The 111905-nt window shown below is 73.9% G+C and carries 112 protein-coding genes and 1 riboswitch (2 of these 113 cut by a window edge); of the genes, 79 read left to right on the forward strand and 33 right to left on the reverse strand.

What is annotated here, in order from left to right:
• Positions 1-1735 carry the 5' portion of an AMP-dependent synthetase/ligase gene (locus IEZ07_RS01535; RefSeq protein WP_191893126.1) on the reverse strand. It extends 71 nt beyond the left edge of the window, so only the first 1735 of its 1806 coding nucleotides appear in the window; it begins with the start codon at positions 1733-1735; the stop codon falls past the left edge of the window.
• Positions 1736-1966: 231 nt separating this feature from the next.
• Here IEZ07_RS01535 and IEZ07_RS01540 point away from each other — a divergent pair, with 231 nt between their 5' ends.
• The 7 genes from IEZ07_RS01540 to IEZ07_RS01570 all read left to right on the forward strand — a co-directional run bounded on the left by IEZ07_RS01540 (position 1967) and on the right by IEZ07_RS01570 (position 8126).
• Positions 1967-2734 (forward strand): metallophosphoesterase family protein, encoded by a 768-nt coding sequence (locus IEZ07_RS01540; RefSeq protein ID WP_191893127.1) that lies wholly within the window; start codon positions 1967-1969, stop codon positions 2732-2734.
• 63 nt (positions 2735-2797) lie between these two features.
• Positions 2798-3235, forward strand: a complete 438-nt coding sequence (locus IEZ07_RS01545) for an SRPBCC family protein (RefSeq protein ID WP_191893128.1) — start codon at positions 2798-2800, stop codon at positions 3233-3235.
• The gene (locus IEZ07_RS01550; protein WP_191893129.1) at positions 3232-4401 is read left to right on the forward strand and encodes an ArsA family ATPase; all 1170 of its coding nucleotides are present in this window, start codon (positions 3232-3234) and stop codon (positions 4399-4401) included. Before IEZ07_RS01545 ends, IEZ07_RS01550 begins: the two co-directional genes overlap by 4 nt.
• Positions 4394-4960: a DUF5304 family protein gene (locus IEZ07_RS01555; protein WP_191893130.1), complete on the forward strand. Its 567-nt coding sequence runs from the start codon at positions 4394-4396 to the stop codon at positions 4958-4960. Before IEZ07_RS01550 ends, IEZ07_RS01555 begins: the two co-directional genes overlap by 8 nt.
• Before the next feature lie 22 nt (positions 4961-4982).
• Positions 4983-5927 carry an ROK family glucokinase gene (locus IEZ07_RS01560; protein ID WP_191893131.1) on the forward strand — a complete coding sequence of 315 codons (945 nt, stop codon included), beginning with the start codon at positions 4983-4985 and terminating at the stop codon, positions 5925-5927.
• 155 nt (positions 5928-6082) lie between these two features.
• Positions 6083-6802 (forward strand): endonuclease/exonuclease/phosphatase family protein, encoded by a 720-nt coding sequence (locus tag IEZ07_RS01565; RefSeq protein WP_307729002.1) that lies wholly within the window; start codon positions 6083-6085, stop codon positions 6800-6802.
• A gap of 172 nt (positions 6803-6974) precedes the next feature.
• A complete protein-coding gene (locus IEZ07_RS01570) occupies positions 6975-8126 on the forward strand; it encodes a WD40/YVTN/BNR-like repeat-containing protein (RefSeq protein ID WP_191893133.1) in 1152 nt (383 codons plus the stop codon).
• A gap of 22 nt (positions 8127-8148) precedes the next feature.
• Here IEZ07_RS01570 and IEZ07_RS01575 read toward each other — a convergent pair whose 3' ends face one another.
• Both IEZ07_RS01575 and IEZ07_RS01580 read right to left on the reverse strand, forming a co-directional pair.
• A complete protein-coding gene (locus tag IEZ07_RS01575; protein ID WP_191893134.1) occupies positions 8149-8631 on the reverse strand; it encodes a hypothetical protein in 483 nt (160 codons plus the stop codon).
• Between the two features lie 68 nt (positions 8632-8699).
• Positions 8700-9464, reverse strand: a complete 765-nt coding sequence (locus IEZ07_RS01580) for an alpha/beta hydrolase (RefSeq protein ID WP_191893135.1) — start codon at positions 9462-9464, stop codon at positions 8700-8702.
• Positions 9465-9613: 149 nt separating this feature from the next.
• On the opposite strand from IEZ07_RS01580, the gene IEZ07_RS01585 reads away from it, so the two are divergent.
• The 3 genes from IEZ07_RS01585 (at position 9614) to IEZ07_RS01595 (ending at position 11201) form a co-directional block, all read left to right on the forward strand.
• A complete protein-coding gene (locus tag IEZ07_RS01585; protein ID WP_068894242.1) occupies positions 9614-10327 on the forward strand; it encodes a lysophospholipid acyltransferase family protein in 714 nt (237 codons plus the stop codon).
• A gap of 80 nt (positions 10328-10407) precedes the next feature.
• Complete coding sequence (locus IEZ07_RS01590; protein WP_191893136.1) at positions 10408-10845, forward strand: FluC/FEX family fluoride channel; 438 nt, start codon at positions 10408-10410, stop codon at positions 10843-10845.
• Positions 10842-11201 (forward strand): FluC/FEX family fluoride channel, encoded by a 360-nt coding sequence (locus tag IEZ07_RS01595; RefSeq protein ID WP_191893137.1) that lies wholly within the window; start codon positions 10842-10844, stop codon positions 11199-11201. The genes IEZ07_RS01590 and IEZ07_RS01595 overlap by 4 nt, the downstream gene beginning before the upstream one ends.
• A 20-nt stretch (positions 11202-11221) precedes the next feature.
• Here the strand turns inward: IEZ07_RS01595 and IEZ07_RS01600 are convergent, their stop codons facing one another.
• Entirely contained in the window at positions 11222-11698 is a 477-nt protein-coding gene (locus IEZ07_RS01600; protein WP_191893138.1) for a MarR family winged helix-turn-helix transcriptional regulator, read from the reverse strand.
• A gap of 64 nt (positions 11699-11762) precedes the next feature.
• Between IEZ07_RS01600 and IEZ07_RS01605 the strand changes: the two genes are divergently transcribed.
• The gene (locus IEZ07_RS01605; protein ID WP_301549296.1) at positions 11763-12215 is read left to right on the forward strand and encodes a DoxX family protein; all 453 of its coding nucleotides are present in this window, start codon (positions 11763-11765) and stop codon (positions 12213-12215) included.
• A gap of 55 nt (positions 12216-12270) precedes the next feature.
• Here IEZ07_RS01605 and mmuM read toward each other — a convergent pair whose 3' ends face one another.
• From mmuM to IEZ07_RS01620, 3 genes are all read right to left on the reverse strand, one after another.
• Positions 12271-13134 (reverse strand): homocysteine S-methyltransferase, encoded by an 864-nt coding sequence (mmuM, locus tag IEZ07_RS01610; protein WP_191893139.1) that lies wholly within the window; start codon positions 13132-13134, stop codon positions 12271-12273.
• 109 nt (positions 13135-13243) lie between these two features.
• Entirely contained in the window at positions 13244-15769 is a 2526-nt protein-coding gene (locus IEZ07_RS01615; RefSeq protein WP_191893140.1) for a VIT domain-containing protein, read from the reverse strand.
• Complete coding sequence (locus IEZ07_RS01620; RefSeq protein WP_191893141.1) at positions 15766-16428, reverse strand: helix-turn-helix domain-containing protein; 663 nt, start codon at positions 16426-16428, stop codon at positions 15766-15768. Before IEZ07_RS01620 ends, IEZ07_RS01615 begins: the two co-directional genes overlap by 4 nt.
• A 115-nt stretch (positions 16429-16543) precedes the next feature.
• On the opposite strand from IEZ07_RS01620, the gene IEZ07_RS01625 reads away from it, so the two are divergent.
• The 5 genes from IEZ07_RS01625 to IEZ07_RS01645 all read left to right on the forward strand — a co-directional run bounded on the left by IEZ07_RS01625 (position 16544) and on the right by IEZ07_RS01645 (position 21744).
• On the forward strand, positions 16544-17011 hold the full coding sequence (locus IEZ07_RS01625) for a Dps family protein (protein WP_191893142.1): 468 nt from the start codon (positions 16544-16546) through the stop codon (positions 17009-17011).
• 300 nt (positions 17012-17311) lie between these two features.
• A complete protein-coding gene (locus IEZ07_RS01630) occupies positions 17312-18472 on the forward strand; it encodes an alkaline phosphatase PhoX (RefSeq protein ID WP_191893143.1) in 1161 nt (386 codons plus the stop codon).
• A 343-nt stretch (positions 18473-18815) separates the two neighbouring features.
• Positions 18816-19433 (forward strand): NAD(P)H:quinone oxidoreductase, encoded by a 618-nt coding sequence (gene wrbA / locus IEZ07_RS01635; RefSeq protein WP_191893144.1) that lies wholly within the window; start codon positions 18816-18818, stop codon positions 19431-19433.
• 73 nt (positions 19434-19506) lie between these two features.
• Positions 19507-20463: a lactonase family protein gene (locus IEZ07_RS01640; protein WP_191893145.1), complete on the forward strand. Its 957-nt coding sequence runs from the start codon at positions 19507-19509 to the stop codon at positions 20461-20463.
• Positions 20464-20718: 255 nt separating this feature from the next.
• Entirely contained in the window at positions 20719-21744 is a 1026-nt protein-coding gene (locus tag IEZ07_RS01645; protein WP_068894232.1) for a 6-phosphofructokinase, read from the forward strand.
• Positions 21745-21795: 51 nt separating this feature from the next.
• Here IEZ07_RS01645 and IEZ07_RS01650 read toward each other — a convergent pair whose 3' ends face one another.
• Positions 21796-22677 carry an MHYT domain-containing protein gene (locus IEZ07_RS01650; protein ID WP_191893146.1) on the reverse strand — a complete coding sequence of 294 codons (882 nt, stop codon included), beginning with the start codon at positions 22675-22677 and terminating at the stop codon, positions 21796-21798.
• Between the two features lie 86 nt (positions 22678-22763).
• On the opposite strand from IEZ07_RS01650, the gene macS reads away from it, so the two are divergent.
• The gene (gene macS, locus IEZ07_RS01655) at positions 22764-23879 is read left to right on the forward strand and encodes a MacS family sensor histidine kinase (protein ID WP_307729003.1); all 1116 of its coding nucleotides are present in this window, start codon (positions 22764-22766) and stop codon (positions 23877-23879) included.
• On the opposite strand, the gene IEZ07_RS01660 is transcribed toward macS, so the two are convergent.
• Complete coding sequence (locus tag IEZ07_RS01660) at positions 23857-24462, reverse strand: hypothetical protein (RefSeq protein WP_191893148.1); 606 nt, start codon at positions 24460-24462, stop codon at positions 23857-23859. The two genes, macS and IEZ07_RS01660, sit on opposite strands and share 23 nt — an antisense overlap.
• Before the next feature lie 174 nt (positions 24463-24636).
• On the opposite strand from IEZ07_RS01660, the gene IEZ07_RS01665 reads away from it, so the two are divergent.
• The gene (locus IEZ07_RS01665) at positions 24637-25269 is read left to right on the forward strand and encodes a response regulator (RefSeq protein WP_204054213.1); all 633 of its coding nucleotides are present in this window, start codon (positions 24637-24639) and stop codon (positions 25267-25269) included.
• A gap of 106 nt (positions 25270-25375) precedes the next feature.
• The gene (thiI, locus tag IEZ07_RS01670) at positions 25376-26578 is read left to right on the forward strand and encodes a tRNA uracil 4-sulfurtransferase ThiI (protein ID WP_068894228.1); all 1203 of its coding nucleotides are present in this window, start codon (positions 25376-25378) and stop codon (positions 26576-26578) included.
• A 17-nt stretch (positions 26579-26595) separates the two neighbouring features.
• On the opposite strand, the gene IEZ07_RS01675 is transcribed toward thiI, so the two are convergent.
• From IEZ07_RS01675 to aroF, 3 genes are all read right to left on the reverse strand, one after another.
• Positions 26596-26880 (reverse strand): YiaA/YiaB family inner membrane protein, encoded by a 285-nt coding sequence (locus IEZ07_RS01675; RefSeq protein ID WP_068894227.1) that lies wholly within the window; start codon positions 26878-26880, stop codon positions 26596-26598.
• A 214-nt stretch (positions 26881-27094) separates the two neighbouring features.
• Complete coding sequence (locus tag IEZ07_RS01680) at positions 27095-27343, reverse strand: hypothetical protein (protein WP_068894226.1); 249 nt, start codon at positions 27341-27343, stop codon at positions 27095-27097.
• A gap of 297 nt (positions 27344-27640) precedes the next feature.
• Positions 27641-28678 (reverse strand): 3-deoxy-7-phosphoheptulonate synthase, encoded by a 1038-nt coding sequence (gene aroF / locus IEZ07_RS01685; RefSeq protein WP_191893150.1) that lies wholly within the window; start codon positions 28676-28678, stop codon positions 27641-27643.
• A gap of 344 nt (positions 28679-29022) precedes the next feature.
• Between aroF and IEZ07_RS01690 the strand changes: the two genes are divergently transcribed.
• Together IEZ07_RS01690 and IEZ07_RS01695 are read left to right on the forward strand one after the other, a co-directional pair.
• Entirely contained in the window at positions 29023-29643 is a 621-nt protein-coding gene (locus IEZ07_RS01690) for a sulfite oxidase-like oxidoreductase (protein ID WP_191893151.1), read from the forward strand.
• A 150-nt stretch (positions 29644-29793) separates the two neighbouring features.
• A complete protein-coding gene (locus IEZ07_RS01695) occupies positions 29794-30552 on the forward strand; it encodes a LytR/AlgR family response regulator transcription factor (RefSeq protein WP_191893152.1) in 759 nt (252 codons plus the stop codon).
• A 579-nt stretch (positions 30553-31131) separates the two neighbouring features.
• On the opposite strand, the gene IEZ07_RS01700 is transcribed toward IEZ07_RS01695, so the two are convergent.
• Complete coding sequence (locus tag IEZ07_RS01700; RefSeq protein ID WP_191893153.1) at positions 31132-31974, reverse strand: deoxyribonuclease IV; 843 nt, start codon at positions 31972-31974, stop codon at positions 31132-31134.
• A 179-nt stretch (positions 31975-32153) separates the two neighbouring features.
• Between IEZ07_RS01700 and uraD the strand changes: the two genes are divergently transcribed.
• From uraD to IEZ07_RS01755, 11 genes are all read left to right on the forward strand, one after another.
• Positions 32154-32762, forward strand: a complete 609-nt coding sequence (gene uraD, locus IEZ07_RS01705) for a 2-oxo-4-hydroxy-4-carboxy-5-ureidoimidazoline decarboxylase (protein WP_191893154.1) — start codon at positions 32154-32156, stop codon at positions 32760-32762.
• A complete protein-coding gene (gene uraH, locus IEZ07_RS01710) occupies positions 32759-33073 on the forward strand; it encodes a hydroxyisourate hydrolase (RefSeq protein ID WP_068894223.1) in 315 nt (104 codons plus the stop codon). Before uraD ends, uraH begins: the two co-directional genes overlap by 4 nt.
• A 1-nt stretch (position 33074) precedes the next feature.
• Positions 33075-33971 (forward strand): factor-independent urate hydroxylase, encoded by an 897-nt coding sequence (pucL, locus tag IEZ07_RS01715; protein WP_191893155.1) that lies wholly within the window; start codon positions 33075-33077, stop codon positions 33969-33971.
• Positions 33972-33985: 14 nt separating this feature from the next.
• Positions 33986-34861, forward strand: coding sequence for an FAD binding domain-containing protein (locus IEZ07_RS01720; protein WP_191893156.1), 876 nt, complete (start codon positions 33986-33988; stop codon positions 34859-34861).
• A complete protein-coding gene (locus IEZ07_RS01725) occupies positions 34861-35346 on the forward strand; it encodes a (2Fe-2S)-binding protein (protein WP_191893157.1) in 486 nt (161 codons plus the stop codon). Before IEZ07_RS01720 ends, IEZ07_RS01725 begins: the two co-directional genes overlap by 1 nt.
• 89 nt (positions 35347-35435) lie before the next feature.
• Positions 35436-36893: an 8-oxoguanine deaminase gene (locus IEZ07_RS01730; protein ID WP_239319278.1), complete on the forward strand. Its 1458-nt coding sequence runs from the start codon at positions 35436-35438 to the stop codon at positions 36891-36893.
• A gap of 96 nt (positions 36894-36989) precedes the next feature.
• Positions 36990-38324, forward strand: coding sequence for a glycerate kinase (locus IEZ07_RS01735; RefSeq protein ID WP_191893158.1), 1335 nt, complete (start codon positions 36990-36992; stop codon positions 38322-38324).
• Between the two features lie 159 nt (positions 38325-38483).
• A complete protein-coding gene (gene allB, locus IEZ07_RS01740; protein ID WP_191893159.1) occupies positions 38484-39776 on the forward strand; it encodes an allantoinase AllB in 1293 nt (430 codons plus the stop codon).
• A 75-nt stretch (positions 39777-39851) separates the two neighbouring features.
• Positions 39852-40799, forward strand: coding sequence for an allantoicase (alc, locus tag IEZ07_RS01745; protein ID WP_191893160.1), 948 nt, complete (start codon positions 39852-39854; stop codon positions 40797-40799).
• A 100-nt stretch (positions 40800-40899) separates the two neighbouring features.
• A complete protein-coding gene (locus IEZ07_RS01750; protein ID WP_191893161.1) occupies positions 40900-41340 on the forward strand; it encodes a hypothetical protein in 441 nt (146 codons plus the stop codon).
• Positions 41327-43462, forward strand: a complete 2136-nt coding sequence (locus IEZ07_RS01755) for a tetratricopeptide repeat protein (protein WP_191893162.1) — start codon at positions 41327-41329, stop codon at positions 43460-43462. The genes IEZ07_RS01750 and IEZ07_RS01755 overlap by 14 nt, the downstream gene beginning before the upstream one ends.
• A gap of 52 nt (positions 43463-43514) precedes the next feature.
• Here IEZ07_RS01755 and pgeF read toward each other — a convergent pair whose 3' ends face one another.
• The 5 genes from pgeF to IEZ07_RS01780 all read right to left on the reverse strand — a co-directional run bounded on the left by pgeF (position 43515) and on the right by IEZ07_RS01780 (position 48794).
• A complete protein-coding gene (gene pgeF, locus IEZ07_RS01760; protein ID WP_239319280.1) occupies positions 43515-44240 on the reverse strand; it encodes a peptidoglycan editing factor PgeF in 726 nt (241 codons plus the stop codon).
• A gap of 170 nt (positions 44241-44410) precedes the next feature.
• Entirely contained in the window at positions 44411-46369 is a 1959-nt protein-coding gene (gene pknB, locus IEZ07_RS01765; protein WP_191893163.1) for a Stk1 family PASTA domain-containing Ser/Thr kinase, read from the reverse strand.
• Between the two features lie 85 nt (positions 46370-46454).
• The gene (locus tag IEZ07_RS01770) at positions 46455-47213 is read right to left on the reverse strand and encodes a thiazole synthase (protein WP_189234915.1); all 759 of its coding nucleotides are present in this window, start codon (positions 47211-47213) and stop codon (positions 46455-46457) included.
• A gap of 82 nt (positions 47214-47295) precedes the next feature.
• On the reverse strand, positions 47296-47496 hold the full coding sequence (gene thiS / locus IEZ07_RS01775) for a sulfur carrier protein ThiS (RefSeq protein ID WP_068894216.1): 201 nt from the start codon (positions 47494-47496) through the stop codon (positions 47296-47298).
• The gene (locus IEZ07_RS01780) at positions 47493-48794 is read right to left on the reverse strand and encodes an FAD-dependent oxidoreductase (protein WP_191893164.1); all 1302 of its coding nucleotides are present in this window, start codon (positions 48792-48794) and stop codon (positions 47493-47495) included. Before IEZ07_RS01780 ends, thiS begins: the two co-directional genes overlap by 4 nt.
• A 303-nt stretch (positions 48795-49097) precedes the next feature.
• On the opposite strand from IEZ07_RS01780, the gene IEZ07_RS01785 reads away from it, so the two are divergent.
• The 3 genes from IEZ07_RS01785 to thiE are packed head-to-tail and all read left to right on the forward strand — an operon-like array spanning position 49098 to position 51333.
• On the forward strand, positions 49098-50276 hold the full coding sequence (locus tag IEZ07_RS01785) for an NAD(P)/FAD-dependent oxidoreductase (RefSeq protein WP_191893165.1): 1179 nt from the start codon (positions 49098-49100) through the stop codon (positions 50274-50276).
• Between the two features lie 60 nt (positions 50277-50336).
• Positions 50337-50711, forward strand: a complete 375-nt coding sequence (locus IEZ07_RS01790) for an Rv2175c family DNA-binding protein (RefSeq protein WP_068894214.1) — start codon at positions 50337-50339, stop codon at positions 50709-50711.
• Positions 50689-51333, forward strand: coding sequence for a thiamine phosphate synthase (gene thiE / locus IEZ07_RS01795; RefSeq protein ID WP_068894213.1), 645 nt, complete (start codon positions 50689-50691; stop codon positions 51331-51333). Before IEZ07_RS01790 ends, thiE begins: the two co-directional genes overlap by 23 nt.
• Before the next feature lie 157 nt (positions 51334-51490).
• On the opposite strand, the gene IEZ07_RS01800 is transcribed toward thiE, so the two are convergent.
• Positions 51491-52558 carry a polyprenyl synthetase family protein gene (locus tag IEZ07_RS01800; protein ID WP_191893166.1) on the reverse strand — a complete coding sequence of 356 codons (1068 nt, stop codon included), beginning with the start codon at positions 52556-52558 and terminating at the stop codon, positions 51491-51493.
• Between the two features lie 102 nt (positions 52559-52660).
• Here IEZ07_RS01800 and metF point away from each other — a divergent pair, with 102 nt between their 5' ends.
• Positions 52661-53623 (forward strand): methylenetetrahydrofolate reductase [NAD(P)H], encoded by a 963-nt coding sequence (gene metF, locus IEZ07_RS01805; RefSeq protein WP_191893167.1) that lies wholly within the window; start codon positions 52661-52663, stop codon positions 53621-53623.
• Here the strand turns inward: metF and IEZ07_RS01810 are convergent.
• Positions 53613-54728 (reverse strand): sensor histidine kinase, encoded by a 1116-nt coding sequence (locus IEZ07_RS01810; protein WP_191893168.1) that lies wholly within the window; start codon positions 54726-54728, stop codon positions 53613-53615. The genes metF and IEZ07_RS01810 overlap by 11 nt on opposite strands.
• The gene (locus tag IEZ07_RS01815) at positions 54725-55378 is read right to left on the reverse strand and encodes a response regulator transcription factor (protein ID WP_191893169.1); all 654 of its coding nucleotides are present in this window, start codon (positions 55376-55378) and stop codon (positions 54725-54727) included. The genes IEZ07_RS01810 and IEZ07_RS01815 overlap by 4 nt, the downstream gene beginning before the upstream one ends.
• Before the next feature lie 88 nt (positions 55379-55466).
• On the opposite strand from IEZ07_RS01815, the gene IEZ07_RS01820 reads away from it, so the two are divergent.
• Positions 55467-56801, forward strand: a complete 1335-nt coding sequence (locus IEZ07_RS01820) for a S41 family peptidase (protein ID WP_191893170.1) — start codon at positions 55467-55469, stop codon at positions 56799-56801.
• A gap of 64 nt (positions 56802-56865) precedes the next feature.
• On the opposite strand, the gene IEZ07_RS01825 is transcribed toward IEZ07_RS01820, so the two are convergent.
• The 3 genes from IEZ07_RS01825 to IEZ07_RS01835 form a co-directional block, all read right to left on the reverse strand.
• Complete coding sequence (locus tag IEZ07_RS01825) at positions 56866-57417, reverse strand: GNAT family N-acetyltransferase (protein WP_191893171.1); 552 nt, start codon at positions 57415-57417, stop codon at positions 56866-56868.
• 222 nt (positions 57418-57639) lie between these two features.
• Positions 57640-58086, reverse strand: a complete 447-nt coding sequence (locus IEZ07_RS01830) for an SAV_6107 family HEPN domain-containing protein (RefSeq protein ID WP_191893172.1) — start codon at positions 58084-58086, stop codon at positions 57640-57642.
• Positions 58087-58406: 320 nt separating this feature from the next.
• On the reverse strand, positions 58407-59216 hold the full coding sequence (locus tag IEZ07_RS01835; protein ID WP_239319282.1) for a L,D-transpeptidase family protein: 810 nt from the start codon (positions 59214-59216) through the stop codon (positions 58407-58409).
• A gap of 120 nt (positions 59217-59336) precedes the next feature.
• On the opposite strand from IEZ07_RS01835, the gene IEZ07_RS01840 reads away from it, so the two are divergent.
• Together IEZ07_RS01840 and IEZ07_RS01845 are read left to right on the forward strand one after the other, a co-directional pair.
• Positions 59337-59813, forward strand: coding sequence for a YbaK/EbsC family protein (locus IEZ07_RS01840; RefSeq protein WP_068894206.1), 477 nt, complete (start codon positions 59337-59339; stop codon positions 59811-59813).
• A complete protein-coding gene (locus IEZ07_RS01845; protein ID WP_191893173.1) occupies positions 59810-60169 on the forward strand; it encodes an ArsC/Spx/MgsR family protein in 360 nt (119 codons plus the stop codon). The genes IEZ07_RS01840 and IEZ07_RS01845 overlap by 4 nt, the downstream gene beginning before the upstream one ends.
• An 87-nt stretch (positions 60170-60256) precedes the next feature.
• On the opposite strand, the gene IEZ07_RS01850 is transcribed toward IEZ07_RS01845, so the two are convergent.
• The 3 genes from IEZ07_RS01850 to IEZ07_RS01860 all read right to left on the reverse strand — a co-directional run bounded on the left by IEZ07_RS01850 (position 60257) and on the right by IEZ07_RS01860 (position 63760).
• A complete protein-coding gene (locus IEZ07_RS01850) occupies positions 60257-61444 on the reverse strand; it encodes a PP2C family protein-serine/threonine phosphatase (protein WP_191893174.1) in 1188 nt (395 codons plus the stop codon).
• 148 nt (positions 61445-61592) lie between these two features.
• Positions 61593-62087 (reverse strand): transcriptional regulator BldD, encoded by a 495-nt coding sequence (gene bldD / locus IEZ07_RS01855; protein ID WP_068894204.1) that lies wholly within the window; start codon positions 62085-62087, stop codon positions 61593-61595.
• A 428-nt stretch (positions 62088-62515) separates the two neighbouring features.
• The gene (locus tag IEZ07_RS01860) at positions 62516-63760 is read right to left on the reverse strand and encodes an arginine deiminase (protein WP_191893175.1); all 1245 of its coding nucleotides are present in this window, start codon (positions 63758-63760) and stop codon (positions 62516-62518) included.
• 330 nt (positions 63761-64090) lie between these two features.
• Between IEZ07_RS01860 and pyrR the strand changes: the two genes are divergently transcribed.
• The 20 genes from pyrR to IEZ07_RS01960 all read left to right on the forward strand — a co-directional run bounded on the left by pyrR (position 64091) and on the right by IEZ07_RS01960 (position 87208).
• Positions 64091-64672: a bifunctional pyr operon transcriptional regulator/uracil phosphoribosyltransferase PyrR gene (gene pyrR, locus IEZ07_RS01865; protein ID WP_275413739.1), complete on the forward strand. Its 582-nt coding sequence runs from the start codon at positions 64091-64093 to the stop codon at positions 64670-64672.
• On the forward strand, positions 64669-65601 hold the full coding sequence (locus tag IEZ07_RS01870; RefSeq protein WP_191893176.1) for an aspartate carbamoyltransferase catalytic subunit: 933 nt from the start codon (positions 64669-64671) through the stop codon (positions 65599-65601). Before pyrR ends, IEZ07_RS01870 begins: the two co-directional genes overlap by 4 nt.
• Positions 65598-66908, forward strand: coding sequence for a dihydroorotase (locus IEZ07_RS01875; protein ID WP_239319284.1), 1311 nt, complete (start codon positions 65598-65600; stop codon positions 66906-66908). The genes IEZ07_RS01870 and IEZ07_RS01875 overlap by 4 nt, the downstream gene beginning before the upstream one ends.
• Before the next feature lie 117 nt (positions 66909-67025).
• Positions 67026-68282, forward strand: a complete 1257-nt coding sequence (carA, locus tag IEZ07_RS01880) for a glutamine-hydrolyzing carbamoyl-phosphate synthase small subunit (protein WP_239319287.1) — start codon at positions 67026-67028, stop codon at positions 68280-68282.
• Positions 68275-71568, forward strand: a complete 3294-nt coding sequence (carB, locus tag IEZ07_RS01885) for a carbamoyl-phosphate synthase large subunit (protein ID WP_068894199.1) — start codon at positions 68275-68277, stop codon at positions 71566-71568. The genes carA and carB overlap by 8 nt, the downstream gene beginning before the upstream one ends.
• Positions 71569-71583: 15 nt before the next feature.
• On the forward strand, positions 71584-72459 hold the full coding sequence (locus tag IEZ07_RS01890; RefSeq protein ID WP_191893177.1) for a dihydroorotate dehydrogenase electron transfer subunit: 876 nt from the start codon (positions 71584-71586) through the stop codon (positions 72457-72459).
• Positions 72449-73423: a dihydroorotate dehydrogenase gene (locus IEZ07_RS01895; protein ID WP_191893178.1), complete on the forward strand. Its 975-nt coding sequence runs from the start codon at positions 72449-72451 to the stop codon at positions 73421-73423. Before IEZ07_RS01890 ends, IEZ07_RS01895 begins: the two co-directional genes overlap by 11 nt.
• Entirely contained in the window at positions 73420-74133 is a 714-nt protein-coding gene (pyrF, locus tag IEZ07_RS01900; RefSeq protein WP_191893179.1) for an orotidine-5'-phosphate decarboxylase, read from the forward strand. The genes IEZ07_RS01895 and pyrF overlap by 4 nt, the downstream gene beginning before the upstream one ends.
• A gap of 186 nt (positions 74134-74319) precedes the next feature.
• The gene (mihF, locus tag IEZ07_RS01905; RefSeq protein ID WP_068894195.1) at positions 74320-74643 is read left to right on the forward strand and encodes an integration host factor, actinobacterial type; all 324 of its coding nucleotides are present in this window, start codon (positions 74320-74322) and stop codon (positions 74641-74643) included.
• 213 nt (positions 74644-74856) lie between these two features.
• Positions 74857-75429: a guanylate kinase gene (gmk, locus tag IEZ07_RS01910; protein WP_239319302.1), complete on the forward strand. Its 573-nt coding sequence runs from the start codon at positions 74857-74859 to the stop codon at positions 75427-75429.
• 11 nt (positions 75430-75440) lie between these two features.
• Positions 75441-75704 carry a DNA-directed RNA polymerase subunit omega gene (rpoZ, locus tag IEZ07_RS01915; protein ID WP_068894194.1) on the forward strand — a complete coding sequence of 88 codons (264 nt, stop codon included), beginning with the start codon at positions 75441-75443 and terminating at the stop codon, positions 75702-75704.
• A 10-nt stretch (positions 75705-75714) separates the two neighbouring features.
• Positions 75715-76941 (forward strand): bifunctional phosphopantothenoylcysteine decarboxylase/phosphopantothenate--cysteine ligase CoaBC, encoded by a 1227-nt coding sequence (gene coaBC, locus IEZ07_RS01920; RefSeq protein ID WP_191893181.1) that lies wholly within the window; start codon positions 75715-75717, stop codon positions 76939-76941.
• An 81-nt stretch (positions 76942-77022) separates the two neighbouring features.
• Positions 77023-77391, forward strand: a complete 369-nt coding sequence (locus IEZ07_RS01925; protein ID WP_191893182.1) for a hypothetical protein — start codon at positions 77023-77025, stop codon at positions 77389-77391.
• Positions 77392-77635: 244 nt separating this feature from the next.
• A complete protein-coding gene (metK, locus tag IEZ07_RS01930; RefSeq protein ID WP_068894191.1) occupies positions 77636-78823 on the forward strand; it encodes a methionine adenosyltransferase in 1188 nt (395 codons plus the stop codon).
• A 109-nt stretch (positions 78824-78932) separates the two neighbouring features.
• Positions 78933-81017, forward strand: coding sequence for a primosomal protein N' (locus IEZ07_RS01935; RefSeq protein ID WP_191893183.1), 2085 nt, complete (start codon positions 78933-78935; stop codon positions 81015-81017).
• Positions 81018-81066: 49 nt separating this feature from the next.
• A complete protein-coding gene (locus IEZ07_RS01940) occupies positions 81067-82716 on the forward strand; it encodes a hypothetical protein (protein ID WP_239319292.1) in 1650 nt (549 codons plus the stop codon).
• 40 nt (positions 82717-82756) lie between these two features.
• Positions 82757-84148, forward strand: a complete 1392-nt coding sequence (locus tag IEZ07_RS01945; protein ID WP_191893184.1) for a hypothetical protein — start codon at positions 82757-82759, stop codon at positions 84146-84148.
• A 52-nt stretch (positions 84149-84200) separates the two neighbouring features.
• Positions 84201-84749, forward strand: a complete 549-nt coding sequence (gene def / locus IEZ07_RS01950; RefSeq protein WP_191893185.1) for a peptide deformylase — start codon at positions 84201-84203, stop codon at positions 84747-84749.
• A 5-nt stretch (positions 84750-84754) separates the two neighbouring features.
• Entirely contained in the window at positions 84755-85684 is a 930-nt protein-coding gene (fmt, locus tag IEZ07_RS01955) for a methionyl-tRNA formyltransferase (RefSeq protein WP_191893186.1), read from the forward strand.
• Positions 85685-85687: 3 nt separating this feature from the next.
• Complete coding sequence (locus IEZ07_RS01960) at positions 85688-87208, forward strand: RsmB/NOP family class I SAM-dependent RNA methyltransferase (RefSeq protein ID WP_191893187.1); 1521 nt, start codon at positions 85688-85690, stop codon at positions 87206-87208.
• A gap of 60 nt (positions 87209-87268) precedes the next feature.
• On the opposite strand, the gene IEZ07_RS01965 is transcribed toward IEZ07_RS01960, so the two are convergent.
• On the reverse strand, positions 87269-87913 hold the full coding sequence (locus IEZ07_RS01965; RefSeq protein ID WP_239319294.1) for a CGNR zinc finger domain-containing protein: 645 nt from the start codon (positions 87911-87913) through the stop codon (positions 87269-87271).
• A 101-nt stretch (positions 87914-88014) separates the two neighbouring features.
• Here IEZ07_RS01965 and IEZ07_RS01970 point away from each other — a divergent pair, with 101 nt between their 5' ends.
• A complete protein-coding gene (locus tag IEZ07_RS01970; protein WP_204054211.1) occupies positions 88015-88884 on the forward strand; it encodes an SDR family NAD(P)-dependent oxidoreductase in 870 nt (289 codons plus the stop codon).
• Between the two features lie 93 nt (positions 88885-88977).
• Here IEZ07_RS01970 and IEZ07_RS01975 read toward each other — a convergent pair whose 3' ends face one another.
• Positions 88978-89556: an NADPH-dependent F420 reductase gene (locus tag IEZ07_RS01975; RefSeq protein WP_068894184.1), complete on the reverse strand. Its 579-nt coding sequence runs from the start codon at positions 89554-89556 to the stop codon at positions 88978-88980.
• A gap of 121 nt (positions 89557-89677) precedes the next feature.
• On the opposite strand from IEZ07_RS01975, the gene IEZ07_RS01980 reads away from it, so the two are divergent.
• From IEZ07_RS01980 to IEZ07_RS02015, 8 genes are all read left to right on the forward strand, one after another.
• Complete coding sequence (locus IEZ07_RS01980; protein WP_191893188.1) at positions 89678-90172, forward strand: MarR family winged helix-turn-helix transcriptional regulator; 495 nt, start codon at positions 89678-89680, stop codon at positions 90170-90172.
• A 73-nt stretch (positions 90173-90245) separates the two neighbouring features.
• A complete protein-coding gene (gene rpe / locus IEZ07_RS01985; RefSeq protein WP_068894183.1) occupies positions 90246-90902 on the forward strand; it encodes a ribulose-phosphate 3-epimerase in 657 nt (218 codons plus the stop codon).
• Between the two features lie 217 nt (positions 90903-91119).
• On the forward strand, positions 91120-91926 hold the full coding sequence (locus IEZ07_RS01990; RefSeq protein ID WP_068894182.1) for an oxygenase MpaB family protein: 807 nt from the start codon (positions 91120-91122) through the stop codon (positions 91924-91926).
• Between the two features lie 120 nt (positions 91927-92046).
• A riboswitch (FMN riboswitch) is annotated at positions 92047-92177 on the forward strand.
• A 103-nt stretch (positions 92178-92280) separates the two neighbouring features.
• Complete coding sequence (locus tag IEZ07_RS01995; RefSeq protein WP_191893189.1) at positions 92281-92889, forward strand: riboflavin synthase; 609 nt, start codon at positions 92281-92283, stop codon at positions 92887-92889.
• Entirely contained in the window at positions 92886-93548 is a 663-nt protein-coding gene (locus tag IEZ07_RS02000) for a nicotinamide mononucleotide transporter family protein (protein WP_191893190.1), read from the forward strand. The genes IEZ07_RS01995 and IEZ07_RS02000 overlap by 4 nt, the downstream gene beginning before the upstream one ends.
• Positions 93549-93553: 5 nt before the next feature.
• Positions 93554-94786, forward strand: a complete 1233-nt coding sequence (locus IEZ07_RS02005) for a bifunctional 3,4-dihydroxy-2-butanone-4-phosphate synthase/GTP cyclohydrolase II (protein WP_191893387.1) — start codon at positions 93554-93556, stop codon at positions 94784-94786.
• Positions 94787-94817: 31 nt separating this feature from the next.
• Complete coding sequence (ribH, locus tag IEZ07_RS02010) at positions 94818-95288, forward strand: 6,7-dimethyl-8-ribityllumazine synthase (protein WP_068894179.1); 471 nt, start codon at positions 94818-94820, stop codon at positions 95286-95288.
• Between the two features lie 144 nt (positions 95289-95432).
• A complete protein-coding gene (locus IEZ07_RS02015) occupies positions 95433-95891 on the forward strand; it encodes a PH domain-containing protein (protein ID WP_191893191.1) in 459 nt (152 codons plus the stop codon).
• 37 nt (positions 95892-95928) lie between these two features.
• Here IEZ07_RS02015 and IEZ07_RS02020 read toward each other — a convergent pair whose 3' ends face one another.
• Both IEZ07_RS02020 and IEZ07_RS02025 read right to left on the reverse strand, forming a co-directional pair.
• Positions 95929-96606, reverse strand: coding sequence for a potassium channel family protein (locus IEZ07_RS02020; protein ID WP_191893192.1), 678 nt, complete (start codon positions 96604-96606; stop codon positions 95929-95931).
• Positions 96599-97939, reverse strand: coding sequence for a TrkH family potassium uptake protein (locus IEZ07_RS02025; RefSeq protein ID WP_239319296.1), 1341 nt, complete (start codon positions 97937-97939; stop codon positions 96599-96601). Before IEZ07_RS02025 ends, IEZ07_RS02020 begins: the two co-directional genes overlap by 8 nt.
• A gap of 120 nt (positions 97940-98059) precedes the next feature.
• On the opposite strand from IEZ07_RS02025, the gene IEZ07_RS02030 reads away from it, so the two are divergent.
• The 4 genes from IEZ07_RS02030 (at position 98060) to IEZ07_RS02045 (ending at position 101846) form a co-directional block, all read left to right on the forward strand.
• Entirely contained in the window at positions 98060-98956 is an 897-nt protein-coding gene (locus IEZ07_RS02030) for an AAA family ATPase (RefSeq protein WP_191893194.1), read from the forward strand.
• 115 nt (positions 98957-99071) lie between these two features.
• The gene (locus IEZ07_RS02035) at positions 99072-100133 is read left to right on the forward strand and encodes a vWA domain-containing protein (protein ID WP_191893388.1); all 1062 of its coding nucleotides are present in this window, start codon (positions 99072-99074) and stop codon (positions 100131-100133) included.
• Positions 100126-101250 carry an XdhC family protein gene (locus IEZ07_RS02040; protein WP_191893195.1) on the forward strand — a complete coding sequence of 375 codons (1125 nt, stop codon included), beginning with the start codon at positions 100126-100128 and terminating at the stop codon, positions 101248-101250. The genes IEZ07_RS02035 and IEZ07_RS02040 overlap by 8 nt, the downstream gene beginning before the upstream one ends.
• Complete coding sequence (locus IEZ07_RS02045) at positions 101247-101846, forward strand: nucleotidyltransferase family protein (protein WP_239319298.1); 600 nt, start codon at positions 101247-101249, stop codon at positions 101844-101846. Before IEZ07_RS02040 ends, IEZ07_RS02045 begins: the two co-directional genes overlap by 4 nt.
• A 93-nt stretch (positions 101847-101939) precedes the next feature.
• On the opposite strand, the gene IEZ07_RS02050 is transcribed toward IEZ07_RS02045, so the two are convergent.
• Positions 101940-102848 (reverse strand): endonuclease/exonuclease/phosphatase family protein, encoded by a 909-nt coding sequence (locus IEZ07_RS02050; RefSeq protein WP_239319308.1) that lies wholly within the window; start codon positions 102846-102848, stop codon positions 101940-101942.
• 175 nt (positions 102849-103023) lie between these two features.
• Here IEZ07_RS02050 and IEZ07_RS02055 point away from each other — a divergent pair, with 175 nt between their 5' ends.
• From IEZ07_RS02055 to IEZ07_RS02085, 7 genes are all read left to right on the forward strand, one after another.
• Positions 103024-104064, forward strand: coding sequence for an LLM class F420-dependent oxidoreductase (locus IEZ07_RS02055; protein WP_189236664.1), 1041 nt, complete (start codon positions 103024-103026; stop codon positions 104062-104064).
• A gap of 305 nt (positions 104065-104369) precedes the next feature.
• Complete coding sequence (locus IEZ07_RS02060; protein ID WP_191893196.1) at positions 104370-105680, forward strand: dicarboxylate/amino acid:cation symporter; 1311 nt, start codon at positions 104370-104372, stop codon at positions 105678-105680.
• A gap of 329 nt (positions 105681-106009) precedes the next feature.
• On the forward strand, positions 106010-106570 hold the full coding sequence (efp, locus tag IEZ07_RS02065) for an elongation factor P (RefSeq protein WP_068894172.1): 561 nt from the start codon (positions 106010-106012) through the stop codon (positions 106568-106570).
• Positions 106570-106980, forward strand: coding sequence for a transcription antitermination factor NusB (nusB, locus tag IEZ07_RS02070; protein WP_068894171.1), 411 nt, complete (start codon positions 106570-106572; stop codon positions 106978-106980). Before efp ends, nusB begins: the two co-directional genes overlap by 1 nt.
• 120 nt (positions 106981-107100) lie before the next feature.
• Positions 107101-107859: a class I SAM-dependent methyltransferase gene (locus tag IEZ07_RS02075; RefSeq protein WP_191893197.1), complete on the forward strand. Its 759-nt coding sequence runs from the start codon at positions 107101-107103 to the stop codon at positions 107857-107859.
• 37 nt (positions 107860-107896) lie between these two features.
• Complete coding sequence (gene dinB, locus IEZ07_RS02080) at positions 107897-109129, forward strand: DNA polymerase IV (protein WP_191893198.1); 1233 nt, start codon at positions 107897-107899, stop codon at positions 109127-109129.
• A gap of 153 nt (positions 109130-109282) precedes the next feature.
• A complete protein-coding gene (locus IEZ07_RS02085; protein WP_191893391.1) occupies positions 109283-109687 on the forward strand; it encodes an SCO2097 family morphological protein in 405 nt (134 codons plus the stop codon).
• A gap of 305 nt (positions 109688-109992) precedes the next feature.
• On the opposite strand, the gene IEZ07_RS02090 is transcribed toward IEZ07_RS02085, so the two are convergent.
• Positions 109993-111905 carry the 3' portion of a transglutaminase TgpA family protein gene (locus IEZ07_RS02090; protein ID WP_191893199.1) on the reverse strand. 517 nt of this gene lie beyond the right edge of the window, so the window shows 1913 of its 2430 coding nt (coding positions 518-2430); its start codon lies beyond the right edge, outside the window — the gene reads right to left on this strand; it ends in the stop codon at positions 109993-109995.

Genomic DNA, 111905 nt, shown 5'->3' on the forward strand with positions numbered 1-111905 from the left:
GCGTGACGTGCCCGGTCTCCTCGCTGAGCTCGATGTCGAGGATCGTGAACTTCCTGATCTGCTCGGCCTTGGAGACCGACCGGTTGGCGTCGTCGACGGCCTTCTGCACCTCGGCGACGATCACCGGGTCGGTGCTGAGCTCGGCCAGGGTGGCCCCCTCCCGGCCGTTGGCGGCCTTCCACGGCTCCAGCGCCTCGGGGTCGAGGGTGACCAGCGCGGCGACGAACGGCCTGTCGTCGCCGACCACCAGCGCCTGGCTGACCAGGGGGTGGGCGCGGATGCGGTCCTCCAGCGGGGCGGGGGCGACGTTCTTGCCCGCCGCGGTGACGAGGATCTCCTTCTTGCGGCCGGTGATGCGCACGTAGCCCTCGGCGTCGAGCTCGCCGATGTCGCCGGTGTGGAACCAGCCGTCGGCGTCGATCGCCTCGGCGGTGGCCTCGTCGTTCTTCCAGTAGCCCTTGAAGATGTGGCGGCCCTTGACGAGGATCTCCCCGTCGTCGGCGATGCCGACGGTGACGCCGGGGAACGGCTTGCCGACGGTGCCGATCTTGTTGGCGCCGGGCATGTTGACCGTGGAGGGCGCGGAGGTCTCGGTCAGGCCCCAGCCCTCCAGGACCTCGATGCCCACACCCCGGAAGAAGTGGCCCAGCCGCTCGCCCAGGGCCGAACCGCCGGTCACGGCGGTGCGCAGGTTGCCGCCGGTGGCGGCGCGCAGCTTGCCGTAGACCAGCTTGTCGAACAGGGCGTGCTTGAGCCTGAGGCCGAGCCCGGCGCCGCCGGAGGACTCCGCCCGGCTCCACGCGATGGCCGTGCCCGCCGCGGCGTGGAAGATCTTGGCCTTGCCCTCGGCCGTGGCCTTCTGCTCGGCGCCGTTGTAGACCTTCTCGAACACGCGCGGCACGCCGAGCAGGAAGGTGGGCTTGAACGCCTGCAGGTCGGGGGCGACGTTCTTCATGTTCGGGGTGTGCCCCATGACCGTGCCGGTCTCGATGAGCACGAGCTGGATGACGCGGGCGAACACGTGCGCGAGCGGCAGGAAGAGCAGCACGGAGCGGTTCTCCACGGTGAACAGCCGCTCCAGCGGGCCGTGGGCCACGTTCCGCGCGGTGAACAGCAGGTTGTCGTGGGTCAGCCGGCAGCCCTTGGGCAGGCCGGTGGTGCCGGAGGTGTAGACGATCGTGGCCAGGTCGGCGATGCCGCGCCCGCTCCTGCGCTCCTCCAGCGTCCCGTCGGAGACCCCGGCGCCGGCCGCGGTCAGCTCGGCGACGGCCCCGCCGCCCGCACCGCCCTCGATGCGCCAGACGTGCTCCAGCCCGCCGAGCTCGGGAAGGACCTCGCGGACGGTCTCCTCGTGGGACTCCAGCTCCACGAAGATCGCCTTGGCGCCGCTGTCGGAGACGATCCACTTCACCTGCTCGGCGGAGGAGGTCTCGTAGACCGGCACGCCGACCGCGCCGGCGGACCAGATCGCGTAGTCGATCACGGTCCACTCGTAGCGGGTGCGCGACATCAGGGCCACCCGGTCGCCCGGCTCGACGCCCGCGGCGATCAGACCCTTGGCCACGGCGGCGACCTGGTCGCGGAACTCCCCGGCGGTGACGGCGACCCAGTCCTCGCCGACCTTCCGGCGCAGGGCGACGGCGCCCGGTTCCCGCTCGGCGCGCTGGAACACCGTGTCGGTCAGGTTGGCGGAAGAGGGGACGTCCACCAGCACGGGAACGCTGTACTCGCGCACGGGTCACTCCTGAATACGCACGGATCGAGATGGGTCAACAGGAAGTTATCGCGATAAGTTACGCGTGGGTAGTTTCGTCACCCAGGCGTTACGAAGGGCGATTTCACGCTATCAGCCTCCTCCTGTGGGACCCCCTGAAGCGACCGTCGTCCGAGGCGTCGCATCCCATTTGTTACTTATGTCGGAATTCTGGACCGAAGGGCCGGACGCCGACTGGCTAGGATGTCCGCCATGCGGGTTCATGTCGTCAGCGATGTGCACGGAAGGGCCGACGCCCTGGCCCGCGCGGGGGACGGCGCCGACGCGCTGGTCTGCCTGGGGGACCTGATCCTCTTCGTCGACTACGACGACCACTCCCAGGGCATCTTCGCCGAGCTCTTCGGCGCGGAGCGGGCCGCCGAGTTCATCGCGCTGCGCACCGCCAAGCGGTTCGACGAGGCCCGCGCCATGTCCGCCGGGCTCTGGGCGTCGCTGGACGGCGACCCGCGCGACCACATCGAACGCTCCGTCCGCCGCCAGTACGGCGAGCTCTTCGCCGCGATGCCCGTCCCGGCCTACCTCACCCCCGGCAACGTGGACCTGCCGCGCTACTGGCCGGAGTACGCCCGCCCGGGCCACCGCGTGCTGGACGGGGAGACCGCCGAGATCGGCGGCCTGCGGTTCGGTTTCGTCGGAGGCGGGCTGCGCACGCCGTACCGGACGCCGAACGAGATCGACGACGAGGAGTTCGCCCGCAAGGTCGAGGCGGTCGGCGAGGTGGACGTGCTCTGCTGCCACATCCCCCCGGCGGTCCCCGAGCTCCTCTACGACGTCGTCGCCCGCCGTTTCGAGCGGGGCAGCGAGGCGACCCTGGAGGCGATCAGGCGGACCCGGCCGCGCTACGCCCTCTTCGGCCACGTGCACCAGCCCCTGGCGAGCCGGGTGCGGATCGGCCGGACCGAGTGCGTCAACGTGGGCCACTTCCGGGGCACCGGGACGCCCTTCGTGCTGGAGTGGTGAGGCCGGGGCGGTGAGATCGCCGGGCTGAGGCGGGCGCGGGGGAAGCGGTAGTACGGTAACCCCATGGCTGATCGCACGACCTCGAGCATCACGATCGGCGCGGACCGGTCGACCATCATGACGGTGATCGCCGACTTCGGCGCCTACCCCGAGTGGGCGGGGCAGGTGAAGTCCGCGCAGGTCCTGTCCACCGGGCCGGACGGCCGCCCGGAGCGGGTCAGGTTCGTCCTGGACGCGGGCGTGATCAGTGACGAGTACTCCCTCGCCTACACCTGGCACGGCGACGAGTCCGTCGACTGGGTCGTCGCCGAGGGCGGGAAGATGGTCTCCGGCCTCACCGGCAGCTACCGCCTGGCCGAGACGGGCGGCGGCACCGAGGTGACCTACGAGCTCGCCGTGGACCTCAAGGTCCCGATGATCGGCATGATCAAGCGGAAGGCGGAGAAGGTCATCATCGACACCGCCCTGAAGGGGCTGAAGAAGCGCGTCGAGAGCGCATGACGCGGGTCCTGCTCTTCACGGGCAAGGGCGGGGTCGGCAAGACGACCGCGGCGGCGGCCACCGCCGTCCTCGCGGCCAGGTCCGGCCTCAAGACGCTGGTGGTCTCCACCGACACCGCGCACTCGCTGGCCGACGCGCTCGGGGTGACCGCCGCCGCCGAGCCCTCCGAGATCGAGCCCTGCCTCTACCTGCACCAGGTCGACACGCAGCGGTCGCTGGAGCGCCAGTGGGGCGAGCTGCGCGACTACGCCCGCGGGGTCTTCGCCGAGCTGGGCCTCGACGCGGTCACCGCCGAGGAGATCACGGTGCTGCCCGGCGCGGAGGAGGTCATCGCCCTGCTGGAGCTGCGCGAGCAGGCCGCGACCGGGCGCTGGGACGTGATCGTCGTCGACTGCGCGCCCACCGCCGAGACGCTCCGGCTGCTCGCCCTGCCCGAGGCCCTCGACTGGCACGTCAACCGGCTGCTCCCGGTCGGCAGGCGGCTGCTGCGCACGCTCTCCCCGCTGGTGCGCCGGGTGGCGATGGTCAGCGTCCCGGACGACCACGTGGTCGGCGCGGGCGAGCGCCTGCACCGGGCGCTGATGGAGGTCCGCGAGCTGCTCACCGGCCCGGACGCCAGCGTCCGGCTGGTGCTCACCCCCGAGGCCGTGGTGCTCGCCGAGGCCCGCCGCACGCTCACCTCCCTCAGCCTGTACGGCTACCGCGTCGACGCCGCGATCGCCAACCGCGTCTTCCCCGCCGAGGGGGCCGACCCGTGGCGGGAGCGGTGGGTGGCCGCCCAGACCAGGCACCTGGCCGAGGTGGCGGAGTCCTTCGCGCCGCTGCCCGTGCACACCGTCCCCTACCTGGACGCCGAGCCCGTCGGCCCGGACGCGCTGGCCCGCGTCGCCGAGGCCATGTACGGCCGGACCGATCCCTTCGCCCCGCCCGGAGGGGAGCCGCCGCTGCGGATCACCGCCGAGGGCGAGCTCCTGCTGACCCTGCCGCTCGCCGAGAAGGGCGAGGTGGACCTGGCCAGGAAGGGCGACGAGCTGATCGTCACCGTGGGCCCCTACCGCAGGGTCCTGGCTCTGCCCGCGGCACTGGCCCGCAGGGGCGTGCGGGACGCCGCGCTCTCGGACGGCCGTCTGCGGGTACGGTTCCAATCGGGAGGGCCAGATGACTGAGAACACCGGAAACACCAGCAACCCGGACGGCGTGAGCGATCAGACCGGCCGGCACGACCGGAACGGCCGCGAAGCCGGGAGCGAGGGGAGAGCGGACCGCGGGACCGGGGACACCGCCGGGACGGCGGGCCCCGGCGCCCCCCGGGGCGGCGGGGGCGACCCGCTCGGGAACGCGGCCGAGGAGGCGCTCAAGCTCTTCGACGCGCTCCAGCGCAAGGCCGCGCGGGAACTGCGCAAGAACCTGGTCAAGGGCACGATGACCGGGTTCGGCAGCGCGTTCTCCGGAGGCGGCCGCGGCGCCAGGGACGTGTGGGAGGAGGCGGTCTCCGACCACGACGAGGAGTACATCTGCCGCGCCTGCCCCGTCTGCCGCGCCATGGCGGCGCAGCGCGAGTCCGGCGGCCAGGTGACCGACCACCTGGTGCAGGCCGGCTCCGAGCTCTTCGCCGCGTTCAAGTCGGCCGTCGACGCGCTGAACAGGCCCTCGGCCGCGCAGCGGGCGCGGGAGCGTGAGGCCTCGCGGGAGGACACCCCCGTGGAGCACATCGACCTGGGGTGAGCCCAGAGGGAAAGGGTGAGAGATGGCGCTGACCATCGGCGTTGACATCGGCGGCACCAAGATCGCGGCGGGCGTCGTGGACGACGGCGGGCGGATCGTCGCGCAGTCTCTGCGGCCCACTCCGGCCGACAACCCCGAACGCGTCGCGGACACCATCGCCGACGCGGTGGCGGAGCTGGCGAAGGACCGGGAGGTCGAGGCCGTCGGTCTCGGCGCCGCCGGGTTCATCGACGAGACCCGCTCGCTGGTACGGTTCGCGCCCAACCTCGCCTGGCGTGAGGAGCCGCTGCAGAAGAAGGTCTCCGACCTGATCGGCCTGCCCGTCGTGGTGGAGAACGACGCCAACGCGATGGCGTGGGCCGAGGCGAGGTTCGGCGCGGGCCGCGGGGAGAGCCACGTCGTGTGCGTGACCGTCGGCACCGGCATCGGCGGCGGCATGGTGCTGGACGGCGCCCTCTACCGGGGCCGCTGGGGCATGGGCGCCGAGTTCGGGCACATGCAGGTGGTCCCCGAGGGGCGCCTGTGCGGCTGCGGCAACCTCGGCTGCTGGGAGCAGTACGCCAGCGGCAACGCGCTGGTCACCGAGGCCAGGCTGATCGCGGAGGCCGACCCGGCGCGGGCGGCCCGGCTGCTGGAGATCGCCGGGGGCGGCCCCGCCGACATCGAGGGCCCCGAGATCACCGACGCCGCCCGCGAGGGCGATCCGGCGGCGCTGGCCGCATTCTCCTCGATGGCCGAGTGGCTCGGCCGGGGACTGAGCGACCTCGCCGCGGTGCTCGACCCCGGCTGCTTCATCCTCGGCGGCGGCGTCTCGCGCGCCGCCGACCTCTGGATCGACCAGGTCCGCGACTCCTTCGGCCGCCACCTGACCGGCCGGGGCCACCGCCCCTTGGCCGACATCCGCCTGGCCGAGCTCGGTGCCTCCGCCGGCCTCGTCGGCGCCGCCGACCTCGCCCGCCGGCGCTGACCGGAAGGCGCCGGCCGGAGGCGTCGATCGGAGTCGCCGACCGGAGGAGGCGACCGGAAGGCGCCCGCCGGGCGGCCGGAGGCGCTGGCACGGGGTCCCCGCCGCGGTTACGCTGACGTTCCCGTCGGCGCGAGGTCACCTGCGAGGTCACCGTGGTGCTCAGGGTCGCCAGCTACAACGTGCGTTCCATGCGCGACGACGTCGCGGCGCTGGGGCGGGTGGTCGCCGCCCTCCGCGCCGACGTGCTCTGCGTGCAGGAGGCGCCCCGCTTCCTGTGCTGGCGCTGCAGACGGCGGCGGCTGGCCGCCTTCGGCGGCCTGCGGGTCGCCGCGGGGCTGCGGGCGGGGGGCCTGGCCGTGCTGACCGGACCGGGCGTACGGCTGCTGCACGGCGAGGGCCGCCTGCTGAGACACTTCCCCGGTCTGGAACGGCGGGCGATCGCGATCGCCGTGGTGGAGGCGGAGGGCGCCCGGGTGGCCGTCGGCTGCGTCCACCTGGATCTCGACCAGGAAGCCCGGCTGCACCACGCCGGCGAGGCGCTGGACCTGGTCGAGGAGGTCGCCGGCCGGTTCGGTGCGCTGCCCGTGCTCGCGGGGGACATCAACGAGCAGGCGCACCAGCCCGCCTGGCGGCACCTCACCGGGCGGCTGGCCGACTGCTACGCCGTCTCGCCGCGCGGCGACGGCCTCACCTTCCCCGCCCGGAACCCGGGCAAGCGCATCGACGCGGTCTTCGCGGTGGCGGGCGTCTCCGTGGTCTCCTGCGGCGGGATCGAGGCGGACCCCGCCGACCTGGCCGCCGCCACCGACCACCTGCCGGTGGTCGCCGAGCTGGACTGCGCCCGGTCCCCCCACGGGCGCGACCCCCGCGGCTGAACGCGCCCGCGGGGGCCGCGCCCGCGAGGGGACGCGCCGCCCGCGCAGGGCGCGCCGGACAGGGCGGGGCAGGGTGTCCCCGCCGGGCGCGTACCGCGGGAGGCGGCCGGGGGTACGGCCGAGGACGGGGAGCCGCACACATGGAGCGGGCATCACCCGTACCATTTGGTGCATGACCCGTCGCCTTCCGCGGCGTGCCCTGGCGCTGTGCGCGGGAGGCCTGCTTCTGCCCTTCCTGCACGCGCCGGCCGCGCACGCCGATCCCGTCCGCCCGCCCGCGGCGGAGGCCTGGCAGGCACCGGCGACCGCCCGGCTGAGCAGTGACGGATCCCTGTCCGACGTCGCCGGGCTCTCCGCCGGGAACGTGTGGGCGGTGGGCCAGCAGAGCGTGTGGGACGTCTGGCAGAGCCGGGGGGCCATCACCCACTGGAACGGCCGGACCTGGACCGAGGTCCCCATCCGCAACGACCCCACCGGGGCCGGGCTCCTGCGCTCGGTCGCGGCGGCGTCGGCGACCGAGCTGTGGGCGGTGGGGGAGGGCCACGACGGCCTGCCGTACCTCGCGAGGGGGGACGGCTCGGCCTTCGACCGGGTCACCGTCGACACCCTGCACGTGGGCGACTGGCTGGGCGGGGTGGCGGCCGTCCCGGACCGGGTGGTCGCCGTGGGACGCCGCGCCAGGCAACCGCTGATCGTCACCGGTTCGGGCGGGAAGTGGACGCTCACCGCCGCCGAAGGGCGCGGCACGCTGTACGGCGTCGCGGTGACCGCCAAGGGGGACGGCTGGGCGGTCGGCGACACCGGCGGCAAACCGCTGATCATGAGGTCGTCCGGCGGGCAGTGGAAGTCCTTCCCCGCTCCGGACATCCCTGGCGGCTACCTGCGCGACGTCCACCTCAACGGGTCCAGGCGCGCACTGGCCGTCGGCGGCGTCTACCGCGACTCGGGGCAGGTCGTCCCGCTGGTCCTGTCCTGGAACGGCAAGAAGTGGTCCAGGGTGGACCTGCCCGACCAGGACGTGCGGCTGTACGGCGTGACCGGCGACCGCAAGAACCGCTTCTGGATCTCCGGAGTCGACCTGACGCGTCCGGGGGAGGCGTTCCTGCTCCGTTACGACGGCCGCAGGGTCAAGACGCTGCACGGCGCTCCGCCCTCGGCCCCCCGGACGATCAGGCTCCAGTCGGCGGCCTACCTGCCCGGCACGGGCACGATCTGGACCGTCGGCCACGTGGTGGACGGCAACGGGCGCTACACCGACGTGATCGAGCGCTTCGCGACGAAGAGCCCGGCCGGCCAGGGAGACTCCGCCCGGTCCAGGTCGTGAGGTCCGGCCCGGACGCGGGGGCTCAGAGGACGGCGCCGTCGTCCCAGCCGGAGCCGCCGGGCGGGCCGTCCCCCATCCGCACCACCAGCGCCACGAAACCGCCGATGAACGCGGCGACCGCGGTGAACAGCGCCCAGCCGCGCAGCTCCCACCCGGCCGCGGCGGTCACCAGCAGGTAGGCGGGACCGCCGAACAGGGCCGTCCACGCGATCTTGGCGGTGGCGTCGGTCTTGGGCAGCGGCGGCGGCGGAGGAGGCACGTAGTGCCCCTCGTCGTCCTCCTGCCCGGCGGCGGGATCGGAGTCGGTGCCGGCGTCGGTGCGGCCGTCCTCCTCCGCCACGGGGAGGCCGTCCTCCTCCGGGATCCTGACCACCCGGCGCGGGGGATCGGCGGGGAGGTTCTCGCTGTCCGGCCACGGCTGGTCGGCCGAGTCGCGCTCGGCGGTATCGTTGAAGGACGCGACGATCTGCCGCCAGACCTCGTCCTCGTCGCTCTGCGGTGTCACCTAGCTGGGCCCGTCGCTCATGGCCTGATCACTTCCTTCTCCGGAGACCGCGCATCCCCCGCTGGCGATCAGTCTCTCTGCAAGGGTACAGAGGCGTTCGTCCTGATGAACTCCAGGCTCTCCGCAAAGATCCGGTCGGCGTCGTTGTCGAGCGTCGCGACGTGGTAGCTGTCGGCGAGCTCGACCACGTCCAGATTCCCCCCGGTCAGCCTCTCACGAAGAATACGCACACTGGTCGGCTTGACCACATGGTCCTGCGGGCTGTGGAAGACCAGAACGGGCTGGGTCACCCTGTCCAGCTCGGCCTGGGTCAGCGCCCAGAGACGGGGGAGGCTCGCCGCGGCCTTGACCGGGGTGCGCGTGTAGCCCACCTCGACCGTCCCCTCCTTCTTGATGTCGCCCGCGACCCCCTGGACCGAGGGGACGAACAACCGCAGCAGCGGCGCGAGCCTGAGCAGCGGGACGTCGTTGGCGATCGAGGGGTTGACGACGACCACGCCCCTGATGCCCTCGCCGTGCACCTCGGCCAGGCGCAGCGCCATGCATCCGCCCAGTGACAGGCCCGCCACGAAGACCTCGGGGCACCGCCCCCGCAGGTCCGCCAGCGTCTTGTCCAGCTCGGCGTACCAGTCCTCCCAGCGGGTGCGGTTCATCTCCTGCCAGGTGGTGCCGTGCCCGGGGAGCCGGGGCAGCGCCACGGTCAGCCCCGCCTCGGCGAGGTGCTCCGCCCAGGGCCGCAGCGACTGCGGAGAGCCGGTGAAGCCGTGGCAGAGCAGCACCCCGACCGGGCCTCCCGCGTGGTGGTACGGTTCCGCGCCGGACATGATTGGCATTGTGACTCCTTGTCAGGCTTGCCTGATCGTCGCATGTTCGGGGCCTGTTTTGCGAGAGGGTGATTTGTGCGGTTTGGCGGTGTAGGTGACGGAGCCTCGAGGTGGGAAGATAACTCCAGGTCGCTTCCTGTCAACCAAAGGAGCATCGAGTGTTCTACTGGGTGGTGAAGGCCATCCTCGCGCCCCTTCTCCGTCTGATCTTCCGCCCCTGGGAGGAGGGGGTGGAGAACGTGCCGAAGGAGGGCCCGGTGATCCTGGCCGGCAACCACCTGTCGTTCGCCGACCACTTCTTCGGGGCGTTGTTCCTTCCGCGCAAGGTGATCTCCCTCGGCAAGGCCGAGTACTTCACGGGCAGGGGCCTCAAGGGGATGCTCAGCCGGGCCTTCTTCAGCGGCGTCGGCACCGTGCCGATCGACCGCTCCGGAGGCAAGGCCAGCGAGGCGGCGATCCGCACCGGCCTGCGCGTGCTGAGCGAGGGCAACGTGCTCGGCATCTACCCCGAGGGTACCCGTTCCCACGACGGCCGCCTCTACAAGGGCAAGACCGGTGTGGCGCGGCTGGCGCTGGAGTCCCGTGCGCCGGTCATCCCGTGGGCGATGGTCAGCACCTTCGAGATGATGCCCCCCGGCCGCCCCCTCCCGCGCCTGGGCATCCGCCCGGGCGTGAGGTTCGGCAAGCCGCTGGACTTCTCCCGCTACTACGGCATGGAGGAGGACCGCCTGGTCCTGCGCGCCGTCACCGACGAGATCATGTACGCCCTGATGGAGCTGGGCGGCCAGGAGTACGTCGACAAGTACGCCGCGAGCGCCAAGGCCGAGGCGGCCCAGGCGGCGAAGGAGGCGAAGAAGGCCGGGCGGCGTTGAACGGCGCGGGGGACCCGCCCGGGCCCCGCCGTCCGGCCCGGCTCCGGCCGCGGGCCCGGTCCCGTTTCTCGTTCCGCCCCTTGCCCGGGCGCCCGCTCCGGGCCGGACCGCCGCGGGCCGCCACCGCTACCGCCGCGGTCGCCTGCGGCGGCGCGCTCGGCGCGCTGGCCCGCCACGGCCTGGGCGCGGCGCTGCCGACCGCGCCGGGTGGCTTCCCCTGGACCACCCTGGCGGTCAACGTCCTCGGCTGCCTGCTGATCGGGGCGCTCGTCGTGGTGCTCGTGGCGCTGGAGCCCCACCCGCTGGCCGGGTCCTTCCTGTCCACCGGGGTGCTGGGCGGGTTCACCACCTTCTCCTCCTTCGCCGTGGACGTGGAGGAACTGGTCCGTCTGGGCCGGCCGGCCACGGCACTCTCCTATCTCGTCGCCACCCCGGTCCTGGCGGTGTCGGCGGCACTCGCCGGGACGGTCCTGGCAAGGCGGGCGCAGCGGGCGCGGCGGGAGCGCCGGGCGGGATGAGCGTGCTGCTGGTGGCGCTGGGCGGAGCGGCCGGGGCGGCGCTGCGGCACCTGGCGGCCTCGCGCTCCGGCCCCCGCTTCCCGTGGGGGATCCTCGCGGCGAACACGGCCGCCTCGTTCCTGCTCGGCCTGCTGGCGGCCGGAGCGGCCGCCGGGTGGCTCCCGGGCTGGGCGCTCACTCTGGGCGGCGCCGGCTTCTGCGGGGCGCTGAGCACCTACAGCACGCTCGCCTACGACGTGCTGCGCCTGGCCGAGGCCGGCGAGCGGCGCCTGGCCGCGGCGAACCTGGCGCTCACGCTGGCGGCAGGCCTGGCGGCGGGGTTCGCCGGAGCGGCCGTCGGCCGGATAGCCTGGTAGGACCGATGGGATGAACAGGGTCAACGGGATGGCGGGGGCGCATCGTCGCGCATCGCCGCCTCCATCTTCCGCATGACGCGGGTCATCGTCTCCAGTTCGCCCGGCTCCAGCAGGTCGATGAGGAGCGCGCGGACGACGGCGACGTGGCCCGGTGCGGTGCGTTCGAGACACGCCATGCCCTCACCGGTCAGCGCGGCCAGCACCCCGCGCTCGTCGGAGGGGCAGGTCTCCCGGGTCACCAGGCCCATCGTCTCGAGCCTGCTGATCTGATAGGTCAGCCCGCTCTTGGAGGCCACCACGCCGCGGGCGAGCTCGGTCATGCGGAGCCGTCGGCCGGGGGCGGCGGAGAGCCGCGCGAGGATCTCGTACTGGGCGTGGGTCAAGCCCGCGTCCGCTTTCAGCTGTTCCTCGACGCGCCGTTCGAGCAGATGGGAGGCGGTCAGATAGGCAGTCCACGCGACCATCTCATGCTCGTCGAGCCATCGCGTCCCCGTCATCCACTCAGTCTACAGGTTGTTTGAATTTGAACTATCTGCTTAGGTGGTGGTTCGAATTCGAACCATGGGAGGCGTCATGTTCGGTGTGATCGATCGAGTCAGGCCCATCGTGTTCCTGGTGGGACGCGTCGTCATCGGCGTGATCTTCTTGGTGCACGGCTGGATGAAGTTCAGCTCCGGGCTGTCGGGGACGACGGCGTTCTTCGAGTCGGTCGGGATCCCTCTGGCGGGCCTGGCGGCGCCGGCGGTGGCGGTCCTGGAGGTCGTGGGCGGGATCGCCCTCATCGTGGGCGCCGCGCTCCCGGTCTTCGGCACGCTGCTCGCGCTCAACATGCTCGGCGCGATCCTGTTCGTCCACGGGTCGGCGGGGTTCGCCGCGGACAAGGGCGGCTACGAGTACGTCCTCGCCCTGGCGGCGGCCAGTCTGATGATCGGCTTCAGCGGAGGCGGGGCCCTGGCCGTCGACTCCCTCTGGCAGCACCGCCGCGGCCGTACGGGCGCCACGACCTCGGTCTGATCGCTGCCGCACGGCCCTCGCCGTACGGGCGTCACGGCCTCGCGGGGCAGGACGCCTAGCCGCCGTAGACGTGCTCGCGGATCTGCCGGATGTGCTCCGGAGTCGTACGGCAGCAGCCGCCGACGAAGTCCGAACCCGCGGCGTGCCATTCCGCAGCCGCCGCGCCGAACTCGGCCGGGTCGGCCAGACCGCGCCAGCGGCGGGCCGCGGCGTCCCAGGTCTCGCCGGAGTTGGGGTAGACCATGACGGGTTTGCCCTCGATCTGCCCGATCAGGCTGGGGATGTGGCGCGGCGCGGTGCAGTTGACGCCGACGGCGAGGACCTGGGGGTGGCCCGCGAACAACCCGGCGGCCCGGCGTATGGGGGTGCCGTCGCTGATGCGCTCACCGTCGCGGCAGGAGAAGCTGATCCACGCCCGCACGCCCGGGGTCTCGTCGAGCAGCCGCCTCAGCGCGCGGGCCTCGGCGTACGACGGGACGGTCTCGCACGCCAGGAAGTCGGCTCCGCCGCCGGCCAGGATGTGCCAGCGCTCCCGGTGCCAGGCGACCAGGCCGTCCTCGTCGAGGTCGTAGTCGCCGGTGTACTCGGCGCCGTTGGCGAGGTAGGCGCCGTACGGGCCGACGCTGGCGGCCACCGCGCCCTCGCCGTGGGCGTCCCGCGCCTCGGCGGCCAGGCGGATCGAGAGCAGGATCAGCTCCTCGGCCCGGCGGGCGGACAGACCTCGGCGCACGAACGCCGGGATGCTCGCCTGGTAACTCGCCGTGGTCGCCACCTGCGCTCCCGCGGCGTAGTAGTCGAGATGGGCCTGCCGGATCAGCGAGGGGTCCTCCACCAGGAGCTTCGCCGACCACAGCTCGTCGCCCAGGTCCGCGCCCAGGGACTCCAGATGGGTGGCCAGACCGCCGTCGAGAATCACCACCCCGCCACTGTACGTCACAGGCGGCGGGGTGATCCGGCGGACGATCTCGAAGCCGCCGGGACGGCCCGGCGGCCGGCCGCTCCGGCCGGCCGGCCACCGGGCCCGGCGGTCACCGCTTCCAGAAGGGACGGCGCCGCTCCGGCTCGCTCAGCGCCTCCAGGGTCCGGACGGCCTGCCGCCACAGCACGTCCGCGTCCGCGCCGGGTCCCGCCGACGCCAGCTCCCCGGCCAGCGCCTCCAGCTCCGGATGGCCGCCGAGGAAGACGGCCAGGGCGGCCAGGCGGCTGCCCAGGTCGGACAGCAGGCGCAGCCGCTCGGCGGGCGGGAGGGACTCGGCGGCCCGCAGCCGCCGGAGCTCCTCGGCCAGTTGCGTGCGCAGGGCGTCGCCTGGCGCACCGGAGCCGGCCGGGACCCCGGCGGGGGAGGCGGGACGCGGGACGGACCGGGACCTCATCGGCGCGCGCGGGACGGGGGCTCCGCCCGGCGGCACGGGGAACGCGTCGCGGCCCGCGTCCGGGAACGCGCCGATCCCCGTGTCGGGGACCGGGCCGGCCTCCGTGTCCGGGAAGGCGTCCGGGAGCGCGCCGGGGAAGGCCTCCGGCAGGGCCCCGGCGGACCCGCCCGGCGCGCCCGCGCCGTACCCCGGAGCGGGGGAGGCGGGCGGTGCGCCGGGAGCGGCCGCCCGCGGGGCGGGCATGGGAGCAGGCATGGCCGCGTTCATGGTCGGGGGCATCGAGGCCAGGAGCATCGGCGCGGCCGCGGCCGCGGGCGTCTCCCAGCCGCGGGGCAGCTCCACCGGCTGGATCACCCGGTGCTCCGGGCCGCCCTCGGCGGCCACCCGGCTGTCGACCGCGACGAACGCGGTGAACCGGCAGAGCACGCCGTACTCCAGCGAGGTCGAGACGATCTCCTCCTCCAGCGAGCGGTCCCCGGCGGCGTAGCGGTCCTCCAGGTCGCGCAGCCGGGCGCGCGCCCAGATCGAGCGCACCGCGGGGTTGTGCGCGCGCGTCCCGGTGATCCGCCGCTCCCAGGGCCGCCCGGCGGCGTCCAGGCCGCGCAGGACCACGCTCGCGGAGGCCCCGGCCGCGCCCCGGTAGCGGCCGTGGACGGTCAGCGGCACGCCGGGGTAGACCGAGCCGAGGCGGCCGGTCGAGCCGGGGAGCGGGTCGAGGCCGTCTCCCGCCAGGGACAGGTCGGTGACCAGCGGCGCGCCGATCCTGCGGTGGATGTGCTCCATGGCCTCGTCCAGCCGGTCCTCCGACTCCACCAGCTCGCACCGGCCCGCGCCGAGCCCGGCCAGCCGGCCCAGGAAGCCCGCGTTGACGGCCTGGTCGATGCCGACCGTGTGCACCCGCACGCCGGCCAGCCGCCCCGCGGTCCGCTCCAGGATCCGGTCCTCGTCGCCCACCTGCCCGTCGGTGACCAGCACCAGCACCCGGTCCCGGGAGGAGTCGCCGAGCAGCGCGGCGGCGCGCTCCAGCGGCTCCACCATCTCGGTGCCGCCGCGCGCCTCCAGCCGGGCGAGGTACTCCACCGCCCGGTAGCGGTTGCGGTCGGTGGCCCGCACCAGCTCGCCGCCGCCCTCGCCGGGCCGCCCGGGGTGCTCCACCACGGTGTCGAAGGCGAGCACGGCGAACCGGTCGTCGCCGGTCAGCGTGTCGACGATGCGGGCGGCGGCGCGCCGGGCGGCGACCATCTTCCAGCCGGTCATGCTGCCCGAGCGGTCCAGCACCAGCACGACGTCCTTCGGCGCGGGCGCGGAGGGCCCCGGCTCCGGGACCACGGACAGCGCGAACGTGCCCTCGTCTCCGTCCCCCGGGCCGTCCGGGTCGGGGACGAGGGTCAGGGCGGTGGAGGCGTCGAAGTGCAGCCGCAGGACGAAGTCGCGGTCCAGCCGCTCACCGGGCGCCAGCCGTACGGTGCGGCCGTCCTGCAGGACGGTGTGCAGGCTGGAGCGGACCTCGCGCAGCTCCAGCCCGGCGGCGTCGACCGCGACCGCGAGCGAGAGCCGCACCGGGTGCGGGAAGCCGGGCAGCAGCACCGGCGGGGTGATGCGCGAGGCGTCGGGCACCGCGTCGGTGTCGGCGGCCCAGCCGTCGCCGGCCTGCCCGCCGTCGAGCGGGGTCCCGGGGATGTAGCGGGGGGCGACGACCAGCGGGAAGCGGAACGTCGCCGCGCCGTCCTCATAGGGGAGCGGCTGGTCGAGCGTGAGCCGTACGGTGACCCGCTCGCCCGGCACGATGTTGCCGACCCGGATGGTGAAGACGTCGGGCCGGTCCTCCTCGGCGATGGCCGCCCGCCGTCCCTCGGCGACCGCCCGGTCGTAGTCGGCCCTGGCCCGGCCGCGCTCCTTCAGCGCACCCTCGACGACGTGCCCGTCGGCCTCCATGCGGAAGGCCGTCACCGCGGCCCGGTCGGGCAGCGGGAAGACGTAGGTCGCCTCCAGCGCCACGTCGAAGGCGTTGCGGAAGCACTGCGTCACCGTCACCCCGGCGGCCAGGCCGGCGACCTCGGCGGCGACGTCCACGCTCTCCAGGGGCAGGTTGCCGCGCTCGGTGACGAGCGCGCCCAGGCCGGCGTCGGGGACCGGCTCGCACTCGTCCGGCCGCAGCGGGGTGATGGAGTTGATCGTCATGGCTTTCCTTCCGGAGAGGCGAGCCCACGCTCGCGCAGGACCGCCAGGAGCGTCTCGGACGCGGCGGCGATCCCGGCGAGGTCGTCGTGGGACGGGACACGGCTCGCGCCGTCGAGCAGGAGGGTCACGCCCGCGGCCAGCCGTACCGCGGGCACGGCCGAGGCGGCGGAGGGAACCGGGGGCGGGGAGGCGGGTGAGGGGGAGCCGGGCGTCCCGTTCCACGCCGGGGTGGGAGGGTCGGGCGGGCCGTTCCGTGCCGGGGCGGGGGGAACGGGCGGGCCGTTCCGTGCCGGGGCGGGCGGGCCGGTCCAGAAGCGCGGGCGGGCCTCGCGGGGCGCCGGGCTCCCGTCCGGGGAGGCGGGGAGGCGGGCGATCGCCTCCAGGGCCTGGTCGGTCGCCCCGGCGAGCTCGGCCTGGATCTCGGCGATGCTCCGGCCCTCGGCCTGCCGCCGCTTGACGGCGATCAGCTGGAGCAGGTGGCGCCTGCCGTACAGCGCGACGCGGCCCCGGCGGGCGGCCGGCGGGTCGAGCAGGCCGATCGTGGCGTACCACCGGACGAGGCGCTCGTTGGGCACGTCCCTGACCCGCCCGCCCTGGCGGGCGGCCGGGGGGAGGGCCGCCGAGGCGCGCTCCACCAGTTCGCCGATCGTCCATTCCATGCCCTCATAGTGACACTGCAATTATTACAGTGTCAACATAGGTCCGGTATCGGTGGGTATGGGCGGCTCTGGTTTGCAACGAGACAGACCGATACCGACAACGGAGGTACGTCCCATGGCCACCATCACCGGCCCGCTCCAGCCCGGTGACAAGAAGATCGTCGGAGAGGCCCTGCAGGGCGCGCTCATCGATCTCCTCGATCTCTCGCTCCTGGGCAAGCAGGCCCACTGGAATGTGATCGGCCGCAACTTCCGCCAGATCCACCTGCACCTGGACGAGATCGTGGGGTTCGCGCGGGCGCACGCCGACACCGTCGCCGAGCGGGCGGTGGCGCTCGACATCACGCCCGACGGCCGCGCGTCCGCCATCGCTGGCACCACGAAGGTGCCCCAGCTCGACTCCGGCTACCTGGACGTCGACAAGGTCGTCGCGGCGATGACGGACATCCTGGAGTCCATCGGCCGCAGGATGCGCGAGCGGGTCGACGCCACCGCCGAGGCCGACCCCGTCACCCAGGACATCTTCATCGCCGTCACCCAGGACGTGGAGAAGCACCACTGGATGATGCAGGCGCAGCGCTGAACGGCCCGCCCGGCCGCTGAGGCGGCGCCCCGGCGGGTGCTTTCCGCCAGGGCGCCCCGACGCGGTGCGCGAAGGCGTCCCGGCCCGGCGCCGGGGCGCCTTCGCGCGCCGCGATCCGCCGAGGGGCCGCAGGGGGGGGCGCGACCCGCCGGAGGAGGGGCGCGGCCGGTCGGCGATCAGAGCGGATCGGTCGAAACGCGTGCCTTCCGGGTTTCCGCAGAGTTTCAATCGGGACGGTGGCCGTGTTCACCCGGGTCCGGTCGACTGGCCCGCGTACCGTGAAGGCAGCGAGGAGGCGCCATGCTCCGCCGTACGTTGTTGCGCACCGGAGGACTGACCGCGGGTGCGGCGTTGACGGGATCCCTCTGGCAGGGGGCCGCGTGCGTGTCTGCGCGGGGGACGGGCCACTACGGGCCGCTCCGCGCGCCCGACGCGAACGGCGTCGCGCTGCCCGAGGGCTTCACCAGCAGGATCGTCGCCCGCACCGGCCGCAGGGTCGGCGGGATGCTCTGGCACGCGGCGCCCGACGGCGGGGCCTGCTTCCCCGACGGCGCCGGCTGGATCTACGTGTCCAACTCCGAGATCCCGCTGCTCGGCGGGGCCTCGGCGATCAGGTTCGGGGCCGGCGGCGAGATCCTCGGCGCCTACCGGATCCTCTCGGGCACCAACCTCAACTGCGCCGGCGGGCGCACGCCCTGGAACACCTGGCTGTCGTGCGAGGAGACCCTGCGGGGCCGCGTGTTCGAGTGCGACCCGTACGGTGGGCGCGCCGCGATGCCGCGCCTGGCCATGGGCCGGTTCAAGCACGAGGCCGCCGCCTGCGACCCCGACCGGCAGGTGGTCTACCTCACCGAGGACGAGCGGGACGGCTGCTTCTACCGGTTCCGGCCGGACGTGTGGGGCGACCTGACGGCCGGGCGGCTGGAGGTGCTCTGCGGGAACGGCGGCGGCGGGAAAGGCGGCGGCGGGGGCGCGATCACCGGGCCGGTGACCTGGGAGCGGGTGCCCAATCCCGCCGCGCCGCTGAAGGCGACCCGGCACCAGGTGGGGGCCGCCCTGCACTTCTCCGGCGGTGAGGGCTGCCACTACGACGGCGGGGTCTGCTTCTTCACCACCAAGGGCGACAACCGGGTGTGGGCCTACGACGCGGAGAACGGCCGCCTGGAGATCGCCTACGACGCCGCCTCCCCGCTGACCGGGGTGGACAACATCACCGGCACCCCCGCCGGAGACCTGTACGTGGCCGAGGACGGCGGGAACATGGAGATCAACCTGATCACCCCGGACCGGTTGGTCTCGCCGTTCCTCAGGGTCGACGGCCACGCCGGATCGGAGATCACCGGCCCGGCCTTCTCCCCGGACGGCCGCCGGCTGTACTTCTCCTCCCAGCGCGGCGCCCGGGGCGACTCCGCCGGGACCGACGGCGTCACCTACGAGGTCACCGGCCCGTTCCGCGGCTGAGCGTCCCGTTCCCGGCACCGCCCGGGACGGCCCGTCGCCGCCGGGGCGGTCGGGGACGGCCCGGGGGCGCTCCGTCGCCGCCGGCCGCCGGTGGCCTTCCCCCGGTCTCCGGGCCGCCCGTGGCCTTCTCCCGCCTCCGGGGCCGGGATGCGCCGGAGCGGTGGTGCGCGGGGAGATCCTCGCCCCGGAATCGGTCTGCGGCACGTCCGGGTCCGGGCCGGGCGGGATCGCCGGTCGCCGGCCGGGGGTAGGTGCCGGAGGCGGGGCGGGAACGCCAGAGCCCGCCTCCCCGCCTCCTCGCCGCGCTTCTCCGCGGCTCGCCCGCCTGACAGGGAGCAGACCCGTGACCGATGTGAGAGTCTCCGTCATCTACTACTCCTCGACCGGCACCGTCCACGCGATGGCCAGGCGGCTGGCGAGCGCCGCGGAGGAGGCGGGCGCGCGGGTCCGGCTCCGGCAGGTGCCCGAGCTGGCCCCGGAGGAGGCGATCGCCTCCAACGCGGCGTGGAGCCAGCACTTCGACGACACCAAGAACGAGCCGAAGGCCGTGCCCGACGACATCGTGGAGGCCGACGCGGTGCTGCTGGGCACGCCGACCCGCTACGGCAACGTCTCCAGCCAGCTCAAGCAGTTCATCGACACCCTCGGCCCCCAGTGGTCGCAGGGGATGCTGGCCGACAAGGTCTACGCCGGGTTCACCGCGACCATGACCGCGCACGGCGGCCAGGAGTCCACCCTGCTGGCCCTCTACAACACCATCTACCACTTCGGCGGGCTGGTGGTGGCGCCCGGCTACACGGACCCGTCGAAGTTCGCCGACGGCAACCCCTACGGCGTCTCCCACGTCACCGGCGGCACCAACAGCGACCCGCTGACCGACGTGCAGTACACGGCCCTGGACCACATGGCCAGGCGGGTGGTGACCATCGCCGGGCGGCTGAAGGCCGGAGCCGCGGGCTGACCCGTGGGACCCGCCGTGAGGTGACTGCGCTAAGGTCACGGACCGGTCAAGAGTCGATGACGGCGGGAGAATCATGGCGGAGATCGCATATGTCGGCGGATACACCCCGGACACCGGGGGGTCGGGCGCCGGGATCGTGCTGATGGAACTGGACGGCCTGGCCCGGCGCGGCGCGACGGCGGCCCCGGGGCCGTCCTTCCTCGCCGTCCACCCCCGCCTTCCCGTGCTCTACGCGGTGGGCGAGGCCGAGCGCGGCACCGTGGAGGTCTTCGCCCGGGGCGCGGACGGCGTGCCGTCGCCGCTGGCCAGCCGTTCCAGCGAGGGCTCGTTCCCCTGCCACCTGGCCGTGAACCCGGCGGGCACGCTGCTGGCGGTGGCCAACTACGGCGACGGCACGGTGAGCGTGCACGGCATCGACGAGGCGGGACTGCTCACCACCGTGCAGGCCTTCCCCTACCGCGAGGGCGCCCACGCCCACCAGGCGACCTTCGGCCCCGACGGCGTGCTGTACGTGACCGACCTGGGCGCCGACGAGGTCCGCCGCTTCACGGTCGAGGGCGGCCGCGAGGTCGCCCCGCACCCCGGCGGCCCGGTACGGCTCGCGGCCGGCATGGGGCCCCGGCACATGGCCCGGGCCGGGGACCGCTGGTACGTGGCCGGGGAACTGGACGGCACGGTCCGCGCCTACGACTCCGACTGGCGGGAGACCGCGGTCGCGGCGGCCAGCGGCACCGGAGCCGAGAACCATCCCTCCCACCTGGAGGTGTCCGGGCGGTTCGTCTACGTCGCCAACCGGGGGCCGGACACGATCGCGGTGCTGTCCGCGCCCGGTCTGGAGAAGGTCGCCGAGGTGCCCTGCGGGGGTGCCTGGCCGCGCCACTTCGCCGTCGCGCGCGGCCGGATGTACGTGGCCAACCAGAACTCCGGCGGCGTCGCCGTACTGCCGATGGAGGACGGGGTGCCGCAGCGGGCCGAGGCGGTCTTCGAGAGCGGCACGCCGTCGTGCGTGCTCCCGCTGCCGGGGAGGTGAGCGCCGCGGCCGCGGCCGCGGGGTGGGGGGCGGGCGAGCACCTGCCGGGGCGCGGGCGCCGCGACCGCCGGGCGACCGCTGGGAGTCCGCCGCGGACCCGGGGCGGACGGCGCGTGGACGCCGACCGCCGTTTGGTCTAGACCACTGGGCCGCTCTGGAGGCAGAATGCCATGCGTCGGCGTGGGAGATCCCCGCCGGTCGTGTCACCCCGCTTAGTCTGGCCTTATCACCTCGGAACCACCACCGGAGGATGCCATGCGTATTGGAGTGTTGACCGGGGGCGGCGACTGCCCCGGCCTGAACGCCGTTATCCGTGCCGTCGTGCGCAAGGGAGCGGGCGTCTACGGCCACGAGTTCGTCGGATTCCGGGACGGCTGGCGCGGCCCGCTGGAGGGCGACACCATGCCGCTGGACATCCAGGCGGTGCGGGGCATCCTGCCCCGGGGCGGCACGATCCTCGGCTCCTCGCGGACCAATCCGATCAAGATCGAGGGTGGCGTCGAGAAGATCAAGGACAACCTCGCGCAGACCGGGGTGGACGCCCTGATCGCCATCGGCGGCGAGGACACCCTCGGCGTCGCCACGCAGCTCTTCGAACGGGGCGTGAAGGTCGTCGGCGTGCCCAAGACGATCGACAACGACCTCAACGCCACCGACTACACCTTCGGCTTCGACACGGCCGTCAACATCGCCGTGGAGGCGATCGACCGGCTGCACACCACCGCCGAGTCCCACCACCGCGCGCTGATCTGCGAGGTCATGGGCCGCCACGCGGGCTGGATCGCGCTGCACGCCGGCATGGCCGCGGGCGCCAACGTCATCCTGATCCCGGAGAAGCCGTTCGACATCGACCGGGTCTGCGCCTACGTCGAGTCCCGCTTCAAGACCCGCTACGCGCCCATCATCGTGGTCGCCGAGGGCGCCCACCCCGTCGAGGGCCAGATGGCGCTGCAGACGGGCGAGCTCGACGCCTTCGGCCACGTCCGGCTGGGCGGCATCGGCGAGACGCTCGCCAAGGAGATCGAGAAGCGCACGGGCAAGGAGGCCCGCACCACCGTGCTGGGCCACATCCAGCGGGGCGGCACGCCCACGGCCTTCGACCGGGTGCTCGCCACCCGCTTCGGCCTGCAGGCCATCGACGCGGTGCACGACGGCGAGTTCGGCGTCATGGTCGCCCTGCAGGGCACGGACATCGTCCGCGTCCCCCTGCAGGAGGGCACCAAGGAGCTGAAGACGGTGCCGCCCGGCCGCTACGAGGAGGCCGAGGTCTTCTTCGGCTGAGTCCGCGTCCCGGCGCCGGGCCCCGTCCGGGCCCGCGGCGCCGGCCGGGCCTCACCGTCCGGAGGGGTCGAACAGCGACGGATCCTCCGGGCGGGGGGCGGCCCCGGTGCGCGGGAGGGCGGGGAAGCCCTCGGTCCGCGGGAGGGCGGGGAAACCCTCCGTGGCCCGGTCGTCCAGCCGGGCCATCACCTCGGCGTCCTCCCGCAGCTCCTGCTCGGAGGGGGACAGGACGACGCTCAGCAGCAGGCCCAGGGTGAGCAGGCCGACCAGCGCCAGCAGCGGCAGCAGGAAGTCGACGCCCTGCGCCCCGCCGACCGGGGCCGGGGACGCCGCCGGCTGCACGTCCATGGCGAACATGCCGGTGTAGTGCATGCCGCAGACCGCGACAGCCATGATCAGCGCAGCGCCGCCGGTGGCCGGGACGCCGCGCACCCGCAGGGTGAACCAGAGCGCCACGGTGGAGGCGGCGATCGCGATCGCCGCCGACGCGCCGACGAGCACCGGGTCGTAGGAGACGTGCGCGGGCATGTTCATCGCGGCCATGCCGAGATAGTGCATGCCGGCCACGCCTAGCCCGGTGAGCAGGCCGCCGCCGAGGAGTGCCGCGGTTCTCGGCCCGCCGTACGAGACCATGAAGAGGCCCGCGCCGACCACGGCGATCGCCAGGACGGCCGAGCCGACGGTGAGGGGCACGTCGTAGCGGATCTGCGCGCCGTCGACGGAGAAGCCCATCATGGCGACGAAGTGCATGACCCAGATGCCGGTGCCGCCGATGGACAGCGCGCCGCCGATCAGCCAGCGCGCCCGGGCGGGACCTCCGGCCGTCCGCGCCTTGGCGGTGAGCACGAGGCCGAGCATGCAGCCGACCCCCGACATGAGGTAGGCCAGTACAGGGGTCACCAGGCCGTAGGAGAAGTGGTCGACGTGAGACATGGTCCAGTTCTTTGCGAGAGGGAATTACCTCATTATTACCCTTAATGGACATATGTGATGGCTGAGAGGCTTAAGGGTCAATGGGGATGGAAGTCCCGTTCTGGCGGACGGTAGCGGTCTTCCGTGTCGCCTCCCTCGGCTACGCGGCGCTTCTGCTCGTCCGCGCCGGAGGCTACGAGCACCCGGCGGCCGCCTGGACTGTGATCGGAGTCATGGCGCTGTGGACCGCGGCGACGATCTTCGCCTACTCCGTCGAGGAGCTCCGCGGCCGGCCGCTGCTCGCCGCCGACATGCTCGTGACCGTCGGCTGCCTGCTGAGCACGCCCGCGATCCAGGGCCCGCACCAGCAGGGCAGCATGCCGATCACCGCCACCTGGATGGGCGGCGCCGTACTGGCCTGGGGCGTGCACGGCGGGCGCCGGGCCGGAGCCGCGGCCGCGGCGATCGTCTCGCTGGCCGACCTGTGGACGCGCGACGTGTTCGGCTCCGGCGCCGGGGACCTGCCGGTCAACGGAACCGTGCTGCTCTTCCTGGCGGGCGTGCTGGTCGGGCACGTGGCGCGGCTGGCCCGGCAGGCCGAGGCCCGCATGCAGCAGGCGATCGAGCTGGAGGCGGCGGGCCGGGAGCGCGAACGGCTCGCCCGCGGCATCCACGACTCCGTGCTCCAGGTGCTCGCGCTGGTCCAGCGGCGCGGCCTGCGGATCGGCGGGGAGGCGGCGGAGCTGGGCAGGCTCGCCGGAGAACAGGAGGCCGCCCTGCGAGAGCTGGTCAGGCTCCGTCCGGAGGCGCCCACGGCGGGCACCGCCGACCTGGGCGCCCTGCTGCGGGCGTACTCCTCGGGCACGGTCACCGTCTCCACCCCGGCCACCCCGCTGACGCTGCCCGCCCGGACCGCCGGGGAGATGGCCGCGGCGGCGGGGGCGGCCCTGGACAACGTCGTACGGCACTGCGGGGCGCGGGCCCCCGCCTGGGTCTTCGCCGAGGACGACGGCGGGACGGTCACCGTGACGGTCCGCGACGAGGGGCCGGGCATCCCCGCCGGCCTCCTGGAGCAGGCCGAGGCGGAGGGCCGCCTCGGCGTCGCCCAGTCGATCCGGGGCCGGATCGCCGACTTGGGCGGGACGGTCACCGTGGTGTCCGGGCCCGGGCGCGGCACCGAGATCGAGATGTCCGTCCCGGTCAGTCCGTCGGCGAGGGGCTGACCGGAGCGGTGGGCGAGGGGCTGACCGGCGCCCCGGGGGTGGGGTTGAGCGGAGAGGTCGGGGAGGGGGCCGCCGGGGCCGAGGGCCAGGGTGAGAGCGTGGCCCGCCACTCGGTGGCCGGCATCACCGGGACCTGGAGCCGGGCCGTCCCGGCCTGCTGGAAGCGCAGCTCCACGGGGACGAAGCCGCCGACGGACAGCTGCCTGCTCGCTCCCGTCAGCAGGGCCACGGGCACCGGGCCGGTGCCGACGGGCTGCCGGACCGGCAGGTCGACGCCGCCGCCGGGTATCTCCGCCCCGTGGAACACGCCCGGCGCGCTGATCGCGACGAGGCGGTCGGGGGCGGTCCGGTTGTTGATCAGGACCATGTGCAGCGGGGCCCCGGCCCCGGAGGCCAGCGCCTTCCCGGTGGAGTCGCCCACGAGGATCACGTTCCTGATCGCGATGCCGTCCTGGAAGCCGTTCCCGCCGTCGTTCGGGGCCATCTCCTCCTGGCCGATCTCCGGCGCGAGCCGTTCGTTGCCGCAGGAACAGGCGGTCAGGGCCAGCGCGGCCACCAGCAACATCCTGAAGCGTCTCGTCATGTCACTCCTCCCGGCTCGTCCGGATCCATCTCCGTCTTCCGTGGAGGGATATCCCGCCCGCGAGCCATTTTTTCGCCATCCGCCCGGCTTCCGGGGATCCCCGGTCCCACCGGTCCGGCGGGACCGGGGCGGGACGGCGGTCCCGTGCGGTAATACGCTGGCCGGATGCGGGTGATGGTGGTGGACGACCACCCGATGTGGCGGGACGCGGTGGCGCGGGATCTGGCCGAGGCGGGATACGAGGTGGTGGCCGCGGTCGGCGAGGGCCGGCAGGCGCTCCGGGTGGCCGCGGCCGTACGGCCCGAGGTGGTCGTGCTGGACCTGCAGCTGCCCGACCTGTCCGGGGTGGAGGTGGCCCGGGGGCTGGCGGCGGCGGCGGACGCGCCGCCCCGGGTGCTGGTGCTGTCGGCCAGCGGCGAGCAGGACGACGTGCTGGAGGCGGTCAAGGCCGGCGCGTCCGGCTACCTGCTGAAGTCGTCGAGCCGCGAGGAGTTCCTCGACGCCGTCCGGCGCACCGCCGAGGGCGACGCGGTGTTCACCCCCGGACTGGCCGGCCTGGTCCTGGGGGAGTACCGCCGGCTGGCCGCCCGGCCCGTCCCGGCGGAGGGGCCGCGCCTGACCGAGCGGGAGACCGAGGTGCTGCGCCTGGTGGCCAAGGGGCTGTCCTACCGGCAGATCGCCGAGCGGCTCGTGCTGTCCCACCGGACCGTGCAGAACCACGTCCAGAACACGTTGAACAAGCTCCAGCTCCACAACCGCGTCGAACTCGTCCGCTACGCCATCGAGCAGGGCCTCGACGGGTCGTAGGCGGGACTAAAGTGGCCCCGGTGCGGTGTTGCCTGTTGACGGCCGCCCGCGACACCCGGCGGTCGCCCCACGACCCTTCCCCCGACGCTCCACCGGAGGTTCCACCATGGCCGTGTCCGCACTGGGCGAGCCCTGCGTTCTGCTCAAGCTGGGCGAGGTCGTCCTGAAGGGAAACAACCGAGAGGTCTTCGAGCAGCGGTTGCAGGCCAACATCAAGGCGGCCCTGAAGGAGTTCGGCTTCAAGGTGGACGTGCGGCAGCGCCACGGCGTCATCGCGCTGTTCCTGCCGGAGGGGACGAGCGCCGAGACCGCCGACGCGGTCGCCGAGCGGGTCGCCTACGTGCCGGGCCTGGTCTGGATCCACCGGGCCTGGCGGGTCGCCAAGGACCCGGACGCGGTCCTCAAGGCCGCGATCGAGCTGCTCGCCGACCGCGAGGACGTCAAGCGCGGGGTCTCCTTCGCGGTGCGCTCCCGCCGCCGCGACAAGCGCTTCCCGCTGACCTCGATGCAGCTCGACCGCACCGTCGGCGGCGAGCTCAACGACATCTACGGCCTCCCGGTGGACCTGAAGAACCCCGAGCTGGTCGTCTCCATCGAGGTGGACCGCGACGAGGTCTTCGTGCACACCGACGGGCTGCCCGGCCAGGGCGGCCTGCCGGTCGGCACCAGCGGGCGCGGCCTGGTCCTGATGTCCGGCGGCATCGACTCCCCGGTCGCCGCCTACCGGATGATGCGCCGCGGCCTGCGGGTGGACTTCCTGCACTTCTCCGGCATCCCCTTCACCACCTCCGAGTCCATCTACAAGGCGTACGCGCTGGTGCGCGCCCTGGACAAGTTCCAGGGCAGGTCCCGCCTGTGGGTGGTGCCGTTCGGCAAGGCGCAGCAGTCCATCAAGGCCTCCGGCCAGGACCGCCTGGCGGTCATCGCCCAGCGCCGCCTGATGCTGAAGACCGCCGAGGAGGTCGCCCACCGCCTCCGCGCCGGGGCGCTGGTCACCGGCGACTCCTTGGGCCAGGTCTCCTCCCAGACGCTGCAGAACATCACCGCCCAGGACGACGCGGTCGACCTGCCGATCCTGCGCCCGCTGATCGGCCTCGACAAGACCGAGATCATGGCGGAGGCCCGCCGCATCGGCACCCTGGCGATCTCCGAGCTCCCGGACGAGGACTGCTGCACCCTGCTGGCGCCCCGCCGGGCCGAGACGGCGGCCAAGATCGCCGACCTGAAGCAGATCGAGAAGCGCCTCGACGCCGAGGAGCTCGCCGTGCAGCTGGCCGACTCCCTGCAGGAGTACAAACTGGAGGGCTGAGGGCCCCGCCCCCGCCGTCAGTCGACCTTGAAGGGGTCGTGCTCGGCCAGGAGCCTCTCCAGGCGGGCCTGGTCGACCCGGGTGGTGACGTCGGAGAGCTCCTGGCGGTCGCGCACGCACTTGGCCAGGGTGAAGGTCGAGGTCACGACGTAGAGGACGCCGATGGACAGGAAGGCGCGGACCCAGGTGTCCACCGGGAGGTAGGCCAGGCCGATGGCGACGGCCGAGACGGACACACCGAAGGACAGCACCGCCTGGACGTAGAAGGCGCCGGTGTTCTTGGGCTGGATCGCTTTCGTCATGCCGTCCAGGGTCCGGCTCCGGGAGGGGGCCGCGCGTCCGTGCGGATACTCAGTCGCCCGTGAGTCGTCCACGGGTCGTTCATGAGTACGTGCGGCGGTCCGCGCCGCGGCGCCGCGAGGGGCGGAAGGCGTCGGACGGCCCTTCGCGCGCAGGGCGAGGCCCCGTCCGCACCGGACGGGGCCTCGCCTGCGCGCCTTATGGAGAACCGGCGGTCTACCACAGACCGCCGTAGAGACCGCCTCCGGTGCCGGTGCACAGGTTGGTGCTGGCGGCACCCTGCGGGCCCGCCGCCGACTGGTTGGCGTTGTAGTAGGAGTTGCCGCCGTAACCGCCGAAACCGAAGCCGCCGTAGCCACAGCCACCGGTCTGGTAGCCGCCGGCCAGGGCGGCGGAGGCGGCGGAGAGCACCAGCGTGGCCGCGGCGGCACCGGTGAGCGCGATGCGAGACAAGGTCTTGCTCATGGAACTGGGTTTCCTTTCTCCGTCCGGCCCGTCACGGGCCGGGACTCGATCGTCTCCGGCTCCCTCCTGGCCGCCTCTCGGCGGGGACGGAGCCGGTCCCGGAACCTCAATACCCGTCACTCGCACTTTGAACACATATAGTCACCAATCAGCTACTAATAGTGAACAAGTATCGCGAGTGATGAAAAATCACCTCGTCCAGCGGATCGTCCGCCTCAGTCGCCGCTCCGCCTCGGTCGCCGCTCCGCCTACCTGTCGGTCAGGCGGAGGCCGGGCCGGTCGGGCGGGTCAGGCGGGTCAGGCGGAGGCCAGGGCGTCGCCGACCGCGCTCTTGCCCAGCAGGGGCGGGAGCTGGCGCATCACCCGGGCGAGCTCCCGCAGGTCCCCGTTGACCAGGGCCTGGGGACCGTCGCACAGAGCCTGCTCCGGGTGCGGGTGGACGTCGATGATCACTCCGTCGGAGCCGACCGCGATGGCGGCGCGGGTGAGCGGCAGGACCAGGTCGCGGCGGCCGCCGGAGTGGGACGGGTCGACGATGACCGGCAGGTGCGACAGGCGCTGGGCGACCGGGACGGCGGAGACGTCCAGGGTGTTGCGGGTGGCGGTCTCGAAGGTGCGGATCCCGCGCTCGCACAGCACGATGTCCAGGTTGCCGCGCTGGGCGATGTACTCGGCGGCCATCAGCCACTCCTCGATGGTGGCGTTCATGCCGCGCTTGAGCATGACGGGCTTGCCGACCCCGCCCACGGCCTGGAGCAGTGCGAAGTTCTGCGCGTTGCGGGTGCCGATCTGCAGCATGTCCGCGTAGGAGGCGACCAGGTCGACGTCGTGGGCGTCGACGACCTCGGTGACGATCGGCAGCCCGGTCGCGGTGCGCACGTCGGCGAGGATGCGCAGCCCTTCCTCGCCCAGGCCCTGGAAGGCGTAGGGGGAGGTGCGCGGCTTGTAGGCGCCGCCGCGCAGTAGGGTGGCCCCGGCGGCCTTGGCCATCTCGGCGGCTTCCAGCGTCTGCTGCGGGGTCTCCACCGCGCACGGACCGGCGATCAGCGTCACGGTGCCCGGCCCGATCGGCACGCCGCCGACGCGGACCGTGGAGCGCTCCGGATGGTTGTCGCGGCTGACCAGCTTGTACGGCGCGGTCACCCGCATCACGTCCGCCACTCCCCGCATGCTGCGCAGATTCAGCGCACCGAACTGGGCGACGTCGCCGACCAGGCCGATGATCGTACGGTTCACGCCCCGGCTGACGAACGCGCTGCCGCCCGCCGCGGTGATGACCTCAACGATCGTCTCGATGTCTTCCCGGGTGGCCTCGGGGGCCATGACGATGACCATGTCTCTCCTTGTCGTGAGCGGCCGGGGTGAGCGGCCTGCGGGAAAACGAAAAGGCCCCGGGTCCGAAATCCGGACCCGGGGCCTTCGCGTTCGCCTGGCTGTCAGCGCAGCATCTGGAGGCGAACGGTCCGACCCACGGGTCCGTCGCCATACCAAAACCAGAACACGGTACGCATCGCCGGAATGCTAGCGCACCCGCGCCCACGCAGGCGCTCCCGTCTCATCTGGCGGAACGCGTGTTCCCGCGGCGCCCGGCGCCCGGGCAAAGAGGGAGCCGCCCGTCCGCCGGGAAACGGGCGGTGGCAGGATTGCCCCGTGCCAACGGGGAAACGGCGAGGGGAGTGATGGTGGATCGGACCCAGGATCCGCTGGAGGAGGACCGCCTGCCCCCCGGGCAGTACGTCCCCAGAGGGCGTCCGGTGATCCACTACGGCAGGGTGCCGACCTTCCGCCCGGCGACGTGGGAGTTGCAGGTCATGGGGGCGACCGCGTCGGGCGAACCGCACCGCTTCTCCTGGGAGCGCTTCTCCGAACTGCCCCGCACGACGGTCCTGGCGGACTTCCACTGCGTCACCAAGTTCTCGATCATGGGCAACGAGTGGTCCGGGGTGTCCGCGGCCACGCTGCTGGAGATCGCCCCGCCCGCGCCCGCGGCCGGGCACGTGATGATCTGGGGCGAGTACGGCTACAGCGCCAACGTCAGGATGAGCGACTTCGCGCGGGAGCACACCCTGCTGGCGACGGAGCTGGACGGCAAGCCCCTCTCGCCGGAGCGCGGCTACCCGGTCCGGGCGGTCGTCCCGCACCTGTACGCGTGGAAGAGCGTCAAGTGGGTGCGCGCCGTGGAGTACATGGTGGAGGACCGGCGCGGCTTCTGGGAGGAGCGCGGTTACCACAACATCGCCGACCCGTGGCGGGAGCAGCGCTACTCGTACCAGGAGGAACCGGGCGAAGGCCCGCCCTGACCGGAGGCCGGGCCGGGCCGACGGACCCCGGTCCTCCGCGGTCCCGCGCCTCCCCGGAACACGGCCGGGATGACGCGTTGTAGCCGGATCTTTACCCATTGCTCGCCGTATCGCTTGCGGTCCCGGTGCCCAGTGGGCAACGTGTGGGCCATGTTGCGCGTCTTGGCCGTCGATGACGAGATCCCCGCCCTGGCGGAGCTGGCCCGCCTGCTCCGCCAGGATCCCCGCATCGAGCACGTCTCCACCGCCTCCGGCGGCGTCCGAGCGCTCCAGGACATGGTCGCGATGATCGGCGCGGGGGAGCGGCTGGACGGCCTCTTCCTGGAGATCCGGATGGCCGGCCTCGACGGCCTGGACCTGGCCAGGCTCGTCGCCGGGTTTCCCCGGCCGCCCCGCCTGGTCTTCGTCACCGCCCACGAGGAGTGCGCCGTGCAGGCGTTCGACCTGGAGGCGGTGGACTACGTGCTCAAGCCGGTGCGCGCCGACCGGCTGGCGGAGGCCGTCCGGCGGCTGGAGGCCGCGCTGCCGGCGGCGGCCGCGCCCGCGCCGGGTCCGGAGGACGTCATCCCGGTCGAACTCGGCGGGCGGACCCGGTTCGTCCCCCGGCAGTCGGTCTGGTTCGCCGAAGCCAGGGGAGACTACGTGCGGCTGCACACCGTCGACGGCAGCTACCTGATCCGCATGTCGCTGGCCGCGCTGGAGCGGCGCTGGTCCGGTGCGGGGTTCATCCGCATCCACCGCAGCACGCTGGTGTCGGCGCGGCACGTCAAGGAGATGCGCTTCGACGGAGGCAGGGCGGTGCTCCAGGTCGGCACCGAGACGCTGCCGATCAGCCGCCGCCACACCCGGCAGGTCCGCGAGCAGCTGGTCCGCCAGTTCCAGGGCCGGCCTCCGGCCGCCGGGACATGAGCCGGTGATGGTGGGTGTGGAGTCTTCCGGCGGTGCGGGGAACCGTTCGTCGTAGGCCGATGACCGCTCGTCGTGTCGCCACTCTCCGCACACCGATAACTACACACCGTTCAACGCGCTGCTCGGAAAGCCGGTTTCCCCTGATCAGGCGCCCCCATAGTGTTCCTGCATCGGAGAGCCGATCCACCCGGCCAGGGGGGACGGAGCCGCAGGGCTCACAGGATCTGGCGGGTGGAGTTCCGGGTGGGCGGCGGTGGACGGCCGCCCGGCCGCCGGACCCTGAAACCCGGGGGGGAGGGTCCGGCGGTCTCCGGTGTGAGGGGGACGCCCGCGACGACTCGCGGGCCGAGACGTGATCCGGCCCCACGGGGGCGGCCGGATCGCGGGCCGGGCGTCCGTCGCATCCCCGGCGGCGGGGTGTCCCGGCGCCGCCGGGGCGCGTGCCGTCGCCGGACCGCGGAGGGCCGGCGGGGCGCAGGGCACCGCCGGACGGCAGCGGGCCCCGGACGGCGGAGGGCCGGGGCCGCGGAGCGACCGGGGAACGCCCCGCAGCGGCCGGGGATCGCGGGCCGGGAGCCGTCAGAGCTCGTCGCGGAGCTTCTTCAGCAGCTCGATGTCCTCGCGGTGCTTGTCGGCGCCGCCGGGGGTCTCGATGCAGAGCGGGATCCCGGCGGCGGCCGGGTGGCGCATCAGCTCGGCGAACGCCGCGGCGCCGATGTGGCCCGCGCCGATGTTCTCGTGCCGGTCCTTCTTGGAACCGCACACGTCCTTGGAGTCGTTGGCGTGGATCAGCCGGAGCCGTCCCGGCGCGACTGAGTGCAGGCAGTCGAGGGTCTCGCGCACCCCCTCCGCGGTCGACAGGTCGTGGCCGGCGGCGAAGGCGTGGCAGGTATCCAGGCAGACGCCGGCCTTCGGGTGCCAGTCGAGCGCCGCCAGGTAGGGCTCGAGCTCCTGGACGGTCGCGCAGAGCATGCCGCCCTGCCCGGCCATCGGCTCCAGCAGCAGGTCGGGGCCGTCATCGGGGAGCTCCTCCAGGAGCGGGAGCAGGTGCTCGCGCAGCTGGCGCAGGGCTTCGTCGCGGGTCTGGCTCACCGCCGACCCGGTGTGCACGACCAGTCCTCTGGCGCCGATGGCCGCGCTGCGCAGCAGGCCGTGCCGTACGGTCGCCACCGACTTCTCCAGGGTGTCGGCGCTGGGCGTGCCGAGGTTGACGAGGTAGGGGGCGTGCACGAAGGTCACCGTGCCCGACGCGCGGAGCAGCTCGTCCTGGGCCGGGTCGCCCGCGGCCAGGGCCCAGCCGCGGGGGTTGGTGACGAACACCTGGATCATCTCGGCGCCGATGTCCGCGGCGGACCGCAGTCCGCCCTTGGCCAGGCCTCCGGTGACGGAGACGTGCCCGCCGATGAGGGAGAGAGAAGTCATGATGCCGCCCAGTCTAGGCGCTGACCGCGACGGTTCCGGGAAGGGTGACGGGAGTGGACGGTCGCAGCGCGAGAGCGGATCCCTGGACGTGCCCGTTGGCAGCATCTGCCGCGGAGCCGGGCGCCTCTGGTCAGGATCCGCCGAAGAGGCATGCCGGGGCCGGTGTGTGTACTGCTGCCATGCCGAACACGGGACCGGACACGGGGCCGGGCACAGGTCCGCGTGCGGAGCCGGGAACGGGGCCGGGCACGGGACCGGGCACGGGACCGGACGGGGGATCCCCGGCGGGACTGGCCGGATTCAACGCGCTCGGCGCCGCCGAGGCGGAGGCCGGGCTGCTGGCGTGCTGCGCCTCGCCGGTCTTCGCCCGCGCCGTCGCCGCGGGGCGCCCCTACCGGGACCTCGCCGGGCTGACCGCGGCGGCGGGCGCGGCCGTACGGGAACTGGACTGGCCGCAGGTGCTCCGGGCGCTGGCCGCGCACCCGCGGATCGGTGAGCGCGCCGCCGGGACCGGCCGGGAGTCCGCCTGGTCGCGCCGCGAGCAGTCCGGCACGGCCGGGGCCGGGCGGGAGGTGCTCGACGCGCTCGCCGAGGGCAACCGCCGCTACGAGGAGCGCTTCGGCCACGTCTACCTGGTCTGCGCCACCGGCCTGTCGGCCGCGGAGCTGCTCGAGCGCCTGCGGGGAAGGCTGGCCTGCGACGAGGAGACCGAGCGCCGGACCGTCCGGACCGAACTGGAGAAGATCACCCTGCTGCGGCTGGCGGGACTGCTGGGGGAGGAGCCATGAGCCTGTCCACGCACGTGCTCGACGCGGCGGTCGGCCGCCCCGCCGAGGGCGTCGCCGTACGGCTGCTGGCGGACGACGGGACACTCCTCGCGGAGGGGAGCACCGACGCCGACGGCCGGATCACCGGGTGGCGGACGGGGCCGGGCGTGCACCGGCTGGTCTTCGGCACCGGCGCCTACTTCGCCGCGCGCGGCACGGACTCCTTCCACCCGGAGGTCTGCGTGGCCTTCCGGGTCGACGACCCGGACGAGCACCACCACGTGCCGCTGCTGCTGAGCCCGTTCGCCTACTCGACCTACCGGGGGAGCTAGCGTGACCGTCGTCCTCGGCCCCAACCGCTACGGCAAGGCGGAGACCCGCCTGGTCCGCGTCACCCGCGACGGCGGCGTCCACCACCTCAAGGACCTCAACGTCAGCACGGCGCTCTCCGGCGACATGGAGGACGCCCACCTGACCGGGGACAACTCCGCGGTGCTCCCGACCGACACGCAGAAGAACACCGTCTACGCCTTCGCCCGCAGGCACGGGGTGGACCAGATCGAGGAGTTCGCGCTCCTGCTGGCCCGGCACCACGTCGGCTCCCAGCCGTCGATCCGGCACGCCCGGGTGGAGATCGAGGAGTACTCCTGGGATCGGATCACGCCCGCGGGCGACCCCGGAGACCGGCGGCACTCCTTCGTCCGCTCGGGCGCCGGGGTGCGCACCTGCGTCGTCCACCACGACGCCGACGGCCGCACCACCGTGGTCTCCGGCCTGGCGGACCTGACGGTCATGAACACGACCGGTTCGGAGTTCCACGGGTTCGCCCGCGACGAGTACACCACCCTGGCGCCCGCCACCGACCGGATCCTGGCCACCGCCGTGACGGCGCGCTGGCGGCACGCCTCGCCGGACCCGCCCCCCGGCGGCTCCTACGCGGAGTCCCACGCCGAGGTACGGCGCTGCCTGCTGGAGGCGTTCGCGCAGACGCACAGCCTCTCCCTCCAGCAGACCCTCTACGCGATGGGCAGGAGGGCGCTGGAGACCCGCCCGGAGATCTGCGAGGTACGGCTCGCGCTGCCCAACCGGCACCACTTCCCGGTGGACCTGGAGCCGTTCGGGCTGGACAACCCCGGGGAGGTCTTCTACGCCGCCGACCGCCCCTACGGGCTGATCGAGGGCGCGGTCCTGTCCGAGGGCGCCCCCGGCGCCGGCTTCGCGTGGGACTGACGGAGGTGACGGCGATGGACTTCCTGCGGCCCCGGAGCTGGGCGGAGGCGCTGGCGGCCAAGGCGGAGCGGCCGGAGGCGCTGCCCGTCCAGGGCGGCACCGACGTGATGGTCGAGATCAACTTCGCCGTCCGCCGCCCGGAGGCGCTCCTGGACCTGAACCGGGTCGCCGAGCTCACCGCATGGTCCGCCGAGGAGGACGGCCGGCTCCGGGTCGGCGCGGGCGTGCCGTACACGCGGCTGATCGACGAGCTCGGCGACCGGCTGCCGGGCCTGGCGCAGGCCGCGCGGACGGTCGGCTCGCCGCAGATCCGCAACCGGGGCACCGTGGGCGGCAACCTGGGGGCGGCCTCCCCCGCCGGGGACGGCCACCCGCCGCTGCTGGCCGCGGACGCGGTGGTCGAGGTCGAGTCCGCCGCCCGCGGCGTGCGGATGATCCCGGTGGCGGAGTTCTACCTGGGGGTCAAGCGCAGCGCGCTGGAGCCCGACGAGCTGATCCGGGCGTTCTGGGCGCACCCGGCCACCGGGCCCCAGTACTTCTCCAAGGTGGGCACCCGCAACGCGATGGTGATCGCGGTCTGCTCGTTCGCCCTGGTGCTCCGCCCCGGTGAGCGGCGGGTGGGCACCGGCGTCGGCTCGGCCGCCCCGACGCCCCGCCGGGCCGCGGCCGCCGAGGAGTTCCTGGCCGCCGAGCTCGACTGGGACGGGCCGCTCGACGAGGCCGTGCTCGTCCGCTTCGGCGAGCTGGTGGCCGGGGCGGCCGCCCCGATCGACGACGTACGCGGCACCGCCGCCTACCGCCGGCACGCCCTGTCCGTGCTGGCCCGCCGCACCCTGACCTGGGCCTGGAACGACCTGCGGGCCGCGGGCCCCGAGAGGAGGACCGGCTGATGCGCGTCACCTTCACCGTGAACGGCCGCCGCCGGACGGCCGACGACGTCTGGGAGGGCGAGAGCCTGCTGTACGTCCTGCGCGAGCGCCTGGGCCTGCCCGGCTCCAAGAACGCCTGCGAGCAGGGCGAGTGCGGCTCCTGCACGGTCTACCTCGACGGCGTGACCGTCTGCGCCTGCCTGGTCGCGGCCGGCCAGGCCGAGGGCCGCGAGGTCCGCACCGTCGAGGGGCTCGCCGACGGCGACCGGCTCGACGAGGTCCAGCGGGCCTTCGTCGAGTGCGGCGCCGTCCAGTGCGGGTTCTGCACCCCCGGCCTCGTCGTCCAGGCGCACGACCTGATCGAGCGGACCGGGCGCCCCTCCGACCCGGAGATCCGCGAGGCCCTCGCCGGCAACCTGTGCCGGTGCACCGGCTACGAGAAGATCCTCGACGCGGTGCGGCTCGCCGCGGCCCGCAGGGCCGAGCGCGGGGAGGCCCGCCGGTGAGCCCGGCGGCGGCTCCCGCGCCCGGCGGCGCGGGCCGGAGCGCGGGTACGGGTGCGGGCCGGAGCGCGGGCCGGGGCATCGGTACAGGCGTGAGCAGGGGCGCGGGTACGGGCGTAGGCGGAGGAGGGCGGCGCGGGGGCACCGTCCTGATCGAGAACGCGTACATCGCCCCGGTGACCGGCGAGGAGATCCCCCGGGGGTACATCAGGATCGACGGCGACCGGATCACCGCCCTCGGCCCCGGCCCGGCCCCGGCGATGAGCGCCACGCAGGGGGTGGAGTGGATCGACGGGAGCGGCTGCCTGGCCACCCCGGGCCTGGTCAACACCCACCACCACCTCTACCAGTGGGCCAGCCAGGGGCTCGCCCAGGACGCCGCGCTCTTCGACTGGCTGGTGGCGCTCTACCCGGTCTGGGCGGCGATGGACGCCGAGGTCGTGCACGGCGCGGCGGGCGCCGGGCTGGGCTTCCTCGCCCTGTCCGGCTGCACCACCTCCTCCGACCACCACTACGTCTTCCCGAAGGGCCGCGGCGACCTGCTCGCCGCGGAGATCGAGGCGGCCCGCGAGGTGGGCGTGCGCTTCCACCCCGCGCGCGGCTCGATGGACCGGGGCCGCTCGGCGGGCGGCCTGCCGCCGGACAGCGTGGTCGAGCGGCTCGACGACATCCTCACCGCCACGGCCGAGGCGATCGACGCCCACCACGACCCGTCCTTCTCGTCGAAGCTGCGCATCGCGGTCGCGCCCTGCTCGCCGTTCTCCGTCAGCGCCGACCTGATGACCGAGGCCGCCGCGCTGGCCCGGGACAAGGGCGTGCGCCTGCACACCCACCTCGCCGAGACCCTGGACGAGGAGGAGCACTGCCTGGCGCAGCTGGGGCTGCGCCCGGTCGGCTACCTGGAGCGGCTCGGCTGGCTCGGCCCGGACGTGTGGGTCGCCCACGCGGTGCACCTCGGCGACGCCGACATCGACGTCTTCGCGCAGACCGGCACCGGCTCGGCGCACTGCCCCAGCTCCAACGGCCGCCTCGGCGCGGGCGTCGCGCGGGTGGCGGAGATGCTCCGGCGCGGCGCCGTCGTCGGCCTCGGCGTGGACGGCAGCGCCTCCGCCGAGCTGACCTCGATGTCCGGCGAGATGCGCCAGGCCCTGCTCCTGCAGCGGGCGCGGTACGGTCCCGCCGCGCTGACCACCCGCCAGGCCCTGGAGATCGCCACCCTCGGCGGCGCGCGCAACCTCGGCCGCGAGGCCGAGATCGGCTCGCTGGAGCCGGGCAAGCTCGCCGACGTCGCGCTCTGGCGGACGGACACCCCCTTCGCCTCGGCCGTGGCCGACCCGGTCGCCGCCCTCGTCCTCGGCGCCCGGCAGCCGCCGCTGGCCCGGCTGCTGGTGGGCGGGGAGACGATCGTGGCGGACGACGAGCTGCGCACCGTCGCCCAGGACGAACTCGGCCGGGCGGGAGGCGCCGCCCACCGCCGCCTCATGCGCCTGGCCGGGGAGCAGGGGCTCGCGACCGCCGGGGAGGTCGGACCTCCGCCGGGACAAATGTGATGATGGTGCTCCACATCACCGGATCCGGGCGTGCGGCCCTGCCCGCTCGCACCGGGCAGGGCCGCACGCCCTGTGATTCTCCACCAGGGAGCAAGGTTGTCTGAGCCGTCGGGGCACATCGTCATCGCCCCGGACAAGTTCAAGGGATCGCTGACCGGAGCCGAGGTCGCCGCCCGCGTCGCGGCGGGTCTGCGCCGGTCCGACCCGGAGGTCGCCGTGGTCGCGCTGCCGGTGGCCGACGGCGGCGACGGGACCGTCGACGCCGTCGTGGCCTGCGGGTTCGAGCGCGTGGAGGTCCAGGTGACCGGGCCGGTCGGCGAACCGGTCCAGGCCGCCTACGCCTGGCACCCGTCCGGCACGGCGGCCGGGCCCGATCCGTCCGGCCCGGCCGGGCCGGGGGTGCCCACGGCGGTGATCGAGCTGGCCGAGGCCTCCGGGCTCCGGCGCCTGCCGCCCGCCGAGACGCCCGCCGAGGTCCCGGCAGGGGTTCCGGCCGGGAGTACGCCCGCCGGGACCTCCTCCGGGGAGACGCCGGGATCGCCCGGACCGGCGGGCCCGGCCGCGCACGGCGGGGTCAGGCTCGCCCCGCTCACCGCGACCAGCCGCGGCACCGGCGAGCTCATCGCGCACGCCGTACGGCGCGGCGCCCGCCGGATCGTCCTCGGCCTGGGCGGCAGCGCCTGCACCGACGGCGGCGCCGGGATGATGGCGGCGCTCGGCGTGCGCTTCCTGGACGCGGACGGCCGGGAACTGCCGCCCGGCGGAGCCGCCCTGCGGGACCTGGCGCGGATCGACACCTCCGGGCTCGTGCCGCTGGACGGCGTGGAGTTCGTGGTGGCCTGCGACGTGGACAACCCGCTGCTCGGCCCGTACGGCGCCGCCGCCGTCTACGCGCCGCAGAAGGGCGCCACCGGCGAGGAGGTGAGGCTGCTGGAGGCCGCACTGGCCCGTCTGGCCGCCGTCGCCGCGCACACCCACGGCCTGACCGGCGCGATCGAGCACGACGGCGTCGTCCGGCCGATGGGCGTCGCCGCGCAGCCGGGGGCCGGGGCCGCCGGAGGCGTGGGCTTCGCCGCCGTCGCCTTCCTGCGGGCCGACATCCGCCCCGGCATCGAGTACCTGCTCGACCTGCTCGGCTTCCGGCGGCGGCTCGGCGGGGCGCGCCTGGTGGTCACCGGGGAGGGCTCGCTGGACGAGCAGACCCTGCGCGGCAAGGCGCCGGCCGGGGTCGCCGCCGCCGCGGGCCTGGCGGGCGTCCCGGTCGTCGCGGTCTGCGGCCGCCGCGCTCTCGGCGACGACGAGCTGCACAGGGCCGGCATCCGGGCGGCCTACGCCCTCACGGACGTCGAGCCCGACCCGGAGCGCTGCATGGCCGAGGCGGGCCCGCTGCTCGAACGCCTCACCGCCAAGCTGGCCGCCGACTGGCTCTGACCGCCCCGACCGGCCCGACCCACCCCGAACCGGCCACCCCGTCCGAACCGGCCACCCCGTCCGAACCGGCCGGTCCGGTCCGGACCGGACCGGGCCGGTCCGGGTGGATCGGGCCGGACCGTCCGACCGCTCCGCCCCGGGACCCGCTGGAGGACACCCGTGCACGATCTGGTCATCACCTCCCGCCGGGCGGTGCTGCCCGACGGGGAGCGGCCCGCGGCGGTGGCCGTACGGGACGGCGGGATCACCGGGGTGCACGACCCCGGCGCCGCCCCGGAGGCGGCCGAGCGGGTCGACCTGGGAGACGTCGCGCTGCTGCCGGGACTCGTCGACACCCACGTGCACGTCAACGAGCCCGGCCGCACGCACTGGGAGGGTTTCGCCACCGCGACCCGGGCCGCCGCCGCGGGCGGGGTGACCACGATCGTGGACATGCCGCTCAACTCGCTGCCGCCCACCGTGGACCCGGCCGCGCTGGCGGCCAAGCGGCGGGCCGCGGCCGGGCGGTGCGCGGTCGACGTCGGCTTCTGGGGCGGGGCGGTCCCCGGCAACCTCGGCCGGCTGCGCCCCCTGCACGAGGCCGGGGTCCGCGGCTTCAAGTGCTTCCTGTCCCCGTCGGGAGTGGAGGAGTTCCCGCCGCTGGACGCCGCCGGGCTCCGGGCCGCGCTGGCGGAGGCCGCCTCCTTCGGCGGACTGGTGATCGTGCACGCGGAGGCCCCGGAGCTGCTCACCGAGCCCGCCGGGCCCGCCTACCCGGAGTTCCTCGCCTCCCGGCCGGGCGAGGCCGAGCGCCGCGCGGTCGAGCTGGTGATCCGGCTGGCGCGGGAGACCGGCGCGCGGGCGCACATCCTGCACGTGTCGTCCGCGCTCTGCCTGGAGCCGCTGGCCCGGGCCCGGCGGGCCGGGGTCGGGATCACCGCCGAGACCTGCCCGCACTACCTCACCCTGGCCGCGGAGCAGGTGCCGGAGGGCGACACCGCGTTCAAGTGCTGCCCGCCGATCCGCTCCGGGGAGAACCGGGACGCGCTCTGGCGGGGGCTGGCCGACGGGGTGCTGGACTGCGTCGTCTCCGACCACTCGCCCTCCGCCCCCGACCTGAAGGTGCCCGACTTCGCCGCCGCCTGGGGCGGGATCTCCTCCCTGCAGCTGGGGCTCGCGGCGGTGTGGACGGAGGCGTCCCGGCGCGGCCACGGCCTGGGCGACGTGGTCCGCTGGATGGCCCGCAACCCCGCGGCACTGGCCGGGCTGGACGGCAAGGGCGCCATCGCGGCGGGGGCCGACGCCGACCTGGTCGCCTTCGACCCCGGCGCGAGCCGCACCGTGGACGCCTCGGCCCTGCATCACCGGCACCCGGTCACGCCGTACCACGGCAGGACGCTCCGGGGGGTCGTCCGCACCACCTGGCTGCGCGGCCGGCTCGCGGACGGGACGCCCCTGGGCAGGCTGCTGTGACCGGCGGGCCCTACCGGGACCGCGCACCCGGCCGTCCCGTCCGCCACGGTCCGCCCGCACCGGAGAGGCTCTCCCATGAACGTGTTCACCTCGCTGCCCGACCTGGCCCTGCGCACCCACGGAGGCTCGGTCGTCGCGGCCAGCGACGAGTCCTTCGCCGAGAAGGAGAGCCTGATCCGCCCCGGGCGCCCCGCCTTCCAGCCGCACACCTTCGGAGCCAGGGGGCAGGTCTACGACGGCTGGGAGACCCGCCGCCGCCGGGAGCCGGGCCACGACTGGGCGCTGGTCCGGCTGGGCCTGCCCGGCGTGGTCCGCGGCATCGTGATCGACACCGCGTGGTTCACCGGCAACCACCCGCCGTACGCGTCGGTGGAGGCCGCCTCGGTGGAGGGGTATCCCACGGTCGCCGAGCTCCGGGCCGCCGAATGGACGGAGATCGTTCCGCGGAGCGCCCTGGCGGGTGACGCCGAGCATCCCTTCGAGGTCGCCGACGGGCACCGCCGTACGCACGTCCGGCTGAACATGTTCCCCGACGGGGGCATCGCCCGCCTGCGGGTGCACGGGGAGGTCCGGCCCGACCTGTCGGTCTACGAGGGCCTCGGCCTCGACCTGGCCGCCCTGGAGAACGGCGGGCTGGTCACCGGCTGCTCCGACGACTTCTACTCCTCGCCCGGCAACGTCATCGCCCCCGGTTCGGCCCGCACCCAGGCCGAGGGCTGGGAGACCCGCCGCCGCCGCGACGGGGGCAACGACTGGCTGGTCATCCGACTGGCGGGCGCCGGAGTCGTGAGACTCGCCGAGATCGACACCACCAACCTGGTGTTCAACGCCCCCGGCTGGGTCTCGCTCACCGGGATGGCGGACGGACGGGAGTTCGAGCTGCTGCCCAGGACCCGCCTGCAGCCCGACACGCGGCACCGCTTCCGCCTGGACGGCGACGCGGCCGCCACCCACGTCAGGGTCGACGTCTACCCCGACGGGGGCCTCGCCCGCGTCCGGCTGCACGGTGTGCTGAGCCGCTGAGCCGCCGCGGCGCACCGGACGGCCCGCGCGGGACGGAAAGACCGGTCGCGGTTCGGCATCATGGATCGCGGCCGCGCGCTCCGCCCGCCAGGATGAGGACATGGCGGATCGGCGTACGTCCTGGCGAAGAGGCGCGCTGCTCGCGGTCGCGGCGCCCCTGGGAGTCGCGGTGGCGGTGGCCGCGAACCAGGTCCTCGACGACGGCGTGTGGGACTGGCGCTGGGGCCTGGCCGCGGTCGCGCTGTCGGCGGCCGCGCTCCTGGTCGGCGAACGGCTCACCGCCGTGCCCGCCGTACCGGAGAGCGGCGAGCGGCTCACCGACGCACCGGAGACCGGCTCACCCGCGACAGGACCGCAGGGACGGCCGAAGCCCGCAGCCACCGCTGAGCGGTCTGAGGCACCGGCGCCTCCCGCGCGCGCCTACGGCGGTGACCACGTCGACTTCTCCGGCGGCGTCTTCAACGGTCCCGTCACCGGAAAGTCCGTCACCGGTCCCGCCTCCGCGGCCGACCCGCAGGGAGGATCCGATGCGCGCGGCTGACGGCGACCACGTCGACTTCTCCGGCGGGACCTTCAACGGCGAGGTCATCGGCAAGAACGTCGGGAGAGAAGAGCACCATCACCATTACCCGCGGCCTGAGCCCGCGCCCGGGCGGATCGTCGAGGGCGACGACATCCCGGGGCGGCCTCCCGCGTTCCAGCCGCGGGAGGACCTCCTGGCTCGCGTGCACGCCGCCCACGCCGGAGTGAAGGGAGCGGCGGCGGTCTGCGCGGTGATCGGTGCCCCCGGGGTCGGAAAGACCCTGCTGGCCGCCTCCTACGCCTGGGACCGCCAGGCGGCCGGCTGGCCGCTGATCGTCTGGATCGCGGCCGAGACCGAGGACCGGATCCTGGCCGGACTGGACGCCCTGGCCACCCGGCTGGGCGTGCGCGGCGCCGACGACGACGCCGAGACCGCCGCGCGCAAGGCCAGGGCGTGGCTGGCCGCCCGTACCGAACCGGGGCTGGTGGTGTTCGACAACGCCGCCGACGTGGTGCCGGTACGGCGCTGGTGCCCGGCCACCGGCGCCGTCCGGGTGCTCGTCACCTCCCGCAACCGCGCCTTCGGCCGCCACTGCGCCACCGTCGAGGTCGAGGTCTTCACCCCCGGTCAGGCGCGGGCGTACCTGGCCGAGCGCACCGGCCGGGACGACGCGGCCGGTGCCGCCGAGCTCGCCGCCGAGCTCGGCCACCTGCCGCTGGCACTGGCCCAGGCGGCGTCGTTCGTCTCCCGCCGCCACCTCACGTATGCCGACTACCTGCACAGGCTTCGGTCGTTCCCGCTGGAGCAGCACCTGCGCAGCCGGGCCGAAGACGCCTACCCGGTCGGCACCGCGCAGGCGGTCCTGCTGTCGGTGGCCCAGGCCGAAGGCTCCGTCGAGGGCGCCAGGGAGACACTGGAGACGCTGGCGGTGCTGTCGCCGGCGGGCGTCCCCCGCGCCCTGCTGCACACCGCGGCGAACCCGGCGGGCACGCCGTCCGATCCCGCCGGGGAGACGGCCGGGCCGACCGGGGAGCGGCTCGACGAGATCCTGGCCGATCTGGCCGATGCCGCTCTGATCGGCTTCAGCGCGGACGGCTCGGCGGTTCTCATGCACCGCCTCGTCCAGCGCGTCCTGCGCGAGCGCGCCCACCACGACGACCGGCTCCGGCGAGCCGTCGACGACGCCACGCGCCTGCTGGAGGCGTTCGCCGCCTCGATCCCGTACGGCGCCGCGGTCTGGGGTGCTCGCGCCGAGGTGGAGACCCTGCACGAGCACATCGACGTCCTGTACGCGATCGCCCGGCCCGCAGGTCTGCTGACCTCCGCCCTGATGGGGCGGCGCGGCGAGTGCGGCATCCGCCTGGCCGAGCTCGCCGACTTCGCCCGGGCCCTTCCCCTGCTGCGGGATCTGCTGGGCGACTACGAGCGGGTGCTGGGTGACGGCCATCCCGACACCGTGATCGGCCGCTACTTCCTGGCCGAGGCCTGCCGGGCGGCGGGCCGCCCGGCCGAGGCCGTCCCCCTGTACGAACGCGCCGCGGCCGACGGCGAACGGGTCCTGGGACCGGACCATCCCTACGCCCTGGCCAACCGCTACGGCCTGGCCGAGGCCTATCGGGCGGCGGGCCGCCTGGCCGAGGCCGTCCTTCTGCACGAACGCACCTGGGCGGATCGCGCCCGGCTGCTGGGCGGGGGCCACCGGGAGACCCTGACCAGTGCCGACAAGGTGGCCAGCCTCTACGAGGAGACCGGTCGCCTGGACGACGCCCTCCCGCTGTACCGGGCCGTTCTGGATGTCCGCGAACGGGCCTTCGGACCCGATGACCCGGACACGCTGACCAGTCGCAACAACCTGGCCAACGCCTACCGGGAGGCAGGCCGTCCGGAGGAGGCGGTCTCCCTGTGTCAGAGCGTCCTGGCCGCCCGTGAGCGGGTCCTCGGTGCCGAACACCCCCACACGCTGATCAGCCGGAGCAATCTGGCCGGCGCCTATCTGGCGGCGGGCCGTCCGGACGACGCCGTCCTCCTGCACGAACGCGTCCTGGAGGTCCGCGAGCGGGTGCTGGGGCCGGAGCACCCGCGGACACTGATCAGCCGGAGCAATCTGGCCGAGGCCCGTCGGGCGGCAGGCCGCGGATGACGCCGTCCGGCAGCGGTCCGCGGCCGCCCGGCGGCACCCGGAGCGGGCGTCCTCAGCCCTCCAGCCAGACGTAGCCGGCGAACCGGCCGGTCGGACGCCGCCTGCGGTGGGAGAACAGCTCGGGCGACTCGATCGTGCAGCGGGCGTCGTGCCGTACGTCGCCGACCCCGGCCCCGGCGAGCTGCGCGGCGATGCCCGCCCGCACGTCCACGGCGGGCGTGCCCCGGCGGGTGGTGGCCCAGGCCTCGGGCACCGCCGCGGCCACCTCGTCCCGCATCGCGGCGGGGACCTCGTAGCAGAGCCCGCACGCCGACGGCCCGACGAGGGCGGTCATCCGAGCCGGTTCGGCCCCGCGCTCCGCCATCGCCGCGACCAGCGCGGGCACCACCCCGGCCACGGTGCCGGGCCGCCCGGAGTGCGCCGCCCCCACGATCCCGGCGACCGGGTCGGCCACCAGCACCGGGGCGCAGTCGGCCACCAGCACGCACAGCGCCAGCCCGGGGACATCGGTGAGGACGGCGTCCAGCGGCGGGGGGTCCTCCCCGAACGGCCCGGTGACATGGCGTGCGTCGGCTCCGTGGACCTGGCGCATGAACACCACGCGGGCCGGGTCCACACCGAGGTCGGCGGCCGTCTTGTCCCGGTTGCGCAGCACCGCCCCCGGGTCGTCCCCGACGGCCCCGCCGAGGTTGCGGCTGTCGTACGGCTCGGCGCTCACCCCGCCGTGCCGGTCGGTGAATGCGGCCTGGACACCGGGGGCGAGCTGGATGCGGTCCACCGGGGGAGGGTATCAGGACGGGCGCGCCGCAAGCCCGGGACGGGGTTGGGAGGGAGACCCGGACCGGGGCGGGACGCGGGCGGGGCGACGGCCGGACGGAGGTCCGGGCCGGGACGGAGCGGGCGCGCTCAGGTCCGGTCGGGGCCGGTGTCTCCGGTCCCGGGCGGGGATCAGTGCCAGAGGGTGACCTGGGTGCCCTGGGGGACCTGCTGCCCGCCCGGCGGGAGCTGCGCCAGGACCCGGCCCCGGTTCAGCCCCTTCTTCACCTTCACCCGGAATCCGGCCGCGCTCAGCTCGTCGCGCGCGGCCCGGACGTCCTTGTAGACCACGTTGGGGATGACGATGACGTTGTCGTCCTCGTTGGCGTTCTCGCCGTTGTTCTCCCAGGGCCAGTGCCACTCGCCGTTGTTGCAGGCAGACAGGGTCATCCGGGCCACCGAGCCCTTGTCGACCTCCGCGCCCGCCCGGGGGTCCTGGGCGATGACCGTGCACGGCTGGGCGGAGTCGGTCTGCTCGACGAACTCGGGCACGAAGCCGGCGCTCTCCAGGACGGTCCTGGCCTGGTCGCGGTGCATCCCCATGACGTCGGGCATCAGCAGGCCCGCGCTCACGTAGAGGTCGACCTTGCTGCCCTCCTTGACCCGGTTGCCCACGGCCGGGCTGGTCCTCATCACCTGGCCGCGCGGGACGGTCTCGCTGGCCTGCTTCTTGACGTCGTCGACGGTCAGCCCGGCCGCGGCGATCTTCTCCCGGGCCGCGTTGAGCTCCAGGCCGACCACGTTGGGCACGTTCACCCGCTTGGGACCCGCCGAGGCGATCAGGGTCAGCCGGGAGCCGGGCTTCACCTCGGCGCCCGCGGCGGGCACGGTGCGCAGCACGACGTCCTTGGGCACCTTCTCGTCGTGCTCGGCCGGCCCGATCTCGACGGCGAAGCCCTTCTGGCGGGCCTCGCCCGCGGCGAGCGTGACGTTCTGCTCGATCAGGCTGGGCACCACGACCGTGGTCTCCCGGGAGAACAGCCAGCCGGTCACACCGACTGCGGCGATCATCACCAGGGCCAGCACGGTCAGCAGGACCCAGCTCCCGCGGTTGCGGCCCCTGCGGGGCTCGGGCACGGCGGCGGCGCCGCCCGCGGCGGGCCCGGTCAGCACCTCGGCGCGGGGCTGGATCAGGGTCGGGTTGACCGGTGCGGGGTGGGCCGCGACGCCGTACGGCGGGGAGAGCGGGCCGGACGGGAGCGGGAGCGGCGGGACGGGGGCCGAGGGGATCGGGCCGCTCTCCCTGGGGAGCATGCGGTGCGCGTCCACCGCGGCGACCAGCAGCGCCTTGGCGTCCGCCGGACGGGTCGCGGGGTCGCGGGCGGTGGCCTGGGCGACCAGGGTGTCCAGCAGCGGCGGGGAGCCCGGCAGCAGGGCGGAGGGCACCGGCACGGTGTCGTGGACGTGCCGGTAGGCGATCGACATCGGGGTCTCGCCCTCGTACGGCTGGCGGCCGGTGAGGAGCTCGAACAGCATGATCCCGGCCGCGTAGACGTCGCTGCGCGCGTCGGCGGCGCCGGAGGTCACCTGCTCGGGCGACATGTAGCCGATGGTGCCGATCATGACGCCGGTGCGCGTCTGGTTGGTCGCCTCGACCGCGCGGGCCAGGCCGAAGTCCACGACCTTGACGCGCCCGTCGTCGGCGAGCAGGACGTTCTCCGGCTTGACGTCGCGGTGGACCAGCCCGGCCTGGTGCGCGGCGCCCAGGGCGGCGAGCACCGGGATCATGACCTCCAGGGCCTCGCGGGCGGGCAGCCTGCCCCGGTCGCGGAGCACGTCGCGCAGGGTGCGCCCCGGGACGTACTCCATCGACAGGTAGACGACGTCGCCGTCGGTGCCCTGGTCGAAGACCTGCACCACGTTGGGGTGCGACAGGCTCGCCACCGACTTGGCCTCGCCGATGAACCGGCGCACGAAGGCGGGGTCCTCGGCGAGCCCGCGGTGCATCACCTTGACGGCGACCGTGCGGTCGAGCCGGACGTCCAGGGCCAGGTAGACGGTCGCCATGCCGCCCCGGGCGATCCGGGACTCGACGCGGTAACGCCCGTCGAGGAGTCTCCCGACGAGGGGATCGGTTGGCGTCGTGTCCACCCGCCCGAGTTTAGGGGCGTTTTGCGGTCCGCATGGTCGGGGTGTTCCAAACCGATGCGCACAGCCGCCAGTTTTATCCGGATCTTTATGGATTCATGGGGGATGATGCCTCCGCGTACCGGCGACGGGGGATCCGTCCGGCCAGCCGGGCCGCCCGGCCCGCGTCCACCGCCGCCCGCATGGCCCGCGCCATCAGCTCCGGCCGCTGCGCCCTGGTCACCGCCGTGGCCAGCAGCACCGCGTCGCAGCCCAGCTCCATCGCCAGCGCCGCGTCGCTGGCCGTGCCGATCCCGGCGTCCAGGATCACCGGCACGCCCGCGGCCTCGACGATGAGCTCGATGCTGTGCGGGTTGCGGATGCCCAGCCCGGACCCGATGGGCGCGCCCAGCGGCATCACCGCCGCGCAGCCCGCCTGCTCCAGCCGCCGGGCCAGGGCGGGGTCGTCGCCGATGTACGGCAGGACCGTGAAACCGTCGGCGACCAGCCGCTCGGCCGCGTCGAAGGTCTCGATGGGATCGGGCAGCAGGGTGCGCTCGTCGGAGATGACCTCCAGCTTGACCCAGTCGGTCTCCAGCGCCTCCCGGGCCAGCCGGGCGGTCAGCACGGCCTCGGCGGCGGTGAAGCAGCCCGCGGTGTTCGGCAGCACCTTGATGCCGCGCCGGCGCAGCACGTCCAGCACCGACCCCCGGGCGGACGGGTCCAGCCGCCGCATCGCGACCGTGGTCAGCTCGGTGCCCGACGCGGCGAGCGCGCCGTCCAGCACCTCCAGCGAAGGGGCGCCCCCGGTGCCCATGATGAGCCGCGAGGAGAACTTCTCCCCGCCGATGACCAGCCCGTCGTCCATGCCGTCCATGCCGTCCATGCCGTCCACGTCTCCGATCCCGTCCCTTCCCCGGCCGTCCCCGCGGCCTCGGTCGCCGCTCACGTCACCCTCCCTGGACCGCGGTGAGCACCTCGACGCGGTCGCTCTCGGCGAGCGCGGTGGAGTCCCACGCGCCCCGCGGGACGACCTCGTCGTTCACCGCCACGGCCACGCCGCTCCCGGCGTCGGTCAGCCTCCGTACGGCCTGCGCCACGCTGGCCCCCGCGGGCAGCTCGTGCGGGGTGCCGTTGATCGTCACGTTCAAGACTGCTCCTGCGAACGGTGCTCCTGGAAACGGAGAGGCGAGCAGAGGGCCGCCAGTCCTTCGGGATCGCCGGACTCCTCGAGGAGGAGGTCGGCGGTGAGCGGGGCGAGCAGGACGCCGCCCCGGTGGTGCCCGGTGGCCATCAGCAGGCCCGGCAGGGCCGAGGAGCCGACCAGCGGCAGATTGTCCGGCGTGCCGGGGCGCAGCCCGGCCGTGACGTCGGCCACCTCCAGCTCGGTCACGCCCGGGACCAGCTCCCGCGCGTCGCGCAGCAGCTCCCACAGGCCGCCGGCGGTCACGCGGGTGTCGAAGCCGAGCTCCTCCTGGGTGGCGCCGAGGACCAGCTCCCCGTCACCGCGTGGGACCAGGTAGACCCGTGCGCCGTGCACGGCCCCGCGCACGCACCGGGAGAGCACCGGCTCGGTGGAGCGCAGCCGCATGATCTGCCCCTTGACCGGCCGGACCGGCGGGAGCGCCTCGGCGGGCAGCCCCTCCAGCGCGGTCCCCGACCAGGCCCCGGTCGCCAGGACCACCCGGTCGCCGCGGAGCACCCGGCCGCCGCGGGCCGCGTCTCCGCCCTCTCCGCCCTCTCCGCCCGGCCCGGCCCCGGACCCGGTGCCGGGCGCGAGGCGTACGCCGGTGACCGTGCCGCCGGAGCGCTCCAGCGCGACCGCCCGGGCGCGCACCACGGGAACGCCGCGGCGCTCCAGTGCGGCCAGGAGCGCCGCGGTGACCCGGCGGGGGTCCACCCAGGCGTCCTCGCGGGCCAGCAGGCCGCCGCGGACGGCGGGGGCGAGCATCGGCTCCAGCCGGCGGCACTCCCGGCCCGTCAGCCGCTCGACCGGCAGCCCCAGCACGCCCATGAACGCCGCCAGCTCGTCCAGGGCCGCCAGGTCGTCGGAGCCGAAGGCGACCTCCAGCGTGCCGTCGGTGCGGTAGTCGAGGACGTCCGCGCCCAGACCGCTGTCGGCGGCGAGTTCGGCCGCGAAGTCGGGCCAGCGGGCCAGTGAGGCCAGGCCCAGCCGGAGCAGCGGCTCCTCGGTGTAGGTGACCTCGCTGACCGGCGCCAGCATGCCCGCCGCGGCGTGCGAGGCGCCGGAGGCGGGGGCGGGGTCGGCCACCGCCACACGCAGTCCCCGGCGGGCCGCACGCCAGGCGGTGGAGAGGCCGGCGACCCCGCCGCCGACGACGACGAGGTCGTAGGCGCCGGCCACCGGGCCGGACGCGGACAGCCCTGCGGACGGCCCGGTGGACGCGGTCGGTGCGGGGGACACCGGCACTGCGGTCTCGTGCGGCATGGATGCTCCGCTCCCTTCGCCGGCATGATCCGGATCAGGTTCCTGGCGGTCGAGGGCCCGCCGACGGCCGTGCCGCGGAGCCCGTACACCCGGCGGAGCGCGTGCCGCGCACCGCGGGCCCACCGGTCCGGCAGGTCCGTCGCCCTCCTCTCAGCCCGGTGCGTGCCGGGCTCCCGCGCGTCTTACGTCCTCCACCCTAAGGGCTCGTGGAGCACACTTATCGACGGGATGTGAGGTAAATGCCGTTTTCGTTATCGCAGACCTGATGGCCGAGGTCGGCCCCGCCGCTTAGGGTCATGAAGTGTGAATCATGTCGTGGTGGTGGGCGCCGGCCTGGCCGGGGTGCGGAGTGTCGAGGCGCTGAGGGCGCACGGGTTCGGCGGTGCGATCACGTTGATCGGGGAGGAGCCGCACCGGCCCTACGACCGCCCGCCGCTGTCCAAGGCGGTGCTGCTCGGCGAGATCGACTCCACCGTCGTCGACTCCGACCTGGGCGCGCTGGCGGTGGACCACCGCCCCGGAGTGGCCGCCAAGGGGCTGCGGGCGGGCGTGCTGGAGACGACCGAGGGCGAGCTGGCCTACGACGCGCTGGTCATCGCCACCGGCGCGAGCCCGATCCGGCTGCGCGGGGAGGGCCCGCAGCACGTGCTGCGCACCATCGACGACGCGCTCGGGCTGCGCGCCCTGCTCCGCCAGGGGCGCAGGGTCGCCGTCGTCGGTGCGGGCTGGATCGGCGCGGAGGTGGCCACCGCCGCACGCAGGGCCGGCTGCGAGGTGACCGTCGTGGAGGCGGCCGAGTGCCCGCTGGCCGCCGCGCTCGGCCCCGTGGGGGCCCACACCGCCCCCTGGTACGAACGGGCCGGCATCGACCTGCGGACGGGCGCGATGGTGGCCTCCGTCGACCTCGGCGGGCTCACCCTCGTCGACGGCTCCACGGTCGAGGCCGACGTCGTCGTCACCGGCGTCGGGGTGCGTCCCTCGGTGGACTGGCTGGCCGGCTCCGGGATCGAGCTGGACGACGGGGTCGTCACCGACGAGCACCTGCGCACCGCCCTGCCCGGGGTGGTCGCCGTGGGCGACTGCGCGGCCTGGTGGTCGCGCAGGTACGGCCGCCGCCTGCGGGTGGAGCACTGGGACACCGCGCTGAACTCCCCCGAGGTGGCCGCGGCCACGCTGCTGGGCGGTCCCGGGGAGGGCGCGGTCTACGACCCGGTCCCGTACTTCTGGTCCGAGCAGTTCGGCCACATGGTGCAGTACGCCGGGCACCACGCCGGCGCCCGCCTCGTCATGCGCGGAGACCCCGTCGGCACCCGGTGGTCGGCCTGCTGGGTCACCGACGGGGGCACGCTCGCCGCGGTCCTGGCGGTGAACCTCCCCCGCGACCTGATGCAGGGGCGCCGCCTCATCGAGGGCGGCCAGCACCTCGACGTCGATCGTCTGGCCGATCCTGCTGTAGCGTTGCGCGACTGTACGGCGGTGTGACCGCACCGTGAGATGCCGCGAGGTGTTTGGTGAAGGGCTCAATGTGGTAGTGGTGGGTTCGTGACGCTTTCTGTTGCGCAGATCGACCGGGAAACCGACGAACTGGTGGGCGAGTGGCTCACCTTGACCGAGGTCGCCAGGAGACTCGACCTCAGTGCCGGTCGCGCCAAGCAGCTCCTCAAGGACCACAAGATCATCGGAGTCCGGCGGGGCGGTGGTGAGCCCCAGGTGCCCGCCGCGTTCATCGCCGGAGGCGACGTCGTCAAGGGCCTGCCGGGCACGCTCACCGTGCTGCTCGACGCGGGATACGACGACGTCGAGGCGCTCCGCTGGCTGTTCACCCCCGACGAGACCCTGCCGGGGTCGCCGGTCGACGCGATCCGCGCCGGCCGCCACACCGAAGTCAAGCGGCGTGCCCAGACCCTCGGTTTCTGACGCGCGCCTCTACCTGTGCACCGACGGCCGCCGGGACCGGGGGGACCTCGCGGAGTTCCTCGACGCCGCCCTCTCGGGCGGCGTCGACATCGTGCAGCTGCGCGAGAAGGGGCTGGAGGCGCGCGAGGAGCTCGCACTCCTGGAGGTCTTCCGCGACGCCTGCGACCGGCACGGCAGGCTCCTGGCGGTCAACGACCGGGCGGACATCGCCTACGCAGCCCGTCCGGACGTGCTCCATCTCGGCCAGGGCGACCTGCCGGTGCACGTCGCACGGGACATCCTCGGCGACGACATCCTGATCGGGCGTTCCACTCACGCCCCCGAGGAGGTCTCCGCCGCGGCCGCCGAGCCCGGAGTCGACTACTTCTGCTGCGGCCCGATCTGGCCCACACCCACCAAACCCGGACGCCACGCGCCCGGACCGCCCCTGCTCGCGCACGCCGCGTCGCTGGGAACGGACCGCCCGTGGTTCGGCATCGGCGGCATCGACCTCGCCAACCTGGACGAGGTCATGTCGTACGGCGTGCGCCGGGTCGTGGTGGTGCGGGCCATCACCGAGGCGGACGACCCGAAGGCGGCCGCCGAGGAGTTCCAGCGGAGGCTGGCGGCGCCGCACCGCTGACGAGCGGCCCGGCCCGGTGCGCCGTGCGGACGCGCCGGTGCCCGGACCGGGTGCGCCGTGCGCTCGGACCGGGTGCGGTCGTGCCGGGTCGAGGTCCGGTGCGGCCGGACCCGCCGGTCAGGTCCGGCGCCCGGTGCGGGCGCGCCGGGGCCGCCGGTCAGGTCCGCCGGGCGGTGGCGGCCACGGCCAGGTCGGCCAGGGCCGTCCGGGCCTCCGGCGTGATCGGGGCGTCGTCCAGCGAGCGCAGCGCCTGCCCGAGATAGTCGTCGATCAGCTTCTCGCAGGCGGCGAGGGCCCCGGTCTCCTCGATCACCCGGCGCAGCCGGTCGACCCCGCCCCGCTCCAGCTCCGGGTCGCCCAGGGTGAGACGGACCTCCTCCGCCTGGGCGGGCGAGGCCGCGGCGAGCGCGCGGGCGATGAGCATCGTCCGCTTGCCTTCGCGCAGGTCGTCGCCCGCGGGCTTGCCGGTCTCCGCCGGGTCGCCGAACACGCCGAGGATGTCGTCGCGCAGCTGGAAGGCGATGCCGACGTTGCGGCCGTACTCCTCGCAGAGGCGGTCGATCCACGGCTCGCGCCCGCGCGCGGCCAGCACCAGGCCGAGCCGGAGGGGCTGCTCCACCGAGTACTTGCCGCTCTTGAACAGCGCGACCCGCAGCGCGCTGTCGAAGGTGCTGGCGCCGCGGACCTGCTCCAGCAGGTCGAGGTACTGGCCGCACATCAGCTCCGTGCGCATGTGGTCGTAGACCGGCTGGGCCGCGGCCAGGGCGGCCGGAGGCAGGCCGCTGGTCCGCCACATCTCGCCGGACCACACCAGCAGCAGGTTTCCCAGCAGGATCGCGGCGTTCTCGCCGAACTGCTCGGCCGAGCCGCTCCAGCCCTCCTTCTCGTGCATGGCCTGGAACCTGCGGTGCGCCGACGGCATGCCCCGGCGCAGGTCGCTGGCGTCCATCACATCGTCGTGGGCGAGCGCGCTGGCCTGGAGCAGCTCCAGGGAGGCGGCCGCGGTGAAGAGCGCGGGATCGTCGCCGCCGCCCGCCCCCCGCCAGCCCCAGTAGCAGAACGCCGGACGGAGCCGTTTCCCGCCGGAGAGGAAGTCCTCGGCCGCGGCGACGAGAGGGGCGATCTCGGGCGCGCTGACCAGCGGACGCTGCCGATCGAGGAAACCTCTCAGCGAACGATCCACTTCGGAGCGGATGGTGTCCAGCAGGGCTGCGGAAGTGGGCATACCCAGAGATTATCGGGCCGGGCACCGGACGCGGATCAAGCGGGGCGGGGCCGGCAGGGTGACGGCGGCCCGCCCGGCGGCCGGACCAGTAGGCTAGAGGGCATGGCTCTGGGTCGCCCCTCAATCCTTCCCGACCGCGTGCCCACCGTCCGCGAGCTTCTCGCCGCAGGTGGCCGGTCGTTCTCCTTCGAGTTCTTCCCACCGAAGAACACCGAGGGGGAGCGGCAGCTCTGGCGCGCGATCCGGGAGCTGGAGTCGCTGCGTCCCACGTTCGTCTCCGTCACCTACGGCGCGGGCGGCGGGACCCGGGACCGCACGGTCGAGATCGTGGAGCGGATCGCCCACGAGACCACGCTGACCCCGGTGGCGCACTTCACCGCCGTCGACCACTCGATCCGCGAGCTGCGCCACCTGATCGGCCGGTTCGCCGGGGCGGGCGTGCGCAACATCCTCGCCGTGCGGGGCGACCCGCCCGGCGACCCGGCGGGGGAGTGGGTGCGCCACCCCGAGGGGGTGCTCTACGCCGAGGACCTGGTCCGGCTGATCCGTCAGTCCGGTGACTTCTGCGTGGGCGTCGCCGCGTTCCCCTACAAGCACCCTAGGTCGGTCTCGGTCGAGGCCGACACCGAGTACTTCGTCCGCAAGTGCCGGGCGGGCGCCGACTACGCCATCACCCAAATGTTCTTCCGGGCGGAGGACTACCTGCGGCTGCGCGACCGGGTGGCGGACAGGGGCTGCGACACCCCGATCATCCCCGGCATCATGCCCGTCACCCAGATGAGCACGATCGCCCGCTCCGAGCAGCTCTCCGGCGCCCCGTTCCCGCCGGAGGTGGCCGCGCGGTTCGAGGCCGTCTCCGACGACCCCGCCGCCGTGCGCGCCCTCGGCATCGAGCACGCCGCGGAGCTCTGCCGGACCCTGCTCGACGAGGGCGCGCCCGGCATCCACTTCATCACCTTCAACCGCTCCAGCGCGACCCGCGAGGTCTTCCGCGCCCTCGATCACGCGGCCGCCGACCATGCGGCCCCCGACCACGTGCCGGAGACCGCCTCGCTCACCGGGTGAGCCCGTCGTCCCCTCCTGCGGGGGGTGCGTCCCCGGATCCCGCGAAGACCACGACGAGCTCCAGCCCGCCCCCAGGGTTGGGATTCGCCCGCACGTCGGCCCCGTGCGCCTTCGCGATCGCCGCGACGATCGACAGGCCGAGTCCGGCGCCCCGCCCGCGGGCCGTGTGCAGCCGTCGGAACGGCTCGAATAGGTCGCCGAAATCCTCCTGGAGCACGTGCGGGCCGGTGTTGCGGACCGTCAGGACTCCGCGGGAGAGGGCGACCTCGACGGTCCCGCCGGGGCGGTTGTAGCGGACCGCGTTGTCGAGCAGGTTGGTGACGAGCCGGTTCAGCAGGACGGGGTCCCCCTCGACGACGAACGGCTCGGCCCGCACCGTCACGGTGACGCCGTCCGAACCCCCTTCCGCCACGACGAGCCGTACCACCTGGTCCAGGGCCACCGGACTCCTGCCGTCCAGGCCGTGCTCCGCCTGGGCCAGCACCAGCAGGGCGTCGATGAGGCTCTCCGCGCGGCGGTTGTGGAGCAGGAGGGTGCTGCGGATCTCGCCGACGTCCTCGGGAAGGCCGATCTCGATCGCCGCCCGCTGGACGGCCAGCGGGGTCCGCAGCTCGTGGGAGGCGTTGGCGATGAACCGCTGCTGCGCCGCGACGGAGCGTTCGAGCCGGTCGAGCATCGCGTCGAAGGTGTCGGCCAGTTCCTTCAGTTCGTCCTCCGGCCCGGCGAGCGCGATCCGTTCGTGCAGGGTCGACAGGGACAGCCGCTGCGCGGTGGCGGTGATCCGGTGGAGGGGCCGCAGGATCCGTCCGGCGACCAGCCATCCGACGACCAGCGAGACCAGCGTGAGGATCCCGACCGTCAGCGCGGTCACCTCCCACTGGTAGCCGATCACCTCGTCCACCAGATCGGGCAGCGGCGGGTGCGGCGGGGTCCGGCCGGCCGTCGTCCCCGGCGCCGGGGGCGCCGCGGGCGCCACGGGCAGCCGCGCGATCCGCGTGCGCAGCGCCTGGTGCAGCAGGAGGTTGACCGTGACCAGCAGCACGACCGAGGTCAGCAGGAACAGTCCGGAGTAGGTCAGCGTGAGCCGTACCCTGATCGTCGTCACAGCAGGTATCCCGCGCCGGAAACGGTCTGGATGCAGGGCGGGTCGCCGAGCTTGGTCCGCAGACGGCTGATCACGACCCGCACCACCGTGGTGAAGGGGTCGGTGTGCTCGTCCCAGGCCTCCTCCAGCAGCCGTTCGGAGCTCACGACCGCGCCGTCGGCCCGCATCAGCACCTCCAGGACGGCGAACTCCTTGAGCGACAGGTGCAGGTGCCGGCCGTCCCGCGAGGCCTGCAGCCGGTGGGTGTCGAGCACGATCCCGTGCCGCGTCAGCACCGGCGGCACCGCCGACCGGCTGCGCCGTCCCAGCGCCTGCACCCGCGCGACCAGTTCGGCGTAGTCGAACGGCTTGGGCAGGTAGTCGTCGGCCCCCATCCCCAGGCCCGCCACCCGGTCCGGCACCGACGCCGCCGCCGTCATCATCAGGATCCGCGTACGGCTCCCGCGCGCCACCAGCTCACGGCAGACGAGGTCGCCGTGCATCCCGGGCAGATCCCGATCCAGCACCAGAACGTCGTAGTCGTGCACCGCCAGCCGCTCCGTCGCGGCGGCCCCGTCGTAGGCCACGTCGACGGCCATGGCGTGGCGGCGCAGTCCCACCGCCACGAGATCGGCCAGATCTCGTTCATCCTCAACCACCAGCACTCGCATGCCGACGTTCCTATACGAAATGAGGTGACAACGGCGTTAACGATTGCGTTCACGGCCGGGAAACCCGCTTCCGGCCATGCTGGCGGCCATGATCAGAACTCTCTGCGCCGCCGTCCTGATGACGGCCTGCACCGTGTCCGCCTCCGCCCCGGCTCCGCAGCCGGTCCCCGCCGGGAACGCCGGCTGCACCGCCGTCGCGGCGCCACCGCCGCAGTCACCGCCCCCGACCTCGGTGAACACGCTCCGGCAGGCGTACTTCTGCGTGCTGGACAACTACTACAGCGGCCCGGTCCTGGACTCCAGGACGCTGCTGAAGAGCGCCATGGCCGCCTACACCCAGAACCTGATCCGGCGCGGCGCCGACCGGACCGGCCTCGGGCTGCCCGCCCTGACCGGTGACCGCGACACCGACTGGGCCGCTTTCGCGAAGGTCCTCGGCACCGGCGACCCGGCCGCGCTGCGTGCCGCGATCACCGGCATGGTCGCCGGACTCCAGGACAACCACGCCCGTTGGATCAACCCGCCCCCGCCGCAGCAGGGCGGGCCGACCGGGACGGGCATCGTGGGCGTGTCGGCCGAGCAGGGCCCGCAGCTCGACCCGGCGGCCCGGCCGCCGCTGTTCATCACCGAGGTCGTGCCCGGCAGCCCCGCCGCCGAGGCCGGCGTCAGACCCGGCGACATCATCCTCAAGGTCGACGGCATGCCGGTGTTCATCGGCGACACCGTGAACCAGGCCATCATCGGCGCCTTCGCCGCCGACCCGGTACGGCTCACGCTCAAGCGCCCCACGACGGGACGGACCCGCACCGTCGAGATCGGGCAGGGTCCCCTCACCCGGCGGCCTCCGGAGGTGACCTCCAAGAGGCTTCCCGGCGGCGTCGTCTACGTCCGGCTGCCCGGATTCCACGAAGGCGGCGCCGACCGGGTCATCGCCGAACTGCGGGACAGGCCGAAGGCGGTGGTCCTGGACCTGCGCGGCAACGGCGGCGGGTCGCCCCGCGAGGTGACCCGGCTGCTCGGCGCGTTCGCGCACGGCAAGGTCACCAGCCACTTCTGCCCGCTCAAGGGCGACTGCGTGCCCAACCGGACCGACGACAGCGTCCCGCTGCTCGGCTCGCGCCTGGTCGTCCTCACCGACCGCGGCTGCGCCTCGGCCTGCGACGACTTCAGCGCGGCGGTCAAGGGCAACGGCCTGGGCACCCTCGTCGGGACCCGCACCGCCGGGGCCGTCTCCGGTCCCGGCATGGGATACCTCCTCGACGACGGCAGCGTCCTGATCCTGCCCAAGGTCCGGCACCTCGGCCCCGCCCGGGAGATCATCGACACGATCGGCGTACCGGTCGACCACCACGCCCCGATGACCGCCCTCGACCTGGCCACCGGGCGCGATCCGGGCCTGGCCAAGGCGCTTGCGCTTCTCTGACGCGCCCGCCGCGGCGGGCGGACCGCGCCGGCTCCCGCCGCCCGTGACCGCGCCCTCCGTGGCGTCAGCCGGAGGGCAGCGGGAGCATGGCCCCGGCGATCGCGTAGCGCTCGTACCCGCCGGGGAAGACGAACGCGGTGAGCAGGTCCACGAACCCGATGTTCCGGTAGAGGTGCCGGGCCGCGGTGGGCAGGTCGCGGGTGGACAGCACGACCGTGCGTTCCGGCCGCCCCTCGCACACGTTCAGGACCAGGGCCCTGCCGACGCCCTTTCCCTGGTGGTCGGGGTGGACGTGGACCTCGGCGAGTTCCAGGGCGTCGCCCAGCCAGTCGCGCGCGCTGGTCTCGCCGCGCCGTTCGGCGACGGCCTGGTGGACCACGTCGTGCCACCACTGCCCGGGGACGCCGTGGAAACCGTAGGCGAGGCCGACCGGGGTGCCGTCGGCGAGCTCGGCGAACAGGCAGGTGAAACCGGGGTGGGCGGCGTGGTTGCCCATTATCGCCTTCCGGCCGGACAGCTGATCGGCGGGAGGGGCCATCGCCGCCGTGTAGATGTCGAGGACGGAATCCAGCCGGGAGACGAACTCGTCGGGGCCGACTCGTCGCAGTCCGATCACCGTCGCACCCTAGCAGGGGCGATCCGGCCGGATTCGAGGGAAACGGCTAACGGGACGTTCGGGTTCTTTTACCTGAGGCTCGCGGACGGCCCCCGCCTACGGACGGGGACGGACGCGGTCGCCGCTCCGGGACGGCAGACCCGCCCGGCTCCCGCCACGGCCCTCGCCGCCGTCCGGGAGCGTGCAGGGTCCGGGAGCGCACAGGAAGGACACCCGGCGGGCCTACCCCGCCAGAGGGACGCGGCCCGGGAGAGCGGGCTGGATCGGCACGCCGAGCATCTCCTCGACCGCCACGACGAACCGCTCCGCCTCCGAGATCAGCTCCTCGGCGTCGCGGGCCGACACGGCGTGGGTCATCCCGGCCTCGATCGAGGCCCGCTTGGCGGCGCTCACCTCGAAATAGGGCGCCCAGTCGGCCAGCCTGGGCTCAGCCTCGGGGAGCAGCTCCCAGGCACTGCGCAACCTGCGGCGTCGGCCGTCCATCGGCTTGGGGCGGGCGGCCAGGACGGCCGCCGCGGCCCGGAGCGCCGCCAGGTGCGCCGAGACATAGCGCATGGCCGAGGTGCGGGCGTTCGCCGCCTCCTCCAGGCAGTCGCGCGCGTCGGCCAGGCGCGCCCGCACCGTGGGCGACAACCGGGGCCCGGCGGGGCCGTCGAACCGTGGGGTCATGCTTCCGCCTCCTTGGTCGCAAGCGGCTCCCGGCGGTCTGGCCGGTGGTATCACGTTCGCAGACGCCACCGACAATTCCGCCGGGCGGCCGGACGAGGAGCTTCCCCTCTCCCCGTCCGTCCCGACCCGGCCCCGCCTCCGGCGGGGCCGGGTCGGCCGCCCTCAACGTGAGCCGCGAGTCCCACGTCACTACATCGAACATAAATTCGATCATCGATGCTGTCAAGTATGTCGACGAACAGAAGTTCGATCTCTCTGTGAAACGAAAAGCCCCGGGAGATCGAGATCTCCCGGGGCCCGCGTTCCGCGAACGGCCGCGGCTACCGGGCGAACCTGCCCCGGACGTGGACCGGCACCCCCGTGCCGAGCAGGCCGGGAAGGACCTCGGCCACGTGCATCGGCAGGCGCACGCACCCGTGCGAGGCCGGCGCCGGCGGAACCGAGAGCGCGCCGTGGAAGGCGATGCCGCCGTTGAAGAAGATCGGGTTGTACAGCTGACCCAGGTAGGACCGGTGCCAGCCGTCTCGCCGCCAGGTCGTCCTGTAGTCGCCCGTCGGCGTGCGGGCGTCTCCGCAGAACTTCTGCGTCCTGCCCTGCCAGGTGGCCGTCTCGCAGTAGGGGACCCCGCTGCCCGAGGAGGTGTGGCTGATCAGCTTCACCCGCCCGCCGACGTAGAGCACCATCACCTGGGTGGTGAGGTTCATCTCCACGCGCGTCGGCCTGCCCTTGGGCACCAGGACCCTGGGGGCCCGCGGGGCCTCCAGGGCGTCCCAGGTGCGCCGGGTGACGGCGCCCGCCGGCTTCAGGCCGTTGACCTTCTGGAACGCCCACACCGCGGCCTGGGTCGCCCCGCCGTACCGGCCGTCGATCCGGCCCGGGTGGTAGCCGAGCTCCTTCAGTCGGGTCTGCAGCGCCTTGACCGCGGCCCCCTTGGCGCCGACCCTGAGCGTCTTGCCCGGCGCGGCGAAGGGGGCCGGTTCGGCCGCCGCCGTCTCCGCCGCGAACGAGGCCTCCACCGCGGCGACCGGAACCACCGGGGCGGCGGACACCGCGTTCGCGGCGCCGGAGGAGGACAGGAGCACCGCTCCCGTCATGAGCGCGGCCACTCCGAGCCGCCGTCCAACCTCCACGTGACTTCATCCCCTCACACCGCTGGATAACCGGATCAACGGAACATAGCGCACCATCAGGATGCACCTTCGGCCGGTCATGCAGAGGTGACCGGCCGGCGATCTGTTTAGAGTGGCCGGGTGCCAGAAAAGTTGCATCCGAACATCGAGAAGGTCGCCGCCGCCCTGCGCGAGCACGGTGTCTCCGGAGAGATCGTCGTGTTCCCGCAGGCCACCCCCACCGCCGCGACCGCGGCCGCGCAACTCGGCTGCGAGGTCGGCGCCATCGCCAACAGCCTCGTCTTCGACGCCGACGGCGAGCCGCTCCTGGTGCTCACCAGCGGAGCCCACCGCGTCGACACCGGCCTGGTCGCCGAGACGATCGGCGCGGCCGAGGTACGGCGGGCCACACCGGAGCTGGTCCGCGCGGCCACCGGCCAGCCCATCGGCGGCGTCGCCCCCATCGGCCACCCGGCCCCGATCCGCACCCTGGTCGACACCTGGCTGAAGGCGCACGAGGTGGTCTGGGCCGCCGCCGGCCATCCGCACAGCGTCTTCCCGACCTCCTACGACGAACTGCTCCGCATCACCGGCGGCGTCCCTGCGGAGGTCGCATGACCACCGTCTGGCACAACCCGCGCTGCTCCAAGAGCCGCTGCGCCCTCGACGCGTTCGCCGGCGTCGGCAGGGACGTGACCGTCCGCCGCTACCTGGACGACCCGCCCACGGTCGCGGAGCTCACCGAGGTGCTCGACCGGCTCGGCCTGCAGCCGTGGGACGTCACCCGGATGGGGGAGGCCCGGGCCCGGGAGCTCGGGCTGGCGGAGCGGCCGCGCGACCGCGACGAGTGGATCGCCCTCCTGGCCGCCGACCCGGTCCTGATCCAGCGTCCCATCGTGCTCACCGACGACGGCCGCGCCGTGATCGCCCGCGACGAGGAAACCCTGAAGGCCCTCCTCGAGGACGGTTCCTAGCCGACCGGTCTCCGGCCGGGTCCAGCCCGCGGCCCGAACCCCTTCGCGCGGTGGCCGGGCCTCGCGCAGGCCGGGTGAGGCGGGGTGTCAGTCGGCGGTGTGGGCGGCGCGGTGCCGGAGGAGGAGCATGGCGGCGTCGTCGGCCAGCGGGCGGCCGACGTGGTGGAGGAGGTCGGCGCGGAGGGCGTCCAGGGCGAGCTGCGGGTCGGCGCCGTCCAGCAGGTGGGCGCGGGAGTCCAGGGGGTAGAACCGGCCCGAGCGGTCCCGCGCCTCGATGACCCCGTCGGTGTAGAAGAGGACCTGGTGGCCGGGCGCGAACGGGATCTGGTACGGCGCGGGCTCCCCGGCCTTCAGCGCGCCCATCCCCAGGGGAAGCGCGTCCTCGGGCGGATCGGCGAACCAGTGGTCGCCCTCGGCGGTGAGCACCATGGGCGGCGGGTGGCCGCAGTTCAGGACGGTGATGGAGGCGCCGCCGGTGATCTCGGCGAGCACGGCGGTGACGAACTGCTCACCGGACAGCTCCCGGCTCAGCGCGTTCTCCAGGCGGGACACCACGCCCTGGAGCTTGGACTCGTCGTAGGCGGCCTCCCGGAAGGCGCCGAGCACCACCGCGGCCGTCTCGACGGCCTCCAGCCCCTTGCCCTGGACGTCGCCCACGATGACCCGGACCCCGTGCGGGGTGGTGACCACCTCGTACAGGTCGCCGCCGATCCGGGCCTCGGCCGTGGCGGAGGTGTAGGAGACGGCGACGCCGATCCCGGGTCCGGCGCGGCGCGGCACCGGCCGGAGCAGGACCCGCTGGGCGGCCTCGGCCACCGAGCGGACGTCGGCGAGCCGCCGTTCGTGGCGGAGCCGCCCGGCGCTGGCCAGCACGCTGGCCATGGTCACGCCGAGGATGGCGATGACGGTGACGTTGGTGCGGGGCGTCCAGAGGATGTCGTTGTAGGCGCCGAGGGCCACGCCGAGCAGGAGGGCGATGACGCCGACCAGCGTGGTGCGGGCCAGGCCGCAGGCCACACTGGCGAAGGCGGGGCCCAGGGCGAGCAGGGGGAGGAGACCGGTCGTCGGACCCGTGCCGAAATCGATCGTGGCCACCACGGCCATCACGATGAACGGCAGCAGCTTCAGGACGGCGTGGGTCTTGCCGGTCTCGACGGAGGAGAGGAGCCTGACGAAGGCGCGGGCCCTGGTCGAGGAGAGGGAGGCGCGGAGAGAGGCGAGCCGGCTTTTCGGGCGTGACGGGGAGCGATCCTGGCGGCCGTCTCTCCTGAGCATCTCACCACGTCTCGTTAAACAGCGCGTTTGTTTTTTCCTACCACAGCGATGGACATCGGCGGCGGACTACACGCGAGGTTCAACGGAAGAACGTATCCGTGGCCGGATGGGTACGCCGGAACCGGCGTACCCATGAGACGGTCCGGAATCAGAAGGAGTCGACGGCCCGGCGTGCCTCGGGGTCCAGGACGCCCCAGTTGATGAGCTCCTCGGTGAGCTCGCTGGGGGACTTGTCGTAGATCACGGCGAGGGAGCGCAGGTCCTCCTGGCGGATGGACAGCACCTTGCCGTTGTAGTCACCACGCTGGCTCTGGATGGTCGCCGCGTAACGGGCGAGGGCACCGGCCTTCTCCTTGGGGAGCTGGGAGAGGCGCTCAAGGTCGATCACAAGCTTCGGCGTGGGTCCCAGCGGACTCGGGGCGGCGCCTCCGGGCAGCAACTCCGAGACGGGCACCCCGTAGAAATCCGCGAGCTCGGCAAGCTTCTGCACCGTGACAGCGCGGTCGCCACGCTCGTAGGAGCCGACGACGACCGCCTTCCAACGTCCGCGGGACTTCTCTTCGACTCCGTGCAGGGACAATCCCTGCTGGGTGCGAATGGCGCGGAGTCGTGCACCCAGCGACTTGGCGTATTCAGACGGCATCGTGTGGCCCCCCGGCTCTCTAATGTACTGCTTTCACTTGATTGTGCTACCTCACGCCGTATGCTCCGGTCACCGGGTCGGCGCCCAGGGGTAGGTGCCTGCGATGACCGGAGAGTGAGGGTTCACCCGGTAACGTCACGACGTGTGGTTACGGACAGTGACGGTAAAGGGGCGGACGCCGAAGGTCAAGCTGATTGGAAAAAAGAGGTCGAATCCGGTCCGGCGGGTTCCGCCGTGAATGTCGTATTTGTTCCCTCTGCCGGGCCCCTGAATCCGCTCCGGGCGTCCGGGTCTCACCGTGCGTCGCGGCCGGGCTCCAGACGGGAGCGCCGCCGGCCGTACGGGACGGTGAGGGCCGCGCCGGCGATCGGGGCGGCACACCGGAGGAGGCGGCGGCCCGGGACGCCGGCGGGCGGTGGACGGGGCGGTCAGACGCCGTCGCGCTCGATCGGGCAGCTCATGCAGCGCGGACCCCCGCGCCCCCGGCCCAGCTCGCTGCCCCGGACGGTGATCACCTCGATGCCGGCCGCGCGCAGGTGGTTGTTGGTGGTGGTGTTGCGCTCGTAGGCCACGACCACGCCCGGCTCCAGCGCCAGCACGTTGCAGCCGTCGTCCCACTGCTCGCGCGCGGCGGCGTGCACGTCCTGGACGGCGGTCAGCACCCGGATGTCGTCCAGGCCCAGCGCGGCGGCGATCGCCCGGTGCATCTCCTCCGGCGCGTGGTCGGTGATCTTGAGTTCCTTGTCGTTGTCGCCCGGCTCGATCGTGTAGGACGGCAGCATGCCCAGCCCGGCGTACTTGGTGAACGTCCCCTCGTCGACCTGGGTCATCACCGTGTCCAGGTGCATGAACGCTCGCGCCTTCGGCATGTCCAGCGCCACGATCCGGCTCGCCGAGCCCCGGGCGAACAGGCTGCACGCGAGCATCTCGACGGCCTGCGGCCGGGTCCGCTCGCTCATCCCGACCAGGACCGCGCCGCGCCCGATGACCAGTACGTCGCCGCCCTCGATGGTGGCCGGCGCGGCGGCCATGCCGGGCATCCACACGTGGTAGCCGCCCTGTCCGGGCCGGTCGTAGCCGTCGGCGAACAGCGGGTGGTGGCGGTAGACCGCCTCGTAGTTGACCGTCTCGCGGCGGCGGGCCTTCTTGCGCATCGCGTTGATCGAGACGCCGTCGTAGATCCAGCAGGAGGTGTCGCGGGTGAACAGGTGGTTGGGCAGCGGCGGCAGGACGAAGCCGTCCATCCCCAGCGTGTGGAAGGCGACGCTGCGGGGTTCGGGGGACAGCTCCAGGAACTCGCGCTTGGTCAGGCCGCCGGTGAGGTACTGCTGCAGCTGCGCCGGGTCCATCGCGTCGAGCGTGTTGCGGACGGCGTCGGTGGCCAGCGGCCCGAACCAGCGGGGGTCCACGATGCCGTCGAGGATGTGCCTGCGCGCCTCGGGGACGGCGACCGTCTCGCGCAGCAGGTCCGACAGCAGGTGCACCGTGACGCCCCGGTCCCGCAGGACCCGCTGCCACTCCTCGTGCTCCTCCACCGCGCGCTGCACCCACAGCACGTCGTCGAAGAGGAACTCGTCCTTGTTGGCGGGGGTCAGCCGCTTCAGCGCCAGGTCCGGCTCGTGCAGGACGACCTGCCTGAGCCGGCCCACCTCGGAGCCGACGTGAAAGGCCATGGCAGTCTCCTCGGTCGCCGCGGGACGGTCCGCTGGAGGGCGGTGCCGAGTGGGATTCCCGGGCGGGGCGGGACGAAACTCGGTCCCTCCGGTGAGGCGGGGGACGGTTGTGGAGCACGCGCCTCGCCGCCGCTCCCGGCCGCGGGGTGCGCCGGAGCATCCCTCACGAGGCAGACCGGAGGCCATCCAGGTGAATAGCCATCTTGATCAGGTTTTGTCACTATTAGTGCAATAAACGCCCGGTTCTGAGCGGCCGTCCTCCTGCTGATACCTTGAAGACGTCGACTTCCTTTAAGACCCGTCCCGTGAGGCGGGAAAGGTGGTGTTCTCTTGACCGACGCCGTTTCGCGTGCCCGCGATCAGATCCGCGGCCCCGCGCACGCCGTCCTCGAAGGCCCCGACATCAACCGGGCGCTGATCCGCATCTCCCACGAGATCCTCGAACGCACCAAGGGTGGCGAGGACGTCGTCCTGCTCGGGATCCCCACGCGGGGCGTCCACCTGGCCCGCCGCCTGGCCGAGCACATCCGGCAGTTCGAGGGCCGCGCCGTCCCGGTCGGCTCCCTCGACATCACGATGTACCGCGACGACCTGCGCACCAAGCCCGCCCGGCCGCTCGGGCGCACCGACCTGCCGGCCGACGGGATCGACGACAGGACGGTCGTCCTGGTCGACGACGTGCTCTACTCCGGACGCACCGTCCGCGCCGCGCTCGACGCGCTGGGCGACCTGGGCCGCCCGCGGGCCGTGCAGCTCGCCGCGCTGGTGGACCGCGGCCACCGGGAGCTGCCCATCCGTGCCGACTACGTGGGCAAGAACCTCCCCACCTCCAAGAGCGAGATCGTCAAGGTCTACCTGGAGGAGAACGACGGCCGGGACGCGGTCGTGCTGCTGAAGGAGGGCGACAAGTGAGGCGGCACCTCATCTCGGCGGCGGACCTGAGCCGCGACGACGCCCTGCTGATCCTGGACACCGCCGACGAGCTGGCGAAGATCTCCGAGCGCTCGATCAAGAAGCTGCCGACCCTGCGCGGCCGCACGGTGGTGAACCTCTTCTTCGAGGACTCCACCCGGACCCGGATCTCGTTCGAGGCCGCGGCCAAGCGCCTGTCCGCGGACGTGATCAACTTCTCCGCCAAGGGCTCCAGCGTCTCCAAGGGCGAGTCGCTCAAGGACACCGCGCTGACCCTGGAGGCGATGGGCGCCGACGCCGTGGTCATCCGGCACGGCGCCTCCGGCGCGCCGCACCGGCTGGCCGGCTGGGTGCGCGGCAGCGTGGTCAACGCCGGCGACGGCACGCACGAGCACCCCACGCAGGCCCTGCTCGACGCCTTCACGATGCGCCGCCGGCTGGGCTCGCTGGACGGCAGGAGGGTCACGATCGTCGGCGACGTGCTGCACAGCAGGGTGGCCCGCTCCAACGTGCTGCTGCTGGCCACCCTCGGCGCCGAGGTGACGCTGGTGGCCCCGCCGACCCTGCTCCCGGTGAGCGTCGGCTCCTGGCCGTGCGCGGTCTCCTACGACCTCGACGCCGTGCTGCCCAAGTCCGACGTGGTGATGATGCTGCGCGTGCAGCGCGAGCGGATGAACGCGGCCTTCTTCCCCACCGAGCGGGAGTACAGCCGCCGCTACGGCCTCGACCGCGACCGCGTCGCGAAGATGCACGACGACGCCATCGTGATGCACCCCGGGCCGATGAACCGGGGCATGGAGATCGCGGCGGAGGTGGCCGACTCGCCGCGCTCGACGATCGTCGAGCAGGTCGCCAACGGGGTGACCACCCGCATGGCCGTTCTGTACCTGCTGCTCGGCGGCGCCAACCTCGGGGGAGAAGACCAGTGAGCGTGAAGACCAGCGTGACCACCGTCATCAAGGGCGCCCGGATCCTCGGCGGCGAGCCCGCCGACATCCTGATCGACGGCGGCGTCATCGCCGCGGTCGGGCCGGACCTGACCGGCGACGAGACCGTCGAGGCGGCGGGCCTGGTCGCCCTGCCCGGCCTGGTGGACCTGCACACCCACCTGCGCGAGCCGGGCCGGGAGGACGCCGAGACCGTCGAGAGCGGCACCCGCGCCGCGGCCCTCGGCGGGTTCACCGCCGTGCACGCCATGGCCAACACCTCCCCGGTCGCCGACACCGCGGGCGTCGTCGAGCAGGTCTGGCGGCTGGGCCTGGCGGCCGGCCACTGCGACGTGCAGCCGGTCGGCGCGGTCACCGAGGGCCTCGGCGGCGAGCGGCTGGCCGAGCTCGGCGCGATGGCCGACTCCGCGGCCCGCGTCCGGGTCTTCTCCGACGACGGCAAGTGCGTCTCGGACGCGGTGCTCATGCGCCGCGCCCTGGAGTACGTCAAGGCCTTCGACGGCGTGGTCGCCCAGCACGCCCAGGAGCCGCGCCTGACCGCCGGCGCGCAGATGAACGAGGGCGCGGTCTCCGGCAGGCTCGGCCTGACCGGCTGGCCCGCGGTCGCCGAGGAGGCGGTCATCGCCCGCGACTGCCTGCTCGCCGCGCACGTCGGCTCCCGCCTGCACGTCTGCCACGTCTCCACGGCGGGCTCGGTGGAGATCATCCGCTGGGCCAAGTCCAAGGGGTGGAACGTCACCGCCGAGGTGACCCCGCACCACCTGCTGCTCACCGACGACCTCGTGGAGGACTCGCCGGTCGGCGCCTACAACCCGATCTACAAGGTGAACCCGCCGCTGCGCACCCGCGCCGACGTCGAGGCGCTGCGCGCGGCCCTGGCCGACGGCACGATCGACGTCGTGGCCACCGACCACGCCCCGCACCCGGTCGAGGACAAGGAGACCGAGTGGGCCGCCGCGGCGATGGGCATGATCGGCCTGGAGACGGCGCTGGCGGTGGTCCAGGAGGCCATGGTGGAGACCGGCCTGCTCGACTGGGCCGGCGTGGCCGAGCGCATGTCGTACGCCCCGGCCAGGATCGGCCGCCTGGCCGGGCACGGCCGGCCGCTGGAGGCCGGCTCCCCGGCCAACATCACCCTCTACGACCCGTCGGTGCGCGCGCAGGTGGACCCGTCCTCCTACGCCTCCAAGAGCCGCAACACCCCCTACGAGGGGCGGTCCCTGCCGGGCCGGGTCGTGGCCACCTTCCTGCGGGGCCGCGCGACCGTCCTCGACGGCAAGCTCGCGTGACGGCCGCCCGCGCCCGCGCGGTGCCGGCGGGCGTCCCACATCGTGGAGACGCCCTCCGCCCATGCGCCGGATATTTCATACTTTCAGAAGTAATGACCGAGATGAGTGGGATGTTCTGTGAGTGAGCGAAGCGAGCGGGCCGGCGGCCGCCCGGCGGGCGGCGGGACCGGGACCGCGGTTCTCGTGCTGGAGGACGGGCGCGTCTTCCACGGAACCCCGTACGGAGCCGAGGGCGAGACCTTCGGCGAGATGGTCTTCAACACCGGGATGACCGGCTACCAGGAGACCCTCACCGACCCCTCCTACCACCGCCAGATCGTCGCGATGACCGCGCCGCACATCGGCAACACCGGCGTCAACGACGCCGACCCCGAGTCGTCCCGCGTCTGGGTGGCGGGCTACGTGGTCCGCGAGCCCGCCCGGGTGCACTCCAACTGGCGCGCCACCCGCTCCCTGGACGACTACCTCGCCGACTCCGGCGTCGTCGGGATCGCGATCCCCGGCACCCGCGCGCTCACCCGCCACCTGCGCGAGCGCGGCGCCATGCGCGCCGGGATCTTCTCCGGCGGGGCCGTGGCCCCGGTCGAGGAGCTCCTGGAGCGGGTCCGGCTCAGCCCTTCGATGGAGGGCGCCGACCTGGCCGAGCAGGTCTCCACCGCCGAGCCGTACGTCGTGCCCGCCCGCGGCGCCAAGAAGTACACCGTGGCGGCCGTGGACCTGGGCATCAAGTCCATGACCCCGCAGCGGATGGCCGAGCGCGGCTGCGAGGTGCACGTCCTGCCCGCCACGGCCACCGCCGCCGACATCCTCGCGCTCGACCCCGACGGGGTGTTCTTCTCCAACGGCCCCGGCGACCCGGCCACCGCCGACGGCCCCGTCGAGGCGCTGCGCGGCGTGCTGGACGCGGGCCGGCCGTTCTTCGGCATCTGCTTCGGCAACCAGATCTTCGGCCGCGCGCTGGGCCTGGGCACCTACAAGCTGCGCTACGGGCACCGCGGGGTCAACCAGCCGGTCCAGGACCGGCGCACCGGCAAGGTGGAGATCTCCGCGCACAACCACGGCTTCGCCGTGCAGGCCCCGCTGGACGGCGCCTTCGACACGCCGTACGGCCCGGCGGAGGTCAGCCACGTCAACCTCAACGACGACTGCGTCGAGGGGCTGCGGCTGGTCGACCGGCCCGCCTTCAGCGTCCAGTACCACCCCGAGGCCGCGGCCGGCCCGCACGACTCCGCAGGGCTCTTCGACCGGTTCTGCGCTCTGATGGAGCAGTCGAGGGGACGAGAGAGCGCAGCGGCCGGCGAGGGACGAGTCGTCCGCGCAGCGGGCGAGGAGCCGGGCGCGACCATGAGCACGGAGACGAAGAAGAATGCCTAAGCGCACGGACATCCAGTCGGTCATGGTGATCGGCTCCGGGCCGATCGTGATCGGGCAGGCCTGCGAGTTCGACTACTCCGGTACCCAGGCGTGCCGCGTGCTGCGCGCCGAGGGCTTCCGCGTGATCCTCGTCAACAGCAACCCCGCGACCATCATGACGGACCCGGAGTTCGCCGACGCCACCTACGTCGAGCCGATCACCCCCGAGTTCGTCGAGAAGATCATCGCCAAGGAGCGCCCCGACGCGCTGCTGCCCACCCTGGGCGGCCAGACGGCGCTCAACACCGCGATCGCCCTGCACGAGGCGGGCGTGCTCGCCAAGTACGAGGTCGAGCTCATCGGCGCCGACGTGGACGCGATCCAGGCCGGCGAGAATCGCGAGAAGTTCAAGGAGATCGTCGCCAAGGTCGCCGCCGAGCGCGGTCTCAACGCCGAGTCGGCCCGCTCGGTCGTCTGCCACACCATGGACGAGTGCCTGGCCGCGGCCGGCGGGCTCGGCTACCCGCTGGTCGTGCGGCCCTCCTTCACCATGGGCGGCGTGGGCTCCGGCTTCGCGCACGACGAGGCGGACCTGCGCCGCATCGCCGGCGCGGGCCTCGACGCCTCGCCGACCACCGAGGTGCTCCTGGAGGAGTCCATCCTCGGCTGGAAGGAGTACGAGCTGGAGGTCATGCGCGACCGGGCCGACAACGTCGTCATCGTCTGCTCCATCGAGAACATCGACCCGATGGGCGTGCACACCGGCGACAGCGTCACCGTGGCCCCCGCGCTGACGCTGACCGACCGCGAGTACCAGAACATGCGCGACGTCGCCATCGCGGTCATCCGCGAGGTCGGCGTGGACACCGGCGGCTGCAACATCCAGTTCGCGGTCGACCCGAAGACCGGCCGCATGGTCGTCATCGAGATGAACCCGCGCGTGTCGCGCTCCTCGGCGCTGGCGTCGAAGGCCACCGGCTTCCCGATCGCCAAGATCGCGGCCAAGCTCGCCGTCGGCTACACCCTCGACGAGATCCCCAACGACATCACCCGCGAGACCCCGGCGTCGTTCGAGCCGACGCTCGACTACATCGTGGTGAAGGTGCCGCGCTTCGCCTTCGAGAAGTTCGCCGGGGCCGACCAGACGCTGACCACCCACATGAAGTCGGTCGGCGAGGCCATGGCCATCGGCCGGTCCTTCCCCGAGGCGCTGCAGAAGGCGCTGCGCTCGCTGGAGAAGAAGGGCGCCCCCTTCTCCTGGACCGGCGAGCCGGGCGACAAGGACGAGCTGCTGGCAGCCTGCCGCACCCCGCACGACGGCCGCCTGACCACCATGCAGCAGGCCATCCGGGCCGGGGCCACGGCCGGGGAGCTCTTCGAGGCCACCGCCGTCGACCCGTGGTTCATCGACCAGCTGCTGGCGATCGACGAGGTCGCCGCCGAGCTGCGCGAGGCCTCCCAGCTCGACGCCGCCGCGCTGACCAGGGCCAAGCGGTACGGCTTCTCCGACGCGCAGATCGCCGGGATCCGCGGCCTGGACGAGGCGCGCGTGCGCGACCTGCGCCACGCGCTCGGCGTCCGCCCGGTCTACAACACGGTGGACACCTGCGCCGCCGAGTTCGCCGCCCGCACGCCGTACCTCTACTCCACCTACGACGAGGAGACCGAGGTCCCGTACGGCGACCGCCCGAAGGTCCTCATCCTCGGCTCCGGCCCCAACCGGATCGGCCAGGGCATCGAGTTCGACTACGCGTGCGTGCACGCGTCCTTCGAGCTGTCGCGGGCCGGCTACGAGACCGTCATGGTCAACTGCAACCCCGAGACCGTCTCCACCGACTACGACACCTCCGACCGGCTCTACTTCGAGCCGCTCACCCTGGAGGACGTGCTGGAGGTGGTCCACGCCGAGCAGCAGACGGGCCCGGTCGCCGGCGTCATCGTCCAGCTCGGCGGGCAGACGCCGCTCGGGCTGGCGCAGGCGCTCAAGGACGCGGGCGTGCCGATCGTCGGCACCTCGCCGGAGTCCATCCACCTGGCCGAGGAGCGCGGCGCGTTCGGCCGCGTGCTCGCCGAGGCCGGGCTCCCGGCGCCCAAGCACGGCACCGCGGTGACCGAGGCCGAGGCGCTGGAGATCGCCGCGGAGATCGGCTACCCGGTCCTGGTGCGGCCGAGCTACGTGTTGGGCGGCGCCGGCATGGCCATCGTCTACGACGACGCCACCCTGGTCACCTACATGGCCAAGGCGGGCGCCGCCAGCGACCACCCGGTGCTGGTGGACAAGTTCCTGGACGAGGCCGTCGAGATCGACGTGGACGCGCTCTTCGACGGCGAGGAGCTGTACCTCGGCGGCGTGATGGAGCACATCGAGGAGGCCGGCATCCACTCCGGCGACTCGGCCTGCTCGCTGCCCCCGATGACGCTCGGCAGCTTCGACATCAAGCGCATCCGCGCCGCCACCGAGGCGATCGCCCGGGGGGTGGGCGTGCGCGGCCTGCTCAACGTCCAGTACGCCATGTCGGCGGGCATCCTGTACGTGCTGGAGGCCAACCCGCGCGCCAGCCGTACCGTGCCGTTCGTCTCCAAGGCCACGGCGGTGCCGCTGGCCAAGGCCGCGGCCCGGGTGATGATGGGCGCGACGGTGGCGCAGCTGCGCGCCGAGGGCATGCTCCCGGCCGAGGGCGACGGCGGCACGATGCCGCTGGACGCGCCGATCGCGGTCAAGGAGGCGGTGCTGCCGTTCAACCGGTTCCGGGGCGTGGACACCATCCTGGGCCCGGAGATGCGCTCCACCGGCGAGGTCATGGGCATCGACGCGTTCTTCGGCACGGCCTACGCCAAGTCGCAGGCCGCCGCCTACGGCTCGCTGCCGACCAAGGGGCGGGCCTTCGTCTCGGTCGCGAACCGGGACAAGCGGGCCATGATCTTCCCGGTGAAGGCCCTGGCGGACCTCGGCTTCGAGATCCTGGCCACCGAGGGAACCGCGGAGGTGCTGCGCCGCAACGGCGTCCATGCCAAGATCGTGCGCAAGCAGAGCGACGGACCCGGTCCCGACGGCGAACCGACGATCGGCAGGCGGATCCTGGACGGCGAGGTGGATCTCATCGTGAACACGCCCTTCGGCAGCCCCGGCCAGTCCGGGCCGCGGCTGGACGGCTACGAGATCCGCACCGCGGCCGTGCTGCGGGGCGTGCCCTGCATCACGACCGTCCAGGGACTGGCCGCCGCCGTTCAGGGTGTTCAGGCCGTCGTCCGCGGCGACATCGGCGTACGGTCCCTTCAGGAGCACGCCCAGAGACTGCGGGGATGATGCCCTGAGCGGGAGGTGAGGGAGACGCCTGTCACTCCGGTACAGGTCACGGGCACGGTGCTGACGACGCGCCGGGTCGACGCCTACCATGCGCTGACCGTGGTCGCGCCCGGCATCGTCGAGCGGTTCCGCCCCGGCCACTTCGTGGCGGTGGCCGTCGGCGGGCCGGGGACGTCGATGCTGACGCGCCGTGCCTTCTCCGTCCACGACGTCAAGCCCGACTACGGCGGCACGGTGGAGTTCGTCTTCACCGCCGGCGGTCCGGGCACGGCCTGGCTCGCCGAGCGCCGCGCCCGCGACACGCTGGACCTGGTGGGCCCGCTCGGCCGGCCCTTCCCGCTGCCCCGGGACCCGGTGACCTGCGTCCTGGTCGGCGGCGAGTACGGCTCCGCGATGCTCTTCGCGGTCGCCGACGCCCTCCAGCGGCGCGGCTGCCGGGTGGACTTCGTGCTCGGCGCGGCCTCGGCCGACCGGGTCTTCGGTGCGCTGCGCGCCCGCCGGATGGGGGAGACGACCACGCTGACCACCGAGGACGGGTCGCTGGGCATGCGCGGCCGGGTGACCGACGTGCTGCCCGGGGTGATCGCCGACGTCCGCGCCGACGCGGTCTACGCCTGCGGTCCCATGGAGATGCTGCGCGGGGTGACCGCCGTGGCGGTCGAGTTCGACATCCCGGTCCAGGTGGCCGTGGAGGAGCGGATGGCCTGCGGGATCGGCGTGTGCATGACGTGCGTGCTCCCGGTCATCGGCGACGACGGCGTCACCCGGATGGTCCGCTCCTGCGTCGAGGGCCCGGCCTTCCGGGGCGAGCGCGTCCGCTTCGACGACGTGGGAACGATCCCGTTCGACGCGCTCGGAGCGCCCGGCGGAGGCACACGGCATGCCGGTTGACATGCGGACCTACCTCGGGCACGTGGAACTGGCCAACCCGATCACCACCGCCGCCGGGTGCGCGGCCTCCGGCGCCGAGCTGGCCCAGTTCTTCGACCTGGGCAGGCTCGGCGCGGTGACCACCCGGTCGATCACGATGGCGCCCAGGGCGGGCCGCCCGACCCCCCGGATGGCGGAGACGCCCTCGGGCCTGCTGGCCGCCGTGGGGCTGCAGGGACCCGGCGTGGACGCGTTCCTGGCGCGGGAGCTGCCCTGGCTGGCCCAGCGCAACATCAGGACCGTGGTGTCCATCGGCGGCGGCACCGTCGCCGAGTACACCGCGCTGGCCCGCAGGCTCACCGACGCGCCCGGCGTGACCGCCGTGGAGGTCAACCTGTCGTGCCCCAACATCGAGGACCGCGGGCGGGTCTTCGCCCTCGACGGCGCCGCCTCCGCGGAGGTGGTCGCCTCGGTGCGCTCGGTGATGCGCTACGACGTGCCGGTGGTGGCCAAGCTCTCCCCGGACGCGCTGGACGTGGTGAGCGTCGCCCGCGCGTGCGTGGACGGGGGCGCCGACGCGCTGTCCATGATCAACAATCCGCTCGGCATGAGCATCGACACCGACGCCATGCGCCCCTCGCTCGCCGCCGTCACCGGCGGCCTGTCGGGGCCGGCGATCCGGCCGCTGGCCGTACGATGCGTCTGGCAGGTCCACGCGGCGCTGCCCGGCGTGCCCATCATCGGCATGGGCGGCGTGCTGACCGGCCGGGACGCCTTCGAGTTCGTCCTGGCCGGAGCCTGCGTCGTCGCGGTGGGCACCGCGCTGTTCCACGACCCCTACGCCGGCCTGCGCGTCCTGCGCGAGCTGGAGGAGATCCTGGCGGCGCGGGGTTTCCACCGGCTGGCCGACGCGGTCGGACTGGCCCACCGCCCGCCGGGGGCGACCACCCGGCACCGTACGGACTTCGAGGAGAGCCCGCTGTGATCCCCGCCCCCATCGCCGTCGCCCTGGACGCGCCCGACCTGGAGACCGCGGCCCGCTGGGCGAGCCTGGTGACCCCGCACGTCAGCACCGTCAAGATCGGGCTGGAGCTCTACCTCCGCTACGGGCCGGACGTCATCGCCTCGGTCCGGGGGGCGAGCGGGGTGCAGGTCTTCCTCGACCTGAAGCTGCACGACATCCCGAACACCGTGGCGGGCGCGGCGCGGTCGGTGGCGCGGCTCAAGCCCGCGATCCTGACCGTCCACGCGGCGGGAGGGGCCGCGATGGTCCGCGCGGCGGTCGAGGCCGCCCCCGCGGCGCGCATCGCGGCCGTGACGGTGCTCACGTCGCTCTCAGAGGCCGATCTTGAGCGGGCCGGCATCTCGGGACCCCCCGACGACGCCGTGCGCCGCCTGGCGGTCCTGGCCGTCGGGGCGGGCGCGCAGGCGCTGGTGTGCTCCCCCCGGGAGGTGGCCGCGGTGCGGGCCGAGGTCGGGCCGGACATCACGCTCATCACCCCGGGCGTGCGCCCCGCGGGGGCCGACACCCAGGACCAGGCGAGGGTGGCCACCCCCGAGCGGGCGCTCGCCGACGGCGCCGACCTCCTCGTGATCGGCCGTCCGATCACCGGCTCGGCGGACCCCGGCGCCGCGGCCGCCGGCATCGCCGCGGCGCTCCGGAAGGCCTCCGCCACCGCCGGCCGGGACATGTGATCTTCGTCGCGGAAAACCCCGGGCCGGGCGTCGTTTGACCGACGGTGAGCTATGTCTCTACTACTCAGGGTGAAGAACCGGGCTTTCTGGGCGCAGAAACCGGGGTTGACGTTGCTTGGATCGCGATGACCAGCTAGTTTCCCTTCCCGTCCGAGTACATCCACAGGAAATTCGAGGTGACCCGGCGTGGCTCTTCCTCCCCTTACCCCCGAGCAGCGCGCCGCAGCCCTGGAAAAGGCTGCCAAGGCCCGCCGAGAGCGTGCCGAGGTCAAGAACCGCCTGAAGCACGGCGCGGTCTCTCTGACTGAGGTGCTCAAAGACGGGCAGGCCGATGACGTCATCGGCAAGATGAAGGTGTCGGCCCTTCTCGAGTCGCTTCCCGGCGTGGGCAAGGTCCGCGCCAAGCAGCTCATGGAGCGGCTGGGCATCGCCGAGTCCCGCCGCGTGCGGGGCCTCGGCGCCAACCAGCGCGCGTCCCTGGAGCGTGAGTTCGGCGGAGCCGAGAGCTAGGACTAGTCTCGGTTCCACAGTTCGCACGCTTCACCCCGCGCAGCGGGGACGGCATCACGGGGGTCTGGAGTGACCGGAACGTCAACCGGAGCATCGCGGCCCGACGAGGGCCGGGCTCCGGACGAGACCGCGGTGAGCGGATCCGGTGGCTCCACACCCCCGGCCGGGAGTCCGGAGGAGGCGCGAGCCTCCGCCGGGCCGACCGGCAACCGCCTGACGGTCCTGTCCGGGCCGTCGGGCGTCGGCAAGTCCACGGTCGTCGCCGAGCTTCGGCGGGCACACCCCCAGGTGTGGCTGTCGGTCTCGGTGACCACCAGGAAGCCCCGCCCCGGCGAGACCCACGGGGTGGAGTACTTCTTCGCCGACGACGAGGAGTTCGACCGCCTCGTCGCCTCCGGGGGGCTGCTGGAGTGGGCCGAGTTCGCCGGCAACCGGTACGGGACCCCACGCGCGCCCGTCATGGAGAAGCTCGCCGCGGGGATCCCCACCCTGCTGGAGATCGACCTGCAGGGCGCCCGCCAGGTCCGCGCGACCATGCCGGAGGCGCTGCTGGTCTTCCTGGCCCCGCCGAGCTGGGAGGAGCTGGAGAAGCGCCTGCGCGGCCGCGGCACCGAGCCGGAGGACGTCATCGCCCGCCGCCTGGCCGCCGGCCGGATCGAGATGGCCGCCGAGCGCGAATTCGACCTGACACTGGTGAACACGTCGGTCCAGGAGGTGTGCCGGCGGCTGATAGCCTTGCTGGCTGGTGCTCCCGAGGCTTCGAGCCCCGGACGTTCAACTAGCTAGGGGGACACGACGTGGCAACCAACGCCGCTCATACCGAAGGCATCACCCACCCGTCGATCGACGCGCTGCTCGACATCGTCGACAGCAAGTACAGCCTGGTGATCTTCGGGTCCAAGCGGGCCCGCCAGATCAACGCCTACTACTCCCAGCTCGGCGAGGGCCTGCTGGAGTACGTCGGGCCGCTGGTGGAGACCCACGCGCAGGAGAAGCCGCTGTCCATCGCGCTGCGCGAGGTCAGCGAGGGCCTGCTCACCGCCGAGCCCATCGAGGGCTGAGACCCGCCCGATGCGAACGTCCGAGGACGCGCCCGCCAGGCCGAGCGTCGTGCTCGGGGTGAGCGCCGGCATCGCCGCCTACAAGGCGTGCGAGCTGCTCCGCCTGTTCACCGAGTCCGGCCACGACGTCCGCGTCGTCCCGACCCGCGAGGCGCTCCGCTTCGTCGGCGAGCCCACCTGGGCCGCGCTCTCCGGCAACCCGGTGACCGCCGACGTCTGGGACTCCGTGCACGAGGTGCCGCACGTCCGCATCGGCCAGGGCGCCGATCTGGTGGTGGTGGCCCCCGCCACCGCCGACGTGCTGGCCAAGGCCGCGCACGGCATCGCCGGCGACCTGCTGACCAACACCCTGCTGACCGCGCGCTGCCCGGTGGTCTTCGCCCCGGCGATGCACACCGAGATGTGGGAGCACCCGGCGACGCAGGCCAACGTGGCCGTCCTGCGCGAGCGCGGCGCGCTCGTCCTCGACCCGGCCGTGGGGCGCCTCACCGGCGCCGACACCGGCCGCGGACGGCTGCCCGACCCCGCGGAGATCTTCGAGGTCTGCCGCCGGGTCCTGTCCGGCCGCTCCCTCGACCTGACCGGGCGCCACGTGGTCGTCTCCGCGGGGGGCACCCGCGAGGCCATCGACCCGGTCCGCTTCATCGGCAACCGCTCCTCGGGCCTGCAGGGATACGCCCTGGCCCGGACGGCCGCCGCCCGCGGCGCCCGGGTCACGCTGGTCGCGGCCAACGTCGCGCTGCCCGACCCCGCCGGGGTCGCGGTGGTCCGGGTCGAGTCGGCGCTCCAGCTGCGCGACGCCGTGCTGGAGGCGGTGGCCGACGCCGACGCCGTGGTCATGGCCGCGGCCGTGGCGGACTTCCGGCCCGCGGCGCGGAGCGACTCGAAGATCAAGAAGACCTCGGCCGAGCCCGGCGCCGTCCACCTGGTGAAGAACCCGGACATCCTCGCCGAGCTGGGGGAGCGGCGCCGCGAGGGCGCCGCGCCGTACCCCGCGGTGATCGCGGGGTTCGCGGCGGAGACCGACGACGTGCTCGCCAACGGGCGGGCCAAGCTCGCCCGCAAGGGCTGCGACCTGCTCGTCGTCAACCAGGTCGGGGAGAACCTCGCCTTCGGCACCCCGGACAACGCGGCGGTCGTCCTGTCCGCGGACGCGGAGCCGGTGGAGATCCCGCGGGGACCCAAGGAGGCGCTGGCCGACGTGGTCTGGGACCTGGTGGCCGCGCGGCTTCCCTGATCCGCTTGCCGGAGATCGCCTCCCGGCGGATACTGCGTCGGACAGAGCGACCCGGAACGCCGTGTCAGGGAGGGGTCCGATATGCCGGTGCCGGCCGCCGTCAGGGCGCGCTGCCGCGCGCTGCTCCCCCCCGGGCAGGACATCCGCTACGTCCTGCCCGCGCTGGCGGTGGGGCCGCCGGGGATGGCGGCCTTCCTGGTCGTGGTGTCCGACCAGGCGATCCACGTGCTGTCCACGGCCTTCTTCGACAGGAACGTTCCGACCGCGATCCACTCCACCCACGCCCGGCGGACCCGGATCGGCCCGGTGGAGTTCTCCGCGGGCGCGGCCATCGAGCTCGGCGGCACGGTGTTCGAGATCGAGGAGGAGTACGCCGCGGTGGTCCACGCCGCCGACGCCGAGGTCTTCGCGCCCGAGACGCTGCCGCCCGATCCGCTGCCCGACCTGTGACCCGCCGGTCCGTCGCGCCCGAGGGCCCGCGGGGCGGTCTCCGGGAGCGGTTCGGGTGCGGAACCGCCGCCGGGAGAGGACGGATCCCCGGTGTGCACCGCCCTCCCGCCGTCCTCCCGCCGATCGGAGGCGGAAGGGAGAATCGCGAACGGCCGGTGAGCGGCTAGACTTCGGCGGAGTGCTCGCGGTGCGCCCCCGCACCGGAGCCCCGTCGCCAGCAGCCGCTGCATGAGGAGCCACTGACTTGTCCCGTCGCCTGTTCACCTCCGAGTCGGTCACCGAGGGCCACCCGGACAAGATCGCAGACCAGATCAGCGACGCGATTCTCGACGCCATGCTCAAGGGAGACCCCAAGAGCCGGGTCGCGGTCGAGACGCTGATCACCACCGGTCAGGTCCACGTCGCCGGAGAGGTGACGACGGAGACCTACGTCGACATCCCGGGTCTCATCCGCGAGAAGATCCTCGAGATCGGCTACGACGCCTCGCACAAGGGCTTCGACGGCGCCTCCTGCGGAGTGTCGGTGTCCATCGGCGCGCAGTCCCCCGACATCGCGCAGGGCGTCGACGCCGCCTACGAGGCCCGCGAGGGCGAGGCCGGCGACGAGTTCGACCGCCAGGGCGCCGGCGACCAGGGCCTCATGTTCGGCTACGCCTGCCGGGAGACCCCCGAGCTGATGCCGCTCCCGATCCAGCTCGCGCACCGCCTGGCCGAGCGCCTGTCGCAGGTCCGCAAGGACGGCACGGTCCCCTACCTGCGCCCCGACGGCAAGACCCAGGTCACCATCGAGTACGACGGCGACAAGCCGGTCCGCCTCGACACGGTGGTCGTCTCCACCCAGCACGCGGCCGAGATCGACCTCAAGGAGATGCTCGCGCCGGACATCAAGGAGCACGTGGTCGACCCGGTCCTGGCCGGCCTGGAGCTGGAGACCGAGGGCTACCGGCTGCTGGTCAACCCGACCGGCCGCTTCGAGATCGGCGGCCCGATGGGCGACGCCGGCCTGACCGGCCGCAAGATCATCGTCGACACCTACGGCGGCATGGCCCGTCACGGCGGCGGCGCCTTCTCCGGCAAGGACCCGTCCAAGGTCGACCGCTCGGCCGCCTACGCCATGCGCTGGGTCGCCAAGAACATCGTGGCCGCCGGTCTGGCCGACCGCGCCGAGGTCCAGGTCGCCTACGCCATCGGCAAGGCGCACCCGGTCGGCGTGTTCGTCGAGACCTTCGGCACCGAGAAGACCGACATCGCCAAGATCCAGGCCGCCGTGCTCCAGGTCTTCGACCTGCGCCCGGCCGCGATCATCCGCGACCTCGACCTGCTCCGCCCGATCTACTCCGAGACCTCCGCCTACGGCCACTTCGGCCGGCCGGAGTTCTCCTGGGAGGCCACCGACCGCGCCGACGCGCTGCGCGCCGCCGCCGGTCTGTAGTCCCGTCGCGAGAGGAGCCCCCGGTGGACCCGTTCCGCCGGGGGCTCTCGCCGTGTCCCCGGGCGGTCCCGGCGGATCGGCGAGAGGTGCCCGCGAGGTCTGGTAGGACATGTGGGTGACCCACACGATCCCCTCCCCGGACGACGGCGCCCTGCTCCCGCTGGACGCCGTCCGCGAGCGGCCCGCCCCCGCGCGCAGCGCCGGACCGGCGCGGGGCGTGCCGGAGCCGGCCGCGGAGCTGCCCGTCGCGCGGGTCGCCGTGGACACGCCGCTGCCCCACCTGGACCGGCCGTTCGACTACCTCGTCCCGGCGCCCCTGGACGCCGGGGCCGTCCCGGGCTGCCGGGTCCGGGTCCGGTTCGCGGGCAAGCTCGTCGACGGGTTCCTGCTGGAGCGGGTGGAGACGAGCGAGCACCCCGGGAAGCTGGCCCGGCTGGAGCGGGTGGTCTCCGCCGAGCCGGTGCTGACCCCGGAGATCGCCGCCCTGGCCCGCGCCGTCGCCGACCGCTACGCCGGGACCCTGGCCGACGTCCTGCGCCTGGCCGTCCCGCCGCGCCACGCCAGGGTCGAGGCCGAGCCGCGCACGAGGGAGCCGGAGGAGGCGCAGGAGCCCTTGGAGGCCGCCGGTCCGGGCCCCTGGGCCGACTACCCGGGCGGGGAGGCGTTCCTGGCGGAGCTGGCCGCCGGGCGCGCCCCGCGGGCGGTGTGGACCGCGCTGCCGGGGACCGGGCCGCGGGGCCCGGAGTGGCCGGAGGCGGTGGCGGTGGCGGTGCGCGAGACGCTGCGCGGCGGCCGGGGCGCGCTCGTGGTGGTGCCCGACGGCAAGGACGTGGCGTTGGCCGGTGCGGCGCTGGAGGCGGTCCTGGGCCCGGGCCGGCACGTGGCGCTCACCGCGGACCTGGGGCCCGCCGAGCGCTACCGGCGCTGGCTGCGGGTGCTGCGCGGCGAGGCCCGGGTGGCGCTGGGCACCCGGGGCACGGCGTTCGCCCCGGTGCGGGACCTGGGCCTGGCGGTCGTCTGGGACGACGGCGACGACCTGCACGCCGAGCGGCTGGCGCCGTACCCGCACACCCGCGAGGTCCTGGCGCTGCGCGCCCACCGAGGGCGGGCGGGCCTGCTCGTCGGCGGCCACGCCCGCACCGCGGAGGCCACCCGGCTGGTGGCCACCGGTTGGGCCGCCGCCCTGGTCGCGCCCCGCGAGGCGGTCCGGACTCGGGCGCCGAGGGTACGGCCGGCCGGCGACGACGCGGAGCTGGCCAGGGACGAGGCGGCGCGGGCGGCCCGGCTGCCCAGCCTCGCCTGGCGCACGCTGCGGGCCGGGCTGGAGCACGGTCCGGTGCTGGTGCAGGTCCCCCGGCGGGGCTACCTGCCCGCGCTGTCCTGCCAGGGCTGCCGGGCCGCGGCGCGCTGCGGGCACTGCGCCGGGCCGCTCGCGCTGCGGGGCGGCCACGCGGCGCCGTACTGCCGCTGGTGCGGGCGGATCGCGGGGGAGTGGCGCTGCGCGGCCTGCGGCGGGACGCGGGTGCGCGCCCGGGTCGTGGGCGCCCGCCGGACGGCCGAGGAGCTGGGGCGGGCCTTCCCCTCGGTCCCGGTCAGGACGTCCGGCCGGGACGGCGTGCTGGCCGCGGTCGGGCCGGGCAGGGCGCTGGTGGTGGCCACCCCGGGGGCCGAGCCGGTGCCGGAGGGCGGTTACGCGGCGGCGGTGCTGCTGGACGGGTGGGCCCTGCTGGGGCGGCCGGACCTGCGGGTGGCCGAGGAGACGCTGCGCCGGTGGCTGAACGCCGCGGCCCTGCTGCAGCCCGGGGCCGAGCTGGTCGTGCTGGCCGACTCCTCGCTCGCCGTCGTGCAGGCGCTGCTGCGCTGGGACCCGGTCACGCACGCCGAGCGGGAACTGGCCGACAGGACAGAACTCGGTTTCCCCCCGGCGGTGCGGATGGCCACGCTGACCGGGTCCCCGGCGGCGGTCCGGGAGATGCTGGGGGAGACCGCGCTGCCGGAGGGCGCGCGGGTGCTCGGGCCGGTGCCCGTGGAGACGCCCCGGGGCGATCAGGTGCGGGAACGCGCCATCGTGCGGGTGCCGTGGGGGGCCGCCCCGGTGCTCGCCTCCGCGCTGAAAGGGGCCGCCGGCGTGCGTTCCGCGCGTAAGGCGCCGGAGGTGGTCAGGGTATGCATTGACCCTATGGACGCCATTTGAGTAGTTTCCCCGATTCGCGGTGCTGACAGTAAGCCGTTAATTTCTCCCTGTGTCGATTGAATGGGTGAATCGGGCCATCGACGATCTTCGGGCGTGGGGGCGTGCGCACGGCCGCGAGGTCGACGCGGACGAGGCGCGTCTGCTCTGCGACTACGCCAGCGACTACCTGGACGTGAACGAGCTGGGGGATTTCACCTCGGTCACTTTCGAGGAGCTGCTGCTCAACATCTATCCGCGCAAGGTCATCGCTCCTCCGGAAAGCGCCCCGGAGACGGTCGCCGCCGCCCGGACCCTCGTCGACTTCCTTCTCGAGACCGAGGAGATCGGCGGGAAGATGGCCGCGCGCATGCGCGCCGCCCTGGACCGGATCGAACCCGAGATGCCGGCCGCCCTGGCCGACACCTCCCGGTTCGGCATGGCCAAGAGCCTCTTCAGCGCGATGGGCGCCGACTCGCTGGACGCGGGCGAGGACTCCCCGCCCGCCGAGGACGCCCAGGAGGGGGAATACTGCGAGTGCCCGGGCTGCTCCCCCCTCCCGCCGGTACGGCTCGCCTCCCGCGAGGCGCTGGCCGAGGCCGCGCTGCGGGTCCCCCTGCTGACCGACGCCCGCCGCCTGGTCCAGTGGATGCTGGCCGGGGGGCGCACGCCCACCCGCAAGGGCGCCCTGCGGGTGCGCGACGCCGCGGAGGCGAACGCGCAGCTGGCGGTCGGCGACCCCGCGTTCCTGTGGGACCTGGCGGTGCACACCGGCCTGGTCGAGACGGAGGGCGCGGCGGTCTTCGACGGGGACGACCCCGACCCCCTGGAGGTGTGGGCCGCGACGGTGCGGTTCGCCGTGGAGAAGGACACCGGCGGGGCCTTCAGCGGCGACCGGCTCGTCGACGAGGAGCTCTACACCCTGCTCGACCTGTTCTACCGGGTGCAGGCGCCGGTGCCCGTGCCCGTCGTCCGGGAGTACCTCGAGGACGAGATCGGCCTGGCCGACGAGGGCGCCGAGCTCGACCTGGAGGAGGTCGGGCGGCGGCTGGCCTACTGCGGGCTGCTCAGCCGGGGTGAGGGGACGCTGGAGCTGACCCCGCTGGCGGTCTGGGGCCTGCACGAGCTCTACGACGTCTTCGGCATCGACGCGCCCGAGGCCCCCGACCTGGCCGCGGCCGACGCGACCGGCCTGATCGAGGGGCTGCTGGCCGGCGTGCTCCCCGGCGTGGCCGAGTCCGACATCGCCGGCTGGCTGTCCCGCCGGAGTCCCGCCGAGGCCGCCGCCGAGCTGCTGCGGGCGGTCTCGGGCGCGCCCGCCGTCGCCCGGGGGGTCGCGGTCACGATCGTCGACCGGCTCGGCGCGGAGGCGGAGGAGTCCGTCCGGAGCTTCCTGGAGGACGCCGAGCTGCGGCCGCACGCCGTGCACTGGCTGTCCGCGCGCGGACTGGCCGCACCGACGCTCACCCCGGACGAGGTGCTCTGGATGAGCGTGGACATGCTCGCCCTGGCCCTGCCCGCGGCCGAGGAGGACCCGGAGGCGTTCGCCGAGAACATGGCGGCCTCCGGCCCTCCGGCGCACGTGATCGAGGAGATGTGGCGGGTGGACCACCCCGACGCCGTCGACGTGCTGGAACTCCTCGGGCGCTCCCTGCCGGACCAGAACGCGGCCAAGGCGGCGCGCAAGGCGGCCTTCAAGGCCCGTTCGCGCGCGATCGGCTGAGCCGTACATCCGTGGGGCTCTTGTGGAGTAAGTTTCACGGGTGGCAAAGAGCGGCAACACCGGCAACGTCTTCGATCTCGGCGAACTGCGGAGGCTGGTCGACGAGTTGGGAACCGCGCCCCGGGAGGCGCGGGCGGCGGTGCTCGACGAGGCCGTCGCGGGGGACGCGGGGGACGCGGACTGCGACTGCCCGAGCTGCGGCACCGAGGCGCTGAGCTTCCCGCCGGTCGAGCTCGCCCCCGACGCCGAGCTGGCCCGGGCGGTGCTCCGGGTCCCGCTGGTGCGGGACGCCCGGCGGCTGGCGGCCTGGACCGGCACCCGGCAGGTGACCCCCGAGTGCCTGCTGCCCGACCCGTTCCTGGCGGCCGCCGAGCTCGGCCTGCCCGGTCCCGCCCGGGTCCACCTGCTCTGGGTCGTCGCGGTCAACACCGGCATGCTCCGGATCTCCCGGGGCACGGCCGCCCCCGGGCCGCTCCTCCTGACCGGCGACCTGCCCCCGCGGGCGCTGCTGGAGTTCTGGGACGGCGTGGTCATGGACGTGCTGGACCGGGCCGACGAGAGCCTGACGGGGTCCGCCGTGGTGGACGAGCACCTCGCCGAGATGCTCGCGACGATGTACGCCGTGAGCGACGGCCTGTCCCCCGCCACCCTGGTCAAGGGCATCCTCCAGTCGCACGAGGTGGCCTGCGAGGCCCGCCCGGCGCAGATGCGGCAGCTGGCGGCCTCCCTGCCGGGAGAGCTGGCGGCCGCGCTCGACCTGCTGGGCTACTGCGGGCTGGTCGAGCGCTCGCCGGCCGGCTGGCCCCGGCTGACCCCGCTCGGCGTGTGGGCGGTCCGCCAGGACCTGATGCGGGAGGGCCACGACGCGCCCACCGGCGCGGAGGTCGCGGTCTTCGCCGACCTCGGCGCGGGCGAGCTCGTCGAGGCGATCGTCAAGGGCTCCGCCGCGCCCAGCGCCGTCACCGTGTGGCTGGAGTCGCGCGGCCCCGAGACCGCCGCCCGGGAGCTGCTCGGGGTCGCCGCCTCCGGCGCGGCCGGGCAGCGCGGCGTGGTGAGCACGATCCTGGAGGAGCTCGGGCCCGAGGCCGAGACCCCCGTCCGGGAGGTGCTCGCCGAGCCCTCCCTGTGGCGCTACGCGGCCTCCTGGCTGCACATCCGCGACCTGCCCGCGCCCACCCTCACCCCCGCCGACAACACCTGGATCGCGGTCGACACGCTCGCCTCGCTGATCCACCAGGGCCGGGCCCCCGAGGGGATGGGCGAGTTCGCCGCGCTCGAGCCGGGCGAGGACCTGGTCCGCCTGGTCGAGGAGATGGCCCTCGTGGAGCATCCCGACGCGATCGTGGTGCTCGACATGCTCGGCGCGCACCACGCCGACGCCGCCGTGGCCAAGGCCGCGCGCAAGGCGGTCATGAAGGCCCGCTCCAGGTAGGTCCGCGCCGCCAGGGCCCCTAAACTGGGGGGATTCCGTGGAAGGAGCCCTGTTGGCCATTCAGTCAATCCGCCTCTTCGGCGACCCGGTGCTGCGCACGCCCGCGGAGCCGGTGAAGGACTTCGACAAGGAGCTGCGCAAGCTCGTCAAGGACCTCACCGACACCATGATGGACGCGCCCGGAGCGGGCCTGGCCGCACCGCAGATCGGGGTCGGGCTGCGGGTCTTCACCTACTACGTGGACGACCGGCTCGGCCATCTGATCAACCCCAATCTCGACCTGTCCGAGGACCTCGACGAGGAGGGGGAGGAGGGCTGCCTGTCCTTCCCCGGCCTGTCCTACCCGACGCCCCGGGCGATCCGCGCGGTGGCCAAGGGCTTCGACATGCACGGCGAGCCGGTCACCCTCGAGGGCACCGACCTCATGGCCCGCTGCTTCCAGCACGAGACCGACCACCTGGACGGCATCCTGTTCATCGACCGGATGGACCCCGCGCAGCGCAAGCTCGCGATGCGGGAGATCCGCCAGGCCGAGTGGAGCGGGCTGTCCGCGCCCGCGTTCAAGTTCTCCCCGCACGCCACCCACGGGAAGGCTCTGTAGGAACCTTGCGCCTGGTCTTCGCCGGAACCCCGGACACCGCCCTGCCCTCGCTGCGCGCGCTGCTGGACTCGCCGCGCCACGACGTCGTCGCCGTCGTCACCCGCCCGGACGCCCCGTCGGGCCGGGGGCGGAAGGTCCACCCCAGCCCCGTCGCCGAGCTGGCCGAGGAGGTGGGCATCGAGGTCCTCAGGCCGCCGAAGGCGGGTGATCCCGCGTTCCTGGAGCGGCTCCGGGAGATCGGGCCCGACGCCTGCCCGGTGGTCGCCTACGGGGCCCTGCTGCCCCAGGCGGCGCTGGACGTCCCACGCCACGGCTGGATCAACCTCCACTTCTCGATCCTGCCCGCGTGGCGGGGGGCGGCCCCGGTGCAGCACTCCGTGCTGCACGGCGACGAGATCACCGGCGCGAGCACCTTCCAGATCGTCAGGGAACTGGACGCCGGACCCGTCTACGGCGTGGTCACCGAGAAGATCCGCGCCACCGACACCAGCGGCGGGCTGCTGGCCCGGCTGGCCGAGTCCGGCGCCGAGCTGCTGGCGGCCACCCTCGACGGGATCGAGGACGGCACGCTGGAGGCCAGGCCGCAGCCCGCCGAGGGTGTGAGCCTCGCCCCGAAGATCAGCGTCGAGGACGCCCGGATCGACTGGACCGCCCCGGCGATGCGGGTGGACCGCCTGGTCCGCGCCTGCACCCCCACCCCCGGCGCGTGGACGGAGTTCCGCGGCCAGCGGGTCAAGCTCGGCCCGGTGCGGCCCGCGCCCGACGCGCCCGCGCTGGCCCCCGGCCAGGTCGCGGCCGCCAAGAACTCCGTCCTGGTCGGTACGGCCACGCACCCGGTGGAGCTGAGCGAGGTGCAGCCGCAGGGCAAGCGCCTGATGACCGCGGGGGAGTGGGCCCGCGGCGTACGGCCCACCGACGAGGATCGGCTGGTCTGAGCGATGAGTGATCGGGGGAACGGCGGCGCTCCGCGCGGCGGGGACCGTGAGGGAGGCCGGCCGCGCGGCGGGTCCGGCGGCGGAGGGCAGGGCTCCGGCGGAGGCCGGCGCCAGGGGCCGGGCGGCCGCGGCCGGGGTCCCGCGGGCGGCCGCGGAGGCGGCGGGAGCCGGGGCGGGCGCCCGCCCCGTCCGGTCTACGACGAGGCCCGCAACACCGCCTACGACCTGCTGCGCGCCGTGGACGAGCGGGACGCCTACGCCAACCTGCTGATGCCCGCGTTGCTGCGCGAGCGCCGCCTGTCGGGGCGCGACGCGGGGCTGGCGACCGAGCTGGCCTACGGCACCCTGCGCGGGCTGGGCACCTACGACGAGGTCATCGCCGCCTGCAGCGACCGGGCCCCGGAGGAGCTGGACCCGCCGCTGCTGGACGCCATCCGGCTGGGCGTGCACCAGCTGCTCAAGACCCGCGTGCCCCCGCACGCCGCCGTCGGCACGACCGTCGACCTGGTCAGGCTCCGGGTCGGCGCGGGCCCCGCGAAATACGCCAACGCGGTGCTCCGCAAGGTCTCCACCCGCTCCCTGGAGCAGTGGCTGCCGATCGTGGCCCCGAACCCGGCCGACGACCCGGTCGGTCACCTGGCCGTGTCGCACAGCCACCCCCGGTGGATCGTCACCGCGCTGCGCGACGCCGTCGGGGGGGACGCCGAGGAGACCGCGGCCCTGCTGGCCGCCGACAACGAGCGCCCCCGCGTCACCCTGGTGGCCCGCCCGGGCCGCTCGTCGGTGGAGGAGCTCCTCGACTCCGGTGCCGAGCCGGCCGACTTCTCCCCCTACGCCGCCTACCTGCCCGAGGGCGACCCCGGTGCGGTCCGCGCCGTGGCCGAGTCGCGCGCCGCCGTACAGGACGAGGCGAGCCAGCTCGTGGCGGTCGCACTCACCAGGGTCCCGGTGGCGGGCGGCGACTCCCGCTGGCTCGACATGTGCGCCGGGCCGGGCGGCAAGGCGGGACTGCTGGACGCCCTCGCCGCGGAGGGCGGCGCCCGCCTGCTCGCGGCCGAGCTCCAGCACCACCGCGCCCGCCTGGTCAGGCAGACCACCCGGGACGCCGCGGTGGTCGCCGCCGACGGCCGGGTCCCGGCCTGGCGCCCGGGCGTCTTCGACCGGGTCATGCTGGACGCCCCCTGCACCGGCCTCGGTGCCCTGCGCCGCCGCCCGGAGGCCCGCTGGCGGCGTGATCCCCGCAGCCTCCCGGAGCTGGGCCGGCTCCAGCGCGAGCTGCTGGCCTCCGCCCTAGACGCCACCCGCCCGGGCGGCGTGGTGGCCTACGTGACCTGCTCGCCGCACCTGGCCGAGACGGTCACCGTGGTCGGCGACGTGCTGCGCGGCCGCGAGGACGCCGAGGCGCTGGACGCCCGCGCGTACCTCCCGGAGGTCGGAGGGCTCGGTGAGGGCCCGTACGCCCAGTTCTGGCCGCACCGCCACGGCACCGACGCCATGTTCCTGGCCCTGCTGCGCCGCCGCTGACCGTCCGCCCGTGAGGCGGTGGCGGCTCCGGAGCGCCGCGGAGTCCGCGGCGGGCCGATATCACTCCCGGGCGGCGCCCGCCGGGTCCGCGGCGCGGCGGCTGCGGTAGGAGCGCATCGCCACCTGCGCGCCGCAGCGCTTCGGGCTGCAGTACGCCGCGGAGCAGTTGCGGGTGCGGTCGTAGAACCCGAGATGGCAGGGCGGGTTCCGGCACGCCTTCACCCGTGCCCAGAGACCGCCCCTGGCGAGCTCGGCCACGGCCGCGAGCAGGCCGCCGAACGCTCCGGGCACGCCCCCATGGGCCGGGACGAGCCGTACGTCGTGCGCGGTGACGACGGGCGACAGGGGATACAGAGCACCGCTCCGGCGCAGGTGGGCCTCCGCCTCCTCCAGCGTCGTGCCGCCTCCCGGTCCGCCGCCTCCCGGTCCGCCGTCACCCGGTCCGCCGCCGGCGTGCTCGCCGGCGTGGGCGAGCAGGACCGTGACCAGAGCCTGCCTCAGCTCCCGGGCGGCGGCGGCGTCCGCCTCGGTGACCAGGGTGCCCTCGTGGGCCAGCCCGGCCGCGCGCAGCCATCGGGCCGCCGCCGGGGCGTCGGCCAGCCGCTCCTCGCGTCCGCCGATCGGGCGGGTGTTGACGAAGTCGAGCACGAGATCCGCCGCCTCGGGCGGGCTGAGAGGACTGTGCCGTCCCTGATCGGTGACCACGCCCACCATGATAGTCGGGGACTGAGTGAAACTTATTAGACCATAACGAAGACCGATCATGGCATTTGATAGTTATGAGTAAACCCTGTACGGTCACAACCATGTCGATCAAAGCAGAGACCATGGCCACGTCCGTCCCCCGTTCCTGGTTCGTCACCGGAGGCTCCTCCGGCATCGGTCGCGAGCTGACGCTCGCCGCCCTCGGCCGCGGTGACCGCGTCGCCGCCGCGGCGCGGCGCGTCGACGGCCTCGCGGAGCTCGCCCAACGCTTCCCCGGCAGGTTCCTCGCCCTGGAGCTCGACGTCCGCGACGAGGCCGCGGTACGGCGCGGCGTCGAGCAGGCCGTCGCCGCGTTCGGCCGCCTCGACGTGGTGGCGAACAACGCGGGCTACGGCCTCTTCGGGGCGGTGGAGGAGGTGACCGACGCACAGGCCAGGGCCGTCTTCGACACGAACGTCTTCGGCGTCCTGAACGTGCTGCGCGCCGTGCTGCCGGTGCTGCGGGCCCAGCGTTCGGGGCACGTCCTGCAGGGCTCGTCGGTGTACGGGCAGACGGCCCATCCAGGGGTGGGCCTGCTGGCCGCGACCAAGTACGCGGTGGAGGGCCTGTCGGACGCCCTGGTCGCCGAGCTGGCGCCACTCGGGATCAAGGTGACGCTGGTCGAGCCGGGCTACGCGGCCACGCCGTTCCTGTCCAACCTCGCCTTCGCCGAGCCGGTGGCCGACTACGACTCGACCGTGCGCGCCGTGCAGAGTTCCCTCGGCGGCCTGCCGCCGGAGGCGTTCGCCGACCCGGCCGAGGTGGCCCGGGCCGTGCTGGCCGTGGTGGACGCCGACCGTCCCCCGCTCCGTCTCACGCTGGGCGGCCGGGCGGAGGCCGATGTGCGGGCCGCGCTGGCCGCACGGCTGCGCGATCTGGACGAGTGGGCGGCCGTGACCCGGGAGGTCGGCCGGGCGCCGGTCGCCTCCTGACGGCCGGCGGCCCGGCGCGCCGTCGGCGGACGAGGGGCCGGAGCCGCGACCGGCCGGGGGCGCCCCGTCGGCGCGGGCCCCCGGGAGGGCCGGTCAGGCGCGGGTGAGGGTGAAGGCGATGCCGTCGCCCATGCCCCGGCCGTAGGCGAGCTGGATGAGCAGCTCGACCGCGGGCTCGGTGTAGCGGGCGTTGGCCAGCGGGCCGGCGTCTACGGCGTCGAAGCCGAGCTGCGCGCCGAGGTCCAGGACAGTCTTCTTGGCGGCCTCGTCGTCTCCGGCGACCGGCAGGAAGCGGCCGGCGCCGTCCTCGCCCAGGTGGCCGGCGAAGACGGTGTTGAAGGCCTTCACGACCCGGGCACCCGGCAGGGCGGCGGCCACCCGCTCGCCGCCGGAGGCGGTGTGGCCGACGGTCAGCGACATGAAGTCGGGGGCCAGCGGGTTCGTGGCGTCGACCACGACCTTGCCCGCCAGCGACGCCCCGACCCGGGGGTCCAGGGTTTCGACGGCGGCGAACGGCACCGCCAGGATCACGAGGTCGGCCTGCGCGGCCTGCGCGGCCGTACGCTCCGGACCCGTGGAGGTGTCGGCGGTGACGACCTCGTGCCCGATCGCGGTGAGGCGGGAGGAGAGGGCGGAGCCGACGTTGCCGGAGCCGAGGATGCTGATCTTCATGAGGGGCGCCTTCCGTTTGTGCTTCGAATTCGAAGCATGTGGTCGATGTGCTTCGAATTCGAAGCACAAACGGAACCGTACAGGTGCTTCGAATTGGAAGCAACCCGGTATCGTGGAGCGTATGAACGAACCGCGCTGGCTGGACGAGACCGAACTGCGTGCCTGGAGTGGGTTCCTGGAGACCTCCGACCTGCTCCACCGCATGGTCGAGCAGCAGCTCCGCGAGGTCGGCGGGGTCACCACGGTGCAGTACGACATCCTGCACCGGCTCAACGAGAGCCCCGAGAAGCGCCTGTGCATGACCGACCTGGCCGAGCGCCTCGTCTCCTCCCGCAGCGGCATCACCTACCAGGTCGCCCAGCTGGAGAAGGCGGGCCTGCTCCGCCGGGAGGACGCCCCCGACGACGAGCGCCGCGTGCTCGCCGCCATCACCGAGGAGGGACGCCGGGTGCTGGAGAGGACCGCGCCCGGCCACGTCGAGGCGGTCCGCGCAGGGCTCCTCGACGCGCTGACCCCCGAGCAGACCGCCCAGCTCGCCGCCATCATGGACGCCGCCCGGACTCACCTGCGCGGCGCCGTCCGGCTCCATCCGCCCCGCCGGGCGCGCTCCCGCTGAACGGACACCCGGCCACGCCGGGAGACGGCCGGTGGGAGGGGGCGGAGGGGTGCCCCATAGACTCGGGACCACCATGGCCGTACAGATCTCGCCCAGCATCCTGTCCGCCGACTTCGCCCGCCTCGCCGAGGCGGCCGCGGCGGTGTCCAACGCCGACTGGCTGCACGTCGACGTGATGGACAACCACTTCGTGCCCAACCTGACGCTCGGCCTGCCGGTCGTCGAGTCTCTGCTCAAGGCCACGTCCCTGCCGCTGGACTGCCACCTGATGATCGAGGACCCGGACCGATGGGCCCCCGCCTACGCCGAGGCCGGTGCGGGCAGCGTGACGATCCACGCCGAGGCGGCCAGGGCCCCGGTCCGCACGCTGCGCCAGATCCGCGCCGCGGGGGCCCGCTCGGGGTTCGCGCTGAACCCGGCCACCGCGGTCGAGCCGTACGAGGACCTGCTCGGCGAGATCGACATGCTGCTGCTGATGACCGTCGAGCCCGGGTTCGGCGGGCAGAAGTTCCTCGACGTGGTCCTGCCGAAGATCCGCCGGGCCCGTGCGCTCATCGAACGGCACGGCGGGCAGATCTGGCTCCAGGTCGACGGCGGGGTCGCGGCCGAGACCATCGAGCGCTGCGCGGAGGCGGGTGCCGACGTCTTCGTCGCGGGCAACGCCGTCTACGGCGCCGGTGACCCGGCCGCCGCCGTGGACGCCCTGCGGGCCCTGGCCGCCGGGGCCTGATCGCGGGCGCGGGGTCCCGCGGGAGGGTCCGCCAGGGGTGTCAGCAGGTCCGGCGGGGGTTCCGGGAGGTCCGCCAGGGGTTCCAGCAGTCCGGCGGGGCCGGGGGGCGCGACCGTGCCCCCGGCCCCGCCGTTCTCATGTCCGGACGATGTGGCCCGCATGGTAGGTGTGACGACGGAAGGGTAGGGTAACCAGTCACTTACAAGGGAGGTGGCCCATGGACCACGGACTCTTCGGGCCGGGTTCGGTGACCTGGCGGGTGATGGGCGAGCCGATCCTGCTGGTCGGCGGTTTCCGGGCGCTGCTCATGCAGGGGCTGCACCCGCGCGCCATGCGCGGGGTCGCGCAGAACTCCGCGCTGATGGACCCCAACGAGGCCTGGGCCCGCTTCCAGCGGACCACCGAGTTCGTCCGGGTGCGGACCTACGGCACGCTGGAGGAGGTCGAGCGGGCCGGCGCCCGGGTCAGGAAGATCCACTCCATGCTCACCGCCGTCGACCCCGGCACCGGGGAGCGCTTCCGCCTGGACGACCCCGAGGCGCTGCTCTGGGTGCACGTCGGCGAGGTCGACTCCTACCTGTCGGTGGCCCGGCGCGCCGGGGTGCGGCTGACCGACGAGGAGGCCGACCGGTTCGTCGCCGAGTGGCGCCGCGCCGCCGAGGTCGTCGGCCTGCGGGCCGACGACGTGCCGGGCTCCGTCGGCGAGATGCGCGACTACATCCGGGCCTGCCGGCCGGGCCTCTACTTCGCCCCCGAGGTGCCGCACCCGATCCGCCAGTCTTTCAACGCGCCGCTCCCGCTGTACCTCCTCCCGCTCAAGCCGGTCTTCCCGGGGTTCGTCCTGTTCGCCTTCGCGACGCTGCCGCGCTGGGCCCGCAGGCTGTACGGCCTGCCCGCCACGCCGCTGGAGGACCTGTGGGCGACGGCGGCGCTCAAGGCGCTGCAGACGGGCATAGGCCTGGTCCCCGCGCCGGTCAGATACCCCCCGGACGCCCGCCGGGCGCGGCGCCTCGACGCGGCCTGACGCGTAACCGCCGGGCGTTTGCCTGGTCCGCATGCTGGAGGGGGTCCCGCCCGGTTTGCCGGACATGGCACACTGATGTACGGGAGCCGTGCCGTACGGCCGGCGACCCGAAAAGCAGAGCAGCGTGCTCCGGGGTCGGTGAAATTCCGAACCGGCGGTTACAGTCCGCGACCCGGTCGAAGCCATCGACCGGTTGACCCGGTGAAATTCCGGGACCGACGGTTAAAGTCCGGATGGGAGGAAGCGCGCGAGCGGACAGTGCCGTCGAGGCACCCTCCGCCGACGGGTCCGTGGACCCGTCATCCCCGGGGCCCGCCATGGCAGAAAGCTACTGGCGAATGGGAGGCCCCCCGGATGTTCACCGGAATCGTCGAAGAACTCGGCGAGATCGCGGCTATAGAGCCGCTCAAGGACGCCGCGCGCATGTCGATCCGCGGCAGGACCGTCACTTCCGACGCCGGGCACGGCGACTCCATCGCGGTCAACGGCGTCTGCCTGACCGTGGTCGCCGTCGACGGCGAGGTGTTCACCGCCGACGTCATGAAGGAGACGCTGGACCGCAGCTGCCTGGGCGCGCTGCGCCCCGGCTCCCCGGTCAACCTGGAGCGCGCCGTCCGCGCCGACCAGCGGCTCGGCGGCCACATCGTGCAGGGCCACGTGGACGGCACCGGCGTGCTGCTGTCCCGCGAGCCCGGCGAGCACTGGGAGGTCGTGCGGATCTCGCTCCCGGCCGGACTGGACCGCTACGTGGTGGAGAAGGGCTCCATCGCGGTGGACGGCGTCAGCTTGACCGTAGCCGGCGTGGACGGCGACGCGTTCTCGGTCAGCCTGATCCCCACCACCCTGAAGCTCACCACCCTCGGCGCCAAGCAGCCCGGCGACCCGGTGAACCTGGAGACCGACGTGATCGCCAGGCACGTGGAGAAGCTCGTCGGCGCCCACGCACGGGGAGGCCGGGCGTGAACTGGGCCGAGGCGGGATTCCACCTGTTCGGGGTGAAGGTCCTCTGGACCGACCTGGTGGGCAACGCGGCCGCGCTGGCCACCGTGCTGCTGGCGATCCGCAAGTCGATCTGGACCTGGCCGGTGCAGCTGACCGGCTCGGTGCTGCTGCTCGTCGCCTCGGTCAGCGCGCAGCTCACCGGCAACGCGCTCAAGCAGGTCATGTTCGGCGTGCTGGCCGTCTACGGCTGGTGGAAGTGGTCGCGCGGCACCGCGGGCGGCCAGGAGCTGGCCGTACGGCCGGCCACCTCGCGCGAGCGGCTCGGGCTCGTCGCGGCCATGCTGGCGGGCACGGCGCTGGTGGGCGTGCTGTTCTTCGTCACCGGCCTGTCGTGGGGCGCGCACGCCCCGCTGCCCGACGGCTACTTCCTGGTCGCCGCCGACGCCTACATCTTCGTCGGCAGCGCCGTGGCGACCTGGGCGCAGGGCCGGGCGCTGGTCGACTTCTGGATCATCTGGGTCGCGGTGGACCTGGTCGGCGTGCCGCTGGCGTTCAGCTCCGGGCTGGTCGTCTCCGGCGCCGTCTACGGGATCTTCTTCGTGCTCGTCCTGATCGGGTTCGTGAACTGGCTCAAGGAGTACCGGTCGCGGACCGTGCTCGTCCCTGAGGAGGCCGTGTGACCACCATGCTGGACCCCGTCGAGCGGGCGATCGCCGACATCCGCGAGGGCAGGCCCGTCGTGGTCGTCGACGACGAGAACCGCGAGAACGAGGGCGACATCATCTTCGCCGCGGCCAAGGCCACCCCGGAGCTGCTGGCCTTCACCATCCGGCACACCAGCGGCGTCATCTGCGTGTCCATGCCCGGCGAGGACCTCGACCGGCTCGGCCTGCCGCTGATGGTCCACGACAACCGCGAGCGGATGCGCACGGCCTACACGATCAGCGTGGACGCCCGCGACGGGGTGACCACCGGCATCTCGGCGGCCGACCGGGCCCGGACGATCCGCACCCTGTGCGACTCGGCCACCGAGCCGTTCGAGCTGGTCCGGCCCGGCCACGTCTTCCCGCTCCGCTACCGGGAGGGCGGCGTGCTGGTCCGGCGCGGCCACACCGAGGCGGCCGTGGACCTGTCCCGGCTGGCCGGGCTGAGCCCGGCGGGCGCGCTCGCCGAGGTCGTCAACGACGACGGGACCATGAAGCGCCTGCCGGAGCTGCGCGCCTTCTGCGACGAGCACGACCTGGCGCTGGTCTCCATCGAGCAACTGGTGGAGTTCCGGCGCAGGACCGAGCGGATGGTCACCCGGGTCGCCGAGACGCGCATCCCGAACGCCTACGGGGTCTGGAGGGCCTACGGCTACTCCAGCGCCCTGGACGGCGGCGAGCACCTGGCCCTGGTCTACGGCGACCTCGGCGACGGCGAGAACGTCCTGGTCCGGGCGCACTCCGAGTGCCTGACCGGGGACGTGCTCGGCTCGCTGCGCTGCGACTGCGGGGTGCAGCTGGACCACGCGATGGCCGAGATCGCCGCGGAGGGGCGCGGGGTCGTGGTCTACCTGCGCGGGCACGAGGGCCGCGGGATCGGCCTGCTGGCCAAGCTCCGGGCGTACGGCCTGCAGGACGGCGGGAGCGACACCGTCGACGCGAACCTGGAGCTCGGGCTGCCGGTGGACGCCCGGGAGTTCTCCAACGCCGGGCAGATCCTCGCCGACCTGGGCGTGAAGTCGGCCAGGCTGCTGACCAACAACCCGGCCAAGCTGCGCGGCATGGACGGCTACGGCATCAAGGTGCTGGGCCGGGAGCCGATGCCGGTGGCGATGAACCCGTACAACGAGAAGTACCTCACGGCCAAGCGCGACCGCCTCGGCCACGACATCCACGAGGAGACCGAGATCGCATGGGCGGGGGAGACCGGATGACCGGGCGGAGCGGGCGGAACGGGGCGGCCGGATGAGCGGGGAGGGACGGCCCGGCGCGGAGGCGGTCGACGCCGCGGGGCTGACGGTCGGGATCGTGGCGGCGCGCTGGCACGAGAAGATCACCGACAGGCTGCTGGAACGGGCCGTGCGGGCAGGCGAGGACAGCGGTGCGACCGTGACCGTGGTCCGGGTGGCCGGGTCTCTGGAGATCCCGGTGGTGGCCCAGGCGCTGGCCCGGCGCTGCGACGCGGTGGTGGCGCTGGGCGCGGTGATCCGCGGCGAGACCGCGCACTTCGACTACGTCTGCGACTCGGTGACCTCCGGCCTGACCAGGATCTCGCTCGACGAGGAGACGCCCGTCGGCAACGGCGTGCTGACCTGCGACTCGGTGGAGCAGGCCCTGGACCGGGCGGGTCTGCCCGGCAGCCACGAGGACAAGGGGTACGAGGCCACCGTCGCCGCGCTGGAGACCGCCGTGCTCCTGCGCGGCCTGCGCGGCTGACACCGCCCGAGGGGGCGGCCGGGGCGTGCGGTAGGTTGCGACCGCGGGCGCCCGGCCGCCCTCCGGCGCGGCGGACGGCCGCCCGGACCGGCGGCCCCGGCGACCGTCCGACCAGCGGTTCCGCAGAGGGAAAGTGATCGTCAAGTGAGCCCCGAGAACGTCGTCCCGCCCCCGCTGCCCGTCGTGTGGCGGCCGAAGACGGGGCGGATCGTGGCCTACGGCTTCGCCGTCGTGCTCATGGTGGGCGCGGTGGTCATGGCGGTCTTCCTGCCACCGCCGTTCACCCTCGCCGACAAGGTCGCGGTGGTCGCGCTGGCCGGGGTGGTCGCCGGGGTTCTGCACCTGCTGGGCCGGTGCCGGGTGGAGGCGGACGAGCAGGGGATCACCCTGGTCAACGCCCTGCGGGTGCACCGCTACGAGTGGCCGGAGGTGCTCTCGGTCACGCTGGCCGAGGGGGAGCCGTGGGCGAAGATCGACTTCGCCGACGGGATGACCCTCGGGGCCATGGGACTGCAGGGGTCGGAGAAGGGCCGGACCGTGCGCCAGGTGCGCGAGCTCGCCGCGCTCATCCGCGAGCGCGGCGAGGCCCGGGAGCACGGCTGAGCACGGCTGAGCGCGGCCGGCGGTCCCGCCGCGGGGCTCAGGTCTCCTCGGAGAAGCGCTCGGCCTGGTCGGTTTCGCCCGCGACGAGCAGGGTGTCGCCGGAGCCGATGACGGTCTGGGAGGTGGCGTAGGTGAACCTGGCGCCGGGCTTCTTGACCGCGACCACGGTCACGCCGTACTCCGTGCGGATGCCGAGGTCGCCCAGGGTCCTCCCGGCCGCCCAGCCGGGGGCCTTGGTCTTGACCAGGGCGTAGTCCTCGTCGACCTCCACGTAGTCGAGCATCCGGCCGGTGACCAGGTGCGCGACCCGCTCGCCCATGTCCGCCTCGGGCTGGACCACGTGGCGGGCGCCGACCCGCTGCAGGATCCGGGCGTGCTGGCGGCTGATCGCCTTGGCCCAGATGTCGGGCACGCCGAGGTCGGTCAGGATCGAGGTGGTCAGGATGCTCGACTCGATGTCGGTGCCGATGCCGACGACCGCCCGGCCGAACTCGGCCACGCCCAGCTGGGTCAGCGCCTCGGGGTCGGTGGAGTCGGCGCAGACGACGTGGGTGAGCCGCCCGGAGAACTCCTGCACGTTCCTGGAGTCGCTGTCCACGCCGAGCACCTCGACGCCGCGGACGACGAGCTCGGCCGCCAGGGACCCGCCGAAGCGGCCCAGGCCGATGACCACGACGGCGGCGTCGCGGTCGACGCGGTTCTTCTTCTCAGCCAACGAGGGGACGCTCCTCCGGGTAGCGGAACCTGCGGGTCTGGACGCGCAGGGCCAGTGCGGCGCCGAGGGTGACCGGGCCCAGCCGGCCGATGAACATCAGGGCCGTCAGGACCAGGTGCCCGGCGGTGCCGACCTGGGCGGTGATCCCCGTGGAGAGCCCGACGGTGCCGAACGCGGAGATCACCTCGAACAGTACGCGGTCGAGCGCGAACGGGGTCAGCATCATCATCACGAGCGTGCCGGTGACCACCGCCGCCACGCTGACCAGGGCGATGGTGAGCGCCTGGCGCTGCAGCTGCTCGGAGATGCGGCGGCGGCCGGCCGTGACGTCGGGCTCGCCGCGCAGCTCGGCCAGGATGACGTAGCCCAGCAGCGCGAACGTGGTCACCTTGATGCCGCCCCCGGTGCTGGCGCTGCCCGCACCGATGAACATCAGCACGTCGCTGATCAGCCAGGAGTTCTCGTGCATCTGGGAGGTGTCGACGGAGTTCAGGCCGCCGCTGCGGGTCATCGCGCTGTGGAAGAAGCCGGCCAGGATGCGCAGGCCGGGGGAGAGGGGGCCGAACGTCGCGGGGTTGTTCCACTCCGAGACCGTGATGGCCAGGGCGCCGCCGGACAGCAGGATCGCGGTCATCCCGAGAGTGATCTTGGCGTGCAGCGACCACCGGGACGGCCGCCGCCAGTGCCGCCGCAGGACGGCGTAGACCGGGAAGCCCAGGCCGCCGACGACCACGGTCAGCGCCAGCGGCAGGCAGATCCACACGTCGCGGACGAACCGCATCACGCTGTCGGGCCAGAGCGCGAACCCCGCGTTGGTGAACGCCGAGACCGAGTGGAAGATCCCGTAGTAGACGGCGCGGCCGAGCGGCTCGCCGTACCCGGTCACGAAGCGGGCGGCGAGGACGGCGGCCGTCACCGCCTCCACCGCCAGCGTGACCTTGGCGACGCCCACGATCACCTGGCGGATGTCGCCGGGGCCGAGGGACTTGGTCTCGGCCTGGGTGCTGAGCCGGGCGCGCAGCCCGAGCTTCCCGGAGACGAGCAGCGCGAGGATCGAGGCCAGCGACATGATCCCGAAGCCGCCGATCTGGATCAGCACCAGGATCACGACCTCGCCGAAGGTCGTCCAGTGCGCCGCGGTGTCGAGCACGGCCAGGCCGGTGACGCAGACCGCCGAGGTCGCGGTGAACAGCGCCGAGGTCCACGACGACTCCTGGCCCGGCTCGACCGCGACGGGCAGGGAGAGCAGCCCGGTGCCCGCCAGGACCACCCCGAGGAACGCCAGGACGACCACTCTCGAGGGCGAGGTGACCCGCCCGACCGGATTGCTCACCGGGAGAGGATACCGGCGTGCGGGACCGATCATCGGGATCGGGCCGTCCGGGCCGTCCGCCGCGCGGTGGCCGCGGCGCGACCCTGGATTCCCGGGGTCCCCGGCGCGTACCCTGAGGCCGTGCTGAGGCGGACAATCACGGCAGCGGATCTCGCCTCGCCCGGGCAGCTCTCCGAGCTGCTCGACCGGCGGGCCTACCTGGCCGACGAGGGACTGGCGACGGCGGCGTTCCTCGCGTTGCGGATGGGCCGCCCGCTGTTCCTGGAGGGCGAGGCGGGCGTCGGCAAGACCGAGCTGGCCAGGACACTCGCCGATGTGCTGGACGCGCCGCTGATCCGGCTCCAGTGCTACGAGGGGCTGGAGGGTTCCCAGGCCCTCTACGACTGGGACTTCGCCCGGCAGCTGCTGCACCTCAAGGCCGCCGAGGCGGGCGGGGGCGCCGACGCGGCCCGGCTGGAGGGCGAGGTCCACGACCGGCGCTTCCTGATCGCCCGGCCGCTGCTGCAGGCGGTCGAGACCCAGCCCAGCGTGCTGCTCGTCGACGAGGTCGACCGGGCCGACGTGGAGTTCGAGGCGATCCTGCTGGAGGTCCTGTCCGACTTCGCGATCTCCGTCCCGGAGCTCGGCACGATCCGCGCCCGGACCCCGCCGGTGGTGGTGCTGACCTCCAACCGCACCCGGGAGGTGCACGACGCGCTCAAGCGGCGCTGCCTCTACCACTGGCTGGAGCACCCCTCCTTCGAACGCGAGGTGGAGATCCTGCTGCGCCGGCTCCCCGAGTGCTCCAGGACGCTCGCCGAGCAGGTCGCCGGGGCCGCCGGACGGCTGCGCGGGGCCGGGCTGGTCAAACCGCCCGGCGTCGCCGAGACCCTCGACTGGACCGAGGCCCTGCTCACCCTGGGCGCGCGCGAGCTGGACCCGGGGCTGGCGGCGGCCACGCTGGGCGCGCTGCTCAAGCACCGGGAGGACCACGAGGCCGTGCGCGGGAACGGACTCCTCGGTGCCCCCCGCGGCTGACGCCCCCGGCGGCCCTCCCCGCGGCGTCCCCGGTGTCCCCGGCGGTCCGCGGCGGGAGGGCGCCGCGGCGGATCCCCCGGGCCCGGAGGCGGCGCCCCGGGAGCTGGTGGCGGTCATGACGGGGTTCGCCAGGAGCCTGAGGGCCGCCGGGGTCCCCGCCGACCACGAGCGGACCCGGAGCCTGCTGCGCGCGCTGGCCCACCTGGACGCCGCCCGACCCGGCGACGTGTACTGGGCGGGCCGCGCCACCCTGTGCGCCTCGGCCGACGACCTGCCCCGCTACGACCGGGTCTTCCGGGCCTACTTCGGCGGGACGCGCCCGGGCCGCGCGCGGCAGGAGGCGGTCACCGTCACCCGGCACACGGCGCCGCCCGGCGGAGCCCCCGGCGAGCCCGGCGGGGACCCGCCGCTGGCCGCCGGTGCGAGCCCGGCGGAGGTGCTGCGCGGCCGCGACGTGGCCGGGATGACCGCGGCGGAGCTGGCCGAGGTGCACCGGCTGCTCGCCCTGCTCCGGACCGGGCGCGAGCGGCGCCCGTCCCGCAGGTTCCGGCCGGCGCGCCGGGGACGGCTCGACGTCCGGCGGACGGTGCGCGAGGCCCTGCGCCGGGGCGGGGAGCCCGCCCGGCTGCACCGCCGCGCCAGGAGGACCCGGCCCCGCCGGGTCGTGCTGGTGGTGGACGTGAGCGGATCGATGACCCCCTACGCCGACACCCTGCTCCGCCTGGCCCACGCGCTGGTCAGGTCCGAGCCGGGGGCCACCGAGGTGTTCAGCGCGGGCACCCGGCTGACCCGGCTCACCGCCGAGCTGCGCCACCGCGACCCGGACCGGGCGATGGAGGCCGTCTCGCGCGCGATCCCCGACTGGAGCGGCGGGACCCGGCTGGGGGAGGAGCTGCGGGAACTGCTGCGCGGCGGCGACGCCCGGGGCGCGACCGTGGTGATCGCCTCCGACGGCTGGGAACGCGGCGACGTCTCGCTGCTCGGGGCCCAGATGGCCCGGCTGTCCCGGACGGCGCACCGGGTGGTCTGGGCGAACCCGCACAAGGGCCGGGAGGGCTACCGGCCGCTCACCGCCGGGATGCGCGCCGCCTGGCCGTACATCGACGACTTCGTGGCGGGGCACAGCCTGGCCGCGTTCGAGGAACTGGCCCGGCTGCTGGGAGGCGCCCGTGCGTGACGTGCTGTCGCAGATCATCCGCTGGTGGGAGGCGGGGGAGACCTTCGGGCTGGCCACCGTGGTGGCCACGTTCCGCAGCGCGCCCCGCCCGCCCGGCGCGTCGATGGCGGTGCTCGGCGAGGAGGCCGAGGGCAGCGTCTCGGGCGGCTGCGTGGAGGGGGCCGTCTACGAGCTGGCGGGCGAGGTGGTCGCCTCCGGCGAGCCCGTCCTGCAGCGGTACGGCGTGAGCGACGACGACGCGTTCTCGGTCGGCCTGACCTGCGGCGGCATTCTCGACGTGTTCGTGGAACCGGTCTCCAGGCGGACCTTCCCCGAGCTGGGGGAGGTCGCCGCCTCGGTGCGCGGGCACGAGCCGGTGGCGGTGGCGACCGTGCTGTCGGGTCCCGGCCGGATCGGGGCCCGCCGGGTGGTCTGGGCGGACCGCTCGTCGGGCTCGCTGGGGCCGGCCCGGCTGGACGAGGCGGTCGACGACGACGTGCGGGGCATGCTCGCGCAGGGTCTCACCGGCGTCAGGCGGTACGGCGCGCACGGTGAGCGGCGCCTCGACGAGTTGTCCGTCTTCGTACACTCCTTCGCCCCGCCGCCCCGCATGCTGGTCTTCGGGGCGATCGACTTCGCCGCCGCGGTGGCCAGGATCGGGAAGTTCCTCGGCTACCACGTGGTGGTGTGCGACGCCCGGCCGGTCTTCGCCACGGCCAAGCGCTTCCCCGAGGCCGACGAGGTGGTCGTCAGGTGGCCGCACGACTATCTGACCTCGGCCGCGGTGGACGGGCGGACCGTGATCTGCGTGCTCACCCACGATCCCAGGTTCGACGTCCCGCTGCTGGAGGTGGCGCTGCGCACCCCCGCGGGTTATGTCGGGGCGATGGGCTCGCGCCGTACCCACGCCGACCGGCTGGAGCGCCTGCGCGCGGCGGGGCTGACGGAGGCGGAGCTGGCGCGGCTCCGCTCGCCGATCGGCCTGGACCTGGGCGCCCGGACCCCCGAGGAGACCGCGGTCTCCATCGCCGCCGAGCTGATCCAGCTCCGCTGGGGAGGCACGGGCCGGCCGCTCACCGGGGGATCCGGCCGCATCCACGGTGAGGGGCACGGCGGCGGTCACGGTGAGGGCGCGTGAACCCGGCCGACCGCGGAGGAGTGTGCGCGGGGCTGCTGCTGGCGGCCGGGGCGGGCTCGCGGCTGGGCAGGCCGAAGGCCCTGGTGGAGTTCGGCGGGGAACGGCTGCTGGACCGGGGGATCCGGACGCTCCGCGACGGCGGCTGCCATCCGGTGGTGGTGGTGCTCGGCGCGGTGACCGCGCAGGTGCGCGGAGCCGTGGCCGTGCGCAATCCCGGCTGGCGTTCCGGGATGGGCTCGTCGCTCCGGACCGGCCTGGAGGTGCTGCCCCCGGAGGCCGGGCACGCGGTGGTGGCGCTGGTGGACCAGCCGCTCATCGGGGCGGCGGTGGTCGGACGGCTCGTCCGGGCGGGGCTGGACGGCGCCCCGATCGCGGTCGCCACCTACGGCGGCGCGCGGCGGAACCCGGTGCTGATCGCCCGGGAGCACTTCGCGGGGGTCGCGGAGCTCGCCGTGGGCGACATCGGAGCCCGGCCGTTCCTCCGCGCCCATCCCGAACTGGTCGTCGAGGTGCCCTGCGACGACCTGGGCGACCCGGCCGACATCGACACCCCCGCCGACCTGGCGAGACTGTCAGCGTCGCGATATGCGCAGTGAGGGGGCTCCGGCGTCTGGACTGAGGAGCGCGCGCAGCGAAGCGAGCACGTGACGAGGGAAGACGGCGGTTACCGGCCCCCGAGCCGCGACGCGTCAGCGTCGCGACATGCGCAGTGAGGCGACCGCGGCGCGGTGGTCGCTGCCGGCGGCGGGCTCGACGCCCGCGCTGGTCGCGGTGAGCCCCCGGTAGAGGATGTGGTCGGGGCGGGTGACCGGGAACGAGGCGGGCCAGGTGAATCCGAACCCCGTCCCGGCCTCCTCCTGGGCGTCGATGAGCGGCGGGACCAGGTCGGCGCGCTTGCGGTCGGTGGTGGCGGTGTTGAGGTCGCCGAGCAGCAGCAGGCGCTCGCTGTCGTCGGCGTCGACGAGCCGCCGGGCGTGGGCCAGCGTCCGGTCGCGCTGGGCCGTCTCGCCGGGCCGCGCCGAGGCCAGATGCACGACGTAGACGGTCACCCTCCCCTTGGAGGTCTCCACCACGGCCCGCAGCGCCCGCACCCAGTCCAGGCCTATGTCGGCCTGGCTCCGCTCGACGATGGGGAAGCGGCTCCACAGGCCGACCGTGCTGATCTGCACCTTGTGCGGGAAGAGGGTGTCGAGCTCCGCGGCGGCCGGGCCGCCGGGGGTCAGCTCCTGGGCGGCGAACAGGTCCCGGCCCTTGGCGACGGTCCGTACGGCCAGCCCGGAGGAGTCGTTGACCACACCCACGTTGAGCGTGGCGACGGACAGGTCGCTGGGGCCGCCCGGCGCGGTGCGCAGCAGGTCGGGGCCGAACATGACCCCCCACACCGCCGCCGGGAGCAGGGCCGCGGCGGCCGCGGCCCGCGATCTGGCGAGCGCCGCGCCGAGCAGCAGGAGGGGCACGGCGGTCCCCAGCCAGGGCAGCAGGCTCTCCAGCACGGGCGTGAACCCGCCGAACTCCGGTAGCAGCCCGTGCCCGCCGAGCACCAGGGACACCGCAACCGCCACCGCCACCACCACCGCGACGATCACCCGCTTCAGCACACCGCTCCTTGTCCGCAGTCCGTCCGCCGTTCGGGAAAAGGCGTTCCATGCCCCGGAACGCGTAGGGTACTCGCCCCGCCGGGGGTTGGTGCCGGGCGGCGGAGTCGATAGCCTTTGTTGCGGAGACAACGGAACAACATTCGGTTTCGTCGGCGTGCGGAAGGACGATCTCACGATGCGTATCGGTATGGCCCTGAACTACTCGGGGGGCTTCAAGGAGACGGTGGCCGAGCTGGCCGACTACGAGAAGGCCGGTCTCGACATCGTCTTCGTCGCCGAGGCCTACAGCTTCGACGCGGTCAGCCAGATGGGCTACATCGCGGCCAGGACCGAGCGGCTGCAGATCGCCTCGGGGATCCTGCCCGTCTACTCGCGGACCCCGACCCTGCTGGCGATGACCGCCGCGGGCATGGACTACGTCTCCGACGGCCGGTTCACCCTCGGGCTGGGTGCCTCCGGGCCGCAGGTCATCGAGGGCTTCCACGGCGTGCCGTACACCGCGCCGCTCGGCCGGACCCGCGAGGTGATCGAGATCTGCCGCCAGGTCTGGCGCCGCGAGCGCGTCGACCACCGGGGCAAGCACTACACGATCCCGCTCCCCGCAGACCAGGGCACCGGCCTCGGCAAGCCCCTCAAGCTCATCAACCACCCCGTCCGCGAGCGCATCCCCGTGGTGATCGCCGCCATCGGCCCGAAGAACGTCGAGCTCGCCGCCGAGATCGCCGAGGGCTGGGAGCCGATCTTCTACATGCCGGAGAAGGCCGCCGACGTCTGGGGGCCCTCGATCGCGGCGGGGAAGGCCAAGCGCGACCCGGGGCTCGGCGAGCTGGACGTCATCGCCCAGGCGAGCCTCGCCATCGGCGAGGACGTCTCGGGCTGGCTGGAGCTCGGCCGGCCCATGGCCGCCCTCTACATCGGCGGCATGGGCGCCAAGGGCAAGAACTTCTACAACGACCTCGCGCGCCGCTACGGCTACGAGAAGGAGGCCGAGCAGATCCAGGAGCTCTACCTGTCCGGGAAGAAGGACGAGGCCGCGGCCCTCGTCCCGCAGGAGCTGCTGGAGTCGATGTCGCTGATCGGCTCGGAGGGCTTCGTCCGCGACCGGCTCCAGGCGATGCGGGAGTCCGGCGTGACGACGATCAACGTCACCCCGCTCGGCCGCACGCACGACGAGCGCATCCGGCTCATCGAGAAGGTCGGGGAGCTCGCCTCCTGACGCGCCCGCCGGCCCCGGCCGGGGCCCGGACCCGCCCGAGGGATCCGGGTCCCGGCCGCGGGCCCGGCCCCACGGCGGGGTCCTGTGGCCCCTCTCACACGGCCGGGAGGAATGCCCCCGCAGGGGGAGGTGTTCCAACCCTTCGTGAGGTTCTCCCTGACGTCCGTGCGGCTGGTCGAACGGCTCCACGTCGACCTGTGCCGTCTCAACGGCGATCTCTGTCGCTAGAACGCGCCTTCGAGTCCTTTTCCTCACCCCGCATGCCCGTGCCCGCTCCGGCATGCCCTTTCTCGGAAGTCACGTTCGTGAAGAGATTCTCCTTCTCCCTGCAGCTCCTGCTGGGCCTCGCCGCCGGCGTCGCCCTGGGCCTGGCCGCCCGCGCCGGGGAGGTCGCCTGGCTCACCACCGCGCTGACCCAGGTCGGCTCGACCTTCGTCCAGCTCCTCAAGCTCGCCGTCCCGCCGCTGGTCTTCACCGCCGTCGTGGTCAGCGTGGCCAACCTGCGCAACGTCAACGGGGCCGCCCGGCTCGCCGGCAAGACGCTCGGCTGGTTCATGGCGACCTCGCTGGCCGCGGTGGTCGTCGCCATCGGCCTCGGCCTGCTGATCGACCCGGGCCGGGGCGTCACCATCGCCCTCGACGGCGCCAAGGCCGTGGACCTGGAGGGCGCCGGCACCTGGACCGACTTCCTGACCGGCATCGTCCCGACCAACATCGTCACCGCGTTCGCCGAGGTCAAGGTCCTGCAGATCGTCTTCCTGGGGATCGTGATCGGCGCCGCCGCGATGGCGGCCGGCGAGAAGGCCGAGCCGTTCCTCGCGTTCAGCCGCTCCGTCCTGGAGCTGGTCCAGAAGGCCCTGTGGTGGGTCATCCGGCTGGCCCCGATCGGCACCGCGGGCCTGATCGGCAAGGCCGTGGCCACCTACGGCTGGGACCTGCTGGCCCCGCTGGCCAAGCTCAGCGCCGGCGTCTACCTCGGCTGCCTCGCGGTCCTGCTGGTGGTCTACCCGGCGCTGCTCTCCCTCGCCGGCAGGGTGAGCCCGGTCACCTTCTACCGCAACGCCTGGCCCGCCATCGAGCTGGCCTTCGTCTCCCGCTCCTCGGTCGGCACCATGCCGCTGACCCAGCGCGTCACGGTCGAGCGCCTCGGCGTCGACCGCGACTACGCCTCCTTCGCGGTGCCGTTCGGCGCCACCACGAAGATGGACGGCTGCGCCGCGGTCTACCCGGCGCTCGCCGCGATCTTCGTGGCCCAGGTCTTCGGCGTCCAGCTCGGCCTCGGCGACTACCTGCTGATCGCGTTCGTCTCCGTGGTCGGCTCCGCCGCCACCGCGGGCCTGACCGGCGCGATCGTGATGCTCACCCTGACCTTGAGCACGCTGGGCCTCCCGCTGGAGGGGGTCGGCCTGCTGCTGGCCATCGACCCGATCCTCGACATGATCCGCACCGCCACCAACGTCGCGGGCCAGATGGTCGTCCCGGTTCTGGTGGCCAGGTCGGAGGGGCGCCTGGACGAGGGCGTCCTGAACGCCCCGCCGCAGTCCCTGGAGGAGCCGCCCGCGGCGCCCGCAGACCGGGACGCGGACTCCAGGGACGCCGAGCCCGCCCTGGTCTGAGCGGGCCCGCGCAGGCCGTACGGCCCGCCCCCCGGCCGGGGGGCGGGCCGTACGGCCTGCGGCGGGTCCGGCGGGTCCGCCTGCGGAGCCGGAGCGCGGGTGCGGGCACGGTAGACTAGACGATCGAGTTCCGATCACCGATCCGCCCCCCGGGCCCGCCGCAGGGACAGGGCCCGCAGGGGACCCCGCAGAGACCCTGCGGGGACAAGGCGCTCAGGGCGCCCCCGCAGGGGAGGCGCCCATGACGCGTGAGGACGGGCCGGAGCTTCCCACACCGGACGACCAAAGAGCTGCTCGTCCCCAAGAGCGGCCGTACGCAGGAGAAACCAGTGGCGACGACGAACGACCTCAAGAACGGTCTCGTGCTCAAGCTCGAGGGCGGTGAGCTCTGGACGGTTGTGGAGTTCCAGCACGTCAAGCCCGGCAAGGGCGGCGCGTTCGTTCGCACCAAGCTCAAGAACGTGATGTCCGGCAAGGTCGTCGACAAGACCTTCAACGCCGGCGTCAAGGTCGAGGTGGCCAACGTCGACAAGCGCGAGATGCAGTTCTCCTACATGGACGGCGAGGAGTTCGTCTTCATGGACACCGAGACCTACGACATGCTCCACGTCTCGCGCACCGCCGTCGGCGACGCCGCCAACTACCTGCTGGAGAACATGCTCGCCACCGTGGCGATCAACGAGGGCAACGTGCTCTACGTCGACCTCCCCGCGGCCGTCGAGCTCACCATCGCCGAGACCGAGCCGGGCCTGCAGGGCGACCGCTCCACCGGCGGCACCAAGCCCGCGAAGCTGGAGACCGGCGCGGAGATCAAGGTCCCGCTCTTCATCACCACCGGCGAGAAGGTCAAAGTCGACACCCGCACCGGCGATTACCTCGGCCGCGCCTGATGTCGGCACGCGGTAAGGCGCGCAGGCGCGCGCTGGACGTCCTGTTCGAGGCCGAGGCGCGCGGGGAGGACCCGCTCCGGGTGCTCGCCGAGCGGCTCGAGCGGGCCGACCCGCCGGTCAACGAGTACACCTCGACGATCGTCGAGGGCGTGTGCCGCCACCGGTCGCGCATCGACGAGCTGATCACCACCTACGCCGAGGGCTGGACGCTCGACCGCATGCCCGCGGTCGACCGCAACCTGCTGCGCGGCGGCACCTACGAGCTGCTCTGGATGCCCGACGTCCCCGAGGGCGTCGTCATCAGCGAGTGGGTCGGCCTGGCCTCCGAGCTGTCGACGGACGAGTCGCCGCAGTTCGTCAACGGACTGCTGGCCCGGTTCAAGCAGCTCAAGCCCTCTCTGGCGCTGTAGGGACCGCGGCACGCGGGGGGTTCGCCCCCTTCTGCGGGCGGGCGTGCGCCCGCGCGCGTCGCCGGTTCCACCGGCGCGGCGTAGGCTGGGCTCGTCACCGACGAAGGAGGCGATCGGAAGTTGCATGCCGTAGGCACCTCACGACAGCCCGGGGCTCCGGCGGTCCGCACCGCCGTCGTCTGGGACGTCCTGCGGGCGGCGCTGGCCGATCGCGTGGCCGTGACCGGCCGCGACCGACTCGACATCGTCGACGCCGGGGGCGGCACCGGGGGTTTCGCCGTGCCGCTCGCCGCGCTCGGGCACACCGTCACGGTCGTGGACCCCAGCCCCGACTCGCTGGCCGCGCTGGAGCGCCGCGCCGCCGAGGCGGGAGTGGGCGTCCGCGCGCTGCAGGGGGACGCGGCCGACCTGGGCGAGCTCCTCCCGGCCGACGGCACCGACCTGGTGCTCTGCCACAGCGTGCTGGAGTACGTCGAGGACCCCGGCGGGGCGCTGGCCGCGATGGCCCGCCTGCTGCGGGAGGGGGGCATGGTCAGCGTGCTGGCCGCCAACCCGCTGGCCGCCGCGCTGCACCGCTCCGTCTCGGGCCGGTTCGACGAGGCCCTGAAGGTCCTCGGCGACCCCGAGGGCCGCTGGGGCGACCGCGACCCCACGCCCCGGCGTTTCACCCGCGAGTCCCTGGTGCGGCTCCTCGGCGCCTCGGACCTGCGGCCGGGCGAGGTCCACGGGGTGCGCGTCTTCGCAGACCTCGTGCCGAGCAGGCTGCTCGACGGCGAGCCCGGGGCGGCCGGAGCGCTGATCGCCCTGGAGCAGGCCGCGGCCGAGCACCCGGTCCTCCGCGACATCGCCTCCCAGCTGCACATCCTCGGCCACCGATGAGGCCCGCACCGAACGGGTGTTCCCATAGGATGGCGCCGTGTCGAGGAAACAGCAGGTGCCCCGCCCCGGTTCCGACCTCGGCGGGGACGACAGCGGCTGCCCGATCCTCCATGCCGACATGGACGCCTTCTTCGCGAGCGTCGAGCTGCGGGAGCGGCCCGAGCTCGTCGGCACGCCCGTCATCATCGGCGCGCCCGGCCCGCGCGGCGTCGTCCTCAGCGCCACCTACGAGGCGAGGAGGTACGGCGTGCACTCGGCGATGCCCATGACGCGGGCCCGGCGGCTCTGCCCGCGGGCCACGGTCATCCCGCCGAGCCACGGCAAGTACTCCGAGGTGTCCCGGGGCGTCATGGAGATCTTCCGGACCTTCACCCCCGAAGTGGAGCCGATAGCCTCCGACGAGGCCTTCCTGGACGTCTCGGGGGCGCGCCGGCGGCTCGGTCCGCCGGCCCGGATCGCCGCCATGATCCGCGAGCGGGTCGCCGCGGAGCACGGCGTCACCTGCTCGGTGGGTGTGGCGAGCAGCAAGCTCGTGGCCAAGCTCGCCTCGCAGCACTGCAAGCCCGACGGTCTGTTGGTCGTGCCCGCCGACCGGGTGGTGGACTTCCTGCACCCCCTGCCGGTGGCGGTCCTGTGGGGCGTGGGGGAGCGCACGGAGCGCTCCCTGGCCCGGCTCGGCGTGCGGACCGTCGGCGACCTCGCCAGGACGCCGGTGGAGACCCTGCAGCGCGAGCTGGGCCGCGCCTCCGGCGCGCACCTGGCCGCGCTGGCCTGGGGCCGCGACGACCGGCGGGTCACCCCGCACGTGCCCGACAAGAGCATCGGCGCGGAGGAGACCTTCGCCGTGGACGTGGACGACCCGGTGGAGATCCGCAGGGAGCTGCTCCGGCTCTCGGAGCGGGTCGCCGCTAGACTCAGGGAGGGCGGTCACGCCGGCCGTACGGTCAGCGTCAAGCTCCGCCGCCCCGACTTCACCACGCTCTCCCGGTCCCGGACGCTGGCCGAGCCCACCGACGTCGCCCGGGAGCTCTACTCCGTCGCCTGCGACCTGTACGCCGCCTCCGGCATGGAGGGGGCCCTGGTCCGCCTGGTCGGGGTGCGGGTGGAGAACCTGCTCCCCGCCGGCGCGGCCCCCCGGCAACTCGCCCTCGGCGAGCGGGAGGCGGGCTGGCGGGAGGCCGAGCGGGCGATGGACCGGGCGGCGCGGAGGTTCGGCCGCGACGCGGTGCTTCCGGCCTCGCTCGTCCGCACCCGATCCGAGGAGGAATAGCCGTGATCGCACCTCCGGTTTGGACTACGTTGGACGTTTTCTTTCGTCTACGTCTACAGCCTCGTATTCTGGGGATAACCGACCGCGAGGTTCGGACACCCCGTGTCGTCCGTCACCGTTTTCCCCGTCCTGGGGCTGTCCTTGGGAGGCGCCGTGCCGCTCTCTGAGCACGAGCAGCGCCTGCTCGACCAGATCGAGCAGGCCCTCTACGCCGAGGACCCGAAGTGGGCCAATACCGTAAGGATCAGTGATCCGCGCAGTCACTACAAGCGGCGTCTGGTGAAGGCCTCCATCGGCTTCGTCCTCGGCGTCGTCCTGTTGATGGTCGGCGTTGTGATCAACCTCATCCCCCTCGGCGTCGGCGGTTTCGTGGTCATGCTCGCCGCGTGCTTGTGGGGTCTGTCCAGTTGGAAGCGGATGAACGGGTTCGGTGAGGGCTCATCGTCCCCGGCTCCCCGCGAGCAGCGAGGAGGCAAGGCGGCGGGCCGCGGCGGCTCCCGTCAGAGCTTCATGGAGCGGATGGAAGAGCGCTGGCGCCGTCGCCACGACGAGCGCTGACCTCTCCCGCCTTCCGCGGGTCAGCGGATGAGCCGCCCCCCCACGGGGCGGCTCACGGTTCGCCCGGCGCCTTCGCGCGCCACGGCGTCCCGGTGGCTCCGCCATCCCCTGACGCCGGTCCCTGTCCGTCGTCTCCTGAACACCGGTCCTGATCCGGTTCAAAACTTCTGGCCCGGTCTCCGGCAGGGGCTCCTGATCCGGTCCCGGGCAGGCGGCACCACCGGGTTCCGCCCTGTCCCCGACCTGGGGGAGGGCTCCCGGCACGTGCCGGGAGCCCTCCCCCAGGTCTCCTCCCGCCGCCCCCGTCAGGCGTCCCTGCGGGCCGGGAGCCGGAGCCGGATGTTCCCGAGCCGGTCGAAACCGTCGAGCATCCGCGCCCCCGCCGCGCGGATCCGCAGCAGCGTGGACGGCGGGAGCAGGACGGCCCGGATCCGCCTTCCGCGCGACGCGGTGGCGGCCAGGGCGCGACGGACGCGCCGGACGTCCTCACTCATGGGCCCGGTCGCGCCGGGCGTCCTGGCGAAGAGCAGGCGCTCCACCGCGGCGGCGATCCTCGTCACCGCGGCCGCCGCCTCCGCGTCGAACCCGTACTGCCGCGCCAGGCGCCGGGCCAGGGCCCGCGGACTCTCGCTCGGCTCCCGCGCCATGCCGTAGTCGCACAGGGCGTCGTCGAGATCCGCCCAGGCCGCGGACACCGCCGCCGCCGTTCCGTGCTCGGCTCTGACCGCCGTGACACCTGCCGGTTCCGGCACCGAGGGCGTCAGGGGCGGCACCGCCTGCCTGGCGTAGACGCGCCGGCGCCGCTGCCGCGTCACGCAGCCGAGCAGCGCCGGGATCAGCAGGCCCAACAGGGCGAACGCCGCGCCGATCCCCGCCTTCGCGGCGGTCGGCACCCCCTCGTCCGCCGCGAGCGGCACGCCGCCGAAGTCGCGGTCGAGCGCGGGGTTGCGGCGGGCGGCGGACGGCCCGCTCGACGGGTCCGCGCCGGTGGAGCCGGCGCTGGGGGCCGCGGACGGCTCGTCACCCCGATCGGTGAGGACCTCCGGGTAGGTATAGGGGGGCCGGGAGCCGCTGGCCTGCCCGACCGGGCCCGACGGGGTGGGCTCGAAGCGGAGCCAGCCCGCGCCCTCGAAGTAGAGCTCGGGCCAGGCGTGCGAGTCGTGCGTGCGCACGTTCCACCGGCCGGAGACGCTGCCGCCGCCGGTGTAGCCGATGGCGACCCGGGAGGGGATGCCCAGGACCCGGGCCAGCACCGCCATCGAGGCGGCGAACTGCTCGCAGTACCCGGACCTGCTGCGGAGCAGGAAGTCCGCCAGGGCGGAGCCGTCGTGGCCCTGCGTGGCCAGGCTGTAGGTGAACCCGCCCTTGGTGGTGAAGAACTCCTGGAGCAGGATCGCCTTCTCGTACGGGGTGGTGCCCTCTCCGGTGACCTCCTCGGCCAGCCGCCGGATCTCCGAGGGCAGGCCGTCGGGGAGCGGCAGATATCTCTCCCGGACCGCCTCGGGGGCCGGTCCCGCCGCCTTGAGCATGGCCGCCGTGGGCCTGGGCTCGGCGCTGACGACCTCGTAGGAGGCTCCTCCGGCGGTGTCGGAGTGGGAGAACACCATGAGCGTCTCCCGGTCGGGCCGCCAGTCCCCGTCGATCCGGATCGTGCCCGGCGGGTACGGCAGCGGCAGGAAGCTCAGGTCCCTGACCTCCTCGCTCACCGTGATCCGGGTGGTGACCTGGGCGGTGGGCACGCCCGGGCCCTGCCCCGGGGCGGAGGGCAGCGGCCCCGCGGAGGTGCGGTCCTCGGCCCGCCCGACCGGCTTCGTCATCGTCCACTGCTCGCCGTCGAAGACGTCCAGCGAGTACAGCCGCAGGTAGCGGGGGGAGTTGTCGCTGGTCAGATAGGTGAGGACGGTGGAGTTGGCCGGCAGTTCCAGCTCCCGGCGCAGGTTGGCCACCGGGTTGGGGAAGCTGATCGCGCTGCCGCCCCCGCCCTTGCCGCTGCCCACGCCGAAACCGAACAGCGGGTCGGGCTCCAGGGTGGGTAGCAGCGCGGGCAGCAGGATGGCCAGGGCGATCGCGGTGAAGCCGACCCGCTTTCCCGACAGCCGCAGGGCGGAGGGGTCGTCGGCGGGACGGGGTGCGACGAAGGAGGGCGCCCGGCGCACCAGCACCGTCCGCCCCCAGTGGCCGACCCGTTCCCGCCCGTCGGCGACCAGCAGCCCCAGGA

The organism is Planomonospora parontospora (genome assembly GCA_014647935.1).
Taxonomy (GTDB): domain Bacteria; phylum Actinomycetota; class Actinomycetes; order Streptosporangiales; family Streptosporangiaceae; genus Planomonospora; species Planomonospora parontospora.

What these genes read in the sequence shown, in the direction of transcription:
- IEZ07_RS01540 (WP_191893127.1), top strand. Translation starts at nt 1,967, where the DNA reads ATGCGGGTTCATGTCGTCAGCGATGTGCACGGAAGGGCCGACGCCCTG.
- IEZ07_RS01545 (WP_191893128.1), top strand. Translation starts at nt 2,798, where the DNA reads ATGGCTGATCGCACGACCTCGAGCATCACGATCGGCGCGGACCGGTCG.
- IEZ07_RS01550 (WP_191893129.1), top strand. Translation starts at nt 3,232, where the DNA reads ATGACGCGGGTCCTGCTCTTCACGGGCAAGGGCGGGGTCGGCAAGACG.
- IEZ07_RS01555 (WP_191893130.1), top strand. Translation starts at nt 4,394, where the DNA reads ATGACTGAGAACACCGGAAACACCAGCAACCCGGACGGCGTGAGCGAT.
- IEZ07_RS01560 (WP_191893131.1), top strand. Translation starts at nt 4,983, where the DNA reads ATGGCGCTGACCATCGGCGTTGACATCGGCGGCACCAAGATCGCGGCG.
- IEZ07_RS01570 (WP_191893133.1), top strand. Translation starts at nt 6,975, where the DNA reads ATGACCCGTCGCCTTCCGCGGCGTGCCCTGGCGCTGTGCGCGGGAGGC.
- IEZ07_RS01580 (WP_191893135.1), bottom strand. Translation starts at nt 9,464, where the DNA reads ATGCCAATCATGTCCGGCGCGGAACCGTACCACCACGCGGGAGGCCCG.
- IEZ07_RS01595 (WP_191893137.1), top strand. Translation starts at nt 10,842, where the DNA reads ATGAGCGTGCTGCTGGTGGCGCTGGGCGGAGCGGCCGGGGCGGCGCTG.
- IEZ07_RS01600 (WP_191893138.1), bottom strand. Translation starts at nt 11,698, where the DNA reads ATGACGGGGACGCGATGGCTCGACGAGCATGAGATGGTCGCGTGGACT.
- IEZ07_RS01605 (WP_301549296.1), top strand. Translation starts at nt 11,763, where the DNA reads ATGGGAGGCGTCATGTTCGGTGTGATCGATCGAGTCAGGCCCATCGTG.
- IEZ07_RS01615 (WP_191893140.1), bottom strand. Translation starts at nt 15,769, where the DNA reads ATGACGATCAACTCCATCACCCCGCTGCGGCCGGACGAGTGCGAGCCG.
- IEZ07_RS01620 (WP_191893141.1), bottom strand. Translation starts at nt 16,428, where the DNA reads ATGGAATGGACGATCGGCGAACTGGTGGAGCGCGCCTCGGCGGCCCTC.
- IEZ07_RS01625 (WP_191893142.1), top strand. Translation starts at nt 16,544, where the DNA reads ATGGCCACCATCACCGGCCCGCTCCAGCCCGGTGACAAGAAGATCGTC.
- IEZ07_RS01630 (WP_191893143.1), top strand. Translation starts at nt 17,312, where the DNA reads ATGCTCCGCCGTACGTTGTTGCGCACCGGAGGACTGACCGCGGGTGCG.
- IEZ07_RS01640 (WP_191893145.1), top strand. Translation starts at nt 19,507, where the DNA reads ATGGCGGAGATCGCATATGTCGGCGGATACACCCCGGACACCGGGGGG.
- IEZ07_RS01645 (WP_068894232.1), top strand. Translation starts at nt 20,719, where the DNA reads ATGCGTATTGGAGTGTTGACCGGGGGCGGCGACTGCCCCGGCCTGAAC.
- IEZ07_RS01650 (WP_191893146.1), bottom strand. Translation starts at nt 22,677, where the DNA reads ATGTCTCACGTCGACCACTTCTCCTACGGCCTGGTGACCCCTGTACTG.
- macS (WP_307729003.1), top strand. Translation starts at nt 22,764, where the DNA reads ATGGAAGTCCCGTTCTGGCGGACGGTAGCGGTCTTCCGTGTCGCCTCC.
- IEZ07_RS01660 (WP_191893148.1), bottom strand. Translation starts at nt 24,462, where the DNA reads ATGACGAGACGCTTCAGGATGTTGCTGGTGGCCGCGCTGGCCCTGACC.
- IEZ07_RS01665 (WP_204054213.1), top strand. Translation starts at nt 24,637, where the DNA reads ATGGTGGTGGACGACCACCCGATGTGGCGGGACGCGGTGGCGCGGGAT.
- thiI (WP_068894228.1), top strand. Translation starts at nt 25,376, where the DNA reads ATGGCCGTGTCCGCACTGGGCGAGCCCTGCGTTCTGCTCAAGCTGGGC.
- IEZ07_RS01675 (WP_068894227.1), bottom strand. Translation starts at nt 26,880, where the DNA reads ATGACGAAAGCGATCCAGCCCAAGAACACCGGCGCCTTCTACGTCCAG.
- IEZ07_RS01680 (WP_068894226.1), bottom strand. Translation starts at nt 27,343, where the DNA reads ATGAGCAAGACCTTGTCTCGCATCGCGCTCACCGGTGCCGCCGCGGCC.
- aroF (WP_191893150.1), bottom strand. Translation starts at nt 28,678, where the DNA reads ATGGTCATCGTCATGGCCCCCGAGGCCACCCGGGAAGACATCGAGACG.
- IEZ07_RS01690 (WP_191893151.1), top strand. Translation starts at nt 29,023, where the DNA reads ATGGTGGATCGGACCCAGGATCCGCTGGAGGAGGACCGCCTGCCCCCC.
- IEZ07_RS01695 (WP_191893152.1), top strand. Translation starts at nt 29,794, where the DNA reads ATGTTGCGCGTCTTGGCCGTCGATGACGAGATCCCCGCCCTGGCGGAG.
- IEZ07_RS01700 (WP_191893153.1), bottom strand. Translation starts at nt 31,974, where the DNA reads ATGACTTCTCTCTCCCTCATCGGCGGGCACGTCTCCGTCACCGGAGGC.
- uraD (WP_191893154.1), top strand. Translation starts at nt 32,154, where the DNA reads ATGCCGAACACGGGACCGGACACGGGGCCGGGCACAGGTCCGCGTGCG.
- uraH (WP_068894223.1), top strand. Translation starts at nt 32,759, where the DNA reads ATGAGCCTGTCCACGCACGTGCTCGACGCGGCGGTCGGCCGCCCCGCC.
- IEZ07_RS01720 (WP_191893156.1), top strand. Translation starts at nt 33,986, where the DNA reads ATGGACTTCCTGCGGCCCCGGAGCTGGGCGGAGGCGCTGGCGGCCAAG.
- IEZ07_RS01725 (WP_191893157.1), top strand. Translation starts at nt 34,861, where the DNA reads ATGCGCGTCACCTTCACCGTGAACGGCCGCCGCCGGACGGCCGACGAC.
- alc (WP_191893160.1), top strand. Translation starts at nt 39,852, where the DNA reads ATGAACGTGTTCACCTCGCTGCCCGACCTGGCCCTGCGCACCCACGGA.
- IEZ07_RS01750 (WP_191893161.1), top strand. Translation starts at nt 40,900, where the DNA reads ATGGCGGATCGGCGTACGTCCTGGCGAAGAGGCGCGCTGCTCGCGGTC.
- IEZ07_RS01755 (WP_191893162.1), top strand. Translation starts at nt 41,327, where the DNA reads ATGCGCGCGGCTGACGGCGACCACGTCGACTTCTCCGGCGGGACCTTC.
- IEZ07_RS01770 (WP_189234915.1), bottom strand. Translation starts at nt 47,213, where the DNA reads ATGGACGACGGGCTGGTCATCGGCGGGGAGAAGTTCTCCTCGCGGCTC.
- IEZ07_RS01780 (WP_191893164.1), bottom strand. Translation starts at nt 48,794, where the DNA reads ATGCCGCACGAGACCGCAGTGCCGGTGTCCCCCGCACCGACCGCGTCC.
- IEZ07_RS01800 (WP_191893166.1), bottom strand. Translation starts at nt 52,558, where the DNA reads ATGCCCACTTCCGCAGCCCTGCTGGACACCATCCGCTCCGAAGTGGAT.
- metF (WP_191893167.1), top strand. Translation starts at nt 52,661, where the DNA reads ATGGCTCTGGGTCGCCCCTCAATCCTTCCCGACCGCGTGCCCACCGTC.
- IEZ07_RS01815 (WP_191893169.1), bottom strand. Translation starts at nt 55,378, where the DNA reads ATGCGAGTGCTGGTGGTTGAGGATGAACGAGATCTGGCCGATCTCGTG.
- IEZ07_RS01820 (WP_191893170.1), top strand. Translation starts at nt 55,467, where the DNA reads ATGATCAGAACTCTCTGCGCCGCCGTCCTGATGACGGCCTGCACCGTG.
- IEZ07_RS01830 (WP_191893172.1), bottom strand. Translation starts at nt 58,086, where the DNA reads ATGACCCCACGGTTCGACGGCCCCGCCGGGCCCCGGTTGTCGCCCACG.
- IEZ07_RS01845 (WP_191893173.1), top strand. Translation starts at nt 59,810, where the DNA reads ATGACCACCGTCTGGCACAACCCGCGCTGCTCCAAGAGCCGCTGCGCC.
- IEZ07_RS01850 (WP_191893174.1), bottom strand. Translation starts at nt 61,444, where the DNA reads ATGCTCAGGAGAGACGGCCGCCAGGATCGCTCCCCGTCACGCCCGAAA.
- bldD (WP_068894204.1), bottom strand. Translation starts at nt 62,087, where the DNA reads ATGCCGTCTGAATACGCCAAGTCGCTGGGTGCACGACTCCGCGCCATT.
- IEZ07_RS01860 (WP_191893175.1), bottom strand. Translation starts at nt 63,760, where the DNA reads ATGGCCTTTCACGTCGGCTCCGAGGTGGGCCGGCTCAGGCAGGTCGTC.
- carB (WP_068894199.1), top strand. Translation starts at nt 68,275, where the DNA reads ATGCCTAAGCGCACGGACATCCAGTCGGTCATGGTGATCGGCTCCGGG.
- IEZ07_RS01895 (WP_191893178.1), top strand. Translation starts at nt 72,449, where the DNA reads ATGCCGGTTGACATGCGGACCTACCTCGGGCACGTGGAACTGGCCAAC.
- coaBC (WP_191893181.1), top strand. Translation starts at nt 75,715, where the DNA reads ATGCGAACGTCCGAGGACGCGCCCGCCAGGCCGAGCGTCGTGCTCGGG.
- IEZ07_RS01925 (WP_191893182.1), top strand. Translation starts at nt 77,023, where the DNA reads ATGCCGGTGCCGGCCGCCGTCAGGGCGCGCTGCCGCGCGCTGCTCCCC.
- IEZ07_RS01935 (WP_191893183.1), top strand. Translation starts at nt 78,933, where the DNA reads ATGTGGGTGACCCACACGATCCCCTCCCCGGACGACGGCGCCCTGCTC.
- IEZ07_RS01960 (WP_191893187.1), top strand. Translation starts at nt 85,688, where the DNA reads ATGAGTGATCGGGGGAACGGCGGCGCTCCGCGCGGCGGGGACCGTGAG.
- IEZ07_RS01970 (WP_204054211.1), top strand. Translation starts at nt 88,015, where the DNA reads ATGTCGATCAAAGCAGAGACCATGGCCACGTCCGTCCCCCGTTCCTGG.
- IEZ07_RS01975 (WP_068894184.1), bottom strand. Translation starts at nt 89,556, where the DNA reads ATGAAGATCAGCATCCTCGGCTCCGGCAACGTCGGCTCCGCCCTCTCC.
- IEZ07_RS01980 (WP_191893188.1), top strand. Translation starts at nt 89,678, where the DNA reads ATGAACGAACCGCGCTGGCTGGACGAGACCGAACTGCGTGCCTGGAGT.
- rpe (WP_068894183.1), top strand. Translation starts at nt 90,246, where the DNA reads ATGGCCGTACAGATCTCGCCCAGCATCCTGTCCGCCGACTTCGCCCGC.
- IEZ07_RS01990 (WP_068894182.1), top strand. Translation starts at nt 91,120, where the DNA reads ATGGACCACGGACTCTTCGGGCCGGGTTCGGTGACCTGGCGGGTGATG.
- IEZ07_RS01995 (WP_191893189.1), top strand. Translation starts at nt 92,281, where the DNA reads ATGTTCACCGGAATCGTCGAAGAACTCGGCGAGATCGCGGCTATAGAG.
- IEZ07_RS02005 (WP_191893387.1), top strand. Translation starts at nt 93,554, where the DNA reads ATGCTGGACCCCGTCGAGCGGGCGATCGCCGACATCCGCGAGGGCAGG.
- ribH (WP_068894179.1), top strand. Translation starts at nt 94,818, where the DNA reads ATGAGCGGGGAGGGACGGCCCGGCGCGGAGGCGGTCGACGCCGCGGGG.
- IEZ07_RS02035 (WP_191893388.1), top strand. Translation starts at nt 99,072, where the DNA reads ATGACGGGGTTCGCCAGGAGCCTGAGGGCCGCCGGGGTCCCCGCCGAC.
- IEZ07_RS02055 (WP_189236664.1), top strand. Translation starts at nt 103,024, where the DNA reads ATGCGTATCGGTATGGCCCTGAACTACTCGGGGGGCTTCAAGGAGACG.
- nusB (WP_068894171.1), top strand. Translation starts at nt 106,570, where the DNA reads ATGTCGGCACGCGGTAAGGCGCGCAGGCGCGCGCTGGACGTCCTGTTC.